The organism is Pseudocitrobacter corydidari, assembly GCF_021172065.1.
GTDB classification, from domain to species: domain Bacteria; phylum Pseudomonadota; class Gammaproteobacteria; order Enterobacterales; family Enterobacteriaceae; genus Pseudocitrobacter; species Pseudocitrobacter corydidari.
Genome location: NZ_CP087880.1, coordinates 57,672 through 173,014, shown reverse-complemented (window position 1 = coordinate 173,014; position 115,343 = coordinate 57,672). Strand labels below are relative to the sequence as shown.

Genomic DNA, 115,343 nt, shown 5'->3' with positions numbered 1-115,343 from the left:
CTCTATTTTACGGTCCTGCTGAACGGTGATCTCCACCAGGCCGGAGTTTTGCCGATTACCTTTTTCATCTTCCAGCGCCAGCCGTACCCGCCAGGTATTGAGTTTTTCCTGCTCAGCGTTGTCAGAGCTGTACTGCCAGGCAGGCAGTACCAGATTCCAGTGGTTGTTGTTGCCTTCAGTGATGGTATTTTCTTTGATGACAGGCATCACCAGCGTACGGGCGGCATTGTTTTTCGCCTGCCATGACGCAGCGACAATTTTGTAGTGGTGATTGATCAGTGCGTTAATGGTCCACTTACATTTTTCCAGACCGACCGCCGCTTCAGGAGTGTCCTTAATGACGCACTCAGGGTGCTCGTTGGTCGCATCCGCTTTCAGCCACAACGTCACATCCAGAGGGTCTTTCTCTTTATATTCCAGGACGATAAAGTTATTACGCTCGACAAAGTCCTGTCGGCTCCCCATCAGCGAGTGGGCAGCGCTCACTTTCTCCGGATCGAGCTGATCTCTCAGCGGAACGCCAAACTGGTAATTAAGCGTTGCAGTAACAGAGAGATCGCTGTTATCACCAGTGCCAGCTTTAAAATCGGTGCCTACGGCGATGAGCGACACGGGCTGATATTTCACGCCAAGCGTGACGGCAAAGGGATCTTTCTCCAGATTATCGGTGCCAAACAGGGCAACTTCGTCACCGTAATACTGTTCAAAAACGATTTTACCGCCGAGCTGCGGATAAGCGGGCAACCAGCCTTCAGCGCGAATATCCCAACCGCGCGCAGGGCGCTCTTCATAGAAGTCGAAATCTTCAGAATCTTTCCAGCTGGAAAGCGGATGATAATAGTTTCCTGAGAATTTTAAATAATCGGTCCAGGCTTCTGTCCCTAAACCTAAACGACGATGCCCACGGGTGAAATCATAATCGTAAAATATATTTCCACCCAACAACCATTTTTCGGTGTTATACCTTAAACCAAAGCCTAAATTACCAATAGTGCGATCGTCTTTTCGCTGAGTCGATAATTGGCTAAAGAATAAAGTCTTCTGGTTATCATATAATGGAACGAAATAATCAAGAGAGCTTCCATCCAGATCGCCTCCTTGACCAATGGAGAGATTAGAACGGACTTTGCCGAAAGGCGACATCGCGCCTTCAATGAGAGACTGCGCCCCGGAAGTGACCTGCCCCTGCAGATAGCTTCTGGCTTGTGATTCCAGTGCTTGTGGCGTGAGATTATCAAACCCCTGGGTTGCCGAATTGATAAAGTAATCGGCCCCTTGTTCCTTGAGCGTTTTTCCTTTGGTATTTTGCTCTTCCTGTTGTGTGGCCTGGCTACCCAGTTCGGGAAGTGCGGGTTGCACAGATGGCTTTTCTTCAGATGCAAAAACACCGGATGCAGTAAACACTGTACCCGATAAAAGCATCCCAATGACAAAGCGCATCCATTGCACCATGAATATTTATCCGCAAAAGTTTGAGCGCAGTGATTTTATTATGCCTGTCGGATAAAAACACGAAAATACATCTAAATGAATTCCTAAAAATTACTCAGCGTGATTTACAACAATGTTTTCCCCTCTCAAATAATTCTAATATTTTATACGAAAGCCATATGTATTTATTTATTAAATATTTCTGGCTAAATAATTCCGTGAATTAATATTAATTCAGACAGGAATAACAAACTCCACCCGCTTACGCGAAATCAGCCCGTGCCCATTCTGGCAGAAATAATCGACCGCGCCGCAGGCTTTCAGAACCTGTAACGGCTGATGGCAATCAGGGCAGCAGGCCAGCAGTTCGACATCGTTACCGCAGGATGGGCAGTGCGCATGGGCGCCATCCTGCTCCAGCATGTGCTGACATTTTGGGCAATGCAGTTCCATAGTGGCTCCTTAACGACAATGGCCTCGTAAAGAGGCCATTGATTAGTGATTACTTGCTTTTCTTTATGTGCTGAATCAGACGCTTACGTTTACGCATCTGGGTTGGGGTCAGCGTATTGCGTTTGTTCGCATACGGGTTTTCCCCTTCCTTGAACTGAATACGAATCGGCGTACCCATCACATCCAGCGACTTACGGAAGTAGTTCATCAGATAACGCTTGTAGGAATCCGGCAGGTCTTTCACCTGGTTGCCGTGAATCACCACGATTGGCGGGTTATAACCCCCGGCGTGCGCATATTTCAGCTTCACGCGACGGCCACGCACCAGCGGCGGCTGATGGTCTTCCACCGCCATCGTCATGATGCGAGTCAGCATGGCGGTTCCTACGCGGCGGGTCGAGCTGTCATAGGCTTCGCGTACGGATTCAAACAGGTTGCCGACGCCGCTGCCGTGCAGCGCAGAGATAAAGTGCACGCGCGCGAAGTCGATAAAGCCCAGACGGTAGTCCAGCGTCTCTTTCACCTGCTCTCTCACTTCATTACTCAGGCCATCCCATTTGTTGACCACGATAACAAGTGAGCGCCCACTATTCAGGATGAAGCCCAGCAGCGACAGGTCCTGATCGGAGATGCCTTCACGGGCATCAATAACCAGCAGAACCACGTTCGCATCTTCAATCGCCTGCAACGTCTTGATGACGGAGAATTTCTCGACCACATCGGTAATTTTGCCGCGCTTACGCACACCGGCGGTGTCGATGAGTACGTATTCACGCTCATCGCGTTGCATCGGGATGTAGATACTGTCACGCGTGGTGCCCGGCATGTCGTAGACCACCACGCGGTCTTCGCCGAGAATACGGTTAGTAAGTGTAGACTTACCGACGTTTGGGCGACCAACAATTGCCAGCTTGATAGGCAAGGTTGTCGGGTCGAAATCATCTTCCGGCTCTTCCAGCGGTTCACCGTTCTGCTCGGCTTCAAATTTCGCCCAGTACTCCGCGTCTTCGTCTACTTCTTCCGGCGGGTTAACGTCATCAACAAACGGCAGCAGCACGTGTTCCAGCAGGCTGGTCACGCCGCGACCGTGGGAGGCGGCGATCGGGTAGATATCACCCAGGCCGAGCGACCAGAAATCAGCGATGGCCTGATCGGCATCAACGCCGTCCGTTTTGTTCGCTACCAGGAAGGTCGGTTTTTCACGAGAACGCAAATGTTTGGCGATCGCTTTATCCGCAGGCATCAGCCCGGCGCGCGCATCGACCATAAACAGCACCACGTCGGCCTCTTCAATCGCCAACAGCGACTGTTCCGCCATACGCGTTTCTACGCCCTCTTCTGTACCGTCGATACCGCCAGTATCAATACAGATGAACTCACGCCCTTCCACTTCAGCACGACCGTATTTACGGTCACGAGTCAGACCCGGGAAATCCGCGACCAGCGCATCACGAGTGCGCGTCAGGCGGTTAAATAGCGTGGATTTTCCAACGTTAGGGCGCCCGACAAGCGCGACCACAGGAATCATGTTAAAGCCTCATTAACTCAATATTTGGTTTGCCGGGTGGCGCTGCGCTTACCCGGCCTACAGAAAATGTAGCCTCATAAACGTTGCACCATCGGGCACAAAAACAATAATAATAAAAATAGCAAACGGCCCCTGATTCAACAGGAGCCGTTATTCACTGAATCACCGCACTATTTTAACGCGTAATCGCGTACAGCGTACCGTCTTTTGCCTGAATCAGCAGTTTGCCATCGGCAACAACCGGCTCAGTCAGGAAGCCAGAGCTGTCCACTTTTTGCTGTGCAACAAAGCGGCCATCTTCGGTGTTAATCCAGTGCATATACCCTTCGCTATCGCCAACCACCAGGCTGCCGTTATACAGCGCAGGCGCAGTCAGCAGACGGTGCAGCAGATCGCTTTGCGTCCACAGCGTTACGCCGCCGTCAGTGGTGAGCGCCAGCAGGCGGTCATTCTGATCGACCATGTAGATGCGGTTGCCATCGACGATGAAATCATTCACCGAACCCAGCTCGCGTTTCCACAGGATCTGGCCGCTGCGCAGATCCAGCGCGGTCAGGTTACCGTTATACGCCAGCGCGTAAACGACGCCATTGGCGATAACCGGCGTGGTATCGACATCGCTCAGACGGTCAATTTCGGTGTTACCCGTTGCCTGAGAAATACGTTGCTGCCAAATCAGCTGGCCCTGCTGCATCAACACGGCGCTGACGCGTCCGTTATCACCGCCCACAATCGCTGCGCCGTAAGCAACAGCCGGAGCGGATTCACCGCGCAGCGACAACGCTGGCATATCCAGGTTGACGGTCCACTTGATCGCGCCGTCAGCTTCGTTCAGCGCCTGCAGTTGACCGTTACTGGTATGAACCAGCACCAGGCCGTCGCTGACTACTGGACGAGACAGAACTTCACCCGCCATAGCCGTCTGCCAGGTGATGGAACCATCGCCTGCATCCAGGGAATAGACTTTCGCTTTTTCGCTGCCGACATACACATGGCCGCCAGAAACGGTCAGGCCGCCGGAAAGCAGCGCCGGTTTACGTGACAGCCAGCCATCTTTTTCCGCCAGGTCGATAGACCAGACTTCTTTGCCGTCATCAGCGTTCAGTGCTTTAACGGTACCACGACGGTCTGCCGCATAAACCACGCTGTCTGCATAGGCCGGATGCAGGTTGGAATAGAAGTTGCCAATTCCGTTACCCACCGACACATCCCATGCGGTAGAAGGTGTGAACTGGTTTTCAACCGTCGGCAGCGGGGACATTTTTACGATATCTTCTTCGCCGCTAAACCAGGAACAACCACTCAGCAGAGTGACAGAAAGCAGTCCTGGCAAAAGTAATTTACGCAATTGCATCGGGTCCCTCTCAGATGGACAAATTATTAATTTTCATGCGCATCATTTCGCTGAGCGCAGGAGAAGCATCGCTTTTCGCTCCTGCTTCCCAGGCCGCGCGAGCGCCTTGTTTGTCACCTTTGCTGAGCAGAATTTCCCCGCGCAAATCGGCGACGATAGCCGTCCAGCCTTCGCCTTTAATGCTTTCAATGGTCTTCAGCGCCGCATCAGGCTGCTTCATTTGCAGCTGAACGCGTGCCAGACGCATGCTGATAACCGATTTCAGATTCTCATCAGAAGCCGCAGCTAAGCCCTGGTTAAGCTGTTTTTCCGCTTTATCCAGTTCATTTTTGTCTACGTATTGCTGAGCCAGTTCCAGCGACGCGAAAGCACCGTAGGTGTTTTTCGATTCGGCAGCGAATTTCTCCGCCCCGGCCAGCGCTTCCGGTTTCCCTGAACTTAGAGAAGAAACGGCATTTTCATAGGCCTGTGAAGATTCACGCGCCGTATTCAGCTGATGGGACGTCCAGTAACGCCAGCCAACCAGCGCACCAATCCCTAAAATGACCCCAACGGCCAGCGCTTTGCCGTTTTCGGCAAAGAAACGCTTAAGCGCGTCAACCTGGTCGTTATCGTTATTGTACATTTCCACGCAGTCCTTCTCCTGATAAAAATGTCCGGGAGATTAACCCAGAATAGTGCGCAAATGCGCGGCAACGCCGTCCTGCGTTACGGTTGTCTGCTCGCCAGAACGTAAATCCTTCACGACCACATTCGCTTGTGCGACTTCAGACTCACCTAACACCAGAGCAACGCGCGCCCCCCATTTGTCCGCACGGGCAAACTGTTTCTTGAAGTTGCCGCCGCCGTGGTTTGTCATCAGTTTCACACCCGGAATTGCATCACGTACCTCTTCAGCCAGACGCATTGCGGCGGACTGAGTATCAGCACCTGAGGCTACCAGGTATATATCGACAACAGGATCGGCTTTAAATTCCGGATTAACTGCCTGAACTAACAAAACAAGTCGTTCAAGACCCATCGCGAAGCCCACCGCCGGGGTTGCGCGACCGCCCAGTTGCTCAACCAGACCGTCATAACGCCCACCGGCGCAAACGGTACCCTGGGAACCCAGACTGTTGGTCACCCACTCAAAAACGGTGCGGTTGTAGTAGTCCAGACCGCGCACCAGACGCTGGTTGACGGTGTAGGCAATGCCTGCCGCATCCAGCTGAGCGCATAGCCCGGCAAAGTGTTCGCGAGACTCATCGTCAAGATAGTCGCCCAGTGCAGGCGCGTCGTTCAGCAGCGCCTGAACGTCCGGATTTTTTGAATCCAGTACGCGCAGCGGGTTGCTGTACATACGACGTTTGCAGTCTTCGTCCAGCTTCTCTTTATGCTGTTCGAGGAAGGCAATCAGCGCATCACGATAGTTGGCACGCGCTTCCAGGGAACCAATAGAGTTCAGCTCCAGCGCGACATGTTCAGAAATGCCCAGCGCCCGCCACCAGCGAGCGGTAAGCATAATCAGCTCGGCGTCGATATCCGGCCCTTGCAGACCAAACACTTCGCAACCCAGCTGATGGAACTGGCGGTAGCGGCCTTTCTGCGGACGTTCGTGACGGAACATCGGCCCGATATACCACAGACGCTGCTCCTGATTGTACAGAAGACCATGCTCGATGCCGGCGCGTACGCAGCCCGCAGTACCTTCCGGACGCAGGGTCAGGCTATCGCCATTGCGGTCCTCAAAGGTATACATCTCTTTTTCAACCACGTCGGTCACTTCACCAATCGCGCGTTTGAATAACGGGGTCTGCTCTACAATCGGCAAACGGATTTCACTGTAACCGTAGCTGCCGAGCACGTTTTTGAGTGTGCCTTCAATGCGCTGCCAGATGGCGGTCTCGCCAGGCAGATAATCGTTCATGCCGCGAATGGCTTGAATGTTTTTTGCCACGTTTATTCTCTTTATAAATATAAAAATGAACCCTCAGCGGATTTCCCGCAGGGGTTCAATCATACACGGGAAGTTCGGGTCGTCATACTTCGAGAACGCGAACTTCCCATCTTGTTATTTTTCAACCTGCTGAACGTCGATGCGATTAGCTTCATCCAGAATCGTCGCCTTCGCACGAATGCGGGCTTCCAGTTGGTCAATCATATCGTTGTTATCCAGACGGTCTTTACGCACGCCATCTTCGTACAGGCCGCTTTTCTTATTACCGCCTGTTACGCCCAGCGTTGACACCAGCGCTTCACCTGGGCCATTCACCACGCAACCGATAATGGAAACGTCCATTGGCGTGATGATATCTTCCAGGCGCTGTTCCAGTGCGTTGACCGTACCGATAACGTCAAATTCCTGACGTGAACAGGTCGGGCAGGCGATGAAGTTGATGCCGCGCGCACGAATACGCAGGGATTTCAGAATGTCGAAACCGACTTTGATCTCTTCAACCGGATCGGCCGCCAGCGAAACACGCAACGTGTCGCCAATCCCTTCCGAGAGCAGTAACCCTAAGCCGATCGCCGATTTCACCGCGCCGCTGCGTGCGCCGCCTGCTTCGGTGATCCCCAGGTGCAGCGGCTGATCGATCTGCTTCGCCAGCAGACGATAAGACTCAACGGCGAGGAAAACATCAGAGGCTTTCACGCTGACTTTGAACTGATCAAAGTTCAGACGATCGAGGTGATCGACGTGACGCATCGCGGATTCCAGCAGCGCCTGCGGCGTAGGTTCGCCATATTTCTCCTGAAGATCTTTCTCAAGAGAACCGGCGTTTACGCCAATGCGGATAGGAATATTTTTGTCGCGCGCGCAGTCCACCACCATCCGGATACGTTCTTCGTTTCCGATGTTGCCGGGGTTGATACGCAGACAGTCGACGCCGTATTCCGCAACCTTCAGCGCAATACGGTAGTCGAAGTGAATATCAGCCACCAGCGGCACGCTGACCTGCTGTTTGATGAGTTTGAACGCTTCTGCCGCGTCCATCGTCGGCACGGAAACACGAACGATATCCGCCCCGACGCGCTCTAACGCTTTAATCTGATTAACCGTTGCTTCCACATCGGTGGTGCGCGTGTTGGTCATCGACTGTACGGCGATGGGAGCCCCATCGCCAATCGGCACGTTCCCAACGTAAATGCGTTTCGATTTTCTACGTTGAATTGGAGCCTGGTTGTGCATGAAAAATCTCCCGCGTTGCCCGTCTGTTACTGTGCCGGTGATTGTTCGGCATTCACGGTCAGACGCGCAACCTGGTTAGTTCTGATAAAACGGCTCAGATCGACAGGTTTACCCTGATACTGGATCTGTACTGCAGCCGGCGCGCCAATTTTCAGTTTGTACGGCGCCTGGCCCACGAGATTCAAGTTACCATCTTTACGCTGCATCCCGCTGAACAGTTTTTTACCGGTCGCATCGGTGACTTCGAGCCAGCAATCGGCGGTAAAGTTCATCACCAGCGCATTCGGGTCAGCCGCTGGCGTGGCAGGCTGAGCCGGGTCAGTTGGCAGGCCCGTTGCAGTTGGCGCAGTCGTCTGCGCGGTCGCGGCCGGGTCGACATTCGCCTGGGACGGCGCAACAACGGCATTATTCTGCGCATCGGTTGCTGGCGCAGGCGTCGCTGTCGGGGCTGGCGTTTGCGTCGCAGCGGTATCTGCTGGCGTCGTTGCTGGCGCGGTGTTATCCGCTGTAGCAGGCGCACTGGTTGCGCCGGTATCTAATGGCACATCCTGAGTACCGGTATTGCTGCTGTTGTTGAGTTCCACGGAGGATTGATCCGCCATGGTGGTGATCTCTTCCTGCTGCGCTTTGTGGTTTTGCCACCACCACGCCACCGTCAGACCGACGACCACGAACAGCACCAGCCAGGTGAAGCTCATCAGCCAGCCGTCGCGTTTTTTGCGACGTTTACCCAGCGAGAAGCTCTGCATCGGCGCGACTTTCGCCGCACGAACCGGTGCCTGCTTTTCCATCATCGGCAGCAGTTCTTCTTCAGGAATATGAACGAGGCGAGCATAAGAACGGATATAACCACGCAGGAATGTTGAAGCGAGTTCAGCGGGCGCTTTATCTTCTTCAATATCGCGAACGGTGGAAACCTTCAGGCATAACCGTTCAGCAACCGCCTGCTGGCTGAGTCCGAGTTGTTCACGGGCATTGCGTAAACGGGAGCCCGTGGTACGTGCTTCTTGTTGATCAGGGTTGGTTTCAGTATTCATTCGCTACAACTGCTGGTTCGTGAAATTAAGACTCTGATGCAGACTACGCCTACACCGCGAAACATCCGATCGTTGACTTCGAACAGACAGTACAAGCTGCCCGGTTAGCGACCTCAAAACAGCACCAGAGACGGTAGCGGCACTGTCATTCCTGCGCTACATACTGCCTCAATACTGGCGGAAACGCACCGTAATTATTAACCAGATCAGTACGTTTCGCCTAATCCTTGCCCATTTAACGTCGCGCACGCCATTTCTGCCGTGCGCGAAGGCATGATTACACGGCTTTTACGTCGATAGCCTCGCCCTGCATACGCTTACGCAGGGTACGTTTGGTACGGTCGATAACATCACCAGCCAGCTGGCCGCATGCAGCATCGATGTCATCACCACGGGTTTTACGCACGATGGTGGTAAAACCGTATTCCATCAGTACTTTCGAGAAACGGTCGATACGGCTGTTAGAGCTACGTCCATACGGCGCGCCCGGGAACGGGTTCCACGGAATCAGGTTGATTTTGCACGGCGTGTCTTTCAGCAATTCAGCCAGCTGATGCGCGTGTTCAGTACCGTCGTTGACGTGGTCGAGCATCACGTACTCGATGGTCACACGGCCCTGATTGGCGTTAGATTTTTCCAGATAACGACGGACCGCCGCCAGGAAGGTTTCGATATTGTACTTTTTGTTGATCGGTACAATTTCGTCGCGAATTTCGTCATTTGGCGCATGCAGGGAAATTGCCAGCGCAACGTCAATCATATCGCCGAGTTTATCCAGTGCCGGAACGACGCCAGAAGTAGACAAGGTGACGCGACGTTTGGACAGACCAAAACCGAAATCATCAAGCATGATTTCCATTGCCGGAACCACGTTAGTCAGGTTCAGCAACGGCTCGCCCATGCCCATCATCACCACGTTGGTGATAGGACGCTGACCGGTGATTTTGGCCGCGCCAACGATTTTTGCCGCACGCCAGACCTGGCCAATAATTTCCGAAACACGCAGGTTACGGTTAAAGCCCTGCTGCGCCGTTGAACAGAATTTACACTCTAACGCACAGCCAACCTGTGAAGAAACGCACAGGGTCGCGCGATCGTCTTCCGGGATATAAACCGTTTCAACGCGCTGGTCGCCAACCGCAATCGCCCATTTGATGGTGCCATCGGAAGAACGTTGCTCTTCAACCACTTCCGGCGCACGAATTTCAGCGACCTCTTTCAGCTTATTACGCAGAACCTTGTTGATATCGGTCATATCATCAAAGTTATCGCTGCAGTAGTGATACATCCACTTCATGACCTGATCGGCACGGAAGGGTTTCTCGCCTAAGTCTTTAAAAAACTCGCGCATCTGCTGACGGTTGAGATCCAGCAGGTTAATTTTTCCATCTTTATTGGGAACCGCCGGGATGGCGCTCTCAGGCGTGACAATTTGTTCAGACATAATCTTTACCGGCCTCGTTGTTACACGTTATGGCCCCTGGAGGGTTAATAAAAAGAAACGCCCCGGGAGAGCGGTCTGCTCGTCCGGGGGCGTTGCATTGTACAAATTCTGGCGCACGGACGCCACGTCTGCACGTGACATTCGTAAAAATAATCATACCTGTCTCAACCGTAGGCCTGATAAGCGAAGCGCCATCAGGCATCATTCGGTGAAACTGCCGGATGGCGCTTCGCTTATCCGGCCTACAGGCTGATCAATTAGCGAGTGCGCGGGCAGACTTCGCCTTCACCGAAGAAGTAAGCGATTTCGCGCTGTGCAGATTCAACGGAATCGGAACCGTGGGTGCCGTTTTCGGTGAAGCTGTCAGCGTAATCTGCGCGCAGGGTGCCCGCCAGGGCGTTAGCCGGGTTGGTCGCACCCAGCAGATCGCGGTGACGCTGAACCGCGTTCTCGCTTTCCAGAACGGAAACAACGATCGGGCCAGAGGTCATGAATTCAACCAGACCGTCGAAGAACGGTTTGCCATCATGCTCAGCGTAGAACCCACGCGCCTGCTCAACGGTCAGATGCAGCATTTTGGTGCCGACGATTTTGAACCCTGCCGCTTCAAAACGCGCAAAGATGCTTCCAATAACGTTTTTTGCCACCGCGTTTGGCTTGATGATGGAAAAAGTACGTTCAATAGCCATGATTACCTCTGAAATGTGTTCTGTTGTTATGCATACATCGTATGACCTGGCGCGGATTATAATGAGACAAGCTCGCCTTGCCTATGGACGAAGGTAACATTTTTTTAAAATAAAATTAGCTTTAGCAACATTCTTACGCTAGCTGGCGCAAAAATCTTATTGAAAGGTAAAATTCACCGTCGCTATCTGCCCACCTTCATCCATCACCACCAGTTGATATTCTGCCGCGTTTTGTAGCGTAAGCGTCAGATTTTTTCCCGCGTTTTCCTGCGGCTCGCCATTCAGGAACCACCAGCGTCGCCCTTCTCCGCCGCTGGTTTGCAGCGCAAGCGTTGCCTGAGACTCGCCGGGAGCGCGTTGGATCACCGAGCCTTCTCGCACGCCTGAAAGCACTAACGGCGGTGCGTCCTGCGATATTTGTGGCGGGCAAACGGTTGAGGGGGCAGGAAGCCTGGCAGCGCGTCGCTCACTGGCGGGCAGCCAGGGTTCAAGCGGCAGCGGCCACACATCCAGGGTGGTTTGCTTCGCATCCGGGCAATCTGCTGCGACGCGTTTGCCCTGCGCATCCAGCCAGATTGGGAAGCGAATTCCGCGAATGCCTTCCTGACCGGGTAACAGCAGCGTCGGCGGCTGGCTGTTGTCCAGAAGCCAGGTCGCGAGACGGCGGCGGCAGTTCGCGTCGTCTTCAGCCAACGACTGCCCACCAGGCCAGCAAATCGTCCCGCCGCTCACCGACGCGGGGCGTGGATCGGTAGGTAATCCGTTTTTCCCTGCACTGGCGCGGGACAGCAACAAATTGCTGACCTGATTCAGAAGCGGCACCGCGCTGGCAAAACCAAACTGCCCGGCGACGGGGGTACCGTCCGGCCTGCCGGTCCAGATGCCGATGCTGTAACGCGCATTCAGGCCAATCGCCCACGCATCGCGATAGCCGTAGCTGGTCCCGGTTTTCCATGCCAGCGGCACCACTTGTGGCAGCGAATCATCCGCCATCGGCTGATCTTCTCCCGCCAGAATACGGCGAATGATCCACGCCGCTCCCGGCGACAAGAGCGGGCGCTCCACCAGCGGATCGTCGGCCAGCAAACGTAAGCGCCCTGCTTTACCATGACGTGCAAAAGCGCTATAGGCGGCAGTAATATCTGCCAGCCTCGCGCCCGCCCCGCCGAGGATCAACGATAAATTAGGCTCCGCGCCTGCGGGCAATATCAAGGGCAGGCCGGCGTTACGCAGTCGCGCGGCAAACTGTTTCGGGCCGTAGGCTTCCAGAACCTGCACGGCAGGAAGATTCAGCGATCGCACCAGCGCCTCGCTCATGCTCACCGGGCCGTGGAAGCCGCTATCAAAGTTTCCGGGTCGGTAATCCCCCACCCGGCGCGGCACGTCCTGGAGCAGCGACGCAGGATGGATCAATCCTTCATCCATCGCCATACCATACACAAACGGTTTCAATACCGATCCCGGCGATCGGATCGCCGACACCATGTCGATATGCCCAAATCGACTGTCATCACCGATATCCGCCGATCCCACCCAGCCGCGTACCTGCATCGTACTGTTATCCACGACGATCATCGCCAGCGAACTGCGCGGCGGCAGGCGTGATTTCCAGTTGAGCGCAATCTCTTCAAGCTGGCGTTGCAGCCCGGCATCCAGCGTGGTGGTGATTTTTTCTGCCTTGCTCATCGAAAGCACTTTGCGTGAGAAGAGCGGTGCCAGCTGCGGCATCTGCCGTGGGAACAACCAGACCGGCTCTTCGCTGGCCTCTTTCACCACCTGTGCTGGCCACACCTGCTGGGTTTGCATACGCGCCAGCACTTTGTTACGTGCCGCCTGCGCGCGCTCCGGCCAGCGATCCGGGCGTAAACGACTCGGCGCTTGCGGCAGCACGGCCAGCAACGCTGCATCGGCATAGCTCAATTGTGTGGGCGGTTTACCCAGATAGGCCCAGCTTGCCGCGCCCACGCCCTGCAACGTACCGCCGAAAGGTGCGCGATTGAGATAGAGGGTGAGAATATCGCGTTTTGAAAGGTGCCACTCCAGCTGAAACGCGCGCCAGAGCTGACGGAATTTACCGCCAAAAGTACGAGGATGAGGATCCAGCAGGCGAGCAACCTGCATGGTGAGCGTGCTGCCGCCGGAGATCACGCGCCCGGAGGAAAGATCCTGCCAGGCCGCGCGCAGGATCGATAACGGATTAACGCCGGGATGATCCCAGAACCAGCGATCTTCATACTGGATCAGCGCATCAAGATAGCGCGGCGACACCTCTTCGATGGTGACCGGATAACGCCAGATCCCTTCGGCGTCGGCAAAACGCCACAGCGGTGTGCCATCCTGTGCGACCACCACGCGGGCGGGCGTCACTTCATGCAACGGCAGCGGCCAGAGACGATCGGCCCCCAGCACCGCCAGCCACACCACTACCGCACTCGCCGCCAGCCAAAGCCAGCGGCGTTTAAACGCAGACAACAACCGCATCTTACGGCGTGACGATCAGCGGGCCATCCGCCTGGCCGGTCGCGCGCCACTGCGGCACATACATCGATTCCACCTGCGGCTGCGGCAACTGATAGGTACCCGGCATCACCGCGCGAGCCAGATAAACCAGCGTGACCGGCTGGTTCTCATTGACGGCAACGGCCGCCACAAAGCGATCGTCGCGGAATTCCATATGCTGAATATCCGCCTGTTGCATCTGGTTGATCAGGTTCTGCGCTTCGCCTGCGTTATCCGCAAGGCTGGCGCTGCTGTTTGCCAGGTTCTGATTTTCCAGCTCCAGCCCGGCAGGCAGCATATCGACCACCAGCGCATCCGGGACGTTCTGGCTGGCGTTGATTTCAAGGCGCACCAGCACCAGGTCGCCGCTGCGCAGTGAAGAGATGGCTTTCGGCCTTCCGTCAGTACCGAGGATCTGGCGTTCAATCTGCAATACGTTACTGACCGGCTCTGGCGAATACTCCGGGTACCCGGTGGCATCGAGGCGCAACCACAGCGGCTGCGTGCCGCTATTAGTCACCTGCAACGCGCCTAACTGATCCGCATCCAGATTACGGGTTTGTGCTTTATCGCTCTGCAACGGTGCGGCATCCAGCGATGTTTGTGCCTGCCAGTTGCCCGGCAAATCAGCAAGACCGCGACCCGCCAGGAACAGCGAATTGCTTTCCTGCGTGGATAGCCAACGCTCGCCGAACGCCTGTTCAGAGAGCGTTTGCAGCAACGTGTTTTGCGCATCTGGCAGCAGTTTGTTCTCTTCCATCAACGCCAGCATCAGGGCGTTATCACGCAGCGCGCTACCGTAATCGCCAATCCAATGCTGCTTGTCGGCACGCGGCGTTTTCAGCGCCAGTTGAATCGCTTCTTCACTACGCGGCGCATCGCCCATCGCTTTCAGCGCCACGCCCAGTTGCATCAACGGCAAGCCCGATTTCGCCTGTGCGTGACGCTCCCAGATTTCGCGCAGCGCGCCGAGCGGCGCTTTCTGCTGACGCGCCAGCACCTGCGCGGCATAAGCCTGCACGGCAAAGCGGCTGGCGGCGGTATCATCGCTGTAGCGAAGCGTCATCAGCCCCGGCTCCTGCAAATAGCGCAGCAGACGATTATTACCTTTGTTGATGGCGTCAGCCGATACGCTGTAACCCTGTTCGCCCGCGCGCACCAGGAAGTCCATCGCGTAGGCGGTTAGCCAGTACTCTTCAGGGCCTTCTTTATCCCACAGGGCGAAACCACCATCCTGACGCTGCATTTGCAGCATCCGCGAAATGCCCACATCTACCGCCGCGCGACGTTTCTCATCGCTGTCGCCGGTAATACCGAGCGTTTTGAGCTGAGCGGCATTGGTGTATAGCGATGGGAAAAGACCGCTGGCAGTCTGCTCCAGACAACCATACGGATACGCTTTCAGCTCACGAATATAGCGCGCCAGGTTCAGAGGTGGCTTGCCGCTCAGCAGCAGTTGCCCCTGGACCGTGGCCGGGGAGAAATTCGTCAGATAGCCCTGCGGCATACTCCAGCTTTCGCCAGGCTGCAACGCCGCGCCGCTGTTCACCGTCTGCGCCGGGAAGGCCGGGCGTACGCCCAGCTTCCAGGATTTGCTGACCGGCGGCAACGTTTCACCCGGCAATGTCAGGCCACTTACCGTGATATCCACCTGACCGTCGCCAAAACCCTCTTTCGCGCTAACCGGCACAAACTGAATATTGCGCACGCCCGGCTGTAAGGTAATTGGCGCAGGCTGCGCGCCTTCCAGCTGAATCAACCCGCTCGCCGCCAGCTGTACGTTCAACGTTTGCGGTTTATCCGTGAGGTTAGTGATATCCAGCGTCAGACGCGCGGTATCGCCACCGGCAAGGAAGCGCGGCATGTTCAGCTCAGCAATCACCGGCGCGGCAACCACCACTTTATCTTCGCTGCTGCCAAAGTCTTCATCGGTCCACGCCTGCGCCATCACGCGCAGTTCGCCGTTGAAATCGCCAATCGGCAGCGTGACGGTGCCTTCGCCGTTTTCATCAAGCGTTACAGGTTGGGCCTGCTGCGCGATAATGGTGACGTGGTTAACCGGCGGTTTACCGCCGCGTTTCAGCTCATCGCCATCACCACCAAAGCGCAGGCTCGCCAGACGCCCCTGCCCTTCAATCACCTGACCGTAGATATCATAAATATCCGCGCCATAGCGCTTCTGACCGAAGAAGCCCTGCCACGGATCGGGCGTGGTGTAATCAGTAATGTTCAGCACGCCGCTGTCCACCGCCGAAAGCAGCACGTTCACCTGTTTCGGCGCAGCCCCCTCTTTACGGTCAACTTTCACTTTCACCGTCAACGGCTGATTCGGGCGCATTTTCGCAGGCGCATCAAGAGCGATATTCAGACGACGGTTTTCATCGCCGAGCGGCAGATGCAGTACGCCGACCGCGCGTTTTGGCGTGGCGGAACGGGATTTATCGCCCGGACGCACCACCAGCGTGCTCAAATAGAGGTCATGACGATTCCAGCTTTTATCCACCGGAATGGCGAGATCCAGCCCTTCCGCGGGAACGGTGATTTCCTGCCACCACAACGGGCCTTCGCTCGATTCCACCATCGCATAACCTTTGCCCGCCGCCGGGGCGGCTACGTGCAGCTTGATGGTATCGCCCGGTTTATAGGACGGTTTATCCAGCTTCATGGTCACGCGATCCGGGCGCGCCGCGCCGCTGCCGTCGCTGTTATCCTGCCAGCTGTAACCGGCCCAGAAACGTACGCTGCTCAGGGTATCGTTCGGCCCTTTCACTTCCAGACGGTAGGCGCCCCACTCAACCGGGAAACTGACCTTGCCGGTTTCATCGGCTTTGAGATTAAGGCTCTCTTCGCCTTCCACCAGGTCTTTCTGGTCAAACTGGGATTTCCAGCCCTCGTCTTCTGACCAGTTCCAGTAATAGTCGCGGCGTTCACGTATAAGGCGAACCTGCAAGCCCTCAACCGCTTTGCGCTCGCCCTGCGCGTTGGCATAAACGATATCAAATGCGGCCTGGCTGTCTTCGTCGACAATCGGCTGATTCACGGTGGTGTCGGTGCGATAGTCATACACCGCTTTGCTGGCAAACTGTGGGCGAATACCCGGCAGTTCCGGCGCCGGCCAGATAGCCTGTTCGGCACGACGCGTCACCGGGCGGCCGCCCGATTCCAGCAGGCTGGCCTGTAAAATAACCTGCAACGGGGAATGTGCTTCCTGCCACTGGCTGGAGGTAGTCACTTCGCCGCGCCCTTTTTCATCCAGCGTCAGGCTGGCTTCATCCAGACTGCGCGAGAGATTTTGTTCCGCAATATCGCCAAACTGGAAACCCGGCAGGGCGGCAACGGCATCACGAAGCGGACGCAGGAACAGTTTGCCCTGTAAGGTGTTGCCATTGGCCGGTGCGCCATAGAGGTAGTAACCGACAACGCCAAACTTCACATCATCTTCTGGTGCCAGCGGGGTTTTCTCGGCGCTCAGGTTAAGCGCCAGACGTTCAGGCATGAAATCTTCAACGTGGAAATCCCACTCCTGGCGCTGGTTATCACCGGTGTTGGCGCGAATATGCCACATCCCGGTCGCCGCGCCGCTATCGAGCGGATAGTTCAATTGATACAGACCGTTCACCGGTTTGCTGACCACGCTGCGCACCACCTGGCCGTCGGGTTTCACCACGTCGATTTTGACCGGTTGTTCCGCCAGCGGTTTGCCATCGCCATCGCGTAGCAGGCCGTTCAGGATGACGGTTTCACCAGGACGATAGAGATCGCGCGGGCCAAACATGAAGAACTGTTTGCTGTAGCCAGGCGCGCCGGCAATGGCGAATTCAGCAAGATCGAGCGCCGGGAGTTTGAGATCGAGAAGCGTGGTTTGGCCATCTTTGCGCGCCAGCACCAGCGCCGCTTCTTTATCGGTTTGCAGCGTGGCGTGCCCCTGCGCATCGCTGTTCGCCTGCGCCAGAGTTTGCCCTTTTTCATTCAGCAGTTGTACATCGACCGCCGACTGCGCCGCGCCGTTTTCCAGACTTTGGGTAAAGACGTCCAGACGATTGTGATAGCGGTGCGCGGAAAGGCCGATATCGCTCAGGGTAAAGAGCGTGGCGGCATTACTGTAGTTATAGTGCCCGGCCTGATTCATCACCGCGATGTATACACCAGACTGTTGCAGCGGTTTGATATCTTTCAGCGGCAGCAGCAGTTTCTCGCGGGTGTTACGCTCCGGGTTGAGATCAAAACGCCCGGTGTAGACTAAATCCGCCATTTTCAGCAGTTCGTCAGATTCCCAGTTGCTCAGCGAGTTACGGTATTCCCACGAACTGACAAATGAAGCCAGCGACTCCGGCTTCACGCGGTAGAAGTTTACATCGACGTTGTTAACGTTGAGCGCCATCACCGGCAGCCCTTCCACCACTTTACCCGGCAGCAGCGAACCACGGCTGGCAAAACCGACCGTTGGCGCAATATCGCGGGTAGAAATTGTTTTTTCGACGCCTTTGCCCAGCGTCTCCTTATTCACCGCAACCAGTTCAGGATCGACGGTAACAATCAGTTCGCGTTTTGGCTCCAGATGCCGCAGACGCAGTTCTTTCAGATTCGGGGCAAGCTCCCAGGCACCGTCAATTTTGCCGTTCTTTTTATCGACGGCATGCACGGTTTTGGCGAAATCCTGATTGGGATCGAGCGGCACTGAGAACGTGAGCACCAGCGCCGACGCGCCTTCAAGCTGCAATTCCGAGGCATCCAGCAGAGTTAAGGCCTTTCCTTCGCTCTGTTGAGCCAGTTTGGCTAACATCGCGCTATCAGGTTTTGCGGGAGCAGGCGTCGCCGGGGTAGACGTTGTGGCTGCAGGTGCAGGCGCAACGGTTTTCTCTTTATCGTTATTATCACAGCCGGCAAGCGTCGACGCGGCAAGCAGCGCAAGTGCCGCCAAACGGAAGGGTTTCATCCTTAGAACCTCTGGCTCTGGAGCCTGTTTGTCATGAATGCTCAATAGTATTACGCGTGAACGGCGTTTTACCACCTCTGCTAACGTATAAATAGCTGTCTTTTTCCGAATTATTTATTCAGTAACTTATTCGGTGTTATCACATACCTGGAGTCATTAACTTGTCACTGCCCGGCAAAACGCCGACAATTCTTTTACAACTGATAAATGGAGGCCCATATGAGCACCTCTTTCTTTGTCGCCGCCGACTGGCTGGCAGAACACATTAACGACCCGGAAGTTCAGATTATCGATGCCCGCATGGCGCCGCCGGGGCAGGAACATCGTGATATGGCCGCAGAATACCGCGACGGTCATCTCCCTGATGCTCTTTTCTTTGATATTGAAGCGCTTTCAGACCATACCACCTCGCTACCGCACATGATGCCGCGCCCGGAAGCCTTTGCCGTCGCCATGCGCGAACTGGGCGTGAGTAGCGATAAACATCTGGTGGTTTACGATGAGGGCAATCTCTTCTCGGCCCCGCGCGCCTGGTGGATGCTGCGTACATTTGGTGCTGAAAAAGTCTCCATTCTGGCTGGCGGATTAGCGGGCTGGAAACGCGATGATTACCTGCTTGAGCAGGGTAATGTCGATATGGTCGAAGGCGACTTCGAGGTGAAATTCGATGCACAGAAAATTAAGCGCCTGACCGACGTGCTGCTGATTAGTCACGAAGGCACTGCGCAAATCGTCGATGCCCGCCCGGCACCACGCTTTAACGCCGAAGTTGACGAGCCACGCCCGGGCTTACGTCGTGGACACATTCCTGGAGCGCGCAACGTGCCGTGGGGCGATTTAGTCTTCAACGGTGAGCTGAAAACCGTTGATGAATTGACCGCAATTTTTGACCGTGCAGGCGTGGACCTCAACCGCCCGATTGTCGCCAGCTGTGGTTCCGGCGTAACGGCGGCAGTGGTTGTGCTGGCGCTGGCAACGCTTGAAGCTGACGACGTGACGCTGTATGACGGTGCCTGGAGCGAATGGGGCGCACGCGATGACTTGCCGGTTGAGCCGGTGAAATAACGCGCATTGCAGCAATAAAAAAACCGCCCATAAAAAGGCGGTTTTTTTTATTGCTGGTCCGGTTCGCGGCCTTTCCAGCGGGTTGTGTTGCGAAAGCAACGCAGGTACTCCCCAGTGATGAAATAATCCGTTTTCAGAGCGCTGAAGTCAAGTCCACTTATGGAATAGCCTTGCAAAAAGAGAGTATTATTTACTCGGCCCTTTCCGCCGTCTCGCAAACGGGCACTGGCTTAAGGGAAGGTCGTTCCGTGGCCGTATGCGCAGGTACCCCCAGTACTTGCTATCACGTCATTATCGCCAGTGGTGCTGCCGTGATGCGGTCTTTGCATGGACCGCGCAATGAAACGATACGTTTGTATCGTGCTTATTGTAACCAGCGCACTGTTTGCTCACGTTAACGAAGACTGGGATCTTTCAGGCTACGCTTTTCGCAACGCAATCAATGTAATGGGCAGGTAAGCCAGGATGCCGCCCTGCGGGGCGGCCTTCCTCAAAACTAGATAATCCGATTCTGTTTAAAATCACGCAGGAAGCCGCCCCAGCGGCGCTCGTAAAACGGGGTGATATGTTCGGTAATAAAGTGACTGATACCTTTTTCCCCTTTTACCACCTGACAGATATCAATCGGTTCATCGCCCGGTAGCGTATCGGTCGCCACGCTGCCTGCGGCGTGAATAATCTCTTCGATATCCCCGTCCGCTTCGATACCAATCAGCAGGTTCGCTTCACCTTCTGCGCTCTCTTTGATTGAACAGATAAACGCGCGTTTTACCGGTTTGATGTTTTTAAACAGCGTGGTGAGCGAGTCGACCATTTGGGCCGGCGGCTCCGCAACTTCTGACAGGATCAGCGATTCGCCGCCTTCCAGCACTTCCTGCGTACTAAGCGGACTCCCCTCTTCGCCAATCAGATGGCTGATTTCGCGCGGGGTGAACTCTTTTCCGGTCGGCAGTTTGGCGTTGAGGAACAGCGTTTCACCGAGAGTCATTTCAAACAGCGTGCGAACGGGCATTACCACGAATGCCTGTTCCTCTTCTACGGCCTCCTGCAAGGCTTCCAGCGAGGTGAAAAATGGGATAACGGACGTGCCGTCATCTTTTTCCCAGTGCTGTAAATCGAGTGCGCTGTCTTCCACAATTTGCTCACCTTCCGCCGCCGTGCCAGGCACCCACACGGTGGATTCCAGCAGCGTGCGGAAGAACGCCGGGCGATGCGCCGGTTCGGTCGCCGCCTGTTCAAGCAATGTTTCTAATTCGTTTTTGGTTTCGGACATAGAGGGTTCCAGGATGTCGGTTCCCCCTCACCCCGGCCCTCTCACTCAGGGAGAGGGAGAAAACCGCACGGAGCAGTCCCCTCTCTCTGGGGGAGAGGGTTAGGGTGAGGGGCCACAAAGATTATTCAGCGGTTAGCAGATTCGCAATCGTGCGCACGCCCAGCCCGGTTGCGCCCGCCGCCCACTGCTCTACCGCGCCTTTACGATAGGTAGCGGAGCAGTCGATGTGCAGCCAGCCTTCGTGATAGTTCTCTACGAAGTGAGACAGGAAGCCCGCCGCGGTACTGGCACCCGCCGGATAAGTGGCGTTCGCGGTGTTGTTCAGCTCGGCAAAGTTAGATGGCAACTGATTGCGGTGGAACTCCGCCAGCGGTAAACGCCAGAACGGTTCGTTTTCCGCAGCCGCGCTCGCCATCATACGATTGACCAGGCCATCGTCGAAGCTGAACAGCGCGTGATAATCGTTACCCAGTGCGGTTTTCGCCGCACCGGTCAGGGTCGCTGCGTCAATAATCAGCTCCGGTTTCTGCGCAGACGCGTCAATCAGACCATCCGCCAGCACCAGACGCCCTTCCGCATCGGTATTCATCACTTCAACGTTTTTACCGTTGCGATAGTGAATGATATCGCCCAGTTTGAAGGCGTTGCCGCTCACCATGTTGTCGGCGCAGCACAGGTACAGTTTCACGCGTTTGTTCAAACCACGGGTGATCGCAAACGCCAGCGCGCCGGTGACCATTGCCGCGCCGCCCATGTCGGACTTCATCGAGTCCATGAACGCGCTCTGCTTCAGGCTGTAACCGCCGGAATCGAAGGTGATGCCTTTGCCGACCAGGCAGGCATAGACCGGCGCGTCTTTGTCGCCGGTTGGGTTGTAGTCCAGCGCCAGCAGCACCGGCGCACGCTCAGAGCCACGGCCTACGGTGTGAATTCCCATGTAGTTCTGCTCGCGCAGATCTTCGCCTTTGGTGATGCGGTAAGAAACCTGATCGCAAGCGACGCTGCACAGCAGATCAACCGCACGCTGCGCCAGCTGTGACGGGCCGAGGTCTTCCGCCGGGGCGTTGATGGTATCGCGCACCCAGTCGATGATGGTCAGGCGGTTATCGAGTTCCTGACGTTGCGCGTCATCCAGCTCCGGCCATTCCACTTTACGCGTGCCTTTCGGGCCTTTATAACCGGCCCAGAAAGCCCACGCGCTGTCGGCGCTCCAGCCTTCGCCGGTGAGCGCCACATGTTTAATACCCAGTCCGTCAATTTTACGCGCCGCGCGCTGGATCAGGCCCAGGTCGTCCTTACCGGTCAGATGCAGGGAGATTCCATTATCATTAATGCTATAAGTCGCTTTTTCGCCCCAGCGCGCATCGGCTGGCTGCGTGGTAAGCGTAATGTTCATCGCTTCGGTCATTTTAGTTATCCTTATTAGTAAACGTGCCACCCGAATTAGTAAACGGGCCACCCGAAGGCAGCCCGATATGTGACTTATTCAGCTTCGTCTAACCAAACTAGCAGAATTGCCTCAAGGATTTTTTCATTTGATGCCTGAGGGTCATCATCAAAATCCTCAAGGTCGCAAATCCATTGGTGCAGGTCAGTAAAGCGCACGGTCTTCGGATCGGTATCCGGGAAGGTGTCGTAAAGCGCTTCGCCTATTTCACGGCTGTCGGTCCACTTCAGTCCCATACTATCCTCTGTTAATGCTCGCGTGCGTGGTTAATTGTGTAACGCGGAATTTCGACCACCAGATCTTCGTCGGTGACGCGCGCCTGACAGCTCAGACGGCTATCCGGTTCCAGCCCCCAGGCTTTATCCAGCATATCGTCTTCGTCTTCAGTGCTTTCCGGCAGAGAGTCAAAACCTTCACGCACGATGCAGTGGCAGGTGGTGCAGGCACAGGATTTTTCGCAGGCGTGTTCAATCTCGATACCGCTACGCAGCGCAGCATCCAGAATGGTTTCACCGGTCTCAGCTTCCACAACTACGCCATCCGGGCACAGGTCCTGGTGGGGCAGAAAAACAATCTTTGGCATATTAAACCTCGTCCACGGATTGGCCTTTCAGCGCAGTACGGACAGATTTGTCCATACGGCGAGCGGCGAATTCCTGGGTTTGTTTATCAACGTTTTTAATGGCTTGTTCTATGGCGTCAGTGTCATTGCCTTCGGCTACCGCGCTCAGATGCGCAGCGGCTTCATCAATCTCCTGACGTTCTGCGGCGCTTAACAGCGCGGCATCGGCGGCCAGAGCACCGGTCAAACTCTCCAGTACGCGTGCTGCTTCTACTTTTTGCTCCGCGAGCATACGGGCTTTAACATCGTGCTCGGCGTAGCTCATAGAATCCTGAATCATGGTGGCGATTTCACCATCGGTCAGACCGTAAGACGGTTTCACCTGAATTGAGGATTCCACCCCGGTGGATTTCTCCATCGCGGTCACGCTTAACAGCCCGTCGGCATCGACCTGGAAGGTGACGCGAATATGCGCACCACCCGCCGGAAGCGCCGGAATACCACGCAGCGCAAAACGGGCCAGCGAACGGCAATCCTGCACCAGTTCGCGCTCGCCCTGCATCACGTGAATAGACATCGCCGTCTGGCCATCTTTAAAGGTGGTGAACTCCTGCGCGCGCGCCACTGGAATAGTGGTGTTACGCGGTATAACTTTCTCCACCAGCCCGCCCATGGTCTCCAGACCAAGCGACAGCGGGATGACGTCCAGCAACAGCATTTCACTGTCTGGCTTGTTGCCCACCAGAATATCCGCCTGAATCGCCGCGCCAATGGCGACAACTTTATCCGGGTCGATAGAGGTCAGCGGCGTGCGGCCAAAGAATTCACCCACGCGTTCACGCACCAGCGGAACACGCGTTGAACCGCCGACCATCACCACTTCCAGCACCTCATCCGCTTCCACGCCCGCATCTTTCAGCGCGCGACGGCAGGCCATCAGGGTGCGTTTAACCAGTGCGGAAATCAGGTCGTTAAACTGCTCGCGGGTGATGTCGCCTTTCCAGCCTGCAACCTCAACCGTCACGCTGTCAGCATCGCTCAGGGCGATTTTAGCGGCGATAGCGGCATCCAGCAGTTCGCGCTGCACGCGGTTGTCACTACGATCGGGAATACCTGCCTGTTCGCGAATGTAGTCCGCCAGCAAATGGTCGAAGTCATCGCCACCGAGCGCAGAATCGCCGCCCGTCGCCAGCACTTCAAACACGCCGCGGCTTAAACGCAGAATAGAGATATCAAACGTGCCGCCGCCCAGGTCATACACGGCAATCACGCCTTCCTGACCGGAATCCAGGCCATAGGCAATGGCCGCAGCGGTCGGTTCGTTAAGCAGACGCAGTACATGCAGGCCCGCCAGACGCGCGGCGTCTTTGGTGCCCTGACGCTGTGCATCGTCAAAGTAAGCCGGAACGGTAATCACCACGCCGTCGAGTTCACCGGCGAGCGATTCAGTCGCCCGCGCCGCCAGCGCTTTGAGGATATCGGCAGAGACGCGAATCGGGTTCAACACACCGGCTTCAGTGACCAGCATCGGCAGGCCATTAACGCTTGCCTCAAACTGGTACGGCAGATGCGGGTAACGCGCCTTAATGTCGGCCAGCGAACGGCCCATCAGGCGTTTGACGGAACTTATGGTGTTAGCAGGGTCTTGCGCGGCATTGGCGCGCGCATCATAACCCACGACGTGGCCCTGCGCCTGGTAATGGACAACAGAGGGCAGCAGGTGACGACCCTGGCTGTCGGCCAGAGTTTCCGCCTGGCCGCTACGGACCGTCGCAACCAGAGAATTGGTGGTGCCTAAATCGATGCCAACCGCCAGACGACGCTGATGCGGCGCGGCACTCAGACCAGGCTCACTAATTTGTAATAAGGCCATATTGAGCTTCCGAAATTAATAGTCGAGCAGTTTTTCTTCGAGTTGTTCAGCACTGCTGCGCAGTTTATCGAGAAAACGCAGTTTACGCACGGTATCCGCCGCCGTCTCCCACGCTTCATCGTCTAATTCTTTCACCATCTGCTGATGGCGGGTGTCGAACATCGCTTTGACACGTTTAATAAACCCTTCCAGACGCGTTTCATCCTTCGCCTGTTCAATCTCGTCCAGCTCTTCGCGCAGTTCCAGTTGTTCCATCAGAAAGGCGGTATCGCGCACCGTGTGCTGCTCGCTGGCTAAATCAAAACCGTGCAGCGACAGCAGATATTCCGCGCGCGGCAGCGGATGACGCAGCGTTTGCCAGGCCTGATTGATGGTTGCGGAACGTTGCACCGCAGCGAGTTGTTCGGCCGCGCTGGCGCTGGCGAATTTGTCGGGATGGTTCTGACGTTGCAGATCCTGGAAACGGGTCGCAAGGGCCTGAGTATCGACGTGATAGTGGGCGGGTAACCCGAAGAGGCTGAAGTAATCCATAACAATCTCAGGGTAAATAAAACAAAACCCCACCCACAGGTGGCCTGCGGTGGGGTTGGTGACGTTCAGTTACACGTTAAAGCTTTCGCCGCAACCGCACTCATCTTTGACGTTCGGGTTGGTGAATTTAAACCCTTCGTTCAGGCCTTCTTTGACGAAGTCCAGTTGAGTACCGTCGAGGAATTGCAGGCTTTTACCGTCGATCACCACCTTCACGCCTTTGTCTTCGAACACGGTATCTTCTGCCGCAGGTTCATCAACAAATTCCAGTACATACGCCATACCCGAGCAGCCGGAAGTTCTCACGCCCAGACGCAGACCAAACCCTTTACCGCGGTTGGCCAGGAAGGTATTGACTCGCGCTGCTGCACTGTCGCTCAATGTAATCGACATAACAAAACCTCAATTCTTATTTTGCTTCACGTTTGCTTTTGTAATCCGCAATGGCGGCTTTAATCGCGTCTTCTGCCAGGATAGAGCAGTGAATTTTCACTGGCGGCAGTTCAAGCTCGTCTGCGATGTCGGTGTTTTTAATCGCCTGCGCTTCGTCCAGAGACTTGCCTTTTACCCATTCGGTAACCAGCGAGCTGGACGCGATAGCAGAACCGCAGCCGTAGGTCTTGAAACGCGCGTCTTCAATGATACCTTCATTGTTGACTTTGATCTGCAACTTCATCACGTCGCCACACGCTGGCGCGCCAACCATGCCGCTACCTACGCTCTCATCGCTGTTGTCGAAAGAGCCAACGTTGCGCGGGTTCTCGTAATGATCAATAACTTTTTCGCTGTATGCCATGATTGAATTCCTCTTATCTACCGATTAGTGATGTGACCATTCGATGCTGTTCAGATCCACGCCCTGTTTGAACATTTCCCACAGCGGAGAAAGGTCGCGCAGACGGCCAATGGAGTTACGAACCAGTTGAATGGTGTAGTCAATCTCTTCTTCGGTAGTAAAACGACCTAAAGAGAAACGGATAGAGCTGTGTGCCAGCTCGTCGGTCATGCCCAGCGCTCGCAGCACGTAGGATGGCTCGAGGCTTGCAGACGTACAGGCGGAACCGGAAGAAACGGCCAGATCTTTCAGGGCCATAATCAGCGATTCACCTTCAACAAAGTTGAAGCTGACGTTAAGAATGTTCGGTGCGCCCTGCTCCAGGTCACCGTTCAGGTAAACCTCTTCCATATCCTTCACGCCGTTCCACAGACGGTTACGCAGAGCGCGCAGACGGGCCATTTCGGTTTCCATCTCTTCTTTGGCGATACGGTAAGCTTCGCCCATGCCGACGATCTGGTGAACAGGCAGAGTACCAGAACGCATGCCGCGCTCGTGACCACCACCGTGCATCTGCGCTTCGATGCGGATACGCGGTTTACGACGCACATACAGCGCGCCAATGCCTTTCGGACCATAGATTTTGTGGCCGGAGAAGGACATCAGGTCAACTTTCAGCTGGCTCAGGTCGATAGGCAGTTTGCCCACGCTCTGGGTCGCATCAACGTGGTACACAATACCTCGCGCACGGCACATTTCGCCGATGGTCGCGATGTCCTGTACCACACCGATTTCATTGTTCACGTGCATGATAGAAACGAGAATGGTGTCATCACGCATCGCCGCTTCGAGTTCTTTAAGGTCAATGATACCGTTGCGCTGAGGGGCAAGGTAGGTGACTTCAAAACCTTCACGCTCAAGCTGACGACAGGTGTCCAGCACGGCTTTGTGTTCGGTTTTGCTGGTAATAATGTGCTTGCCTTTTTTCTGATAAAAGTTGGCTGCACCTTTAATTGCCAGGTTGTCAGATTCGGTTGCACCGGAGGTGAAGACGATTTCGCGTGGATCCGCACCGACCAGATCGGCAATCTGATTACGGGCGATATCTACCGCTTCTTCAGCCTGCCAGCCAAAACGGTGAGAACGGGAGGCCGGGTTACCAAAGGTTCCGTCCAGGGTTAAAAACTGCATCATTTTCTCGGCAACACGCGGGTCCACCGGCGTGGTTGCGGAGTAATCGAGATAAATCGGTAATTTCATTGCTCTTAAACTCCGTACATCGCTTCAATGCAAGGAATCAGGCTATCGGCTGGATGTACGACCGAGGAGACGGAGCGCGGTACGCTCCGGCCTGATTCTGAAATCTCTTTATTATCCGTCGCGCGGATATTTATATTACGCGCGCAGTTTGACGTCGATTGCGTCTTGCGCACGGGTGCTGCGCGTTGTTTCATGGGTGTGCTGGCGACCAGACACATCCAGAACTTCCTGGTTATTCACCAGTTCGCCCAGCGTGATGTTGTTCAGGAAACCGGTCAGGCGATCGCTCAGGTCGCGCCACAGTGCGTGAGTCAGGCATTTATCGCCACCCTGACAGCCGCCTTTACCCTGGCAACGGGTCGCGTCAACGGATTCGTCAACTGCGCTGATAACCTCGCCAACCGCGATGTGGTTAGCTTCTTTACCCAGCAGATAGCCGCCGCCAGGACCGCGAACGCTGGATACCAGACCATTTTTACGCAGACGGGAGAACAGCTGCTCCAGGTAGGAAAGTGAAATTCCCTGTCGTTCTGAAATATCGGCCAACGGCACCGGGCCCGCTTCGGAGTTGAGTGCAACGTCCAGCATCGCGGTCACGGCGTAACGCCCTTTAGATGTCAGTCTCATGTCTTACTTAACCTCAAACTCGCCCCTGCCCGGGGTTTTTAATAATATATGTGTGGGTATTGCATAGCAGGACCAAGTCTGACATTCCCGAGTAAAATGGTCAACTATTTACTTGAGTAATTTAGTCAGGTATTTAACGTTTGGTGCTGTAATCCTATTGCCGGATGGCGCTTCGCTTATCCGGCCTACGAATTGCGCGGCCTGTAGGCCGGATAAGCGAAGCGCCATCCGGCGTTACAACCCGTTACTTACCTTTATTCTGCTGCTCAATCGACGCCAGAATCCCGCGCAGGATATTCAACTCCTGGCTTTCCGGACGCGCACGAGTAAACAAACGACGCAGTTTGTTCATCACCTGCCCCGGATGGTTTTCGCGGATAAAACCGGTACTCAGCAGCGTTTGTTCCAGGTGACCATAGAAGCGTTCCAGGTCATCAACCAGCGGATACGGCGTTTCGTCGTGCTCAACTTTCGCTTCGCCGCTTTCCTGCGCCGCCAGCCACGCCATGCGGGCCTCATAAGAGATAACCTGCACCGCCATCGCCAGGTTCAGCGAACTGTATTCCGGGTTAGCGGCAATCGCGACGTGATAATGACACTTTTGCAGCTCTTCGTTGGTCAGGCCAACGCGCTCACGGCCAAACACCAGCGCCACCGGTGCGTGTTCTGCTTCAGCGACGCTTTTCAGCCCGCATTCACGCGGGTCGAGCATCGGCCACGGCAGCGTGCGCGAACGCGCGCTGGTGCCCACTACCAGGCTGCAACCCGCCAGCGCTTCATCGAGCGTATCGACGATATTGGCGCTGCCGATGACATCGCTGGCCCCGGCAGCCAGGGCGATGGCCTGGGAGTCAGGTTTTACCAATGGATTCACCAGCCACAGATTGGTTAAGCCCATGGTTTTCATAGCGCGGGCCACAGAGCCCATATTGCCGGTGTGAGAGGTTTCAACCAGCACAATTCGAATATTTTGCAGCATTGTCTTTCTTCGTCTAAAGATTATTCGACCATATTACCATAAACCGAAGACAGAGTCCGAATTCGCTGTTATGATATGCGCCGTTTTTCCCCGTTCTTTAACATCCAGTGAGAGTAACCTGATGCATCCGATGCTGAACATCGCCGTGCGCGCAGCGCGCAAGGCGGGTAACCTGATTGCCAAACATTACGAAACGCCAGATTCTGTTGAAACCAGCCAGAAAGGCAGCAACGATTTCGTGACCAACGTTGATAAAGCGGCTGAAGCCATTATCATCGAAACCATTCGCAAATCTTACCCGCAACACACCATTATCACCGAAGAAAGCGGTGAACATGTTGGCGACGATCTGGATGTTCAATGGGTTATCGATCCACTGGATGGCACCACCAACTTCGTTAAACGTCTACCGCACTTCGCGGTCTCCATCGCGGTACGCATCAAAGGCCGTACCGAAGTTGCGGTGGTTTACGATCCAATGCGTAACGAACTCTTCACCGCGACCCGCGGCCAGGGCGCACAGCTGAACGGCTACCGTCTGCGTTGCAGCACCGCGCGTGACCTCGACGGCACCATCCTGGCGACCGGTTTCCCGTTCAAAGCAAAACAACACGCCCCGGCGTACATGAACATTCTCGGCAACCTGTATACCGAATGTGCTGACTTCCGTCGCACTGGTTCCGCTGCGCTGGATCTGGCTTACGTAGCCGCTGGCCGCGTAGACGGTTTCTTCGAAATCGGCCTGAAGCCGTGGGATTTCGCCGCAGGTGAACTGCTGGCGCGTGAAGCGGGCGCCCTGGTGTGCGACTTCACCGGTGGCCACAACTACATGATGACCGGCAACGTGGTTGCAGGTAACGCACGCGTTGTTAAAGCGATGCTGGCGAACATGCGTGACCAGTTGAGCGAAGCGCTGAAGCGCTAAGCGATTGTTGTGCCCGGTGGCGCTCGCGCTTACCGGGCCTACAAGATTCCTGCAATAGATTGAATTAGCACTATTTTGTAGGCCGGATAAGGCGTTTACGCCGCATCCGGCAAGAACAAAGCGCACGTTGTCAGCAAGCTCACCTCTCCCCCGAGCGCTTTTCCTAAACTGGTTGTCCCCTCTTTACATCGCTGCCCCCTTTTATGACGATCGTGCGCTGTTCACATCATCACGAAGCCGCCAAAGGGAAATTGCGATGCGCTTTTTACGTGGGAAATTCGGCATAGAGTGCTTTTTCGTTCTTTGCATCATCGGCGTCTGTATTTATCTGCTGCCGCGCATTGCGATTAACGCCTTCTATTACCCGGATAACAAAGTTTACGGCCCGGAACCTTACAGCGTAGAGCCCGTCGTTTTTACCGCGAAAGACGGCACAACGCTCCACGGCTGGTTTATCCCTTCGGCAAAAGGGCCAAGCGAATACGCCATCGCCACGGTTATTCACGCCCATGGCAACGCGGGCAATATGTCCGCCCACTGGCCGTTGGTAAACTGGCTGCCGGACAGAAACCTCAACGTATTTATGTTTGATTACCGGGGTTTTGGCGAGTCGAAGGGCACGCCCTCTCAGGCGGGTTTGCAGGATGATACCCTCAGCGCCATCGACTACGTCCGCCACAGACCGGATATCGATCCGCAGCGCCTTGTACTTCTGGGGCAAAGCCTGGGTGGCAATAATATTGTCTCCGCCATTACGCATGGCGATCGCTCGGGCATCCGCGCGGTGATTCTGGACTCCACCTTTTCGTCCTATTCGGCGATTGCCAACCACATGATCCCCGGCAGCGGCCTGTTACTTGACGATAGCTACAGCGCCGATCGTAACATTGCCGATATCAGCCCTATTCCACTGCTAATACTGCATGGTACGGGCGACCACGTTATCCCGTCGGAACACAGCCAGACGCTGTATGCGCTGGCAAAAGAACCCAAAACGCTCGAACTGATCCCCGACGGGCAGCATATTGATGCATTCTCTACCCGTCATGGAAATCGTTATCGCGATGAGACCGAGCGTTTTATTCTTGAGGCCCTGAAAAAGGGGAAATAGTTTTAAAACGGTCGCATTCCCCGCCCAACCGGCACCGCACTCAGCCACATCACCACCGCCGCCGCGATCAACAGCGCGCCACCGGCCAATGCCAGCGTTGTCCAGCCCACCTGTCGCCATAATACCGGCGCACGATTTCCACTGAGCCGCACCGCCAGTTGGCGGAAACTGTGCACCAATAGCGCAAGTGACGAAATAGTCAGTGACGTTCCTGCCGCCATCGCCAGCGCCGATGCCATTCCCCAGGCAAATACGCCAATCACTTTACTGAACAACAGCACCATTATTGCGCCAGAGCACGGACGCATACCCATCGACAGCACCACCATCAGGCGCGCGCGCCAGTCGTCACCACTGCGAATTTGCTCCGGGTCGGGCAGATGTTTATGCCCGCATCCGCAGTGTTCATCATGGATATGAACCGGTTTAAACGCGGTAAAAGTAGGTTTACGCAGCAGTCGTCGTAGCGTTTTCAACGCTCGCCAGCACAGCATCAGCCCCAACACGCCCACCAGCGCATAGCTGGCTTTCTCCAGCCAGAACCCGCTCACGTTAAGCTGTCGCGCGGGTAATTGCAGCAGCGTTAACACCACCACGACCAGCGCAATCGCCACCAGCCCCTGTAACAGTGACGAGGCCAGCGTCAGGCCAATACTTGATTTAAGCTTTGAGGGATGCGTAGCCAGCCAGGTGGCTATCACTACTTTGCCATGCCCGGGCCCCAGCGCGTGCAGCACGCCGTAGATAAAGCTAAACAGCAGCAACGAACCGCCTGCCTGGGTCGGGTTTTCCGCTACCGCTTTGAGCAGGCCGCTCATCTGCTGATTCACTTCGCGCTGCCAGATGATGCTTTTTATCATGATTTGCGGCCACGCCTGCCACAGCCAAATGCCCGCCAGCACGCTCAGCAGCAGAAAAATGGCTAACGGCCAGAGCGCCAGCCAGCGGCGCGACGGGCGTTTTACAAGAGCGTTCACTGACATGTTAACGTCACCTTCTGGGCAAATTGTTTACCCAGCTCCATGTCTTCATCCGGCGCGTCTTCTTTATCAAGCGACAACGCATAAGACATCATTTCGTCACTGGGCTGCGGCGTATGTACCGCCAGTTTGCAGGTCGATTTCAAACTCGCAGGTAACGAAACATCCCCGTCGTTCTCATAGCGCATATCGACGTAATAGGTCGGGTCAAACGTCGAGAAGGTATAGGTCTGCCCGGCTAGCGTCTGGGGATTTGCCAGCGGCAGCGTGAACGTCAGCACCGCCTGATGCCCCTCCCGCGCCAGGCCATAGTCAGTGGGCAGATTATCAAATTTCACCTTTTTACCGTTGTGCCAGAACTCGGTGAAGTAGTGCTGACCCAGCACGTTGGCCATCACCTCCGCCGCCAGTTTTTTCCACACTTCGTCGCCCGGTTTAGCCTTCCCGGCGTCATACAACAGGTCTGCTGATGTTAGTTCATCCATTACCCAGCGCATTTTCAGCCCGCTCATCTGCCCATCCTGCGCGACGACATCCGTCGTCAGGGTGATAAAGCTATGCGGGTGCGCCTGGACGCTAAGCGATAAAACCGCGAAAAATACCAGACTTACGCTTTGTTTCACTCTCTTCATCCGTTCCTCAGTGAAAAATTCTGTGACCGACGCCGATATTCCTTACGTAAACAGGCTGAGCACGCCGACGAAAGACTATCCTTTAGCTATTCTTATCAAAAACGCAAACTGGAATCTTTCAGATGATGACGCTCATGGAACCTCCATCTGTGCTTTCCAGTCCACAGCGCCGCTGCCAGGTGCTGCTGATGTTCTACCTTCCCGGCCACACCATTACGCCCGAATTCATTGGCGAAGTGAATGGTGTCGATGCAACAACTGCCCGGCAAGATATAGCCGAGACGGGAGAGGAGATCCAGCGTTACCATCGTCTGGCGATTGCCAGCGGAGCGGACGGCAGCTATCGGATTGAAGGCACCACGCTTGATTTACGCCTGTGCTTACTGCACTGGCTGCGGCGTGCCTTCCGTTTATGTCCGCATTTTGTCAGCCATCATTTTACCCCGGCGCTTAAAACGCAGCTTAAACAGCAGGGCATTGCCCGCACGCTGTATGACGATACTAATTTGCAGGCGTTGGTTAACCGCTGCGGGCGCAGCCTGCAACGCCAGTTTGAGTGCCGCGACACGCAGTTTTTGCGCCTCTACCTGCAATATTGCCTTCTTCAGCATCATCAGGGAGAGAGCCCCACCTTCAACTCGCTGCAAAGTACCTGGACCCGTACCACCCAGGAGTTTCAGGTAGCCGCCGAGATAGTCCGCCACTGGCAGCGACGTATTCATCGACAGCCTCACTGTAGCGAACAACAGTTTCTGGCGCTGCTGTTTATGCTGATGCGCACGCCAAACCCCGTTTACGATGGCCATGCGCAGGATCGTCAGTTACACCTGGCCATTGATCAACTTATCGACCGTTTTCAGCAACTGGCTGGCCGACAGCTGGGGGATGAACAAAGCCTGCGCGATCAGCTCTATATTCACCTGGCACAGGCATTAAATCGCTGTATCTTCGGTATCGGTATTGATAGCCAGCTTACCGAGGAAATCGACCGTCTTTATCCGCGCCTGATGCGCACCACGCGCGAGGCGCTGGCCGATTTTGAGACGCGCTATACCCTGCAGTTCAGCCACGAAGAGGCGGCGCTGATTGCCATTATCTTTGGCGCGGGGCTTATGCAGGAGAGCGAGTTACATGAGAAAGAAGTGGTGCTACTGACGGGCGATAACCCGACGCTGGAGCAGGAGATTGAGCAGCAGCTACGGGAACTCACCCTGCTGCCGCTCAATGTAAAATATCTGGCGGCGCGCACCTTCCAGAAAGAGGGCGCAGCGAAAAGCGTCAGCCTGGTGGTATCGCCCTATGCGATCGCCCTGCCGCTCTTTTCGCCGCCGCTGATCCATGCCGATCGGCCATTAAGCGATCATCAGCGGCAGCATATCAGCAAGATCCTCGATGCTTAAGCGGTTACCGCTTTCGGGCGCAGGATCAACGCTGGCAACGCAACCAGCGCCATCACCCAGAACACGCCCTGATGCAAATGCTGGTACAGGAAACCGGCAAACACGGTCATCACCGCAATACTGCCGCCCATCGCCACCGCAGAGTACACCGCCTGCAGGCGAATCACTTCGCTCCCCTGACGCGCGGCAATATACCGCATCGCCGCCAGGTGGCAGACGGTGAACGTACCGCAGTGGAGGATCTGCGCGACAATCAGCCACGGTAATTCCGTAGTCCAGCCCATAATTCCCCAGCGGATCACGCCGCACACTGCCGACAGCAGCAGCAGGTCGCGCGCGCTAAAGCGGCGGAACACTTTCTTGCTCAGGGCAAAAATCACCACTTCTGCCACCACGCCAAGCGACCAGAGATACCCTACCGCCGACGCCGAATAGCCCGCGCCCTGCCAGTAGATGGCGCTGAATCCATAGTAGGCCGCATGCGCGCCCTGCAACAGGCACACGCAGGCGAGGAAGCGCCAGCTCTGCACCACCAGCGTACGCCATGCTGGCCAGCCTGCCGCTTCCTGATGACGCGATTCCCCCTGCGGCATCACTGAAGGCCGCAGTAGCATGCCGAGCAGCATTGAAGCTATGCCTAAGCTCAGCAGCACCAGAATCGCATGATAATCAAACAGGCTAACCAGTTTGCCCGTCAGCGCCGAACCAATCACAAAGGCAATTGAGCCCCACAGGCGCACGCGGCCATAATCCATGGTGATTTGCTTTTGCCAGGTATTGGCAAGTGCATCGGTCAGCGGTACCAGCGGCGAGAAAAAGAGGTTAAAGCCAATCATCACCGCCATCAGCCAGGCAACATGGCTACCGGCCCAGAAGGCCATCGCAAACAGAAGGGTTAATAGCGCCAGAATGCGCAGCACGCTGATTAATCGGGAGGGATCGCTAACGCGCGGTGCAATCAGCAGGCTACCGAGAAAACGCGCCACCAGGCCCGCGCCAAGCAGAACGCCGATGGTTTCAGGCGTTAGCCCCGCGCCCTTGAGCCAGACGCTCCAGAAAGGCAGAAAAATACCGTAGCTGAAAAAGTAGGTGAAGTAACTGAGCGCCAGCCAACGCGTTGAGTGCAAGACCATGATTTCCTCCAGAATGGAGGCGACAGTCTGGCGGTAAAACGTTTGCCTGGCGCGAGTATGGGTTAAAAATCGTGATCTCCATCACCTATTTTCGATGACCGCACACCGGATTCATAAAAATGTGAGAGCTACAGCAACTCACACCGCGTCTTCACAATATCGATAAAATCGCGCAGCGCCGGTTTCAGCTCGCCCTTTTTCCACGCCATCAGCAACGCAATCGTCGGCGCATCGCCAGCCAGCGGGCGGAACACCACCTGCCCGGTATTGAAACTCTGCATATAACCGGGGATCAGCGACACGCCGAGCCCCATGCCCACCAGATTCATGGTGACCAGAATATTGGTCGCCATCTGTACAATCTTCGGCTGACACTGCTGATCGGTAAGCCACTTATCGACAATCGACGCCAACGCACCGGAATAAGCGGGATCGGTACTGATAAATTCGACGTCATTCAGCTGCGCCGCGCTGATTTTGCGCTCACGCGCCAGCGGATGCGTGGCGGGCATCACCACCGCCAGCGGTTCATGGAACAGCTCCAGATAATCAATTTCCGGGTGGTAGATGGGATGGCGCATCAGGCCGACATCCAGCTCGCCGCTACGCAGTTTTTCTTCCTGCTGGGTGGTTATCAGGCTCACCAGTTCAATTTGCGTTTCGGGTTGGCGCAAGCGCAGCAGCGGCATCACTTTCGGCAGCAAATTGACTTCCGCCGAGGGCACAAAACCAATCACCAGATGATTCCCCAGAAGCGCGGCGTTACGCGCGCGGGCTTTCGCCTGCTCCGCCTGGTCAAGGATCGCCAGCGCATCGGTAAGAAAGCATTCACCCGCCGTGGTCAACGTCACTTTGCGTTTATCTCTTTCCAGCAGCGAGACGCCCACGCACTGTTCCAGGTCGCGAATCTGGCTACTGAGCGACGGCTGCGAGGTATGCAGTTTTTCCGCCGCGCGCGTGAAGTTCAGCTCCTGCGCAACGGCCACAAAGTAGCGAAGGTGTCTCAGTTCCATGCCCTTCTCCCTGTCATAGATAAAACGTCTCAGCTGGTAGAAATTAAGTATTTCACATAACAACAACCAATTAGCAACATAGTAAAGACACAAAAACCAGAAGGTCAATACCTCTTACCCACGAGATAACGATATGACCACGAAAACACCTGTAGACATCTACTCTCTGATCGACACCCACAACGGGAGCGTCACCCCGCGCATTTACACCGATCCTGACATCTATCAACTGGAGCTTGAACGCATTTTTGGCCGCTGCTGGCTGTTTCTGGCGCATGAAAGCCAGATCCCGAAAGCAGGCGACTTTTTTAATACCTATATGGGCGAAGACGCGGTCGTTGTCGTGCGCCAGAAAGACGGCAGCATCAAAGCCTTTTTGAACCAGTGCCGTCACCGCGCCATGCGCGTGAGCTATGCCGATTGCGGCAATACCAAAGCGTTCACCTGCCCCTACCACGGCTGGTCTTACGGCATTAACGGCGAGCTGATTGATGTACCGCTGGAGCCTCGCGCCTATCCGCAGGGTTTGTGTAAATCCCATTGGGGGTTAAACGAAGTGCCCTGCGTAGAAAGCTACAAGGGGCTCATTTTTGCCAACTGGGATACCTCCGCCCCGCCGCTGCTGGATTATCTGGGCGACATGAAGTGGTACCTCGACGGCATGCTGGATCGCCGGGAAGGCGGTACCGAAATTGTCGGCGGCGTGCAGAAATGGGTGATCAACTGCAACTGGAAATTCCCGGCAGAGCAGTTCGCCAGCGATCAGTATCACGCCCTCTTCAGCCACGCCTCCGCCGTACAGGTGCTGGGCGCGAAAGATGACGGCAGCGATAAACATCTCGGCGACGGCCAGACCGCCCGCCCGGTGTGGGAAACGGCGAAAGATGCCTTACAGTTCGGCCAGGACGGGCACGGTAGCGGCTTCTTCTTCACCGAAAAACCGGACGCCAACGTGTGGGTAGATGGCGCGGTCTCCAGCTATTACCGCGAAACTTACGACGAAGCCGAGCAGCGACTGGGCAAAGTGCGCGCCCTGCGCCTGGCTGGTCATAACAATATTTTCCCAACCCTCTCGTGGCTGAACGGCACCGCCACACTGCGCGTCTGGCACCCCCGAGGGCCGGATCAGGTGGAAGTATGGGCCTTCTGTATCACCGATAAAGCCGCCTCTGATGAGGTGAAAGCGGCCTTTGAAAACAGCGCCACCCGCGCCTTCGGCCCGGCGGGCTTTCTGGAGCAAGATGACTCGGAAAACTGGTGTGAAATCCAGAAGCTGCTGAAAGGCAACAAAGCGCGTAACAGCCAGCTCTGCCTGCAAATGGGGTTGGGCCAGGAAAAACGTCGCGAAGACGGCATTCCGGGCATTACCAACTACATCTTCTCAGAAACCGCCGCACGCGGGATGTATCAGCGCTGGGCCGATCTCCTCGCCAGTGAAACCTGGCAGGAAGTGGATGAGAAAACCGCCGCCTACCAGCAGGAGGTGATGAAATGAGCAATCCCGTCTCTTTAGAACTGCATCATCGCATCGCCCAGTTTCTCTATCTGGAAGCGTCCCTGCTCGACGACTGGCGTTTCCGCGACTGGCTGGATCAGCTTGATGAAGAGATCGTCTACACCATGCGCACCACGGTAAACGCGCAAACCCGCGATCGCCGTAAAGGCAAACAACCGCCGACGACCTGGATCTTCAACGACAACAAAGATCAGCTTGAGCGCCGGATCGCCCGTCTGGAAACCGGCATGGCCTGGGCCGAGGAGCCACCGTCACGCACGCGCCATATGATCAGCAATATCCAGGTGAGCGAAACAGAGCAGCCGGATGTGTTTGCCGTTCGCGTGAATTATTTGCTTTATCGCGCGCAAAAAGAGCGTGATGAAACCTTTTACATCGGGACGCGCTTCGACAAAGTGCGCCGCCTGGAAGGCGAACAGTGGCGTCTGCTGGCACGTGAAATCGTGCTCGACCAGGCGGTGATCACTTCCCACAACCTGAGTGTATTGTTCTGATGAGCCGTGTATTTGCCTGCTCCACCACGGAGCTGCCGGAGGGCGAAGCGCTCCGGCTGGAAACGACCCCCGTTATCGCCCTGTTTCACGTCGGCGGGGAATTCTTTGCCATCAACGACCGTTGCAGCCACGGCAACGCGTCAATGTCTGAAGGGTATCTGGAAGACGATGCCACCGTGGAGTGCCCGTTACACGCCGCCAGCTTCTGCCTGAAAACCGGTAAAGCGCTGTGTCTGCCCGCGACCGATGCTATCGCTACCTACCCGGTGTATGTGGAAGGCGGCGAAGTGTTTGTTGATATTCCGCAGGAGGCGTCATGAGTGATTTAAAAGATGAAGTGGTTTTCATCACCGGCGGCGGATCCGGCCTGGGGCTGGCGCTGGTCGAGCGCTTTATTGAAGAGGGCGCAAAGGTTGCCACACTCGAACTGTCGGGCGCGAAGGTCGCCAGCCTGCGTCAGCGTTTTGGCGAGCATGTGCTGGCGGTTGAAGGCAACGTCACCTGCTACGCCGATTACCAACGGGCGGTTGACCAGACGCTGACGCAGTTTGGCAAGCTGGACTGTTTTATCGGTAACGCGGGCATCTGGGATCACAACGCCTCGCTGGTGAACACGCCTGCCGACGCGCTGGAGAGCGGTTTCCACGAGCTGTTTAACGTGAACGTGCTCGGTTATTTGCTGGGCGCGAAAGCCTGCGCCCCGGCACTGATCGCCAGCGAAGGCAGCATTATTTTCACGCTCTCTAACGCTGCCTGGTATCCGGGCGGCGGTGGCCCGCTGTATACCGCCAGCAAACACGCGGCGACGGGGTTAATTCGCCAGTTGGCCTATGAACTGGCACCAAAGGTGCGCGTCAACGGCGTCGGCCCTTGTGGCATGGCGAGCGATTTACGCGGCCCGCAGGCGCTGGGGCAAAGCGATACCTCGATTATGCAGTCGCTGACGCCGGAAAAAATCGCCGCCATTCTGCCGCTGCAATTCTTCCCCGACCCGGCGGACTTCACCGGGCCCTACGTGATGCTGGCGTCACGGCGTAATAATCGGGCACTGAGTGGCGTGATGATAAACGCCGACGCAGGCCTGGGCATTCGCGGCATTCGCCACGTTGCCGCCGGACTCGATCTCTAAGGAGCCGCCATGAATAACGAAATTATTGCCATTATCGGTGGTGGTCAGGCAGCGGCGATGGCGGCTGCCTCCTTGCGCCAGTTGGGGTTTGGCGGCGAAATACACCTTTTCTCCGATGAACAGCAACTGCCCTATGAACGCCCACCGCTGTCGAAAGCGATGCTGCTTGACGATAACCCGCAACTGCAACCGGTTCTCGCTGCCGACTGGTGGCTGGCGAATAACGTGCAGTTGCATCTGGGCGTGACAATCCGCCAGCTCGATCGTCAGGCTAAGACGGTGGTACTGGCGGACGGTCAACGCTACCGCTGGACAAAATTGCTGATAGCCACCGGGGCGGCGGCGCGCCCTCTGCCGATGCTGGATGCGCTGGGCGAACGCTGCTTTACGCTGCGTCATGCCGGGGATGCTGAACGCCTGCGCCCGGTGCTGGACGCCGGAAAGTCGCTGGTGATTGTTGGTGCAGGCACGATTGGACTGGAGCTGGCCGCCAGCGCCACCCAGCGCGGTTGCCAGGTTACGGTCGTCGAGCTTGCGCCTACCGTGATGGGCCGAAACGCCCCGCCGCCGGTGCGTGACTATTTGATTCACCGTCACCAGCAAGCAGGCGTACGTTTGCTGCTCAACAGCGCAATCGAACACGTTGATGCGGGCGAAATGCTGACGCTGACATTGCAAAGCGGCGAGCAGCTTCAGGCCGACGCGGTAATTTACGGTATTGGTATCGTGGCGAATGACGCCCATGCCCGCGATGCCGGGCTGGAAACGGCCAACGGTATCGTGGTGGATGCGCGCGGTAATACGGCCGACCCGACCATTTTCGCCGCCGGTGATGTGGCGATAACGCGTCAACCGGACGGTTCCCTACATCGCATTGAAAGCTGGGAAAATGCCAATTTTCAGGCGCAAACCGCAGCGGCAGCCATGTTAGATCAGCCGCTTCCCATCGCCACGCCGGGCTGGTTCTGGAGCGATCAATTCAGTGATAATCTGCAATTTGTGGGTGAAATGCAGGGCGAAAACTGGATCTGTCGCGGTAACCCGGATGAGCGAAAAGTTATCTGGTTTCAGCTTCGCGATGGAGCGCTGGTTGGGGCTGTGGCGCTTAATCAGGGGCGCGAAGTACGCGTGTTACGTAAGCTGATTCAGTCGGGCAAAAAGCTTGCCGTCGATGCGCTGACCGATGAGAGCATGGCGCTTAAGTCGCTGTAAGTCAGAAAAAAGGTCGCGCTGGCGACCTTTTCAGCAATCAGTAAACATAACGGCGCATCGCGTGGCAGAGAGTCACATTGTGTATTACGTTTTAAGAACACGTCTTAACATAATGGAAGACTATGAACACTCTACGTTATTTCGACTTTGGCACATCACGTTCGCTGATGTTGCTTATTGCGCGCATCGCTCTCGTTGTGCTTTTTATCATTTTTGGTTATCCGAAAATGCTGGGCTTTGAGGGCACGGTTCAGTATATGGCGTCCTCGGGCGCGCCAGTGCCCACGCTGTCGGCGATTATCGCCATCATTATGGAAGTGCCGGTCGCCATTCTTATTGTGCTCGGCTTCTTCACGCGCCCGCTGGCGGTTATCTTTATTTTCTATACGCTGGGTACGGCGGTGATTGGTCACCACTACTGGGATATGACCGGTGATGCGGTGGTGCCGAATATGATTAACTTCTGGAAAAACGTCAGTATCGCGGGCGGTTTCCTGCTGCTGGCGATGACCGGGCCGGGCGCGATTTCGCTGGATCGCCGGTGAGTAAATGCCGGATGGCGCTGCGCTTATCCGGCCTACGCGCTCATTTGTAGGCCGGATAAGGCGTTTACGCCGCCATTCGGCAAAATGACGGACACAAAAAAGGCCGCTTGCGCGGCCTTTTCTCATTCTGCTAAACAGAATTATGCGTAAACCGGGAAGCGTGCGCAGATATCCAGAACTTTACCTTTGATGCGCTCGATAACCGCTTCATCATTGATGTTGTCCAGAACGTCACACATCCAGCCAGCCAGTTCCTTCGCTTCCGCTTCTTTGAAGCCACGGCGAGTGATTGCCGGAGAACCAATACGGATACCGGAGGTCACGAACGGGCTCTTCGGATCGTTCGGCACGCTGTTTTTGTTGACGGTGATGTTGGCGCGGCCCAGGGCGGCGTCAGCTTCTTTACCGGTCAGGTTTTTATCAACCAGATCCAGCAGGAACAGGTGGTTTTCAGTACCGCCGGAAACCACTTTGTAGCCACGGTTCAGGAACACTTCCACCATCGCTTTGGCGTTTTTCGCAACCTGCTGCTGGTAAACTTTGAACTCAGGCTCCATCGCTTCTTTCAGTGCTACCGCTTTACCGGCAATCACGTGCATCAGCGGGCCGCCCTGCGCATTTGGGAAGACAGCGGAGTTCAGTTTTTTGTACAGCTCTTCGTCACCGCCTTTCGCCAGAATCAGGCCGCCGCGCGGACCCGCCAGGGTTTTGTGGGTGGTGGTGGTCACTACGTGTGCGTGCGGAACCGGGTTCGGATAAACGCCTGCGGCAATCAGACCCGCAACGTGGGCCATATCGACAAACAGGTATGCGCCGATGCTGTCAGCGATTTCACGCATTTTTGCCCAGTCAACGATACCGGAGTAAGCGGAGAAGCCACCGATGATCATCTTCGGTTTGTGCTCTTTAGCCTGCTTAGCCATGTCTTCGTAGTCAATTTTACCGGACTCATCAATACCGTAAGGGATGATGTTGTACAGTTTGCCGGAGAAGTTTACCGGGGAGCCGTGAGTCAGGTGACCGCCCTGCGCCAGGTTCATACCCAGAACGGTATCGCCCGGCTGCAGCAGCGCGGTGTAGACCGCGAAGTTAGCCTGTGAACCGGAGTGCGGCTGAACGTTAGCATAGTCTGCGCCAAACAGCTCTTTCGCGCGGTCGATAGCCAGTTGCTCAACGATATCCACGTACTCGCAACCGCCGTAGTAGCGTTTGCCCGGATAACCTTCAGCATATTTGTTGGTCAGCTGAGAACCCTGTGCCTGCATAACGCGCGGGCTGGTGTAGTTTTCGGAGGCGATCAGTTCGATGTGCTCTTCCTGACGTACTTTTTCCTGCTCCATAGCCTGCCACAGTTCGGCATCATAATCGGCAATGTTCATTTCACGCTTTAACATCCGCATCTCCTGACTCAGCTAACAGTAAATTTTTTAAGCCCTGATGGACAACGGCCAACAGTATAACTGATTAGTTCTGCGATAACAGGTCTTGACAAACGATTTTACGCAAACGTTTTCCTTCACGTCACACAAGGGATTGAGGAATAAAGGCTCGCCAAATTTCAACGGATATCTTTTCAGGTTTGTGATGCAAATTCTTCACGTTGTAACCAACAAGATGCATTGTTACAAAGAACCATTTACAAAGCAGGGTTATTTTTATAAGATGCATTCAAGATACAACAATAGATAATCGTAAAAAGGAAGCCTGCCATGCTTGATGCTCAAACCATTGCTACCGTCAAAGCCACCATTCCCCTGCTGGTTGAAACCGGCCCTAAACTCACCGCCCACTTTTACGACCGGATGTTTACCCACAACCCGGAACTGAAAGAGATTTTCAATATGAGCAACCAGCGCAACGGCGACCAGCGTGAAGCGCTGTTCAACGCCATTGCCGCCTACGCCAGCAATATTGAAAACCTGCCGGCCCTGCTGCCTGCGGTTGAGAAAATCGCCCAGAAACACACCAGCTTCCAGATTAAACCTGAGCAGTACAACATCGTGGGCGCGCACCTGCTGGCGACGCTGGACGAAATGTTCAGCCCGGGTCAGGAAGTGCTGGACGCATGGGGTAAAGCCTACGGCGTACTGGCGGGGGTGTTTATCAATCGTGAAGCGGAAATCTACCAGCAGAACGCCAACAAAACCGGCGGCTGGGAAGGCACCCGTCCGTTCCGCATCGTGGCAAAAACGCCGCGCAGCGCGCTCATCACCAGCTTTGAATTTGAGCCGGTGGACGGCGGCGCGGTCGCTGATTATCTGCCGGGCCAGTATCTGGCCGTGTGGCTGAAACCGGAAGGCTTCCCGCATCAGGAGATTCGTCAGTACTCCCTTACCCGTAAAGCGGATGGCAAAGGCTACCGTATTGCGGTGAAACGTGAAGACGGCGGTCAGGTATCAAGCTGGCTGCATAATTCCGCGAATGTCGGCGATGTGGTGCATCTGGCGGCACCTGCGGGCGATTTCTTTATGTCCGTAGAAAACAACACCCCGGTGACGCTGATTTCCGCCGGTGTCGGTCAGACGCCAATGCTGGCAATGCTCGATACGCTGGCGAAATCCAGCCATACCGCCCAGGTGAACTGGTTCCACGCGGCGGAAAATGGCGATGTGCATGCCTTTGCCGACGAAGTGAAAACGCTGGGTTCCAGCCTGCCGCGCTTTACCGCGCACACCTGGTATCGCCAACCGACCGAGGCAGATCGTCAGGCGGCCGCGTTTGACAGCGAAGGATTGATGGATTTAAGTGCGATGGAAGGTGCGTTCAGCGACCCGGCGATGCAGTTTTATCTCTGTGGCCCGGTCGGCTTTATGCAGTTTGCCGCGAAGCAGTTGGTTGAGCTGGGCGTGAAGCCGGAAAGTATTCATTACGAGTGCTTCGGGCCGCATAAGGTGCTGTAAAAACGTGCCTGATGGCGCTTCGCTTATCAGGCCTACGGGGTAAGAAGTACGTAGGCCGGATAAGGCAACGCCGCCATCCGGCAAGACACACGCGGCGTTAAATCGCCGCGTCGTCCTCTTCACCCGTACGAATACGGATCACGCGCGCCACGTCAAAGACGAAGATTTTGCCGTCGCCGATTTTGCCGGTCTGCGCCGTGCGGATAATAGTATCCACGCAGGTATCAACGATATCGTCGCTGACCACGATTTCAATTTTGACTTTCGGCAGGAAGTCCACCATGTATTCCGCACCGCGATAGAGCTCGGTGTGGCCTTTCTGACGACCAAAGCCTTTTACTTCTGTTACCGTCATCCCGGTAATACCGACTTCCGCCAGCGCTTCACGTACATCATCCAGTTTGAAGGGTTTAATAATCGCATCAATTTTTTTCATGGTGTTCCTGTTTTTCAGTCGCGTAACCGGTTGCTCACCGTATCATAAATCACGCAAAAGTACGGTGCTACTCTTTAAAATCATTTGCGTCCAGTTCGTGGCGTGAGAGCAGCTTATAAAACTCCGTGCGGTTGCGCCCCGCCATTCTCGCCGCATGCGTCACATTGCCTTTGGTAATTTGCAGCAGCTTGCGCAGGTAGTTGAGTTCAAACTGGTTACGCGCTTCGACAAAGGTTGGCAGCGCGGTGTTCTCACCTTCCAGCGCCTGCTCGACCAACGCATCGCTGATCACCGGCGACGACGTCAGCGCCACGCACTGTTCAATAACGTTCACCAACTGGCGCACGTTGCCCGGCCAGTTGGCGGCCATCAGGCGCTTCATGGCATCGGTAGAGAACGCGCGCACGAACGGCTTGTGTCGGTCGGCGGACTGGCGCAGCAAATGGTTTGCCAGCAGCGGAATGTCTTCCGTGCGCTCGGCAAGCGTCGGAATTTTGAGGTTTACCACGTTAAGGCGATAGAAAAGATCTTCACGAAACTCGCCGCGCGCCATCGCTTTCGGTAAATCGCGGTGGGTGGCAGAGATAATCCGCACGTTAATGTCGAGATCTCGGTTGCTGCCCAGCGGGCGCACTTTGCGCTCCTGCAACACGCGCAGCAGTTTGACCTGCAGCGGCGCGGGCATATCGCCGATTTCATCGAGGAACAACGTGCCGCCTTCCGCCGCCTGAAACAACCCTTCCCGATTGCTTACCGCGCCGGTAAACGCCCCGCGCGCGTGGCCGAAGAGTTCCGACTCCAGCAACTGTTCCGGCAGCGCGCCACAGTTTATCGCCACAAACGGCTTGCTGTTGCGCGGGCTGGCGTTGTGAATCGCCTGCGCCAGAATCTCTTTCCCGGTGCCGCTCTGGCCGTTAATCAGCACGCTGACATCCGACTGCGCCACCATCTGCGCCTGCTCCAGCAGTCGCAACATGATTGGGCTACGGGTCACAATCGATTCCCGCCAGCGCTCATCTACCGCCGGAGCGGTTCGCGCCAGCGCTTCATCAATGGCTTTATACAGCGCGTCTTTATCGACCGGTTTGGTCAGGAAACTAAAGACGCCCTGCTGTGTCGCGGCGACCGCGTCAGGAATCGATCCGTGGGCGGTGAGGATGATTACCGGCATACCCGGCTGCACTTTCTGAATTTCGCTGAACAGCTGCAAACCGTCCATTTCATCCATTCGCAGATCGCTGATAACAAGGTCGATACGCTCTTTCGCCAGCACGCGCAGCCCCTGCTGCCCGCTCTCAGCCGTGTCCACCTGATAGCCTTCGCTGGTCAAACGCATACCCAACAGCTTAAGCAGCCCCGGGTCATCATCCACCAGCAGCAGGCGAGCCGTTTTCCGCGGTGTCATTGTTTATCCTCCGTGTCAGCGGGCGCATCCGTTGCGTGCGTAGTGTCCGGATTAAAGCCGGACGAGGGTTTACGGCTGGAGAGCTGGCGTTCGATGTCGGTCAGGTTTTGCAGTTTACGGGTCGTCAGATCCAGTTCACCCTTCAGCGCCTGCTGCTGCTGACGCAGTTCATCCAGCGCGGCATCGCTCGTTTCCTGCAGCTTGCTGTAGCGCGTGCGCTCATCAGAGAGTTTTAGCTGGAGCATCTGGTTATCGCGCCACACCTGATACAGCGGGCGAATACGTGACGGAATTTGCGCGCTGTGCGCATCAAGTCGCGAAACAATCAGTTGGCGTTCGGAGGGCATGATTTTCGCATTAGCCAGCAGCACGCCGCGCTTGAAGGCATCTGACCAGCTCGCATCGCCCAACTGATTAGCCTGCGCCCGCGCCTGAGCGGGGGTAAGACGGTCGGCACAATCCATACCGCGCAGCCAGTACAGCGGATTGTTCTCCGCAACGGCGCCGTCAAGCGTCCAGAGTTCGTCACAGGTGGTTGAAAGGTAATCCGCCACCTGTTCGTGGGGAACTTTCTCTTCGCTGACGCCAATATGTGGCGTCAGGCCAGAGCTACAGCCAACGAGCGCCAGACAGGATAAGCCCGACAGCCAGAAACGGCGGGCGCCCTGTACGACGCGCGTACTTAAAAAGTGGGACATATGCACCCGATATGTAGTCATGAGTTTGTTTTATCCGGCCCGGGGACAGGGAGTTCAATGCGAAAACAGATATCGCCCGCACTATCGTCAATCAGATGAAGCTCACCGTGCATCTTGCGCACGCAATCGCGGGCAATACTCAACCCCAGACCACTGCCCTTCACGGCCCCTTTTCGCTGGCGACTGCCCTGGAAAAAGGGCTCAAAAATCATTGCCTTTTCGGCATCCGGGATCGGCGTCCCTGTATTGGCCACATCAATAGCGATTCGCCCGCTGGAGACGTGGCTACGAATATAAATGTTACCGGATTCAGTACCATAGTGCACCGCATTGGAGTAGAGATTATCCAGCGCGCTCATCAATAACGTCGATTCGGCCAGGCATGCCGGGGCTTCCAGAGAAACCCGGGTATGCATCATTTTAGCTCGCGCCGGCAAACTGTGCGCAGAAACAACGGCTTCCACCATTGGGGCCAGCTCGACGCGGCTCATGGGCACGGCGCCATCGCTCAGTTTGCGGTTGTAATCCAGCAGTTGCTCAATCAGTTTTTGCAGGTTACGGCTGCTGTCATCGAGGATATCCACCACCTCTTTTTGCTCCGGCGTGAGTGGGCCGACAACCTGGTCCGCCAGCAATTCGGTGCCTTCACGCATGCTGGCGAGCGGCGTTTTGAGTTCGTGGGAGAGATGGCGCAGAAACTGATGGCGCTGCGATTCCAGCCAGGAGAGCCGCTCGCTCAACCAGACGATACGTTGGCCGACGGATCGCAGTTCGCGCGGGCCACGGAAGGTGACGCCCTCTTTGAGGGTTTCCCCCTCGCCCAGGCGATTAATCATACTCTCAATGCCTTTGACCGGGCCGATAATCATGCGGGTAAACAGCAACACCATCGCCAGGCTCACCAGGAACAGCACCAGCGCCTGCCAGCCAAAGAACTGGCCGCGCTCGGCTATTTCCTGCTGTAGCTGCTGACCGCGCGAGAAGACCACCGTACGCGTCGCCTGAACCATTTCGGTATTGGCATTGGCAAAGGCTTCCAGCCTGGCCGCCGCCAGCTTTTCCGGGCCGCTATTGAGACACTGAAGCTGGGCCAGATCGTTAAGATCCTGCCTGAGCGCCTGATACAGTTTTTCATCGGGCAGCACGCCCGCATGCGCGTCGAGCATATCGCTGTAGCGCTTACGCTGGCTCTGGTAAACGCGCGCCAGCGTTGGGTCATCGAGCACGCAGTACTGGCGATAGCTGCGCTCCATTTCCAGCGCAATGTTGGTCATTGCTTCGCTGCGACGCGCATCAATTAGCGTGGTACGGTTGGTTTTTTCCGCCTGCGCACTAAGCGCATTCAGGCTCTGCCACGCCTGCCAGGCGAGCACCAATAAAGGCAGCAGGATCAACAGAAATGCCAGCATAACCAGTTGTCGCAGCGAACGGGGAGAAAGAGAGACGCGTTTCACAAGGAGTTCCCAAAAAATCAACCTGTAAGGATGCTAACTGAGGAAGTGACGCGGGGAAAGGCAGAAATAACAAAGCCGGGTCGAAACCCGGCTTTGTTCTGGAATAAGGCGGTGCCTAACTCAACGTTTCGCCCGATGGTTGATATGCAAAGATATCAGAAGCTGGACGGCAGGCACCTTGTTGTGCGTCATTCGAAGTTTATGTAGCACGTCCCGAAGGGGCTGACATAAGAGGGTGAATGAGCCACTGAGTATATTAATGCAGGATGTGTGCCAATATGGAAAATAAAATGTTAACTCAATGATAATTAAAGATAATATTGATTTTATCAATCATTGAGTAAATGATTATTTTTTGTTCTTTGCGTCGCTGATTAGCAACACTTTATTCGCCACCAAATAAAAAACATATAAATCAATAAGTTAAATGTCTCCATTTGGAGACACCTGCAATAAGGATTGTCTGTGATTCACGACACTTAAAAACGCCGGATGGCGGCTGCGCCTTATCCGGCCTACACGTCGATGCGATTGATTGCGGTCATCCAACAAAAAGGGCCGCTTTCGCGGCCCTGTCTCTTAACCTAACTGCTTACGCGCATTGCGGAAGATACGCATCCACGGCCCATCCTCGCCCCAGTTTTCCGGGTGCCAGGAGTTTGCCACGGTACGGAACACGCGTTCCGGGTGCGGCATCATGATGGTGACGCGACCACTTTCGTTGGTCACGGCGGTGATCCCGTTCGGAGAGCCGTTCGGGTTCGCCGGATAGGTTTCCGTCACCTTGCCGAAGTTATCAACGTAGCGCAGTGCCACCAGACCTTTGCTTTCCAGCGCCGCCAGATGCGCCGCATCGCGAACTTCCACGCGGCCTTCACCGTGGGAAACGGCAATCGGCATCTGCGAACCGACCATGCCCTGCAGCAGCAGCGATGGGCTTTGCGTCACTTCGACCAGGCTGAAACGCGCTTCAAAACGGTCAGAGTTGTTACGCACAAAGCGCGGCCACAGGTCGCTGCCCGGGATCAGTTCGCGCAGATTAGACATCATCTGGCAACCGTTGCACACGCCCAGCGCCAGCGTTTGCGGACGATGGAAGAAGGTTTCAAATTCATCACGCACGCGATTGTTGAACAGGATAGACTTCGCCCAGCCCTCACCCGCGCCCAGCACGTCACCGTAGGAAAAGCCGCCGCAGGCGACCAGCGCATCAAAACGCGCCAGCCCGGTGCGACCGGCAAGCAGGTCACTCATATGGACGTCGATGGCATCGAAGCCCGCACGCTGGAACGCCGCCGCCATTTCCACATGGGAGTTGACGCCCTGCTCACGCAGTACCGCCACCTGAGGACGCGCGCCCTTCGCAATGTACGGCGCGGCGATATCTTCACTGATATCAAAGGTCAGCTTCACGTTCAGGCCAGGATCGTTATCGTTGGCTTTCGCGTTATGCTCCTGATCGGCGCTTTCCGGGTTATCACGCAGGCGCTGCATCTGCCAGGTGGTTTCTGCCCACCACATACGCAACGTGGTGCGGCTTTCGCTAAAGACCGGCTGGCCGTTAGCAGTCAGCACGAAGCGGTCACCCGCGACGGCATTGCCCAGATAGTGCACGCAATCGCCGAGACCGTGTTTCGCCAGCAGCGCTTCAACCGCCTCACGGTCAGCCGCGCGAACCTGAATCACCGCCCCCAGTTCTTCATTGAACAGTGCAGCCAGACGGTCATCGCCCAGCGCGGCGATATCCGCCTCAACGCCGCAATGACCGGCAAAAGCCATTTCCGCCAGCGTCACCAGCAGGCCGCCATCAGAACGGTCGTGATAGGCCAGCAGTTTACGCTCTGCCACCAGCGCCTGAATGGCGTCATAGAAGCCTTTCAGCTGCGCGACGTCACGCACATCGGCAGGTTTGTCGCCCAGTTGACGGTAAACCTGCACCAGCGCGGTGGCGCCCAGCGCGTTATGGCCTTTCCCAAGGTCAATCAGCAGCAGCGCGTTATCTTGCGTAGAAAGCTGCGGCGTAATGGTATGACGCACATCTTCCACGCGAGCAAACGCGGAAATCACCAGCGACAGCGGCGAAGTCATTTCGCGCTGTTCGTTACCTTCCTGCCAGCGGGTTTTCATCGACATGGAGTCTTTACCGACCGGAATGGTCAGACCCAGCGCCGGGCAAAGTTCTTCGCCAACCGCTTTCACCGCTTCATACAGACCGGCGTCTTCGCCAGGGTGACCGGCAGCAGACATCCAGTTCGCCGACAGTTTGATGTGTTTGATATTGCCAATTTGCGTTGCCGCAATGTTGGTCAGCGCTTCACCGACGGCCAGACGGGCAGACGCCGCGAAGTCGAGCAACGCAACCGGAGAACGTTCACCAATCGCCATCGCTTCACCGTAGTAGCTGTCGAGGCTGGCGGTAGTGACCGCACAGTTAGCCACCGGGATCTGCCACGGGCCGACCATCTGATCGCGCGCCACCATGCCAGTCACTGTACGGTCGCCAATGGTGACGAGGAAGGTTTTTTCCGCCACGGACGGCAGATGCAGAACGCGGTTAACCGCATCGGCAACGGTAATACCGTCGCGAACCAGCGCACCGCCCTTCGCTTTCAGGGTGGTGACGTCGCGGGTCATCTTCGGCGTTTTGCCCAGCAGCACGTCAAGCGGCAGGTCGATAGGCTGATTGTCGAAGTGCTTGTCATTCAGGCTGAGGTGCAGTTCTTCAGTCGCTTCACCAATGACCGCATAAGGCGCGCGCTCGCGCTTACAGAGTTCATCAAACAGCGGCATCTGCTCAGGCGCAACCGCCAGCACGTAACGTTCCTGCGATTCGTTACACCAGATTTCCAGCGGGCTCATACCCGGCTCGTCGCTCAGGATGTCGCGCAGTTCGAATTTACCGCCGCGTCCGCCGTCGCTCACCAGTTCCGGCATGGCGTTAGAAAGGCCGCCCGCGCCAACGTCATGGATAAACAGAATCGGGTTCGCCTCGCCCAACTGCCAGCAACGGTCGATCACTTCCTGGCAACGACGCTCCATTTCCGGGTTGTCGCGCTGTACGGAAGCGAAATCGAGATCCGCATCAGACTGGCCGGAAGCCATGGAAGAGGCTGCGCCACCACCAAGGCCGATATTCATCGCCGGGCCACCGAGAACGACCAGTTTCGCACCCACGGTGATCTCGCCTTTCTGTACGTGATCGGCGCGGATGTTGCCGATCCCGCCTGCCAGCATGATCGGTTTGTGATAGCCGCGCAGCTCTTCGCCGTTGTGGCTGTTCACTTTCTCTTCATAGGTGCGGAAGTAGCCGTTCAGCGCCGGGCGACCAAATTCGTTGTTAAACGCCGCGCCGCCCAGTGGGCCATCGGTCATGATATCGAGCGCGGTAACAATGCGTTCCGGCTTGCCGAAATCTTCTTCCCACGGCTGTTCAAAGCCCGGGATACGCAGGTTAGAAACGGAGAAACCGACCAGACCCGCCTTCGGTTTCGCACCGCGCCCGGTGGCGCCTTCATCACGAATTTCACCGCCGGAACCGGTTGCCGCGCCCGGCCACGGAGAAATCGCCGTCGGGTGGTTGTGGGTTTCGACTTTCATCAGGATGTGCGCAGGCTCCTGGTGGAAATCGTAGCGACCCGTTTCGTGGTCAGCAAAATAACGCCCCACTTCAGACCCTTCCATTACTGCGGCGTTATCTTTATAAGCAGACAGCACGTGATCCGGCGTGGTTTCAAAGGTGTTTTTGATCATCTTGAACAGCGATTTCGGCTGCTGTTCACCGTCGATAATCCAGTCGGCGTTGAAAATTTTGTGTCGGCAGTGCTCAGAGTTAGCCTGCGCAAACATATAGAGTTCGATATCGTTCGGGTTACGCCCAAGCTTAGTGAAGGCATCCTGCAGATAGTCGATTTCATCATCCGCCAGCGCCAGCCCCAGACGCAGGTTAGCGTCGATGAGCGCCTGACGCCCCTCGCCCAGTAGATCCACGCTGGATACCGGTGCAGGCTGATGATGAGCAAACAGTTTTTCCGCATCCTGCAGCGAGTCGAAGACGCTTTCCATCATGCGATCGTGCAGCGCTGCCGCCACTTCACGCCACTGCTCCGCCGTCAGCGTAGAGGCTTCCACATACCAGGCCACACCGCGTTCCAGGCGCAGAACCTGAGTCAGGCCACAGTTGTGGGCGATGTCGGTTGCTTTTGAAGACCAGGGGGAGATGGTGCCAGGGCGGGGAGTCACGAGCAGTAATTTACCGGAAGGCGTATGGCTGCTGAGACTCGGGCCATACTTCAACAGACGTTCAAGTCTGGCGCGCTCTTCGTCGTGAAGCGGAGCATCCAGATCGGCAAAATGGACATACTCAGCGTAAATATTGCTTACCGGGAGGTTGGCTGCCTGAAAACGCGTCAGCAGTTTGTTAATACGAAATGCAGACAGTGCAGGCGAACCACGCAGAATTTCCATCATAAGTCTCTCGTCTTCTAAGCTTTCAGTGTGCGCAAGGGGGGAAAACGGGCGCTATTATAGATAATCCTGCGCCCTGACGAAACCGTTTGCGTAGAAATAAAATCACTTCCTGCTTTTACCAATAGATGTGACGTATCTCTCGAATTAGTTGCCAACTGGCGCAATCTTAAGCAAAATGCCGCTCATTCTGTTCCAGACCATAGTCTTCTTATGGTCACTGCACACAGTGATTTAGTTAGCGCAGAGAATTAACTATTTGAAAAAATTAAAGATTAATTATCTGCTGATCGGCATCGTCGCACTGCTGTTAGCAGCAGCCCTTTGGCCCTCCATTACATGGATAAACCAACCGGCCAATCGCATTGCCGCCATTCAGGCGCGGGGGGAACTTCGCGTCAGTACCATCGTGTCACCTCTAACCTACTCTCGCGTTGATAATAAAGAGTACGGGCTCGACTACGCCCTTGCTGAACAGTTTGCCGATTACCTTGGCGTAAAACTGAAGGTGACCGTGCGGCAGAACATCAGCGAACTGTTTGACGACCTCGACAACGGCAAAGCAGACCTGCTGGCCGCGGGACTGGTGTATAACAGCGAGCGCGTCAAAAACTACCACGCAGGCCCGGCCTACTATTCCGTTTCTCAGCAGGTGGTGTATCGCGTCGGCAGCTATCGCCCGCGTTCGCTGGGAGAACTGAACGCCGATAATCTTTCCATTGCGCCAGGACATGCGGTGATCAACGACCTGCGGTCACTGAAAGAGACGAAGTATCCCGATATCAGCTGGCAAGTGGATGAAAAGCGCAGCAGCGAAACCTTAATGGAAGAAGTACTGGCGGGCCGCCTGAGTTACACCATCGCAGACTCGGTGGCGATCAGTCTGTTCCAGCGCGTGCATCCTGAACTGGCCGTGGCGCTCGATATCACCGACGAGCAGCCGGTGACCTGGTTTAGCGTTAACGACGAAGACGACACGCTTTCCGCCGCGATGCTCGACTATTTCAACAGCATAAATGAAGACGGCACCCTCGCCCGCCTGGAGGAGAAATATCTGGGGCACGGCGGCGATTTCGATTATGTCGATACCCGGTCGTTCCTGCGCGCCGTCGATAGCGTGTTGCCAGACCTTCAGCCGCTGTTTGAGAAACACGCGAAAGAGATAGACTGGCGACTGCTGGCGGCTATCTCGTATCAGGAATCGCACTGGGATGCGCTGGCCACCTCCCCCACCGGCGTGCGCGGCCTGATGATGCTCACCAAAAACACCGCTCAAAGCCTCGGACTGACCGACCGTACCGATGCGGAACAAAGCATCGGTGGCGGCATGCGCTATCTGCTGGATATGATGGATAAAGTGCCGGATACGGTGCCGCAGGATGAGAAAATCTGGTTTGCCCTCGCCGCTTATAACATGGGTTACGCGCATATGCTCGACGCCCGCGCGTTAACGGTTAAGCAGAAAGGCAACCCGGACAGCTGGACAGATGTGAAACAGCGCCTGCCGCTGCTGAGCCAAAAACCTTATTACAGCAGGCTCACTTACGGTTATGCGCGTGGACATGAGGCCTACGCCTATGTCGAAAACATCCGTAAGTATCAAATTAGCCTGGTGGGGTATCTGGCGGAGAAAGAGAAGAAAGTGGCCCAGGAGATGGCGATTGCCGCCGATTATCCAGCGGTGACAATGGACGAACTGAACCGCAACAATGCTGACTTCTTACCGTTTATTTCCCTGTCGCCACGCGATTATCTGCACAGCGTTCAGGGATCAACGTCAAGCGAACTGGTCGACGCCGCACATTCTCATCATTGATTTTCGGCTTTCTGCGCTTTGCGCAATGCCTTGATTTGTTCGCGGCGTTCGCGGAAAAAATCACTCAGCATACCGGCACATTGTTCGCGCAATACGCCTTCGGTGACCTCGACACGGTGATTCATTCCCGGATGATGCAGGACATCCATTAACGACCCGGCAGCACCCGTTTTGGCGTCGCGCGCGCCAAACACGACGTGCCCAATGCGGCTGTGCACCATTGCGCCTGCACACATCACGCACGGCTCCAGCGTAACGTACAGTGTGGCGTTAATCAGGCGATAGTTTTGCAGCACCATACCGCCCTGACGCAGCGCCATAATTTCGGCGTGAGCCGTCGGATCGTGACGACCAATCGGGCGGTTCCAGCCTTCGCCAATCACCTGATTATCGAGCACCAGCACCGCGCCAACCGGCACTTCTCCTTCATCCCAGGCGCGCTGCGCAAGCGTAAGCGCATGGCGCATCCAGTATTCATGGTTGAATTCATTGTCGGACAAAGTGGGCACTCCAGATGATAAATCGGGGCGCATTATACATAGAGAGAATAAGATTACCCACTATTCCAGCCGCTGAAGTTCACCGCGCGGCGTTACCCGCCAGCGATGCTGGCAGAAATAGAGCAGCGGGTTATCCTGTTTGCTGTCGCTGTAACCGCTAAACAGACGCAGCGGCGTACCGATTTTGCGCTCCAGTTGCACCACTTTTTCATGCCCCAGACAGCGCAGCGACAGCACCCAGCCGCCATGAGCCCGCGTTATCTGACTGGCAATAAGATTCACGCGCGGCAGCCAGGGCGTATCAAAATAGACTTTCTCCACCAGCGACTGCGGTGAGCCGGTAATCAGCCATACATCCGCATCGGTACTGATGAGGTATTCGGTCAGGCGCTTATGCACCACCGGGAAAGTCACCACATTTGCGCGAAACCAGGTGGCGAACTCCGCTTCCAGCGCGCGCAGTTTGGCTTCGCTGTGTCCAAAGGTACACCCCCACAGCAGCAAACTCATTGGCCAGCGCGCAGCGCGCCCTTTTACCAGCAGCGCGATACCAATAATCGGCAGCAGCGGCAGCACCAGCAACGCATTAAGCGGCAGTCGCCGCAGCAGATAGCGTAGAAACGTGCCGAACATATCCTGCTGATGCAGCGTGCCATCCAGGTCGAAAAAAATAACTCGACGGGGGTCGTTTGCCAAACCAGACTCCTTTAAGCGATGAATTTCCGTTAACTCCTTACAAGCGTAACAGATAGCGCGGGTGATTTCTGGAAACATCACCTCAACGGCGAGATGCAAAAAGTGTTCAATATTTTGCGCCAGGTGGAATATTTAATTCAGGTTATTCCGTTATAATCGAATAATAATTCTTTCAGGCGAGCAGAATTGTTGTCGGGAGAGGTAGCGTAATTTTGCCCTTGAGGAGCGTATGAATTGTTTAATCCGTATTCGCCAGCGATATCCGCATCTGGCGCAAAGTGATAAAAAACTGGCCGATTTTATCCTGGCGCAGCCTGACCTGGCGCGTCATCTCAGCTCACAGCAGCTGGCGAGCCAGTCGGGTGTCAGCCAGTCCAGCGTGGTGAAGTTCGCGCAAAAACTGGGCTTTAAAGGTTTTCCGGCCCTGAAACTGGCGCTAAGCGAAGCGCTGGCCAGCAACCCGAATCCGCACTCAATTCCGGTACACAACCAGATTCGCGGCGACGATCCGCTGCGTCTGGTGGGTGAAAAGCTCATTAAAGACAACGTTGCCGCGATGCATGCCTCACTCGACGTCAATGACGAAGAGAAACTGCTGGAGGCGGTGAATATGCTGCGCGGCGCACGGCGCATCGTGCTGACCGGGATTGGCGCCTCGGGCCTGGTGGCGCGCAACTTTAGCTGGAAACTGATGAAGATTGGCCTTAACGCCGTCGCCGAATTAGATATGCACGCCCTGCTCGCCAGCGTTCAGGCGCTAAGCGAAGGCGACCTGCTGTTAGCTATCTCCTACTCCGGGGAGCGTCGCGAGATAAACCTGGCGGCGGATGAAACCCTGCGCGCGGGCGGCAAAATTCTCGCCATCACCGGTTTTTCACCCAACGCGCTCCAGCAGCGCGCCACGCACTGCCTTTATACCATTGCGGAAGAACAGGCCACGCGCAGCGCAGCGATTTCCTCAACCAGCGCGCAGATGATGCTGGCGGATGTGCTGTTTATGGGGCTGGTGCAGCAGGATCTGGAAAACGCACCGGATCGCATTCGTCATAGTGAAGCGCTGGTGAAGAAGCTGGTGTGATTGCGCGGGCTTACGCCCGCGCCTCGCTTTACTGCGCTTCTTTAGCATGAATAAGCTGAGTTAACAGGCGATTCACTGGTACCGGTATCCCCTGCGCTTCCCCCATGCGCGCCACCGCGCCATTCAGGTAGTCAATCTCGGTGAGCCGGCCTTTATGCAGATCCTGATGCATCGACGGGTAGTGCTCGCCGCTTTCACGTGGATCGAACACCTTCTGAACGGTGTGCATCACCATCTCTTCCGTCAACGGGATCTGTTGGCTTCTGGCAACCTGAACAATCTCACGCACGACAGTACGCGCCATCTCCAGCGCGTCGGGGCGGCGACCAAATCCCCCAACGTTGCAATCCAGCAGCGCGCAGTAGGTATTCATTACGCTATTAAACGCCGCTTTCTTCCAGATGGAGAGCAATACGTTGGCGCTCAGTTCAGCATTCAGGCCCGCGTGATTGAGCATCTCCACAAGCCGACCCGCCGTTGTCATATCCGTCGACATCAGCGGTTGCAGTTCAATGTTACCCGACCCCGTCGCCCGAATGTGTCCGGGGCCTTCGAGTTCACAGGACCAGAGCGTCACGCCCGCGTAAATAACTGAACGATCGACGTACTGCTCCAGCGTTTCGATGTTGCCAAGACCGTTAGAGAGCGTCATCACCACTTTTGCTGACGCCAGCACCGGTGCGATTTTTTGCAGCATCTCCGCCATCTGCATCGCTTTTGTGAAGAGAATGACCACATCGAATTCGCCGTGCGCGTCTTCGGCCAACATCGCAGGCAGGGAATAATGGCGGCTTCCGCGTTCTGTTTCGACGAATAAGCCCTGCTGATTGATGGCATCAACGTGCGTTTTCCAGCCATCAATCAACGTAACATCAACGCCGCTATCAGCCAGCATATAACCAAAACGGCAGCCCATCGCACCTGCGCCCGCTATTGCAACTTTCATCTCAGACTCCTTGCGTTTTCATGTGCGTCAAAATTTTCGCGACATAGTTTTTGGTAAACAAAATCAGGATCACCCCAAGCGCCAGCAAGCCGGTGGTAAGCATAAAGACGGGATCATAGCTGCCGCTGGATTTGGCAATCGCAGAGGTAATGTACGGCGCAATCACCGCGCCCACGGCAAAACCGAAATACATAAAACCGTAGTTAAGGCCCTGATTACGCATGCCAAAATTCTGACTGGTAAGCCCCGGGAAAATCACCAGGATGCCAGCATAGCCAAACCCGACGCCCAGCGCGCTCAGGTAGAACATCGTGGTATTGCCGGTGAAAAAGAGCAGTATCAGCATGCACAGCGCAAGGAAGAGGTAGACGGTGACAAGCGTCGGGTATCCGCCAAGTTTATCCGCCACGGTCCCCCAGAAGAGACGGCCCACCGAGTTGAAGATAGAGACCAGACTCACCACCATCGCACCGGATGCCAGACCATACTGCATCATGCCGATTTGCGCTGAACTGGAACTGATCACCATGCCGGAGAAAACACCCAGCGCCAGAATGGCGAACAGCAGCCAGAATCGCGGATCGCGCAGCATCTGACGATAGTCTTTATCCATTGGCGAAGCCGCGATACCGCCACTGTCTTTCGCCGGCGCGCTGCGGATGAAAAACTGCACCACAAATATCACCACCAGGTAAACGATGCCCAGATAAAGCAGTGCCTGGCTGACATCGTGAGTTTGCGACATAAAGAATTCGGCGAGTTTGGTACAGAGTAGCGTGCCCACGCCAACGCCTGCCAGCACGATGCCGCTGGCAAGACCACGCCGGTCGGGGAAAAATTTGAGGATATTATTAAGATTGCCGGTAAAGGCCAGGCCAGAACCCAGCCCGGCTAGCACGCCATAAGTCAGGAACAGCAAATACAGGTTGTCGACAAACCCGGAGAGAATGAATCCCAGTGAAAACAGAATGCCGCCAATGACAATCGCTTGCTTGCCTTTGCCATTATCAATCATCTTGCCACCCCAAATCATGGGGATGGGAATAATCCCCATATTGATTGAGAAGGCTAAGGCCAGCATTGCCGGATCCCAGTGATACTGTGCCATCAGCGGCGTTTTAAAGTAACTGAAGGCATAAACGCCTCCCAACACAAAGTTAATGCAGACGTGTGCCGCGAGCATCCCCCAGCGATTAATTGGCTTCGCCATCTTTTATTTCCCTTTATAAAAATAAACTGGTCACAGTTTAAAAAAGATGAAATAGGCAAACCATTTGGTAATTTTTATAATCGTGATAATAAAAACCTATTTTGCGAAGCCTGTAATGAATCTCAAGCAACTACAATCCTTTCTGATACTTAGCGATGAGCTGCACTATGGGCGAGCCGCTGCGCGACTGTTTATCACGCAGCCATCATTAAGCCAACAAATAAAACAATTAGAATCATCATCCAAAATTATTCTTTTCCAACGAAAAGGGCGGCGCATTGAATTAACCCGCGCGGGGGCAGTACTACGTACTCATGCGATAAAAATTTTTCAGGATATAAAAAATGCCGAGAATGAATTATTGCTCTACCAATATCAGACCCGAGACAATATTTCTCTTGGTGTCTCGGGAAGCCATCTGGTGCTGCCCATTTTTAAGCTATTTAGTGCGAAGTATCCCGAGATAGCCCTGACGGTAAAAGAGTTTTCTACCGAACAAACGATTAAAAAAATAGGCGACAAAGTGATCGACTTCGGTATCGTTTACCAGTGTCGTGTGCCTGAAAACATTAGCGCAACACGACTTTTTGAGGATGAGATCGTCGCAGCTGTACCGCTTACCCATCCTCTGGCACGACAGGCCACGTTGCGTCTGGAACAATTAGCTGGGCAACCTATTATCATCCTCAATGAATCACTGCTGCTACGAGGTGTGATTGCCACTGAGTTAGAAAAACGTCATATCGCGCCAAATATTATTTGCGAGGTAGATAATCATTACTCCTGTCTGGAATATGCGGAGGCACAGATTGGCATCGCACTGCTCACCCGCTCTCTGCTGCGCTCCACGCCCGCAAAGAACGTTCGGCTGATGTCGTTACAGGAACCCACGTTTTACCAGCAAGTCATACTGGTGCACGGCAGCGATTTGCTACCTGATGAGCCGGTGCGCGACCTGCTGACGCAAATCAAAGATCACTACGGTAGCGATACGATTACCCCGGAAAAAGTATGGTCTGCGCAGAAAATGCGCGTATAATGCGCGGCCCGAATAGGTTGTTTCTGAGAGTTTCCTGATGGCGTTGTTAATCACCAAAAAATGCATCAACTGCGATATGTGCGAACCGGAGTGTCCGAACGAAGCCATTTCGATGGGTGATAGCATCTATGAGATCAATAGCGATCGCTGCACCGAGTGCATCGGCCATTACGAGACGCCAACGTGCCAGAAAGTGTGCCCTATCCCGAATACGATTTTAAAGGATCCGGCACACGTTGAGAGCGAAGAACAACTGTGGGATAAATTCGTGGCGATGCATCACGCCGACAAAATCTAACTTTCCAGAATGACCGTCGCGCAGGCATAGCGACGTTCATCCGCCAGCGTGACGTGCATGTGCGCCACGCCCAGTTTTTCCGCCAGCTTTTGCGCTTCGCCCCACAGGCGCAGTTTCGGTTTACCCATTTCGTCGTTGTACACTTCAAACTGGTTAAACGCCAGGCTATTACGGATGCCGGTGCCGAAGGCTTTCGCCGCCGCTTCCTTCACCGCGAAGCGCTTGGCCAGAAAACGCACCGGCTGCTGATGCGTTCCCCAGATAGCCCACTCATTGTCGGTGAGTACGCGTCGGGCGAGGCGATCGCCGCTGCGGGCAATCACCTCTTCGATACGCGTAATTTCGACAATGTCTGTTCCGAGCCCAAGAATCGCCATTATTTGCGCGCTTCCAGCATCAGGCGTTTCATTTCGGCTACCGCCTCTTTCAGACCGGTCATCACCGCGCGGCCAATAATCGCGTGGCCGATATTCAGCTCGTGCATCTCAGGCAGCGCGGCGATAGCTTTCACGTTGTGATAGGTCAGGCCGTGTCCGGCGTTCACTTTCAGCCCCAGGCTTGCGGCATAAGTTGCGGCGTGCGCGATACGCTCCAGTTCTTTAGCCTGCTCTGCGTCGGTTTCCGCATCAGCATAGCAACCCGTGTGAATTTCGATGTAGGGCGCGCCCACTTCTGCCGCGGCTTTAATCTGCTCGTTATCGGCATCGATAAACAGGGAAACCAGAATACCTGCGTCGGCGAGGCGTTTGCAGGCATCGCGCATTTTGTCACGCTGACCAGCAACGTCGAGACCGCCTTCGGTGGTCACTTCCTGACGCTTTTCCGGCACCAGGCAGCAGAAATGCGGTTTGGTATCGACGGCAATGTTCAGCATCTCTTCGGTGACCGCCATCTCCAGATTCATGCGCGTGTCGAGCGTCTGACGCAGGATACGCACGTCGCGGTCGGTGATGTGGCGACGGTCTTCACGCAGGTGAACGGTGATGCCGTCCGCGCCCGCCTGTTCGGCGATAAATGCCGCCTGAACCGGGTCCGGATACGCTGTGCCGCGCGCGTTACGCAGGGTGGCAATGTGGTCAATATTGACGCCTAACAGTAATTCAGCCATGACAATCCTCGGTTTTAAATCGATGTTCGTTTTTCACTCTCATCGTGAAAGTGAACGTTTATTTCTTCGGCAAAAACTGCCTGAATAATTCCCGGCTTTTTAGCGGTTTGCCACCAAGATACGGCTTCAACGCCATGCGGGTAAAGCGTTTTGCGGCGCGCAGCGAATCCACATCCGGAAACTCACGGCTGGCCAGCGCTTTCAGTTGATGGCCGGTAAAGGTGTAGTTGTCTATCACCACACTGGCGATAAAGCCCTTCTCTTCGCGATAGCGATAGGTCATGGTGTCATCCACTTCCTCACCGCTTCCTGCGCAGTGCAGGAAATCGACGCCGTATCCCAGATGCCCCAGCAGCGCCAGCTCAAAACGACGTAATGCCGGTTCGGGCGAACCGGAGGTGCCTGCCAGTGCCTGAATGCAGTGCAGGTAATCGAAGAAGAGTTCAGAGAAACGGGTTTCGTGCTCCAGCACGCGGGAAATGAGCTCATTCACGTAAAGGCCGCTGTAGAGCGTGATGCCGCTCAGGGGGAGAGCCAGTGAAACGGCTTCCGCGTTGCGCAGGGTTTTGACTTCACCGCGCCCGCCAAAGCGAACTAACAGGGGGGTAAAAGGCTGAAGCGCGCCTTTCAGATTGGAACGTTTGGAACGTGCGCCTTTGGCAACAAGGCGCACGCGGCCCGACTCTTCCGTGAAGACGTCCAGCATCAGGCTGGTTTCGCTCCAGGGGCGACTATGCAGGACGAATGCGCGCTGCCAGCCTTCCACCGAGTGTGCTCTTAGAGATCGTCGCCATAGCCAAGACTACGCAGTGCGCGTTCGTCATCAGCCCAGCCGGATTTCACTTTCACCCACAGTTCCAGGTGAACCGGGGCTTCGAACATTTCCTGCATGTCTTTACGGGCTTCGATACCGATGGTTTTGATTTTGGAACCTTTGTTACCAATAACCATCTTTTTCTGCCCGTCACGCTCAACGAGGATCAGGCCGTTGATGTCGTAACCACCGCGCTCGTTAGTCACGAAACGTTCGATTTCCACGGTAACAGAATACGGCAGTTCTTCGCCCAGGAAACGCATCAGCTTTTCACGGATGATTTCAGACGCCATAAAACGCTGAGAACGGTCGGTGATGTAATCTTCCGGGAAGTGATGAATCGCTTCCGGCAGATGTTTACGCACGATCCCGGCGATGGTGTCGACGTTCAGCCCGGTTTCCGCAGACATCGGTACGATGTCGAGGAAGTTCATCTGGCTACCGAGGAACTGCAGGTGCGGCAGAAGATCTGCTTTTTCCTGTACGTTATCGACTTTGTTTACGGCCAGAATCACCGGCGCTTTGCCTTCACGCAGTTTGTTCAGCACCATTTCGTCGTCCGGCGTCCAGCGCGTGCCTTCGACAACAAAAATAACCAGCTCAACATCACCGATAGAGCTGCTCGCCGCTTTGTTCATCAGGCGGTTGATGGCGCGTTTTTCTTCCATATGCAGGCCCGGGGTATCAACATAAATTGCCTGATACGCGCCTTCCGTATGAATACCGACGATGCGGTGACGGGTGGTCTGCGCTTTACGCGAGGTAATGGAAATTTTCTGCCCCAGCAGATTGTTCAGCAGGGTAGATTTGCCGACGTTCGGGCGACCGACGATGGCGATAAATCCGCAGTAAGTTTTGTCTTCGCTCATTCCAGCTCCAGTTTTTTCAACGCCTGTTCGGCGGCAGCCTGCTCCGCCTTGCGACGGCTGGAACCTGTGCCAACCACCGGTTCACTCAGGCCGCTAACCTGGCAGTGGATAGTAAATTCCTGATCGTGTGCTTCCCCACGCACCTGCACCACCAGATAAGACGGCAGCGGCAGATGGCGGCCTTGCAGATACTCCTGCAAGCGCGTTTTTGGATCTTTCTGTTTGTCGCCCGGGCTGATTTCGTCCAGACGCGTTTGATACCAGGAGAGGATTAACTTCTCGACATTCTGAATATCGCTGTCGAGAAACACCCCGCCAATCAACGCTTCAACCGTATCCGCGAGGATAGATTCGCGACGGAAGCCGCCACTTTTCAGCTCACCCGGCCCTAAACGCAGGCATTCGCCCAGTTCGAATTCACGGGCGATTTCCGCCAGCGTATTACCGCGAACCAGCGTCGCGCGCATACGGCTCATATCGCCTTCATCCACACGCGGGAAACGGTGATAAAGGGCGTTAGCGATCACGTAGCTTAAAATGGAATCGCCCAGAAATTCTAAGCGCTCGTTATGTTTGCTGCTGGCACTGCGATGGGTTAATGCCTGTTGCAACAACTCCTGATGAACAAAAGTGTAGCCCAGCTTCCGTTGAAGCCGATTAATTACGATGGGGTTCATGCGATACCAATAAATGAATGCGTCAAAAATTCAGCACACGAAACAGATCTGAAAGCACCAATACGGTTTCGTGTGCCGTGTCTATTAAGAAAGACATGTGTAACTTCGGGGGGATATTCTATACGCAACGACAAGGGATGTCGTTAGTTTGGAGAGATTTAACTGCTAAATAATTTATGCGGAGGCACTAATGCCCCCGCATAAGTCTGACAAGGATTAGTGAATACCACCAATACGGCTTAAACGTACGCCGGTCGGCCATTCACCTTCCTGTTTTTCGAAGCTCATCCAGATGGCCGTCGCCTTCCCGACCAGGTTCGCTTCCGGCACGAAGCCCCAGTAACGGCTGTCGGCGCTGTTGTCGCGGTTATCACCCATCATGAAGTAATGACCCGGCGGCACAATCCACGTAGCCGGCTGTAAACCAGACTGGCGATAGTACATGCCGACCTGATCCTGTGCGATTGGCACGGTCAAAATACGGTGATTTACCTCGCCCAGCGTCTCCTGACGTTCGGTCAGGCGAATGCCATTTTCTTTGGTTTCACCTTTCGGCAATTCAAAGAAACCGCTGGTCGCTTCGCCGCCGTTACGACGGGCAAAAGTCTGAACGAAATCGCTCGGTTCAACGTTCGAGTAGGTGACCGGCAACGCGTTACCGCACGCCTGGCCTGAACTGCAGTTCGGTTGAATAGTGACTTCTTTGCTGATCGGATCGTAAGTGACTTTATCACCCGGCAGCCCTACCGCGCGTTTGATATAATCAAGGCGCGGATCTTCCGGATATTTAAAGACCACGATGTCGCCACGTTTCGGATGACCCGTTTCGATAATCGTTTTCTGGTAAATAGGATCTTTGATGCCGTAGGCGAATTTTTCCACGAGGATAAAATCACCAATTAACAGCGTCGGCATCATTGAACCGGATGGGATCTGGAACGGCTCATAAATAAAAGAACGCACGATGAGCACAATCGCCAGCACCGGAAATACGGACGCGCCAGTTTCCAGCCAGCCCGGTTTCGGGCCCACTTTTTTCAGCGTTTTTTTGTCCAGCGCATCTCCGGTTGCGACCTGCGCCGCAGCCTGACGTTCCCGACGTTTGGGCGCGAAAATAAATTTATCAACGCACCACAAAAGGCCCGTGACCAGTGTGGCAATCACCAGAATCAGGGCAAACATATTCGCCATGCCAACTCCTTAAGGATTATTTACCGTCTTTACCGACGTGCAGAATGGCGAGGAAAGCTTCCTGCGGCAGTTCGACGTTACCGACCTGCTTCATACGCTTTTTACCCTCTTTCTGTTTTTGCAGCAGTTTTTTCTTACGGCTGACGTCACCGCCATAGCATTTCGCCAGGACGTTTTTACGAAGCTGTTTCACCGTAGAGCGCGCGATAATGTGGTTGCCAATGGCCGCCTGAATCGCGATATCAAACTGCTGACGAGGGATCAGCTCTTTCATCTTTTCAACCAGTTCACGACCACGGTACGGCGCATTGTCGTTGTGGGTGATCAGCGCCAGCGCATCGACGCGTTCGCTGTTGATAAGAACATCAACACGCACCATGTTAGACGCCTGGAAGCGTTTGAAGTTGTAATCCAGCGATGCATAACCGCGGGACGTTGACTTCAGACGGTCGAAGAAGTCGAGCACCACTTCCGCCATCGGGATTTCATAGGTCAGCGCAACCTGTTTACCGTGGTAAACCATGTTGGTCTGTACACCACGTTTTTCAACGCACAGAGTGATAACGTTGCCGAGATACTCCTGCGGCAGCAGCATATGACACTCGGCAATAGGCTCACGCAGCTCAGCGATGTTGTTCAGCGGCGGCAGCTTGGACGGGCTGTCGACGTAGATGACCTCTTTGTTGGTGGTCTCTACTTCGTAGACTACGGTCGGCGCGGTGGTGATGAGATCCAGATCGTATTCACGTTCCAGACGTTCCTGAATGATCTCCATGTGCAGCAGACCGAGGAAGCCACAGCGGAAGCCGAAGCCCAGCGCGGTAGAGCTTTCCGGCTCATAGAACAGGGAGGCGTCGTTCAGGCTCAGTTTGCCCAGCGCATCGCGGAAGTTTTCGTAATCGTCAGAGCTTACCGGGAACAGGCCCGCATAAACCTGCGGTTTGACTTTTTTAAAGCCTGGCAGCGCCTTGTCAGCCGGGTTACGCGCCTGGGTCAGCGTATCGCCAACCGGTGCGCCCAGAATGTCTTTAATGGCGCACACCAGCCAACCCACCTCGCCGCATTTCAGCTCGGTACGGTCAACCTGTTTCGGGGTGAAGATGCCCAGACGGTCAGCGTTATACACCTGACCGGTGCTCATCACTTTGATTTTATCGCCTTTACGCATGGTGCCGTTTTTAATACGCACCAGCGAGACCACGCCCAGGTAGTTATCGAACCAGGAGTCAATGATCAGCGCCTGCAGCGGGCCTTCCGGATCGCCTTCCGGCGGCGGAATATCGCGCACCAGACGTTCCAGAACCTCGGTGACACCCACGCCGGTTTTCGCCGAGCAGCGCACGGCATCTGCCGCGTCGATACCGACGATATCTTCAATCTCTTCCGCCACGCGCTCAGGATCGGCTGCCGGCAGGTCGATTTTGTTCAGAACCGGAACCACTTCCAGGTCCATTTCCATGGCGGTGTAGCAGTTCGCCAGAGTTTGCGCCTCTACGCCCTGCCCGGCGTCAACCACCAGCAGTGCGCCTTCACAGGCCGCAAGAGAACGGGAAACTTCGTAAGAGAAGTCGACGTGACCAGGGGTGTCGATAAAGTTCAGTTGATAGGTTTCGCCATCAGCTGATTTAAAGTCCAGGGTGACGCTCTGCGCTTTAATGGTAATGCCGCGTTCGCGTTCCAGATCCATCGAGTCGAGAACCTGGGCTTCCATTTCACGATCAGAAAGGCCACCGCAAATCTGGATGATACGGTCAGACAGCGTCGACTTACCGTGGTCGATATGTGCAATGATCGAAAAGTTACGTATATTCTTCATATATTAAGATAATTATGCCTTACGAATACTTTGAGGCCGCTGTTCTGTGCCTGACGTTTGTGTCGTTCGAAAACGCCGCATTCTACACTACAACTGCGCAACCAGGAAATGCTCTTCCAGCAAGCATAGCGGTTCCGCTCACGGCTTTCTCATAGCAGATGTAAATAAAAATAAAGCCAGTGCGATCACTGGCTCAATTCGGAAGAAGTGGTGGTTCGCAGGAGGTCAGGCGGCAGGCCAACGCTAATGATGACCGGTTGCCAGGTTTCGCGTTTCGCAAGCGCAGGCGAAAAACCGCGCGCCAGTAAAAAGCCCCCCACACCGCCTAACAGCGCCCCGCACATGGCAGCGATGTCTGTGCCGAACAGCACCTGGAACAGAGAGGCCATGATAAACAGCCCTACCAACGGTGACAGGTAAACCAGCATAGCGGAACCCAGCAGGCTGCTTTCGCTAATGCCCAGCTCCACTTTTTGCCCGGCCACCAGCGGTTCCGCGCTAGGGACGCTAATGGTGTGGCTGGTTTGCGGCCCCAGCTTATTTAGCACACGGCTGCCGCAGCCCGCGCGTGACGCGCAGCTGCTGCATGACGCTTTCACGTCACAGTGAACTTTCGCTACGCCGTTCTCCCAGGAGACAACGGTCGCCCACTCTTTAATCATTGTGCGCCCTTGAAGCTAATACCGTCGGCAATACGTTTCGCCGTTGGCGGCGGCAGTTCACCGACGATGGTGATTTCAGCCTGATTGCGCACGGTGGTGCTGACCGTGCGGCGACCGGTACGCAGCATCTGTTCGCTGCTGTTGGCCGTGGCCCGGCTGATATTAATAGAGAAACTGAACAGACCGTCCGAGAAGAGACGAGACTCCACCGCGGTATCAATGGTCGGTAACGTACGGCGGCTGCTGGAGACTTCGCTGAAGCCCTGCGGCACCCAGGTCGGCGACCAGTTGAAGTTCACTTTACTGCCCGCCGGAACGGAGAGCAGCGGCGGCAGGCTGGCTTTCGCCAGTTTATCCATGCTGCTGCCAACCTGATCGCCCACGTTAAAGGCAATCACGCGGAACTGCTCCAGCGTTTCGCCGTCGCGATCGAGCAGGTCGACGCGCATCGGCAGTTTGCTTTCAGAGTCCATCCAGACGATGTAGCTATAACGGGTGCCATCGCGCGCGACGACGCGGATCACTTCACATAAGCGATCGGCGATACGGGTGCGGCCAACGGAGATGAAATCGTAATACGGCGCCAGGCGTTTAAAGTCGGTATAGACCAGCGACGGCAGGGAGTCGACGATGTAATCGCCATTGAGCGTAAACGGGTCGAGGCCCGGCTCAAAATAGCTGATTTCATTGCCGCGTTGCACCACTTCACGACGCGGACCATCGAGCTGCAAGAGCTGCGCCAGCGCCTGATTATTCAAACGCGCGTGACGATAGCGTAGCGATTCGACACCGGCTTTATTGATGCTGACGAATGACAGCTCATAGTTGAGGGACTGACTGGCCAGATTCATCTGCTGCAACAACGCCCCGGACGAGACATCAGCCGAGGCGTTGACAGAGAAGAACAGGCTGCCAGCCACAAGGGACATGGCACACCAAAGTTGCTTCATTACTGCGATTGCGTTCCTAAAGTTTGATAGCCCGGCACCTGAACAGCAGCCTGCTGGGTTTGTGCCTGTTCAAACTGAAGTTGCTCAGAATGCAGGCGGCGCTGCAATTCATAATCCTGCAACATTGCGTTGATGCGACGGCGTTGTTCCTGAACCTGCTGTTGCTGGCCAGTACCCGCAGTGGCATCAGACGGCACGCCCAGGCTAACCGGACTTGCTTTGCCCATCATCGGTAAGGTATTAAAAACCGGTGTTTCGGGCTGCTGAGTAGAATCTGATTGCCCATTATAGTGCTGGACACCGACAATAACTGCAAGCGATACGCAAGCCGCAACGCCCATTTGGGTGAGTGAGCTCGCCCACGGACGTACTTTTTTCCAGAATGGCATATTCTGCCATTGATGTGGCGCTGGCTGGGCTTCAGGAATGAGCGGCGTCGCCTGACGAGCGGGCTCATTTTCGATGGCAGCCATGACGCGAGAAGAGATATCAAAATGGAGCACATCCGGCGTATCGCCGCGCAGCGAATCACGGATGAGATGATAGCTCTCCCAGGTTTTTTGCATTTCCGGCGAACGAGTTAATTCGGTGAGCAACTCGTTATCCAGCGTTTCACCATCCATTAAGGCGGAAAGTTTTTCTTTCTGCATGCCTAATACCTTTTCCAGTATCCCGCTACCGTCAACGCCTGATAAGCGGTTGAACTTTATTATCAATAGCTTCTCGCGCACGGAAGATACGGGAACGAACTGTACCCACCGGGCAATCCATAATTGCAGCTATCTCTTCATAGCTTAGGCCATCCAGTTCTCGCAGGGTAATTGCCATGCGTAAATCTTCTGGAAGGCTTTCAATGGTGCGAAAAACGATCTGTCTCAGTTCTTCTGACAACATTAAGTTCTCAGGGTTCGAAATTTCTTTCAGTGCGCCGCCACTTTCGAAGTTTTCTGCTTCCATTGCGTCCACATCGCTGGACGGTGGGCGTCGCCCCTGAGCAACCAGGTAATTTTTTGCCGTATTGACTGCAATACGGTACAGCCACGTATAGAAAGCGCTATCCCCCCGGAATGAATCCAGCGCACGATAGGCCTTTATAAAAGACTCTTGCACCACATCAGGAACGTCACCTGACGGCACATATCGGGAAACCAGGCTCGCCACCTTATGCTGGTAGCGCACCACCAGTAGGTTAAAAGCTTTCTGGTCTCCTTTCTGGACCCGTTCAACCAGGACCTGGTCCGTTAACTGCTCGCTCATCCGAGGTAATGTCTCCCCAAACCCTATTCCAATGCGTAATCAAAACGCCACTCCGTTCACTGCACTATGAGCAAGCACAGGGTTAGAGTGTCTGATGATTGTAAAGTTCCGTTACGCCTTTGTTTTTTGTTTGTCAGTTGTAGACCGTTCATTGTCTCTCATTATAAGTCTACGCATGCACTACGTTGTCTAAGTTGCGAAAGAAAAACGCAATTCTCGCAAGAGTAACGTAACCCGCCTTTTATTTCACCATAAATACTGGTTTCCGGAGTCAGAGATTCGATTATTTTCCTTCGTTTACAAAGTCCGTTCAGACGCCGTTATGTTTAGCCGTTACAACTTCCACTAAAAAAATGTGTGCGCCAGCGCGTTTTATGATGCTATGCTGCGCAAACCGTGTTTAGTAAATTAAACAAATCATCATGAACACTCTTCCAGATCTCTCCTGTGATGTCCTGATCATCGGTAGCGGTGCTGCCGGTTTATCTCTCGCGCTGCGCGTTGCCGAGCAGCAATCTGTCATTGTGCTCAGCAAAGGCCCGATCAGTGAAGGTTCAACCTTCTACGCACAGGGCGGAATTGCGGCTGTTTTTGATGAAACAGATAGTATCGAATCCCACGTCGAGGACACACTCATCGCCGGAGCCGGGATTTGCGATCGTGACGCCGTGTCGTTCGTGGCCAGCAACGCCAAAAACTGCGTCCAGTGGCTGATTGACCAGGGCGTACTGTTTGATACGCAAGTACAAAGCAACGGCGAAGCGAGCTATCACCTGACGCGCGAAGGCGGCCACAGCCATCGCCGCATTCTGCATGCGGCGGATGCCACCGGCAAAGAAGTGGAAAACACGCTGGTCAGCAAGGCGCTGAATCATCCCAATATTCGGGTGATTGAGCGCTGCAACGCGGTAGACCTGATCATGTCCGATAAAATTGGCCTGCCCGGCACGCGCCGCGTGGTGGGCGCGTGGATCTGGAATCGTAATAAAGAGAGCGTGGAAACCTGCGCGGCAAAATCGGTGGTGCTGGCGACGGGCGGCGCGTCCAAGGTCTATCAGTACACCACCAACCCGGATATCTCCTCGGGCGACGGCATCGCCATGGCCTGGCGTGCGGGCTGCCGCGTGGCGAATCTGGAGTTTAATCAGTTCCACCCCACCGCCCTGTTCCATCCGCAGGCGCGTAACTTCCTGCTCACCGAAGCGCTGCGCGGAGAAGGCGCGATGCTCAAGCGCCCGGACGGCAGCCGTTTTATGCCTGATTTCGACGCGCGTGGCGAGCTTGCGCCACGCGATGTGGTGGCCCGCGCGATCGATCATGAAATGAAACGGCTCGGTGTGGATTGTATGTATCTGGACATCAGCCATAAGCCCGAAGAATTTGTCCGCCATCATTTCCCGATGATTTACGAGAAACTGCTGGGGCTGGGTATCGACCTGACCAAAGAGCCAGTGCCGGTTGTCCCGGCGGCGCACTATACCTGCGGCGGCGTGATGGTAGATGATAACGGACGCAGCGACGTTGACGGCCTGTATGCGATCGGCGAAGTGAGCTATACCGGCCTGCATGGCGCCAACCGTATGGCCTCTAACTCCCTGCTGGAGTGTCTGGTCTATGGCTGGTCAGCGGCGGAAGATATTAATAAGCGAATTGCCAACGCGCGTCAGGTGGAAACCCTGCCCGCGTGGGACGAAAGCCGGGTAGATGATTCCGACGAGCGGGTGGTGATTCAGCATAACTGGCACGAGCTGCGTTTGCTGATGTGGGATTACGTCGGCATTGTGCGCACCACGAAACGGCTGGAGCGCGCCCTGCGTCGCATTACCATGCTTCAGCAGGAGCTCGACGAGTATTACTCACGCTTTCGCGTGTCGAATAATTTGCTGGAACTGCGCAATCTGGTACAGGTGGCGGAGTTGATTGTCCGCTGTGCGATGATGCGTAAAGAGAGCCGGGGCCTGCATTACACGCTCGATTATCCGGATCTCATGCAGGATTCCGGCCCTTCCGTGCTCTCGCCACTCACTCACATAAAGAGATAAAACGCCTGGGTCAGCGCAGTATACGCTTCTGAGTACTGCTGCTCTGGCCCACGAATCGCCAATCTGTCGCTAAAGCCTTCACCGTTTTTTGGCGAGAACGCCAGCAGGACGCGGTGCGGCGGGCGCGTATCATATTCAGCGATATCCGTGCGCAGGCGTAAATGCCAGCCCATCGACAGGGCCTGTTCGGTAAAACTCTGGCCAATATTTTCCGGTAATACTACACAGAAAAATCCCTCTTCCGTAATGGCATCCGCCGCGCAGGTAAGCAACGTTTGATGATCGAGGGACGTGGTGTAGCGTGCCTGCTCACGCTGTGGCGTGGCGCACTCAACGCCCTGCTGGTAGTAAGGCGGATTGCTGACAATCAGGTCATAGCGGCTATTGGCGCTCGCGACCCAGGACTGAATATCCGCCGTGTGGACGGTAATTTTCTGCGGCCACGGAGATTGCGCGACGTTCTCTCGCGCCTGTTCAGCGGCGTTTTCATCCAGCTCAACGGCGTCGATATGCGTACTCGCTTCGGTGCGCTGTGCCAGCATCAACGCCAGCAACCCGCTTCCCGTACCAATATCCAGCACCCGCGTTACATGGGCAATCGGCGCCCATGCGCCCAGTAAAATGCCGTCCGTCCCCACTTTCATGGCACAACGGTCATGCGCGACAAAAAATTTTTTAAAGGTAAATCCATTACGACGCAGCGTGGGTTTCGAGTCAGACATAGTCATTTTGCGTATCCGGTTTTGGCTCAGCACAATACCTGAGAACAGATAGCCATACAAACAGATGAAGATTAGAGCCGTAACGTCTATAATCAGCGCCTCACACTGAGGTAGACAATGACTGTAACGACTTTTTCCGAACTTGAACTTGATGAAAGCCTGCTGGATGCCCTCCAGAGCAAAGGCTTTACACGCCCGACCGCCATCCAGGCTGCCGCCATTCCGCCTGCGCTCGATGGACGTGATGTTTTGGGTTCTGCGCCCACCGGCACCGGTAAAACAGCGGCGTATCTGCTGCCTGCGTTGCAGCATCTGCTCGACTTCCCGCGCAAAAAATCCGGCCCGCCGCGCATTTTGATCCTGACGCCAACGCGTGAACTGGCGATGCAGGTAGCCGACCACGCGCGCGAGCTGGCCAAAAATACCCATCTCGATATCGCCACCATTACCGGCGGTGTCGCGTACATGAACCACGCTGAAGTCTTCAGCGAAAACCAGGATATCGTGGTTGCCACCACCGGTCGCCTGTTGCAGTACATCAAAGAAGAAAACTTTGACTGCCGTGCCGTCGAGACCTTAATTCTTGACGAAGCTGACCGGATGCTTGATCTCGGCTTTGCGCAGGATATCGAACACATTGCCGGTGAAACCCGCTGGCGTAAGCAGACGCTGCTCTTCTCCGCCACGCTTGAAGGCGATGCGATTAAAGATTTTGCCGAGCGTCTGCTCGAAGATCCGGTTGAAGTTTCTGCTAATCCGTCCACCCGTGAACGCAAGAAAATTCATCAGTGGTACTACCGTGCGGATAACCTGGAACACAAAGTTGAGCTGCTCAAGCACCTTCTGAAACAAGAAGATATGACGCGCGCTATCGTGTTTGTACGTAAACGTGAGCGTGTGCATGAACTTGCTGAAATGCTGCGTGCCGCCGGGATCAACAACTGCTATCTCGAAGGCGAAATGGCGCAGATCAAGCGTACCGAAGGGATCAAGCGTCTGACGGAAGGCCGCGTAAACGTGCTGGTTGCGACCGACGTTGCCGCTCGCGGTATTGATATTCCGGATGTCAGCCACGTGATTAATTTCGATATGCCCCGCACCGGCGATACCTATCTGCACCGTATTGGCCGTACCGGCCGCGCGGGCCGTAAAGGCACAGCGGTTTCTCTGGTTGAAGCGCATGACCATCTGCTGCTGCAGAAAATTGGTCGTTACATCGAGGAGCCGCTGAAAGCACGCGTCATCGATGAACTGCGCCCAACGACGCGTGCGCCAAGCGAAAAAATGACCGGTAAGCCGTCGAAGAAAGTGCTGGCAAAACGCGCCGAAAAGAAAAAAGAGAAAGATAAAGAAAAACCGCGCGTGAAAGTACGCCATCGCGACGCGAAGAATGTGGGTAAGCGCCGTAAGCCAAGCGGCACGCCACCACAATCGACTGAAGAGTAAAAAAAAACGCCGGGTTTCCCCGGCGTTTTTATTTCCTGCTACTGAAAACTTACAGGCTTTCAGTGAAAGTACGGGCGATAACGTCGCGCTGCTGTTCCGGCGTCAGGGAATTGAAGCGCACCGCGTAGCCTGAAACACGAATGGTCAGCTGCGGATATTTTTCCGGATGTTCAACCGCGTCCAGCAGGGTTTCACGACGCAGAACGTTAACGTTCAGGTGCTGACCACCTTCTACGCGAACTTCTGGTTTCGCTTCAACCGGGATTTCACGATATTCGATGTCGCCAAGCGCTTTCACGGCAACCACTTCATCTTCTGCATAACCACCTTTGGCAACCAGGCAGCGAGCTTCACCTTTTTCGCTATCCAGCAGCCAGAAAGAATTCAGCAGGTCGTCGTTAGCGGCTTTAGTAATCTGAATACCAGTAATCATTTGATGCCTCCCTTAGGCTATTCATATTCGTTTAACCGGCCAGTTCCCGGCCAATTGGTAAAACCATTGTTGCTTGAGTGTATATATACCCCTCAAACACCCGGCATTCTTTGATTTAAATCAATAAAAACCACACCACAAAAGTGGTCATACACTAATTTACTTGTTTTATATCAAGTTACGCCGAGTGGTAAGGCCAAATTTTCTCTGTAAATTTTCAACTTTTTTAGGGGGGACGTGCTTTTCCCGCTGACCAATTTTGTGATGGAGAAAGAAGCAGTTAAGCTATCCCCATGACAATTTCCAGGAGAGCGAGATGAGCGCCCTTTTAACCTGGCACGATGTGCTGGCCGATGAGAAGCAACAACCCTATTTTTTGAACACACTGGCGACGGTGGCGAATGAGCGCCAGGCAGGCACAACGATTTACCCGCCGCAGAAAGATGTGTTTAACGCCTTTCGCTTCACTGAACTGAGCGATGTGAAAGTGGTGATTTTAGGTCAGGACCCGTACCACGGACCGGGTCAGGCGCATGGGCTGGCTTTCTCTGTTCGCCCTGGTATTGCCACGCCGCCGTCGCTGCTGAATATGTATAAAGAGCTGGAAGGTTCAATTCCGGGCTTTACCCGCCCTCAGCATGGCTATCTGGAAAGCTGGGCGCGCCAGGGCGTGCTGTTGCTTAACACGGTGCTGACGGTGCGTGCAGGTCAGGCGCATTCTCACGCCAGCCTCGGCTGGGAAACCTTTACCGATAAAGTGATCAGCCTGATTAACGAACATCGGGAAGGCGTGGTCTTTTTGCTGTGGGGATCGCATGCCCAGAAGAAAGGCGCGATTATCGATGCGCAGCGCCATCGCGTGTTGAAAGCTCCGCACCCGTCACCGCTTTCTGCCCATCGCGGCTTTTTTGGCTGCAACCACTTTGTGCAGGCTAACGAATGGCTGGCGCATCGCGGTGAAGCGCCCATCGACTGGATGCCGGTGCTACCGGCGGAAAGCGAGTAAAAAAAATGCCAGCGCGATGCTGGCATTCTTTTATGGCTTACGTTCAGGCTTTATTCTGACGCCACCATTCACTCAGCAGTACGCCGGTTGCTACAGAGACGTTCAGGCTTTCTACCGCGCCGGTCCCGTCGATGGATACGCTCAGATCGGCGCTCGACAGTGCAGCATCAGACAAACCATCACGTTCCTGACCTAACACCAGCACCATTTTCTTCGGCAGCTCGGCTTTAAACAGCGGCGTACCCGCGTGGCTGGACGTGGTCACGATGGCGTAACCTGCTTTGCGGAAATCATCCAGCGCATCAATGAAGCTGTCGCCGGTGATCGGCTGAACGTGCTCAGCGCCGCCTTCTGCGGTACGGATTGCCGCGCCGGATTCCAGCACGCCAGCGTCCTGCAGCAGCAGGCCTTTAATACCGAAATGCGCGCAGCTACGCATCATCGCGCCCAGGTTGTGCGGGTTGCCAACATCTTCCAGCGCCAGCACACAATCGGTATCGCCGCTCTTAGCGACCCAATCCTGTACGGACGTGCCGCTGCGTTTTTTAATCAGGAAGCATACGCCGCCGTGGTGTTCGGTTCCGGACGCTTTCGCCAGTTCCTCTTCATCAACCACGTGGTACGCTTTGCGGTTTGCCGCCATCCAGCGCAGCGCTTCTTTAAAGCGCGGCGTTACGCTCTGGATAAACCAGGCGCGCACAATGGCGTCCGGGCGGCTCTGGAACAGCGCCTGGCAGGCGTTTTCACCGTAAACGCGCGTCTCTTCCGCACGCTGACGACGCAGGACTTCCGGGTCGATAAAGCTTTTACCGCTGATGCCACCGTGATCGGCTTTTACCGGGGTTTCATCACCCGGTGCGCGGGAAACCGTGCGCCACGGTGAGCTTTCGCGTTCACCGCGATCGTCACGCTCGCGGCTGCGTTCGCGGTTCGGGCCTTTTCTGTCGTCACGGGCAGGACGGCGACCACCTTCGGCACGTGTACCAGGACGGCCACCGCCTTTTCCTGTACGCGGATTATGGGTGCGTTTATCCGAGTCATCGTCACTGCGGACATACATCACTTTGACTTTGCCGTTTTTGTTCTTCAGTTCGTCGCTCATATTTTTCTCCACCTGCGCTGCGCGAAGCGCGCAGATTACCTGATGTAGTAGCGCTGCGCCATTACTTCATATCAAAGACGGCGACTATTGTACCCATTGAGTAAACCGCATTGTCGAATAAAACAGTCTCATCGATAATATGTAACATTACAGAAACATCCGGCGACCTCGCCGATCGGCAACCCTACTACCCAGAGGTTAGTTATGAATACCGTTTGTGCCCACTGTCAGGCTGTTAACCGCATACCTGAAGATCGTGTAAACGATGCGGCGAAATGTGGACGCTGTGGTCATGATCTGTTTGATGGCGATGTGATCAACGCCACCGACGCCACGCTGGACAAGCTGCTGAAGGACGATTTGCCCGTTGTTATTGATTTCTGGGCGCCGTGGTGCGGCCCATGCCGCAATTTCGCGCCTATCTTTGAAGATGTGGCGGAAGAACGCAGCGGCAAAATGCGCTTTGTGAAAGTGAACACCGAGGTCGAGCGCGAGCTCAGCGCTCGTTTCCGTATTCGCAGCATCCCGACCATTATGATCTTCAAAAATGGTGAAATGATCGACATGCTCAATGGCGCGGTACCGAAAGCGCCGTTCGAAAGCTGGCTTAACGAAGCCCTCGAAGCATAACATCTGCGGGGCGCATCTTGTGCCCCGTTTTCACCTCTGCGACAATAGCCTTTTTCTATGCTATTGCCATGACTCCAAACGCTGTACTGCAACTCCGGGCTGAACGTCTGGCCCGCGCCACGCGCCCTTTCCTCGCCCGTGGCAATCGTGTTCGCCGCTGCCAACGTTGCCTGCTGCCGCTTAAACAGTGTTTATGCGAAACCCTGCAACCCAGCTCCGCCACCAGCCGTTTTTGTCTGGTGATGTTCGATACTGAACCGATGAAACCCAGCAACACGGGCCGCCTGATCGCCGATATTCTGCCGGATACCGCCGCATTTCAGTGGTCGCGTACCGAGCCGCCTGCCGCGCTGCTGGAGCTGGTTCAGGATCCCGCATACCAACCGGTAGTGGTTTTCCCGGCGTCCTATGCCGGCACAGAGCGGGAAGTGATCGCCGCGCCGAAAGCGGGCAAACCCCCGCTGTTTATTATGCTCGACGGCACCTGGACCGAAGCGCGAAAAATGTTTCGCAAGAGCCCGTGGCTGGATAATTTCCCGGTGATTTCGGTCGATTTGTCGCGCGTTTCCGCCTATGGCCTGCGGGAAGCGCACGCGGACGGTCAGTACTGTACCGCCGAAGTGGCGATGGCGCTGCTTGACCTCGCGGGCGATACTGGCGCTGCTCACGCGTTAGGCGAACACTTTACGCGTTTTCGTACCCGTTATCTGGCAGGAAAAACCCAGCATAAGGGAAGCATCACAGCACAATGTGAGGAAAGCGTTTAGACTCATACGGATGCTTATACCTGAGGGAAGCCGGAATGAGTCAACGTGGGCTGGAAGCACTTCTTCGACCAAAATCGATTGCCGTGATTGGCGCATCCATGAAGCCGCAGCGCGCCGGTTTTCTGATGATGCGCAATCTGTTAGCGGGTGGGTTTAACGGCCCCGTTATGCCCGTTACGCCCACCTGGAAAGCGGTGCTCGGCGTGCTGGCCTGGCCGACTATCGCCAGCCTGCCGTTTTCACCTGACCTCGCCGTACTATGTACGCACGCCAAACGCAATCTGGAACTGCTGGAAGCATTGGGTGAAAAAGGCTGTAAAACCTGCATTATTCTCTCTTCACCGCCCGATCAGTTTGCCGAATTATCAGCCTGCGCCGCGCGCTACCAGATGCGCCTTTTAGGGCCAAACAGTCTGGGGCTTTTAGCCCCCTGGCAGGGTCTGAACGCCAGTTTTTCTCCGGTGCCGATTCGCAAAGGCAAACTGGCGTTTATTTCGCAGTCCGCCGCCGTTTCCAATACCATCCTTGACTGGGCGCAGCAGCGCGAGATGGGCTTCTCCTACTTTATTGCGCTCGGTGATAGCCTGGATATCGACGTCGACGACCTGCTCGATTTCCTCGCGCGCGACAGCAAAACCAGCGCCATTCTGCTTTATCTGGAAAATTTAAGTGACGCACGACGTTTTGTATCCGCCGCCCGTAGCGCCTCACGTAATAAACCCATTCTGGTGATTAAGAGCGGACGTAGCCCGGCGGCGCAGAGACTGCTGCACGCTAACGCGGGTCTGGACCCCGCCTGGGACGCCGCGATTCAGCGCGCCGGTCTGCTGCGCGTGCGCGATACTCACGAACTTTTTTCCGCCGTTGAAACCTTAAGCCATATGCGCCCTCTGCGCGGCGAGCGTTTAATGATTATCAGCAATGGTGCTGCCCCGGCAGCGCTGGCGCTCGATCAACTGTGGGCACGCAACGGCAAACTGGCGGCTCTCAGCGATGAAACGCGGACAAAACTGACTGAACGGTTACCGGATTCCGTGCAGGCCGGAAACCCGCTGGATCTACGTGATGATGCCAGCATCGAGAGCTATATCGCCGCGGTCAACACGTTACTCGACAGCCCGGATCTGGATGCACTGCTGGTGATCCACTCCCCCAGCGCCACCGCAACCGGCACTGAAAGCGCCGTGGCGTTAATTGACGCGATCAAACGCCATCCACGTGGGCACTACATCAGCGTGCTGACCAACTGGTGCGGTGAGTACTCTTCTATCGAGGCGCGACGCCTCTTCAGCGACGCGGGCATCCCCACCTATCGTACGCCGGAAGGCACGATTACGGCATTTATGCATATGGTGGAATATCGCCGGAACCAGAAACAGCTACGGGAAACGCCCGCACTGCCGCAGAATTTAACGGCCAACACAACGCAGGTTCACGAACTGCTCGCGCAGGCTATCGATAGCGGTATCCGTGCGCTGGATACGCATGAAGTGCGTCCTGTGTTGCAGGCGTACGGCATGCACACGCTTCCCACCTGGATCGCCGCTGACAGCGCGGAAGCGGTACATATCGCCGAACAAATTGGTTATCCGGTGGCGCTGAAACTGCGCTCGCCGGATATCCCACATAAATCGGAAGTTCAGGGGGTGATGCTGTATCTGCGTACCCCAGCGGAAGTGCAACAGGCGGCGGATGCGATTCTCGATCGCGTTAAAATGACCTGGCCACAGGCGCGCATTGACGGCCTGCTGGTTCAAAGTATGGCTAACCGCGCAGGCGCACAGGAACTGCGCGTGGTGGTGGAACATGATCCGGTCTTTGGCCCGCTGATTATGTTGGGTGAAGGCGGCGTGGAGTGGCGGCCTGAAGAACAGGCGGTGGTCGCTCTGCCGCCGCTGAACATGACGCTGGCGCGCTATCTGGTGATTCAGGCAATTAAGAGCAAAAAGATTCGCGGGCGCAGCGCGCTGCGGCCATTGGATATTCCCGGCCTGAGCCGTTTGCTGGTCCAGGTCTCAAACCTGATTGTTGATTGCCCGGAAATTCAGCGCCTGGATATTCACCCATTACTGGCCACCGGCAATGAATTTACCGCGCTCGACGTGACGCTGGATATCGCGCCATTTGAAGGCGACAGCGAAAGCCGCCTGGCGGTAAGGCCGTATCCACAGCAGCTCGAAGAGTGGGTCACCATGAAAAATGGCGAACGTTGTCTGTTTCGCCCCATTCTTCCTGAAGATGAGCCGCTGTTGCAGCAGTTTATCGCCCGGGTAACGAAGGAAGATCTTTATTACCGCTACTTTAGCGAGATCAACGAATTTACCCACGATGATTTAGCGAATATGACCCAGATCGACTACGATCGTGAAATGGCTTTCGTGGCGGTACACACCACGGCTGAACAGACGGAGATCCTCGGCGTCACGCGCGCTATTTCTGATCCGGACAACATCGATGCAGAATTTGCGGTGCTGGTGCGCTCCGACCTGAAAGGATTAGGACTGGGTGGACGATTGCTGGAAAAGTTGATCAACTATACGCGCGATCACGGTCTGCAACGCTTAAACGGAATTACTATGCCCAACAACCGTGGGATGATAGCCCTGGCCCGCAAGCTGGGCTTTGATGTCGATATCCAGCTTGAAGACGGTATAGTCAGCCTGTCTCTGAAGCTAAGTCATGACTAAGTTGCTGGAAATACTACCCTTGACCGACAGAGATGGTATTATTGACCGCTTACGTCGTCTGCCTGGTACAGAGGACCCTTCACTAAAACAGAGAAGAAACGCACTGTGATGTTGTCAAAATTTAAGCGTAATAAACATCAACAACACCTTGCCCAGCTACCCAAGCTTTCTCAGTCAGTTGATGATATTGAGTTTTTCTACGCGCCGGCCGATTTTCGGCAAGCGCTGCTGGCAAAAATTGCCGGCGCTACGCGACGCATCTGTATAGTCGCGCTGTATCTGGAACAGGACGATGCCGGGAAGGCGATTTTACAGGCGCTGTATGACGCAAAACGTCAACGGCCTGAGCTGGAAGTGAAAGTACTGGTTGACTGGCACCGCGCACAGCGTGGACGTATTGGCGCAGCGGCGTCGAATACCAACGCCGACTGGTACTGCCGCATGGCACATGAAAATCCGGGCGTGGATGTGCCAGTTTATGGCGTGCCAATCAATACCCGCGAAGCGCTGGGCGTACTCCATTTTAAAGGCTTTATTATTGATGACAGCGTGCTGTACAGCGGCGCGAGCATCAATGATGTCTACCTCCATCAGCATGATAAATATCGTTACGACCGCTATCAGTGCATTCGTAACCCGCAAATGGCGGATATCATGTATGACTGGGTGGGGCAAAATTTAGTGGAAGGTCGCGGCGTTAATCGTCTCGATGATAGTTGCCGCCCGAAAAGCCCGGAAATCAAAAATGATATTCGCCTCTATCGCCAGGAACTGCGTGATACGGGGTACCATTATCTGGGTAACGCCGACGACGAACAGCTTTCTGTTACGCCGCTGGTTGGCCTGGGTAAAACCAGCCTGTTGAATAAAACCATTTTCCATCTGATGCCGTGCGCCGAGCATAAGCTGACGATCTGCACCCCCTATTTCAACCTGCCTGCGCTGTTAGTGCGCAATATCATTCGCCTGCTGCGTGAAGGCAAAAAGGTCGAAATTATCGTTGGCGATAAAACGGCGAACGATTTCTTCATCCCGGAAAATGAACCGTTCAAGATTATCGGCGCGCTGCCGTATCTGTACGAAATTAACCTGCGTCGATTCCTGAGCCGTTTACAGTACTACGTCAACACAGACCAGCTCGTTGTACGTCTGTGGAAAGACGGCGATAACAGCTATCACCTGAAAGGGATGTGGGTGGATGACGAGTGGATGCTGCTGACCGGCAATAACCTCAACCCGCGCGCCTGGCGCCTGGACCTCGAGAACGCCGTACTCATCCATGACCCGCAACACAAGCTGCGGGAGAAACGCGAGAAAGAGCTGAAGCTGATTCGCGCCCACACTACCGTGGTCAATCACTATCGCGATCTGCAAAGTATCGCTGATTATCCGGTAAAAGTGCGCAAACTGATCCGCCGTCTGCGACGCATCCGTATCGACCGCCTTATTAGCCGTATCCTCTAAATATCAGCCCCGTCCAGCGCGGGGCTTTTTTTCAGGAATGATTTATGCGTATCCTCCTGCCTCTGATTGCCCTTTTCACCCTGAGCGGTTGCAGCAGCCATATGGCGAACGACAGCTGGAGCGGACAAGATAAAGCACAGCACTTTATTGGCTCGGCGATGCTCTCTGCTGCCGGGAATGAATACTTCCAGCATCAGGGCGTTAGCCGCGATCGCAGCGCCGCGTTGGGGGTGATGTTTTCGTTAAGTCTGGGGGCATCGAAAGAACTGTGGGATAGCCGCCCGACTGGGAGCGGCTGGAGCTGGAAAGATTTTGCGTGGGATGTTGCCGGCGCCACAACCGGCTATGCGGTGTGGCAGCTGGCACAGCATTAATCCTACAGGCGTAATCCTTTTCCTTTGCGATGCAGCATCAGCGACACCAGGAACGCCAGCGCCGTCATCGCGGTAACGTACCAGAAGAAGGCTGATTCCACGCCAATTGATTTCAGCGACAGCGCAACATACTCCGCAGAACCACCAAACAAGGCATTCGCTACCGCATAAGATAACCCCACGCCTAACGCACGAACCTGCGCCGGGAACATCTCGGCTTTCAGGATCCCGCTGATCGAGGTATAGAAGCTGGTGATCAACAGTGCGCACATCACCAGCGCAAAAGCGGCAAACGGAGAGGTGACGTTTTGTAGGGCGGAGAGAATCGGTACGGTAAACAGCGTCGCCAGCGATCCAAAGCAGAGCATTGAAGCGCGACGACCAATCTTGTCGGAAAGCAAACCAAACAGCGGCTGGGCGAGCATGTAGACGAACAGTGCGGCGGTCATGATGATGCTGGCGACCTTCGGGTCCATCCCGGCGGTGTTGACCAGATATTTCTGCATGTAGGTGGTGAAGGTGTAGAAAATCAGCGAGCCGCCGGCGGTAAAACCGAGCACCATTATGAAGGCTTTACGGTTGCGCCACAGTCCCTTGAAGGAACCCGCTTCTTTCAGCGTACGCGTTTCTTTATGCGACGTTTCATCCAGCTGACGACGTAACCACAGCGCCACAACCGCTAACACCGCCCCCATTGCGAACGGAATACGCCAACCCCAGCTGTGCAGATCTTCGCTGCTCAGGACATTCTGCAGAAGCACGACAACCAGCAGTGCCAGCAGTTGACCACCAATCAGCGTGACATACTGGAATGAAGCATAGAACCCTTTACGGCCTTCTACCGCGACTTCACTCATATACGTTGCGCTGGTGCCGTACTCCCCGCCGACGGAGAGCCCCTGGAACAAACGTGCCAGCAGAAGCAGTGCGGGAGCCCAGGTTCCGATCGTGTCGTATCCCGGCAGGCAGGCAATAACCAGAGAGCCGAAGCACATCATACAAACAGAGATCAGCATCGACTTTTTACGCCCATGACGATCCGCAATACGGCCAAACATCCAGCCGCCAATGGGGCGCATTAAAAAGCCTGCGGCAAAAACACCCGCCGTTTGTAACAGCTGGGTCGTGGTATTTCCGGTTGGGAAAAAGATGTGGGCAAAATAGAGAGAACAGAAGGAATAGACGTAAAAATCAAACCATTCGACAAGGTTCCCTGATGAAGCCCCGACGATGGCCATGACCCGGCGACGGGTATCATGATCGGTGAGCGACTGCTCGGCGGCTACGCTGGTTTCGGTCATTATAATTATGCTCCTGCTACAGGTGTTTTATCTGTCTTACCGGGCGTAACTCGTCACGCAGATAAATTTTCAGTGAACGAAATGTTATATAATTGTTATTAATTATTTTGCGATATCTATCACGTTTTTTGTTAGCAAGGTAACAAATTAGGATTAGCTGTAGCGGGAGTATTATGGGATGGGAGTTGTGCGCGTGGTGTTGCCCGGTGGCGCTTGCGCTTACCGGGCCTACAATGTGCACCGTACCCTTAGGCCGGATAAGGCGCAGCCGCCATCCGGCGTTGTTTTTCGCTCCAGCGCAAAAAGGCCATCCTTGCGGATGGCCTTCTGCTTTATTTGATGCCTGGCAGTTTATGGCGGGCATCCTGCCCGCCACCCTTCGGGCCGTTGCTTCGCAACGTTCAAATCCGCTCCCGGCGGATTTGTCCTACTCGGGAGAGCGTTCACCGACAAACAACAGATAAAACAAAAGGCCCAGTCTTTCGACTGAGCCTTTCGTTTTATTTGATGCCTGGCAGTTCCCTACTCTCGCATGGGGAGACCCCACACTACCATCGGCGCTACGGCGTTTCACTTCTGAGTTCGGCATGGGGTCAGGTGGGACCACCGCGCTACTGCCGCCAGGCAAATTCTGTTTATTAACCCGCTTATCGCCGGTCAATTTAATCTGTTATCAAGCTGAAACTGATGTCTGTCTTCCGCCAAAACATCTTCGGCGTTGTAAGGTTAAGCCTCACGGTTCATTAGTACTGGTTAGCTCAATGCATCGCTGCACTTACACACCCAGCCTATCAACGTCGTCGTCTTCAACGTTCCTTCAGGACTCTTAAAGAGTCAGGGAGAACTCATCTCGGGGCAAGTTTCGTGCTTAGATGCTTTCAGCACTTATCTCTTCCGCATGTAGCTACCGGGCAATGCCATTGGCATGACAACCCGAACACCAGTGATGCGTCCACTCCGGTCCTCTCGTACTAGGAGCAGCCCCCCTCAATTCTCCAGCGCCCACGGCAGATAGGGACCGAACTGTCTCACGACGTTCTAAACCCAGCTCGCGTACCACTTTAAATGGCGAACAGCCATACCCTTGGGACCTACTTCAGCCCCAGGATGTGATGAGCCGACATCGAGGTGCCAAACACCGCCGTCGATATGAACTCTTGGGCGGTATCAGCCTGTTATCCCCGGAGTACCTTTTATCCGTTGAGCGATGGCCCTTCCATTCAGAACCACCGGATCACTATGACCTGCTTTCGCACCTGCTCGCGCCGTCACGCTCGCAGTCAAGCTAGCTTATGCCATTGCACTAACCTCCTGATGTCCGACCAGGATTAGCTAACCTTCGTGCTCCTCCGTTACTCTTTGGGAGGAGACCGCCCCAGTCAAACTACCCACCAGACACTGTCCGCAACCCGGATCACGGGTCTACGTTAGAACATCAAACATTAAAGGGTGGTATTTCAAGGTTGGCTCCATGCAGACTGGCGTCCACACTTCAAAGCCTCCCACCTATCCTACACATCAAGGCTCAATGTTCAGTGTCAAGCTATAGTAAAGGTTCACGGGGTCTTTCCGTCTTGCCGCGGGTACACTGCATCTTCACAGCGAGTTCAATTTCACTGAGTCTCGGGTGGAGACAGCCTGGCCATCATTACGCCATTCGTGCAGGTCGGAACTTACCCGACAAGGAATTTCGCTACCTTAGGACCGTTATAGTTACGGCCGCCGTTTACCGGGGCTTCGATCAAGAGCTTCGCGTTGCCGCTAACCCCATCAATTAACCTTCCGGCACCGGGCAGGCGTCACACCGTATACGTCCACTTTCGTGTTTGCACAGTGCTGTGTTTTTAATAAACAGTTGCAGCCAGCTGGTATCTTCGACTGATTTCAGCTCCATGAGTAAATCACTTCACCTACATATCAGCGTGCCTTCTCCCGAAGTTACGGCACCATTTTGCCTAGTTCCTTCACCCGAGTTCTCTCAAGCGCCTTGGTATTCTCTACCTGACCACCTGTGTCGGTTTGGGGTACGATTCAATGTTACCTATAGCTTAGAGGCTTTTCCTGGAAGCAGGGCATTTGTTACTTCAGCACCGTAGTGCCTCGTCATCACGTCTCAGTGTTAACAGAAGTCCGGATTTACCTAAACTTCCCACCTACACGCTTAAACCGGGACAACCGTCGCCCGGCCAACATAGCCTTCTCCGTCCCCCCTTCGCAGTAACACCAAGTACAGGAATATTAACCTGTTTCCCATCGACTACGCCTTTCGGCCTCGCCTTAGGGGTCGACTCACCCTGCCCCGATTAACGTTGGACAGGAACCCTTGGTCTTCCGGCGAGCGGGCTTTTCACCCGCTTTATCGTTACTTATGTCAGCATTCGCACTTCTGATACCTCCAGCATGCCTCACGACACACCTTCAACGGCTTACAGAACGCTCCCCTACCCAACAACACTTAGTGTCGCTGCCGCAGCTTCGGTGCACAGTTTAGCCCCGTTACATCTTCCGCGCAGGCCGACTCGACCAGTGAGCTATTACGCTTTCTTTAAATGATGGCTGCTTCTAAGCCAACATCCTGGCTGTCTGAGCCTTCCCACATCGTTTCCCACTTAACTGTGACTTTGGGACCTTAGCTGGCGGTCTGGGTTGTTTCCCTCTTCACGACGGACGTTAGCACCCGCCGTGTGTCTCCCGTGATAACATTCTTCGGTATTCGCAGTTTGCATCGGGTTGGTAAGTCGGGATGACCCCCTAGCCGAAACAGTGCTCTACCCCCGAAGATGAGTTCACGAGGCGCTACCTAAATAGCTTTCGGGGAGAACCAGCTATCTCCCGGTTTGATTGGCCTTTCACCCCCAGCCACAAGTCATCCGCTAATTTTTCAACATTAGTCGGTTCGGTCCTCCAGTTAGTGTTACCCAACCTTCAACCTGCCCATGGCTAGATCACCGGGTTTCGGGTCTATACCCTGCAACTTAACGCCCAGTTAAGACTCGGTTTCCCTTCGGCTCCCCTATTCGGTTAACCTTGCTACAGAATATAAGTCGCTGACCCATTATACAAAAGGTACGCAGTCACCTAACAAGTAGGCTCCCACTGCTTGTACGTACACGGTTTCAGGTTCTTTTTCACTCCCCTCGCCGGGGTTCTTTTCGCCTTTCCCTCACGGTACTGGTTCACTATCGGTCAGTCAGGAGTATTTAGCCTTGGAGGATGGTCCCCCCATATTCAGACAGGATACCACGTGTCCCGCCCTACTCTTCGAGTTCACAACATATGCATTTTGGTGTACGGGACTTTCACCCTGTATCGTGCGACTTTCCAGACGCTTCCACTAACACACATGCTGATTCAGACTCTGGGCTGCTCCCCGTTCGCTCGCCGCTACTGGGGGAATCTCGGTTGATTTCTTTTCCTCGGGGTACTTAGATGTTTCAGTTCCCCCGGTTCGCTTCATTACGCTATGTATTCACGTAATGATAGTGTGACGAATCACACTGGGTTTCCCCATTCGGAAATCGCCGGTTATAACGGTTCATATCACCTTACCGACGCTTATCGCAGATTAGCACGTCCTTCATCGCCTCTGACTGCCAGGGCATCCACCGTGTACGCTTAGTCGCTTAACCTCACAACCCGAAGATGTTTCGTAAAACACCATCAGTGTTGCGAAAATTTGAGAGACTCGAACACACTTAAATAGTGTGTCGTTTCAATTTTCAGCTTGATCCAGATTTTTAAAGAGCAAATATCTCAAACAAGACTTAACAGTCTGTTTTGAGATATGACGGTCGGCGACTTTCACTCACACATACCAGCAAGTGGCGTCCCCTAGGGGATTCGAACCCCTGTTACCGCCGTGAAAGGGCGGTGTCCTGGGCCTCTAGACGAAGGGGACACTGAAGTCTCAATCGCAAGACGCCTTGCTATTTACTTTTCATCAGACAATCTGTGTGAGCACTTCAAGGAACGGTTCTTTAAGGTAAGGAGGTGATCCAACCGCAGGTTCCCCTACGGTTACCTTGTTACGACTTCACCCCAGTCATGAATCACAAAGTGGTAAGCGCCCTCCCGAAGGTTAAGCTACCTACTTCTTTTGCAACCCACTCCCATGGTGTGACGGGCGGTGTGTACAAGGCCCGGGAACGTATTCACCGTAGCATTCTGATCTACGATTACTAGCGATTCCGACTTCATGGAGTCGAGTTGCAGACTCCAATCCGGACTACGACATACTTTATGAGGTCCGCTTGCTCTCGCGAGGTCGCTTCTCTTTGTATATGCCATTGTAGCACGTGTGTAGCCCTACTCGTAAGGGCCATGATGACTTGACGTCATCCCCACCTTCCTCCAGTTTATCACTGGCAGTCTCCTTTGAGTTCCCGGCCTAACCGCTGGCAACAAAGGATAAGGGTTGCGCTCGTTGCGGGACTTAACCCAACATTTCACAACACGAGCTGACGACAGCCATGCAGCACCTGTCTCACGGTTCCCGAAGGCACCAAAGCATCTCTGCTAAGTTCCGTGGATGTCAAGAGTAGGTAAGGTTCTTCGCGTTGCATCGAATTAAACCACATGCTCCACCGCTTGTGCGGGCCCCCGTCAATTCATTTGAGTTTTAACCTTGCGGCCGTACTCCCCAGGCGGTCGACTTAACGCGTTAGCTCCGGAAGCCACGCCTCAAGGGCACAACCTCCAAGTCGACATCGTTTACAGCGTGGACTACCAGGGTATCTAATCCTGTTTGCTCCCCACGCTTTCGCACCTGAGCGTCAGTCTTCGTCCAGGGGGCCGCCTTCGCCACCGGTATTCCTCCAGATCTCTACGCATTTCACCGCTACACCTGGAATTCTACCCCCCTCTACGAGACTCAAGCTTGCCAGTTTCAAATGCAGTTCCCAGGTTGAGCCCGGGGATTTCACATCTGACTTAACAAACCGCCTGCGTGCGCTTTACGCCCAGTAATTCCGATTAACGCTTGCACCCTCCGTATTACCGCGGCTGCTGGCACGGAGTTAGCCGGTGCTTCTTCTGCGAGTAACGTCAATTGCTGTGGTTATTAACCACAACACCTTCCTCCTCGCTGAAAGTACTTTACAACCCGAAGGCCTTCTTCATACACGCGGCATGGCTGCATCAGGCTTGCGCCCATTGTGCAATATTCCCCACTGCTGCCTCCCGTAGGAGTCTGGACCGTGTCTCAGTTCCAGTGTGGCTGGTCATCCTCTCAGACCAGCTAGGGATCGTCGCCTAGGTGAGCCGTTACCCCACCTACTAGCTAATCCCATCTGGGCACATCCGATGGCAAGAGGCCCGAAGGTCCCCCTCTTTGGTCTTGCGACGTTATGCGGTATTAGCTACCGTTTCCAGTAGTTATCCCCCTCCATCAGGCAGTTTCCCAGACATTACTCACCCGTCCGCCACTCGTCAGCAAAGCAGCAAGCTGCTTTCTGTTACCGTTCGACTTGCATGTGTTAGGCCTGCCGCCAGCGTTCAATCTGAGCCATGATCAAACTCTTCAATTTAAGTTTGATGCTCGTGAATTAAACTTCGTAATGAATTACGTGTTCACTCAGAGACTTGGTATTCATTTATCGTCTTGCGACGTTAAGAATCCGTATCATTGAGTGCCCACACAGATTGTCTGATAAATTGTTAAAGAGCAGTGCCGCTTCGCTTTTTCTCAGCGGCGCGGGGTGTGCATATTACGCCATCCCGCTACAGAGTCAAGTTTTATTTTCACTCTGTTGACCCGGCGGCATGTTGGCCGTTGTTCCGTGTCAGTGGGGGCGCATTATAGGGAGTAATTGAGATCTCGCAAGCATAAAATACAAAAAACTTTTTACTCGCTCACTTTTCATTCAACTTACTTATTTTTGCCTGGTTTATAAACAAAAACGAGCCCCTGAGGGCCCGTTTTTGCATTTTTGTGACTTACTGCACTGCCACAATATGATCGTCTTTAACGTCCAGACGTATCGTTTTCCCCGGAACCAGCTCACCGGAAAGGATTTGCTGCGCCAGCGGGTTTTCAATTTGCTGCTGAATAGCACGTTTCAACGGACGCGCGCCATATACCGGGTCATAACCGTTTTTACTCAACAGATGCAGCGCCTCATCGGAAATCTGCGTTTCATAACCGCGCTCTTCCAGACGTTTGTACAGACGTTGCAGCTGAATCTGTGCAATGGAAGCAATGTGTGCTTCACCCAGCGGATGGAACACAACCACTTCATCAATACGGTTGATGAATTCCGGACGGAAGCTCTGACTGACCACGCCCAGCACCAGATCTTTCATGTGTCCGTAATCCAGCTCGCCAAAGCGTTCCTGAATCAGATCGGAACCCAGGTTTGAGGTCATAATCACCACCGTATTACGGAAGTCGACCGTTCTCCCCTGCCCGTCAGTCAGACGACCATCATCCAGCACCTGCAGCAGAATGTTAAACACATCCGGGTGCGCTTTCTCAACTTCATCCAGCAGGATGACCGAGTAAGGGCGACGACGAACGGCTTCGGTCAGATAGCCGCCTTCTTCATAACCGACATATCCCGGAGGCGCACCGACCAGACGAGACACAGAGTGTTTCTCCATAAACTCGGACATATCGATACGCACCATCGCGTCGTCGCTATCGAACATAAAGTTCGCCAGCGCCTTACACAGCTCCGTTTTACCAACACCGGTCGGCCCCAGGAACAGGAACGAACCGATTGGACGGTTAGGATCGGAAAGCCCAGCACGGCTACGACGAATCGCGTTCGATACCGCTTCCACCGCTTCGTTCTGACCAATCACCCGGCTATGCAGGTCTTGCTCCATCCGCAGCAGTTTTTCACGTTCGCCTTCCAGCATGCGCGCAACCGGGATCCCGGTCCAGCGTGCCAGCACTTCGGCGATTTCCGCATCCGTTACACGGTTACGCAGCAGACGCATGGTTTTGCCTTCAGACTGAGTCGCGGCAGCAAGTTGTTTTTCCAGTTCCGGAATTTTACCGTACTGCAGTTCAGACATCCGCCCCAGGTCACCCACGCGGCGCGCCTGCTCGATGGCGATTTTCGCCTGTTCGAGCTCTGCTTTAATCGTCTGCGTACCGGAAAGTGAGGCTTTCTCCGCCTTCCACTCTTCTTCTAATACCGAATACTGGCGTTCTTTGTCTTCCAGCTCTTCATTCAGCATATCGAGACGTTTCAGGCTGGCTTCGTCAGACTCTTTCTTCAGCGCCTGCTGTTCCAGTTTCAACTGGATGATACGACGATCGAGGCGGTCGAGTTCTTCCGGCTTCGAGTCAATCTGCATACGAATGCTGGACGCCGCTTCATCGATCAGGTCAATCGCTTTATCCGGCAGCTGACGGTCAGCAATATAACGATGCGATAACGTTGCCGCTGCGACGATAGCCGGGTCGGTGATCTGCACGTGGTGGTGCAGTTCATAACGTTCTTTCAGACCACGCAGGATCGCGATGGTATCTTCAACGGACGGTTCTGCTACAAACACTTTCTGGAAACGACGTTCCAGCGCCGCATCTTTTTCAATGTACTGACGGTATTCATCCAGCGTCGTGGCACCCACGCAGTGCAGTTCACCACGGGCCAGCGCCGGTTTCAGCATGTTCCCGGCGTCCATTGCGCCATCGGCTTTCCCTGCGCCCACCATGGTGTGCAGCTCATCGATAAACAGAATGACGTTGCCTTCCTGTTTCGACAGATCGTTCAGCACGCCTTTGAGACGTTCTTCAAACTCACCGCGATATTTCGCCCCGGCCACCAGCGCGCCCATATCCAGCGCCAGTACGCGGCGGCCCTTCAGCCCTTCCGGCACTTCGCCGTTCACGATACGCTGCGCCAGCCCTTCGACGATCGCCGTTTTACCGACGCCAGGCTCACCAATCAGCACCGGGTTATTTTTAGTACGGCGTTGCAGCACCTGAATGGTGCGGCGAATTTCTTCATCACGACCGATGACCGGATCAAGCTTGCCCTGCTCGGCACGCTCGGTCAGATCGACGGTATATTTTTTCAATGCCTGACGTTGGTCTTCGGCATTTTGATCGTTCACGCTCTCCCCTCCGCGCATCTGTTGAATCGCCTGAGTAATGTTGGCAGTCGTCGCCCCTGCGGATTTCAGCAGGTCGGCCAGTGAACCGCGAGACTCAAGCGCGGCCAGAACAAACAGTTCTGACGAAATAAAGTTGTCGCCCTGTTTTTGCGCCAGCTTGTCGCAAAGATTCAGCACACGCACCAGATCCTGTGAAGGCTGGACGTCGCCGCCGGTGCCTTCCACCTGAGGTAATCGGCTTAACGCCTGATCGATAGCCGTGCGAAGCTGGCCCGCATTAATGCCAGCAGTGGTTAACAAAGGACGAATCGAACCCCCTTCCTGATTCAGTAAGGCGCTCATTAAATGAAGTGGTTCGATAAACTGGTTGTCGTGCCCCAGTGCGAGAGACTGGGCATCGGCGAGAGCAAGCTGGAATTTGTTAGTAAGACGATCCAGACGCATAATTCCTCCCATAACAGGTCAATTTTGCTACTGGAGATTAAATGAGGTCATCCCTCAATTATTCAAGGTTAATGACCTGTTTAATGCGAAAAATAAGTCAGCCTTCTGGATCGTCTTGATTCTTTAGGTTATATCAGCCAAATGAAACTTGCCATACGACCCGTAGTACGGTCACGACGATATGAGAAAAAATCATCGTTTTGGCTGAAGGTACAGCGGTCACCGCCGTAGATGCGCTGCACACCGACATTTCCCAGACGCTGACGCGCCAGTAGATAAATATCAGCATAGTACTTTTCGCCCGCTGCGCGGAACGCGGCGTCAGCCTGATGGTCTTTCGCCATGAAGGCGTCGCGCACTTCCGGCCCCACTTCAAACGCCGTTGGGCCAATCGCCGGGCCAAGCCACGCCAGGATATTTTCAGGGCGATCGTTAAAGCAGGCAACCGTCTCTTCCAGCACGCCTTCACACAGCCCGCGCCAGCCCGCATGCGCCGCAGCGACTTCGGTTCCATCGAGATTACAGAACAGAACCGGCAGACAATCGGCGGTCATCACCGCACAAACGGTGCCCGGCGTATTGCTGTATGAGGCATCGGCACGTTTCGATTCATACGGCCCGCCGCTTAAGCGCAGCACATCTTTACCATGAACCTGTTCAAGCCAGACCGGTTTAGAGGGTAAGCCGCCCGCCGCAAACAAGCGGCGGCGATTCTCTTCTACATCGTCTGGATTATCACCGCAATGCGCGCCGAGATTCAGAGAATCGTAAGGCGCTTGACTCACACCGCCTTTACGGGTGGAACTACAGGATGCCACGCCCTTCGGCTGCGGCCACTGCGGGATAATCAATGACGTCATAACCAGTCCACATCGTCCTTATGTTCTTCGAAATCGGCGCGCATCGCGTCGATAAGATCGACCATATCCTGCGGGATAGGCGCATGCCATTCCATCTCGATACCTGTGATCGGATGATAAAGACGCAGCATAGTGGCATGCAGTGCCTGACGGTCAAATTTACGCAGTGCGGAAATGAACTCATCCGACGCGCCTTTCGGTGGACGCGGACGCCCGCCATAAACCTGATCGCCCACCAGCGGGTGCGTGATATGGGCCATGTGCACGCGGATCTGGTGCGTACGTCCTGTTTCAAGACGCAGCCGCAGACGCGTGTGCACACGGAAGTGTTCCATGATGCGATAGTGCGTGACCGCCGGTTTACCCATTGGGTGCACCGCCATATGTGTACGTTTGGTTGGGTGACGGCTAATTGGTTCTTCAACCGTACCGCCCGCCGTCATATGACCAATCGCCACCGCTTCATATTCACGGGTGATTTCGCGCAGCTGCAGCGACTCCACCAGACGCGTTTGCGCCGGAACGGTTTTCGCCACGACCATCAGGCCGGTGGTGTCTTTATCCAGACGATGGACAATCCCCGCACGCGGTACATCGGCGATCGGCGGATAATAATGCAACAGCGCGTTCAGTACCGTGCCGTCCGGGTTACCGGCGCCAGGGTGAACCACCAGATCGCGCGGTTTGTTGATGACGATGATGTCATCATCTTCATAGACGATGTTCAGCGGGATATCCTGAGGTTCAAAGCGAATATCTTCATCAATTTCAGCGTTGATCGCGACGGTCTCGCCACCCAACACTTTTTCTTTCGGTTTGTCGCAAATTTGACCATTAACCTGCACACGCTGGTCAAGAATCCATTCTTTTATGCGAGATCGCGAATAATCAGGGAACAATTCGGCCAAAGCTTGATCTAAGCGTTGACCCAGTTGATTTTCTAAGACCGTTGCGGTGAGTTCTACTCGTTGTGCCATATACAGCTTCTTCGTTAACGTTGGGTTTTTACGGCTTCGCCGTTTAATATAGTGTGCTATTGTAGCTGGTCTTAATCGGGAACAGGAACTGCGAATATCCCGTACAAACATTTTGAGGAAAGTCAAAACGTCATGACGCGCATGAAATATCTGGTGGCAGCGGCCACGTTGAGCCTGGCTTTGGCGGGGTGCTCTGGTTCAAAGGAAGAGGTGCCTGATAATCCGCCTAACGAAATCTACGCAACTGCTCAGCAAAAGCTGCAGGACGGTAACTGGAAACAAGCGATAACGCAACTGGAAGCGTTGGATAACCGTTATCCGTTTGGCCCGTACTCTCAGCAGGTGCAGCTGGATCTGATCTACGCGTACTACAAAAATGCCGATCTGCCGTTGGCTCAGGCCGCCATTGATCGTTTTATCCGTCTTAACCCGACGCACCCGAACATTGATTATGTCATGTATATGCGTGGCCTGACCAATATGGCGCTGGATGACAGCGCACTTCAGGGCTTCTTCGGGGTTGACCGTTCTGACCGCGATCCGCAGCACGCGCGTGACGCCTTCAATGACTTCTCTAAGCTGGTTCGCGGCTACCCGAACAGCCAGTACGTCACGGATGCGAACAAACGTCTGGTGTTCCTGAAAGATCGCCTGGCCAAGTACGAGCTGTCGGTCGTTGATTACTACACTGACCGTGGCGCATGGGTTGCCGTGGTGAACCGCGTTGAAAACATGCTGCGCGATTTCCCGGATACACAGGCCACCCGCGATGCGCTGCCGAAGATGGAAAACGCGTACCGTCAGATGCAAATGACGGCGCAGGCAGACAAAGTAGCGAAAATCATTGCGGCAAACAGCAGCAGCACGCAATCCTGATTTCGAACGCAAGCAAAACGGCAGCCCTGGGGCTGCCGTTTTTTTATCCGTTTCACCTGCCCGCTGAACCGCTTTAGCGGCAAGTCATCTCATCAAATATGACCGCCTTTTTCCTTTTCGACAAGGAAAAGATCGCCTGTTCCTGCCCTGCCTCACAAAACAGTTTCCTTGACAAAAAGTGACAAAAAAACGTGATTTAAATCACACATTTTGACATTAGGAAAGGTATGCTGGAATCACCAAGACGGAAAGACAAGAGGTAAAATTTATGACAATGAACATTACCAGCAAACAAATGGAAATTACTCCGGCCATCCGCCAACATGTCGCAGACCGTCTAGCCAAATTAGAAAAATGGCAAACTCATATTATTAACCCGCACATCATCCTGTCCAAGGAGCCGCAGGGTTTTATCGCTGACGCCACCATGAATACGCCAAACGGGCTTCTGGTTGCCAGCGCCAAGCACGAAGATATGTATGCAGCAATCAACGAATTGATCAACAAGCTGGAACGGCAGCTCAACAAGGTGCAACACAAAGGGGAAGCCCGTCGCGCCACAACATCGGTGAAAGACGCAAGCTTCGAAGAAGTTGAAGAAGAGTAAAACTGAACTTTGAGTGTATCGCCAACGCGCCTTCGGGCGCGTTTTTTATTGACAGAAGGAAAACGGAGCAGGTACTGTTACCAGACACACTGTAAGGAATCATCATTCGTGAAATCTGTTCTGTTTTTCTTCGCATTCTTTTTTACCTTCCCCTGAACGGGAGGCGTTTCGTCGTAAGATAAAGAATGCGAAGACGAACAATAAGGCCTCCCACTCCGGGGGGCCTTTTTTATTGGCAAAATTGATAACAATAAAGGCACAACTATGACAGCGGAAAACCCGTTACTGGCTCTGCGCGACAAGATAAGCGCGCTGGATGAAAAATTACTGACGCTGCTGGCCGAGCGTCGTGGTCTGGCGGTGGAAGTGGGCAAAGCGAAGCTGGCCTCCCATCGCCCGGTACGCGATATCGACCGCGAGCGTGACCTGCTGGAACGTCTGATTGCGCTGGGTAAAACGCACCACCTCGACGCCCACTACATCACCCGTCTGTTCCAGCTCATCATCGAAGATTCCGTTCTCACACAGCAGGCGTTACTTCAGCAGCATCTCAATAAAATCAATCCGCACTCTGCACGTATCGCCTTCCTGGGGCCAAAAGGCTCTTATTCGCACCTTGCGGCGCGCCAGTATGCCGCACGCCACTTCGAGCAGTTTATTGAAAGCGGCTGTGCAAAATTCGCCGATATCTTTAATCATGTGGAAACAGGCCAGGCTGATTACGCCGTGGTACCGATTGAAAATACCAGCTCTGGCGCGATTAACGACGTCTACGATCTGCTGCAACACACCAGCCTCTCGATCGTCGGTGAGATGACGATCGTTATCGATCACTGCGTACTGGTATCCGGGTCAACGGATCTCGATACTATCGACACGGTTTACAGCCATCCGCAGCCGTTCCAGCAGTGCAGCAAATTCCTTGCCCGCTACCCGCACTGGAAAATTGAGTACACCGAAAGCACCTCGGCGGCGATGGAGAAAGTGGCGCAGGCCAACTCACCGCGCGTTGCGGCGCTGGGCAGTGAAGCCGGCGGCGCGCTGCACGGCTTGCAGGTTCTGGAACGTATTGAAGCCAATCAGACGCAAAACATTACCCGCTTCATCGTGCTGGCGCGTAAGGCGATTGATGTCTCAGACCAGGTTCCGGCGAAAACCACATTGCTGATGGCGACCGGGCAACAGGCGGGCGCACTGGTAGAAGCGCTGCTGGTGCTGCGTAACCATCATCTGATCATGACCAAGCTGGAATCCCGTCCGATTCACGGTAACCCGTGGGAAGAGATGTTTTATCTCGATATTCAGGCCAACCTGGAATCGGAATCGATGCAAAAAGCGCTCAAGGAGCTGGGCAAAATTACCCGCTCCATGAAAGTGCTGGGTTGTTATCCGAGCGAGAACGTCGTGCCGGTTGACCCGGCTTAACGCTCGATAAACGGTAACTTCTTCATTCCTGCCACGTTCACTGGCAGGGTGAAGATGGCACCGGATAGCGGATACTGCGCCACTTCTGCCGCCGACATATTTTCCCGCGTGGTAGTAATAAAAAGCGTGCGCATATCCGCCCCGCCAAAACAGACCATCGTCGGGCAACGCACCGGCATCCGGTACTCTTCCAGTTGTTCGCCTTGAGGGGAGAAACGCGCAATGCGCCAGCCATCAAACAGCGCACTCCAGTAACAGCCCTCTTCATCTACCGCCGCACCGTCCGGGATCCCCTCTCCGGACGCAAACTGGTGGAAGATTTCACGGCTGCCAGGCTCACCCTCGTCATCAAGCGGCGTTCGATAAATCACACCGTTCGGCGTATCCGATGTGTACATCCAGCGTTTATCCGCGCTGAATGCCAGGCCATTGGCACCGTGGATATCACACTGCACCACCTTCGGCTGCAAATCATTATCGACGCGTACCAGCAGCGCGCCGTTGTAATCGCCCGGCCCCCAGAAGGTTCCTGCATAGAAACGTCCGTCCCGGTCCGTGCCGCCGTCATTAAAGCGCGCCAGCGCCGGGTTGCTGGGGTTATCGCAAATTTTACGCACCAGCAGGCCATGTTTATCCGCCAGCCAGATGGCGCTTCGCAGCGCCACAATAAACCCACTTTTTTCGCGCAATGCAAAACAACCGACCTCTTCAGGAAACTGTAAAACCTGATGCTCGCCGCTTTGCGGATGATAGCGGTGGATTTCGTATTCCAGGATATCGGCCCAGTACAGCGCCTGCTCCGATTCACTCCAGGTGGGGCATTCCGGTAAATGTCCGGCGTAATCAAACAGCGGTTGTGGCTCAGTCATGCGTCTCATCCCTATAAAAAAAGCCAGCGGGTTCCCCCACTAGCTTTTAAGTATATACAGAATTTGTTAACGCTATGTGTGACCGCGCTCTTAGGCCCGACTGTCGTTGGCCTGGCGCAGCAATGTGCGGCTTTCACTCTGGAAGCGCTGTGCGTAATCACCAAACCAGTGCTCCACTTTGCGGAAGCTGTCGATGAATGCCTGTTTGTCACCCTGCTCCAGCAGGCTGATGGCTTCGCCAAAACGCTGATAGTAACGTTTAATCAGCGCCAGGTTATTGCCGGAAGACATAATAATGTCGGCGTAAAGCTGCGGATCCTGGGCAAACAGTCGGCCCACCATCGCCAGTTCCAGGCGATAGATAGGCGAAGAGAGTGCCAGCAGTTGTTCCAGCTGAACATTTTCCTCAGCCAGATGCAGGCCGTAAGCAAAGGTCGCGAAGTGGCGCAGCGCCTGAATAAAGGCCATGTTCTGATCATGCTCGACAGCGCTAATGCGATGCAAACGCGCGCCCCAAACCTGAATCTGTTCAAGGAACCACTGGTACGCTTCCGGCTGACGCCCGTCGCAGTAAACCACCACCTGTTTTGCCAGACTACCGCTGTCCGGCCCGAACATCGGGTGCAAGCCAACAACCGGGCCCGGATGCGCTTCCAGCATCGCCTGTAACGGCCCGGCCTTCACCGATGCCAGGTCAACCAGAATGCAGTCGGCAGGCAACGGCGGCAGCTTCGCGATGATCTGCTCGGTGACGTGAATCGGCACGCTGACAATCACCATGCCCGCATCGGCGACAATCTCCTGCGCTCGCGACCAGTCGTCACGTTCGAGGATGCGCACCTGATAGCCGGACAGATTCAGCATTTTTTCAAACAGCCGTCCCATCTGCCCACCGCCGCCGACGATCACGACAGGGCGCAGACCAGGATGCAGCGTTTTGAAGCCTTTATCGTTTTCGCTGGAGTACGACTCGCGCATCACACGACGCAGCACATCTTCAATCAAATCGGGCGGAACGCCAATCGACGCGGCCTCTTCCCGACGCGAGGCAAGCATCGTCGCTTCACGCTCGGGAACGTAGATCGGCAGGCCATATTTGCTTTTGACCTCGCCCACTTCAGCCACCAGTTCCAGACGGCGCGCCAGTAAACCCAGCAACGCCTTATCTACTTCATCAATTTGATCGCGCAGCGCGGTCAGTTCAGCAACCATACAATCCTCTTACGCCAGTCGTGCTGCCAGATGGCCACGTAAATCCTTGTCTAACTCACGCAGCAGCGCATCGGTGGTTTCCCAACTGATACAGGCATCGGTAACCGAAACGCCGTACTTCATATCGCAGCGCGGCTGTTCAGAAGACTGATTGCCTTCGTGAATGTTACTTTCAATCATCAGACCGATAATCGAACGGTTACCGTCTTTGATCTGAGCGACAACGGATTCTGCCACCGCAGGCTGACGGCGGTAGTCTTTATTGGAATTCCCATGGCTGCAATCTACCATCAGCGACGGTTTCAGTCCCGCCTGTTCCATCTCTTTTTCACACTGGGCGACATCTTCCGGCCCGTAGTTCGGTGATTTACCGCCGCGCAGAATCACATGACCATCCGGGTTACCCTGAGTTTGCAGTAAGCAAACCTGGCCGGCCTGGTTGATACCCACAAAACGGTGCGGCATGGCAGCCGCGCGCATGGCGTTGATAGCGGTGGCCAGCGAGCCATCAGTACCGTTCTTAAAGCCTACCGGCATAGAAAGACCAGAGGCCATTTCACGGTGGGTTTGTGATTCGGTGGTACGCGCACCGATTGCAGACCAGCTAAACAGATCGCCCAGGTATTGCGGGCTGTTCGGATCCAGCGCTTCCGTTGCCAGCGGCAGGCCCATATTAACCAGTTCCACCAACAGACGACGCGCAATTTTCAAGCCGCCTTCCACGTCAAACGAACCGTCCATGTGCGGGTCGTTGATCAGACCTTTCCAGCCAACGGTCGTACGTGGTTTTTCAAAATAGACGCGCATCACCAGGTAGAGGCTATCGCTGACCTCCTCGGCAAGGCTTTTAAATCGACGAGCATATTCGATGGCCGTTTCAGGGCAGTGAATCGAGCACGGGCCACAGACAACCAGCAGACGAGGATCGCGCCCGGCGATGATGTCAGAGATGGTTTTGCGTGACTGCGCGATTTGCGCTTCCTGTTCAACACTCAGCGGGAATTCCGCTTTGAGTTGTTCTGGGGTGATCAGAATTTGTTCATCGGTAATATGTACGTTATTCAGCGCGTCTTTTTGCATGGTGGCTTACCTGTATAGCTCGTTTGCGATAGTGGTTTCCTCGGTGAGGTGAAATAACAATATCATAAAAAGTAAAGTTTTCAATCCAAATTCCGTAAATATTACTTTACACATACCTGTTTCAGGCAAATTTTACCGCTTTAAACAGTAAACATATCGTTACAATCAACAAACTTTGATGTTAACCCTCTGGTAACCGCGCTCGTGGAGATAACTGGCTGACCCGCTTGCCAGGTCTCCTTAACATCTCTGAAATTGCAAACTGAGTGCCTGTAAAATCAATTAACTAAGAGATATCCTTACTTTTAATATATTTATTTCTAAGCATGTGATCGCCACCAAATCATTCATCTGAGATTTAACTTAATTAATACGTAATCCATTTCATGATCTAATGACGGGTCGGGTGAAAAATGATAGTCTGCACTGAGAAATTATGGACGCAGAAATCAAAGCTTTACGGCGGATTCCGATGAGCAACCCGTTCTTAAAACTTTCATACCCGCTTTTGCTGGTATTGATATTTTTTTCTATTAGCAGACCTCTTCTTGCCGCTGCGCTAACTGATATGGATAAATCGGTACGTTCAATGGTTTCCGGTATTATCAGCTACACCCGCTGGCCGCAGCCTGAACAGCCGCCAACGCTCTGCGTTTTTAGCACCGCGCGTTATCGCGACGCGTTGAGCGCAGCCGAGGGACTGCCCGTTACCTATCATCCGGTAATGGTGCATTCCCGCCAGGATGTTCTTAATGCTGGCTGTGCTGCTATCTATTTTGGCTCGGAATCACCTGAACAACAGGTGGAATTACAAAATATGCTTAACGCGAGGCCAACATTATTAATTTCCGAACAAAACGCCGAATGTCGTATTGGCAGTTCCTTCTGTCTGCTATTCAATACCGATAAAGTGACATTCGCTGTAAACCTCGATTCCCTTTCTCGTAGCGGTGTCAGGGTCAATCCGGATGTTTTGATGCTCGCACGGAATAAGAATCATGAATAAGGACTATTCAACCCCACCGCGCCCAACGTTTAAGCGCACGCTCCGGCGTATTAGCGTCACCAGTGTATTTATTACTATGACGCTGATTTGGCTGCTATTGTGCGGCGCATCCATTGTGACGCTGAAGCAGTACGCGCAGAAAAATCTTGAGCTGACCGGTTCGACCATGAGTCATAGCCTGGAAGCAGCACTGGTCTTTAAGGACAATACCGCCGCCAATGAAACACTGGCGATGCTGGGCAAACAGGGGCATTTCGCCACCGCAGAAGTGGTGAGCACGGGTAATAAGCGCTTTGCGTACTGGCACTACAATGCGTCTGCCGAGCGGGACACGCTGAACAGGTTAGTCAGCCAATGGTTATTTCCTTTACCTGTCACGCAGCCCATTACTTACAACGGTCAGACCATTGGTGAGTTACGCTTAACGGCCCGCGACAGTTTGATCAGCCATTTTATCTGGTTATCACTTGGCGTCCTGACCGCCTGTATCGTCTTTGCATCAGCGGTCGCCCTGCTTATTACGCGCCATCTGCACGAAGGCGTGGTCACCGCCCTGCAAAGCATTACCGATGTGGTGCATGATGTGCGTACGAATCGTAACTTCTCTCGCCGCGTCAGCGCCGAACGCATTGATGAATTTCACCGTTTCGCCCTCGATTTCAACAGCCTGCTGGACGAAATGGAGGAGTGGCAGCTCAAGCTACAGGCCAAAAATGCCCAGCTCCTGCGCACCGCGCTGCATGATGCGCTGACAGGTCTGCCCAACCGCGCGGCGTTTCGTAGCCGCATTGCCTCGCTGATGGATAACCCGCAGATGAAAGCCAGCTCGGCGCTACTGTTCCTCGATGGCGACAACTTTAAACGTATCAATGATACCTGGGGCCATGCCGCTGGCGATTGCGTGTTGATCGACGCGGCGAAGCGGTTGATGGAGTTCAGCGGGAATCGCCATGCAGCGTATCGTCTGGGTGGCGATGAGTTTGCGGTGATTTTATCGGGCGTGAACAGCGAAGATGAAGTCCAGCGGATCTGCGCCGCGCTGTCGCAGCAGTTCATTCGCCCCTTTGATTTACGCAATGGGCATTATGTGCCGCTGTCACTGAGCGTCGGCTATGCCTTAACGTGGGAACATAATTCCGTCGAAGATTTACAGGAACTTGCCGATAAGAACATGTATGTCATGAAAAATCAGCGTTCCAAAAACTCATTATGAGAAGCAAGGAAAGAGAATGTTAAAGCGTTACATCGCCGCCGCGTTGCTATCGACCACTCTGCTGGCAGGCTGCCAGGCCCCGCAGGGGAAATTTACGCCAGAGCAGGTTGCAGCCATGAAATCATACGGTTTCAGCGAAACCAATGGCGACTGGTCACTCGGCCTCTCTGATACCATTCTGTTCGACAAAAATGATTTCCGCCTGCGTGCAGATAGCCAACAGCAAATCCACACCATGGCCGCGCGCCTGGCATCGACCGGGATCACGCATTTGCGTATGGACGGACACACGGATAACTACGGGGAAGCGAGCTATAACGAAGCCCTCTCCCTGAAACGCGCCAACGCCGTCGCCGATAGCTGGGCGGAAGGTGCTCGTATTCCGCGCAGCAACCTGACCACCCAGGGCCTGGGACAGAAATATCCGGTTGCCAGCAATAAAACCTCGCAAGGGCGCGCCGAAAACCGCCGCGTCGCGGTGGTGATCAGCGCCCCTTAAGGCTTATTGGACTGGCTGCGTTTGCGTCGCTCCCTGATGACTCCGCCAGCGAAGCCAGTCGATGGCCACAAACAGCAACAGACTGACGCCCATCACCGGTAGCGCCAGCCCCAACAGAATAGCTATCGCAAGCGTCGTCAGACGTCCTGCCAGGGATAACGCCAGCCAGCTCTGAGACAAAGTCTGAAGCGGACTCGCAGCCGCCTGCGCCGGACGCTTAATCCACCACAGTCGATATCCCATCACGATCGCCACGCACAGCGCCAGCCCGAAAGCGATCAACAGCAGCTGATTAGGCAAACCAAATAAAATCCCCATATGGAAATCGACACCCCAGCGGGTCAGCTTCGCCATCAGTGGGAAATCAGCAAAACGCGTGCGGTCGAGGATCGCTAGCGATGCGCCATCTACCGCAACGGCATCCACCTGGGTCGGCCAGCGACGATCGATTTCCGTTACCGTCCAGGCGCGGTCCTCACTGCGCGGCGGGCGAATCTCCAGCAACGACGCATCAATACCCGCTCGCTGTGCCGCAGTGAGTACGGAATCAAACTTTTCTCCGGCGATAACCGGCGGCGACATGCCTGGCATTGCTGCCATATGGCCTTTATGTTCCGCATGCGGGTCTGCCATTTCCATTTTGCCGTGCAGCTGCGTGTTCACCTGTGGCGTCATCCAGCCGAATGCCGCACGCATTTTATCGACGTTGCCGCCCGCCCACTGCGACCAGGTCAGCCCGGTTGCGGAGAAGAGCAGCATTCCCGCCAGCAGTACCCAGCCAAGCGTGACGTGGACACGACGCGTGTTCTGGAAACGGTTGTTAATACGACGTTTTGGTCGGGTAACGGCCCACAGCGCAATACCGCCCAGCGCTGCAACCCACATCCACGATGCCGCCAGCTCGCTGTAAAGACGCCCCACATCGCCCAGCAGCAGTGAGCGATGGGCGTAATCAATCCACTGACGCAGCGGCAATATACCGCTGGTGCCGTAAACGGTCATATCGCCCGTGATTGCCAGCGTCACCGGGTCGATAAAAATCGCCCGGTTTTCAGACTCGCCGAGCGAAGGATCGGCGAACATCACCCGGGTGGTTTCCCCGGCAGTCAACGCCGGGCGAACCGCATGCAGACGAAGTTCCCCGCCGGAAACCTGCTGCGCAACCGCGATTTGATCGGCCAGTGCGTGACGTTCTCCGCTCATTGTGCCGTGCAGCGCGTGCTGGTAGAGCCTGTTTTCCAGCTGTGGCGTGGCGACATACAGCGTGCCGGTTAACGCCGCCACGAAGATAAACGGCCCAACAAACAGGCCAATGAAAAAATGCAGGCGACGCAGCAGGTGTACCCATGCCGCCCGTGAGGTGCAGGTTGTCATACTTTTCCTTAATGCAGACGAAAAGAGTCGTGGCGCATGACGCCATTTATTATGTTTTAACGAGGAAAAGCAGCCAGACGCGGCGGCGCGCGAGTATCAGGGAAAAGCCAGGGGAAATAGTGCCAGTGCTTAACAGCAGGCCGCGTCAGTCTTACACAGCAGCGCAGCAGCAACCCGCACAGCAGAATGACCAGCGCCAGAATCAGCCCCGGTACGTGCGCCATTAAAACGCAGTAGCCGCAGGCTTCTGCGTGGTCGACCGGCATACTCTGCGAAGAGGAGTGATGCTCCGCATCCATACTCATTGCATGATGCATACCGGGCATCGCGCTCATCGGATCTTTTTGCAGCGACACGGAGACGAGCGGTGCCACGATAATCAGCGCAATAGCAAACAGCGCGAACCAGGCCGCGTGCCGTTTTAGCGCTATACCATGAAACCGATTACTGCTCACAATACCCTCCGATAAGGAGCGGATATTGTAAATGAATTATCTCAAAACAGTTAACACGAAGTGCCCAGTGCGAAAAAAAAGGGCCAGCCTTTCGGCCAGCCCTTTTCTAACAGGATGTCGCTTACGCGAATCTTAGTTAAGACGCTCTTTGATACGAGCAGACTTACCAGTACGTTCACGCAGGTAGTACAGTTTAGCTTTACGCACAGCACCACGACGTTTAACAGCAATGCTGTCAACAACCGGAGAGTGAGTCTGGAAGACACGCTCAACGCCTTCGCCGTTGGAAATTTTGCGAACAGTGAATGCAGAGTGCAGACCGCGGTTACGAATAGCGATAACCACGCCCTCGAATGCCTGCAGACGTTTTTTGGAACCTTCAACAACCCATACTTTCACTTCCACGGTATCACCCGGACGGAAGGAAGGTACGTCCTGCTTCATCTGTTCTTGTTCAAGTTGCTTAATAATGTTGCTCATAATTTAATCTCTTATCCTGGGTAAACTGATATATCGGGCGCGTATTACGCTTGCCCATCATGTTTATGTTGCTGTTGTGCGTGCTCCTTTTGGAACTCCGCCAGCAACCTTGCTTGCTCTTCAGTCAGAGCCAGGTTTTCCAGAAGTTCAGGTCTTCTAAGCCAGGAGCGGCCCAGCGACTGTTTCAAACGCCAGCGACGTATCTCGGCATGGTTCCCCGACAGCAATACTGGCGGTACTTCCATTCCTTCTAACACTTCAGGACGCGTATAGTGGGGGCAATCCAGCAACCCGTCAGCAAAGGAATCTTCCGTTGCCGATGCTTCGTGACCCAGTACACCCGGAATAAACCGGGAAACGGAGTCAATCAGCGTCATTGCCGGTAACTCACCACCGCTGAGAACGTAATCGCCGATTGACCATTCTTCATCAATTTCGGTCTGAATCACGCGCTCATCAATACCTTCGTAGCGACCACACACCAGAATCAGTTTCTGATTCGTTGCCAGTTCGCTGACGCCTGCTTGATCAAGCTTGCGTCCCTGAGGTGACAGATAAATCACCTTTGCGCCTTCACCTGCCGCGGCTTTTGCTGCATTGATGGCATCCCGTAAGGGTTGCACCATCATTAACATCCCCGGTCCGCCGCCGTAAGGACGATCGTCCACGGTACGGTGCCGGTCATGCGTGAAGTCACGAGGACTCCAGCTCTGGATGCTCAGCAGGCCATTTTTTACTGCCCGGCCAGTTACCCCGTAATCGGTAATTGCGCGGAACATTTCAGGAAACAGGCTAATTATGCCAATCCACATAGCGCCGTCTTTTACCGTTTATCCGGTGGTTTAAAAACCAGGATCCCAATCTACTTCGATTGAACGAGTAGCGAGATCGACTTTCTTGATAACCTGCCCATCGAGGAACGGAACCAACCGCTCCTTGATACCAAACGCATCTTTCAGGTTTGCCTTAATGACGAGAACGTCATTCGAACCGGTTTCCATCATATCGATGACTTTACCGAGATCGTAACCTTCGGTTGTGACTACCTGGCAGCCCATCAGGTCTTTCCAGTAGTAATCACCCTCTTCCAGTTTTGGCAACTGCGATGAATCGACGATAATTTCGCAATTAGTCAGAAGATTCGCAGTATCACGATCATCAACGCCTTTCAGCTTAATGATGATGTCCTGATTGTGGTGGCGCCAGCTTTCCAGCTCAACAACCTGCCACTGACCCGCCTTCTGGATTAACCAGGGCTGATAGTCAAAAATGCTTTCGGCGTCTTCGGTGGAGGAAAACACTCTGAGCCAACCACGGATACCGTAGGAAGAACCCATTTTGCCCAATACGATGGGATCAACAGGTGCCTGTGCGGTGAGTTGCTTGCTCATCATGACCACCGTGACAGATTAAGCTGCTTTTTTAGCTTCTTTGATCAGCGCAGATACGCGATCAGAGATAGTTGCGCCCTGGCCAACCCAGTGCTCGATGCGATCCAGATCCAGGCGAGTGCCTTCTTCTTTTTCGCTAGCGATCGGGTTGAAGAAACCAACGCGCTCGATGAAGCGACCGTTACGTGCATTACGGCTGTCAGTAACAACAACCTGGTAGAACGGACGCTTTTTAGCGCCGTGACGAGCTAAACGAATAGTTACCATAACATCCTCTTGTGTGAATAGAACAACCGGGCCCCATCGAGGGAAGGGGCCCGGTGTCATATTAAAAGCCCGAAAATTTTACTCATTTTTGGGCAAAAATCAATTCAAAACTACAATACGCTAGATAATTCGAGTTGCAGGAAGGCGGCAAGTGAGCGAATCCCCGGGAGCGTACATATAAGTACGTGACCGGGGTGAACGAACGCAGCCAACGCATCTGCGGCTCGAATTATGACGCGTATTAGCGGCCTGGGAAGCCTGGGGGCATCATCCCTTTCATCCCACGCATCATCTTCGCCATGCCACCTTTCTTCATTTTCTTCATCATGCGCTGCATGTCGTCGAACTGTTTCAGAAGACGGTTGACGTCCTGAACCTGCATGCCGCAACCGGCAGCAATGCGGCGTTTACGGGAACCTTTAATGATTTCCGGCTTCGCGCGCTCTTTCAGGGTCATGGAGTTGATGATGGCTTCCATACGCACCAGCACTTTGTCATCCATCTGTGCTTTTACGTTGTCAGGGATCTGGCCCATGCCCGGCAGTTTGCCCATCAGGCTGGCCATACCGCCCATGTTTTTCATCTGGCGCAGCTGCTCCAGGAAGTCGGTCAGGTCGAAGCCGTCGCCTTTTTTCAGCTTGGAGGCCAGTTTCTCAGCCTGCGCGCGGTCAACCTTGCTTTCGATATCTTCGATAAGCGACAGCACGTCGCCCATGCCGAGGATACGGGAAGCGATACGATCCGGATGGAACGGCTCAAGCGCTTCGGTTTTTTCGCCGACGCCGAGGAATTTAATCGGTTTACCGGTGATGTGACGAATCGAGAGCGCTGCACCGCCACGGGCATCGCCGTCGACTTTGGTCAGCACCACGCCGGTCAGCGGCAGCGCTTCGTTGAAGGCTTTCGCGGTATTCGCCGCATCCTGGCCGGTCATGGCGTCAACAACAAACAGCGTTTCAACCGGATTAATCGCGGCATGCACCTGTTTGATTTCGTCCATCATCGCTTCGTCTACGTGCAAACGACCGGCGGTATCCACCAGCAGTACGTCGTAGAATTTCAGCTTCGCTTCTTTCAGCGCGCCGTTAACGATATCGATAGGTTTTTGGCCGACATCGGACGGGAAGAAGTCCACACCAACCTGTTCGGCCAGCGTTTCCAGCTGTTTGATCGCCGCCGGGCGATACACGTCGGCAGAGACAACCAGCACTTTCTTCTTGTGTTTTTCGCGCAGGAATTTACCAAGCTTACCGACGCTGGTTGTTTTACCTGCACCCTGCAAGCCCGCCATCAGCACCACGGCTGGCGGCTGTGCGGCCAGGTTCAGCGTCTGGTTCTCTTCGCCCATCGCCGAAACCAGTTCGTTACGGACGATTTTGACGAACTCCTGACCCGGAGTCAGGCTTTTGTTAACTTCATGACCAACCGCTTTCTCTTTTACGCGGTTGATAAACTCACGCACCACCGGCAACGCGACGTCGGCTTCGAGCAGCGCCATGCGCACTTCGCGCAGCGTCTCTTTGACGTTGTCTTCGGTGAGGCGGCCACGCCCGCTGATGTTACGCAGCGTCCGTGACAAACGGTCGGTTAAATTATCAAACATTGTCTCTCGCCTAAGGTGGAAACGGTTTGTCGCGGTGCGACACAAAAATAGAAATTTGCCGGAGTATAACACGACAGCGCCCGAGTTGTGATGCCGCGGTTTGCCTCAAAGGGCCCGATGTTTTGCCCAACGCCCCGCGCCTTGATACAACTCGAATGATTTTGCGTATATACTGCCCCTCTTACACTCTATTTGACGATTGCCGACACACTCTATGCCCGTTTTTGCCCTGCTCGCGCTTGTCGCCTACTCCATCAGCCTGGCGCTGATCATCCCCGGTTTGCTGCAAAAAAACAGCGGCTGGCGGCGTATGGCTATTCTTTCTGCCGTTATCGCGCTCGTCTGCCACGCTTTCGCGCTGGAAGCCCGCATTCTGCCCGGCGGCGAGAATGGTCAAAACCTGAGCCTGCTCAACGTCGGTTCGCTGGTCAGTCTGATGATTTGTACGGTGATGACGATTGTCGCCTCACGCAATCGCGGCTGGCTCCTGTTGCCGATTGTTTACGCCTTTGCGTTAATCAATCTGGCTTTCGCGACGTTTGTCCCGAATGAATACATCACCCATCTGGAAGCTACGCCAGGCATGATGGTGCATATTGGCCTGTCGCTGTTCGCCTATGCGACGCTGATTATCGCCGCGCTCTACGCACTTCAACTTGCGTGGATTGACTACCAGCTGAAAAACAAAAAGCTGGCCTTCAGCCACGAAATGCCGCCGCTGATGAGCATTGAACGTAAAATGTTCCATATCACGCAGGTGGGCGTGGTGCTGCTTACACTTACCCTGTGCACCGGCCTGTTTTACATGCATAACCTCTTCAGCATGGAGAACATCGACAAAGCCGTGCTCTCTATCGTGGCCTGGTTTGTCTACATCGTGCTGTTGTGGGGTCACTATCATGAAGGATGGCGTGGACGCCGAGTCGTGTGGTTTAACGTCGCGGGCGCAGGCATTCTGACCATGGCGTATTTCGGTAGCCGGGTCATTCAACAGCTTGTCGGCTAGACACAACTAAGGAACACCTTTTGGAACATATCTCCACCACCACACTGATCGTCACACTGATCATTATGGTGGTCATCTCCGCCTATTTCTCCGGTTCGGAGACAGGCATGATGACGCTCAATCGCTATCGTCTGCGTCATCTTGCCAAACAAGGCAATCGCCAGGCGAAGCGCGTGGAAAAACTGCTGCGCAAGCCAGATCGCTTAATTAGCCTGGTCCTGATTGGCAATAACCTGGTTAACATTCTGGCCTCCGCGCTGGGTACCATCGTCGGGATGCGTCTTTACGGCGATGCGGGCGTAGCGATTGCTACCGGTATCCTGACGTTCGTGGTGCTGGTGTTTGCCGAGGTCTTGCCGAAAACCATCGCCGCGCTCTACCCGGAAAAAGTGGCCTACCCCAGCAGTTTCCTGCTCGCTCCGTTACAGATTCTGATGATGCCGCTGGTGTGGCTGCTCAATATGATCACCCGCCTGCTGATGCGCATGATGGGGATAAAAACCGACATCGTGATGAGCAGCTCCTTGAGCAAAGACGAGCTGCGCACGCTGGTGAATGAATCGCGCTCGCAAATCTCGCGCCGCAATCAGGACATGCTGCTGTCGGTGCTGGATCTCGAAAAAGTGAGCGTCGATGACATTATGGTGCCGCGCAACGAAATCGTCGGTATCGACATCAACGATGACTGGAAGTCGATTGTTCGTCAGCTCACCCACTCTCCGCACGGGCGCATCGTGCTGTATCGCGACTCGCTGGACGATGCCATCAGCATGCTACGCGTGCGCGAAGCCTGGCGCTTAATGCAGGAGAAAAAAGAGTTCACCAAAGAGGTGATGCTGCGCGCCGCCGATGAAATTTACTATGTGCCGGAAGGCACGCCGCTCAGCGTTCAGCTGGTGAAATTCCAGCGTAATAAAAAGAAAGTCGGCCTGGTGGTCGATGAATATGGCGATATTCAGGGGCTGGTAACGGTCGAAGATATTCTCGAAGAGATTGTCGGCGACTTCACGACATCGATGTCACCGACTCTGGCGGAAGAAGTGACGCCGCAGAATGACGGTTCGGTCATTATTGAAGGCAGCGCCAACGTCCGTGAACTCAACAAAGCCTTTAACTGGCATATGCCGGAAGACGAAGCGCGCACCATTAACGGCATGATCCTCGAAGCGCTGGAAGAGATCCCGGCGGCAGGGACCCGCGTGCGTATTGGCCTGTACGATATCGATATTCTTGATGTACAGGACAACATGATTAAGCAGGTCAAAGTAGTCCCGGTGAAACCGTTACGCGAAAGCGTACAGTCCTGATAACACCTAAACGGCCCCACGGGGCCGTTGTTATATCCACTTATCCAGCCACGCCTCCAGCTGTTCTGCCGTTTTAGGTCGCGCAAAGTAATAGCCCTGCGCTTCATCGCACGCATAGTCGCTGATAATCCGCGCGGTGGATTCATCCTCCACCCCTTCCGCCAGCACCCGATAACCCAGCTCTTTCAGCATGCGAATAACGTTACGCACAATGACGCGTCGCGAAGGCTCTTTGAGCAGATCGTCAATCAATGATTTATCCAGCTTGATCGTATCGAGCGGAATACGCAGCAGATAATTCAGGTTGCTGTAACCCGCGCCAAAATCATCCAGCGAGACCGAAAACCCGTTCTGGCGCAGTAAGCGTAGCTCTTCCAGCACCTGGGAGCTCGCTAACAGTTTCTCCGTCTCCAGACATTCCACGCCCAGCATGCCGTTATCCAGCCCAGCCAGTGCCATTTTATCGTGCAGCCGCTGGGTAAAGTTCTCCCGCTTGAGATCCAACACGCTGATGTTAATCGACGCGGGTAAGGCAATGCCTTTCTGCTCCCACTCAGCCAGCTGCGTAATCGCGTGATCAATCACCCAGTCGGTGAGCTCAACCATCAGACTGGTATTCTCAATCAGCGGCAAAAAACTTCCGGGAGGAATAATCCCGCGCTCCGGGTGATTCCAGCGAATCAGTGCTTCCAGCGCCACCGGCTGCCCCGCCGGCAGCGATACCTTCGGTTGCCAGACCAGATAGAGCCCGCGATCTTTACGAATGGCTTCGGTCAGGTCGTTGAGCAGATAAAAATCTTCGTTACGACGGCAATCATCGTCCTGATTATAAATCCCCCAGCGTAGCCGGTTATGTCGGGCTTCATACAGCGCGCTCTCGGCCTGACGCAGAATTTCATGTCCGGAACAGATAGGCAATGTAATCGCCGTTTCGCCGACGTAGATCTTCAAATCAATGGTGACGGCATCAGAAAGATGCGCCTGCAGGGCCATGAGCTGCTGCTCACGACGCTGGCGATCGGACGGCGTCAGGGGTTTTGAATAGAGCGCAAAGCGCCCGGCGCTCAGCATATACAGCTTTTCACACCGTGAAAGCTGCAACACCTGCAGCAGCGCCTGGCTAATATCCCTTACCAGCGTGTTCAGCCGACTGGTGCCCATCACCCGGGCGATATCGTCAGACTGCGTCACGCCGATACACTCAATCACCATCAACGAGTTGCCGGGGCACTCTTCCGCAAACGATTCATCCTGCAAATCATTAATCAGCTGATGCATGTTTGGCAGGCCGCTATTGAGATCGGTCAGCGCCACATCCAGCCATGATTCAATAAAGCTCGAAACCAGTTCTGCAATGAAGGTCAGCGAGGCCAGCTCATCGCAGGTTAAATCGCGTGGCACCGTATCAACCACGCAATAGGTGCCCATTGTACAGCCGTTTTTAAAGGTCAGCGGCATGCCCGCGTAAAAGCGCAACCCTGGGTCGCCCACCACCATCGGGTGCTCACAAAAACGTGCATCCTGCAACGTATCGGGCACAATGACCGGCTTTTGGGTATCGACCACATACTGGCAAAAGGTGAACTGTCGTGGCTTCGGTGCCATCGAAATCTGATGCGATACGATCACATTGCGCGTCTTGTCATCCAGCACAGAAATGTAACCCGCTGGCATATGGAAAAGTGATGTGGTGAGTTGTAAGAAATGACGAAGAACATCGTCGCGCGTTTTATCCTGACGTACTAAAACCCCCACCTCATCGGGGGGAAGCGCTCGGGTCTTTACATCCGACTCCAGCATAAATGTCCCTCTTCATGTGAGCCTGTGAAGAGGCAGTATAAAACGCCAGCAACGGCGGACAAATATCAGGCCTAAGCCATCTAAAACAAAAAGCCCTCACGAGGAGGGCTTCTGAAACAGGGGGACTGTGCGGTTACGCTTTGGCTTTCGCAACGGAAACCATCGCGGCGCGAATGGTGCGACCATTCAGCGTGTAGCCTTTCTGCATCACCATCAGTACGTTACCCGGCGCGATGTCTTCAGACTCCACCATTGCAATCGCCTGGTGTACGTTCGGATCCATCGGCACGTCGATCGCGTCAACAACCTGAACGCCGAATTTACCCACCACGTCGAGCATGGATTTACGGGTCAATTCAATACCTTCGATCATCGCCGCCATATCGGTGTTGTCTTTGTTTGCCACTTCCAGCGCGCGGTCGAGGCTATCCAGCACCGGCAGCAGTTCGTTGACGAATTTTTCCAACGCAAATTTGTGCGCCTTTTCGACGTCGAGTTCAGTACGACGACGCAGGTTTTCCATTTCCGCTTTGATACGCAACACACCGTCACGCTCACGCGTCTGGGATTCAGCTAACTGAGCTTCCAGATTCGCAATTTTTTCATCGCGCGGATCCACCTGCTCAGCAGACGCGTCAGACTCTACAGCTTCAACGTCATCATGCTGTTCCGTGATAATTTCTTCCGGGGCTTGCCCCTCAGGCGTTTTCTGTTCTTTACTGCTCATGAATTTCTCCGCGTTTTTTTTCGCAATCATCTCGCTAACTTGGCTTATTATGGGGATAAGATTCCGCGTTTCAAGGGAAGCTCTCACATTGTCATCAATCTTCGGCACAAGGACCTTCAGAAAATGAACAATCATTTCAAGTGTATCGGTATCGTAGGGCACCCTCGCCATCCGACCGCGCTGACCACACATGAAATGCTCTATCGCTGGCTGAGCACCAAAGGCTACGAAGTGATTGTTGAACGCCAGATTGCTAAAGAGCTGAAACTGGAGAACGTGCAAACCGGCACGCTGGCAGAAATTGGTCAAAAGGCCTGTCTCGCGGTGGTGGTGGGTGGCGATGGCAATATGCTGGGCGCGGCGCGCACCCTGGCGCGCTACGATATTAAAGTGATCGGTATTAACCGTGGCAACCTTGGCTTCCTGACCGACCTCGACCCGGACAACGCCCATCAACAATTAGCCGACGTGCTGGAAGGCAATTACATCACCGAGAAACGTTTCCTGCTGGAGGCGCAGGTCTGTCAGCAGGATTGCCAGAAGCGCATCAGCACCGCCATTAATGAGGTAGTTCTGCATCCGGGTAAAGTGGCGCATATGATTGAGTTCGAAGTGTATATTGATGAAACCTTCGCCTTTTCTCAGCGCTCCGATGGCCTGATTATCTCGACGCCGACCGGTTCTACCGCCTACTCCCTTTCGGCAGGCGGCCCGATTCTGACGCCATCGCTCGATGCTATCACTCTGGTACCCATGTTCCCGCACACGCTCTCGGCGCGTCCGCTGGTGATTAACAGCAGCAGCACCATTCGCCTGCGTTTCTCACATCGCCGCAACGACCTGGAAATCAGCTGTGACAGCCAGATTGCCCTGCCGATTCAGGAAGGGGAAGATGTATTAATTCGTCGCAGCGATTATCACCTGAATCTCATTCACCCGAAAGATTACAGCTATTTCAACACATTAAGCACCAAGCTGGGCTGGTCAAAAAAATTGTTCTAAATTTGCTAACAGCACTTTACTGTATAAAAAACCAGTTTATACTGTATGAAAACACAGTTATGGTTTTTCATACAGGAAAGCAGCTATGTTGGCACAACTGACCATCAGCAACTTCGCAATCGTTCGTGAACTTGAAATCGACTTTAACGGCGGCATGACGGCCATCACCGGTGAAACCGGGGCCGGTAAATCTATTGCTATCGATGCCCTCGGTCTGTGCCTGGGTGGCCGCGCGGAAGGCGACATGGTGCGCGCCGGTGCCAGCCGTGCCGACCTCTGCGCTCGCTTTGCCCTGAAAGACACGCCAGCCGCGCTGCGCTGGCTTGAAGAAAACCAGCTTGAAGATGGCCGTGAATGCCTGCTGCGCCGCGTTATCAGCAGCGACGGGCGCTCACGCGGCTTTATCAATGGTACCGCCGTGCCGCTGTCGCAGCTTCGCGAACTGGGCCAGTTGCTGATTCAAATCCATGGCCAGCATGCGCACCAGCTTCTGGTCAAACCCGAACATCAGAAAACGCTGCTCGACGGCTATACGGGCGAATCCGCCCTCACCCGCCAGATGGCCGACCATTACCATCTGTGGCATCAAAGCTGCCGCGATTTAGCGCAGCATCAGCAGCAAAGCCAGGAACGCGCCGCGCGCGCCGAGCTGCTGCAATATCAGCTTAAAGAGCTTATCGAATTCAACCCGCAGCCGGGCGAATACGAGCAAATCGACGAAGAGTACAAGCGTCTGGCGAACAGCGGGCAACTGCTCTCCACCAGCCAGCATGCGCTGGCGTTGCTCGCCGACGGTGAAGACGCCAACCTGCTAAGCCAGCTCTACACCGCAAAACAGCTCACCACGGAGCTGGTCGGCATGGACAACAAACTCGCCAGCGTGCTCGACATGCTGGAAGAAGCCTCCATCCAGCTCAGCGAAGCCAGCGATGAACTGCGTCACTACTGCGACCGCCTCGATCTCGACCCGAATCGCCTCTATGAACTGGAACAACGTCTGTCGCGGCAAATCGCGCTGGCGCGTAAACACCATATTTCGCCGGAAGCGCTGCCCGACTTCTACCAGTCGCTGCTCGATGAACAGCAGCAGCTTGACGATCAAAGCGACTCGCTGGAAACCCTGAAACACGCGGTGGCACGTCATCACGAACTGGCGCTGGAGACCGCACGTCAGCTTCATACTTTGCGCCTCAACAGCGCACAGGAGCTGGCTGGGCTGATTACCGACAGCATGCATGCACTCTCGATGCCGCACGGCGTGTTTACTATCGACGTCAGCTTTGAAGAACAGCACCTCACGGCAGACGGCGCAGACCGCATTGAATTTCGCGTCACCACCAACCCAGGCCAGCCGCTCCAGCCTATTGCTAAAGTGGCCTCCGGCGGTGAGCTGTCGCGTATCGCATTAGCCATTCAGGTGATCACCGCGCGTAAAATGGAAACACCGGCGCTCATCTTCGATGAAGTCGATGTCGGGATCAGCGGCCCAACCGCCGCCGTAGTTGGCCGTTTGCTG

Annotated in this window: 102 protein-coding genes, 1 tRNA gene, 3 rRNA genes and 1 other annotated feature (2 of these 107 cut by a window edge); of the genes, 34 read left to right on the top strand and 72 right to left on the bottom strand. The window is 54.8% G+C overall.

The window, feature by feature from the left end; all coding sequences use genetic code 11:
- The 12 genes from sinH to G163CM_RS00720 form a co-directional block, all read right to left on the bottom strand.
- Positions 1-1,452, bottom strand: partial view of an intimin-like inverse autotransporter SinH gene (sinH, locus tag G163CM_RS00775; RefSeq protein ID WP_231826521.1) — the 5' portion only. The gene continues 741 nt to the left of window position 1, outside the view; 1,452 of the gene's 2,193 nt are visible here — the first part of the coding sequence; the start codon lies at positions 1,450-1,452; the stop codon falls past the left edge of the window.
- Between the two features lie 213 nt (positions 1,453-1,665).
- Positions 1,666-1,884, bottom strand: coding sequence for a zinc ribbon domain-containing protein (locus G163CM_RS00770; RefSeq protein ID WP_231826520.1), 219 nt, complete (start codon positions 1,882-1,884; stop codon positions 1,666-1,668).
- Between the two features lie 49 nt (positions 1,885-1,933).
- The gene (gene der, locus G163CM_RS00765) at positions 1,934-3,412 is read right to left on the bottom strand and encodes a ribosome biogenesis GTPase Der (RefSeq protein WP_015963441.1); all 1,479 of its coding nucleotides are present in this window, start codon (positions 3,410-3,412) and stop codon (positions 1,934-1,936) included.
- A 175-nt stretch (positions 3,413-3,587) separates the two neighbouring features.
- Positions 3,588-4,766 (bottom strand): outer membrane protein assembly factor BamB, encoded by a 1,179-nt coding sequence (bamB, locus tag G163CM_RS00760; protein ID WP_015963440.1) that lies wholly within the window; start codon positions 4,764-4,766, stop codon positions 3,588-3,590.
- A gap of 10 nt (positions 4,767-4,776) precedes the next feature.
- A complete protein-coding gene (locus G163CM_RS00755; RefSeq protein WP_149464790.1) occupies positions 4,777-5,397 on the bottom strand; it encodes a YfgM family protein in 621 nt (206 codons plus the stop codon).
- A 33-nt stretch (positions 5,398-5,430) separates the two neighbouring features.
- Positions 5,431-6,705 carry a histidine--tRNA ligase gene (hisS, locus tag G163CM_RS00750; RefSeq protein ID WP_231826519.1) on the bottom strand — a complete coding sequence of 425 codons (1,275 nt, stop codon included), beginning with the start codon at positions 6,703-6,705 and terminating at the stop codon, positions 5,431-5,433.
- A 114-nt stretch (positions 6,706-6,819) separates the two neighbouring features.
- Positions 6,820-7,938 (bottom strand): flavodoxin-dependent (E)-4-hydroxy-3-methylbut-2-enyl-diphosphate synthase, encoded by a 1,119-nt coding sequence (gene ispG / locus G163CM_RS00745; protein ID WP_015963437.1) that lies wholly within the window; start codon positions 7,936-7,938, stop codon positions 6,820-6,822.
- Positions 7,939-7,964: 26 nt separating this feature from the next.
- The gene (gene rodZ / locus G163CM_RS00740) at positions 7,965-8,975 is read right to left on the bottom strand and encodes a cytoskeleton protein RodZ (protein ID WP_231826518.1); all 1,011 of its coding nucleotides are present in this window, start codon (positions 8,973-8,975) and stop codon (positions 7,965-7,967) included.
- A gap of 277 nt (positions 8,976-9,252) precedes the next feature.
- The gene (gene rlmN, locus G163CM_RS00735) at positions 9,253-10,419 is read right to left on the bottom strand and encodes a dual-specificity RNA methyltransferase RlmN (RefSeq protein WP_015963435.1); all 1,167 of its coding nucleotides are present in this window, start codon (positions 10,417-10,419) and stop codon (positions 9,253-9,255) included.
- A gap of 257 nt (positions 10,420-10,676) precedes the next feature.
- Complete coding sequence (ndk, locus tag G163CM_RS00730; RefSeq protein WP_015963434.1) at positions 10,677-11,108, bottom strand: nucleoside-diphosphate kinase; 432 nt, start codon at positions 11,106-11,108, stop codon at positions 10,677-10,679.
- Positions 11,109-11,264: 156 nt separating this feature from the next.
- Positions 11,265-13,589, bottom strand: coding sequence for a peptidoglycan glycosyltransferase PbpC (pbpC, locus tag G163CM_RS00725; RefSeq protein WP_231826517.1), 2,325 nt, complete (start codon positions 13,587-13,589; stop codon positions 11,265-11,267).
- Between the two features lies 1 nt (position 13,590).
- Positions 13,591-18,543: an alpha-2-macroglobulin family protein gene (locus tag G163CM_RS00720; RefSeq protein ID WP_231826516.1), complete on the bottom strand. Its 4,953-nt coding sequence runs from the start codon at positions 18,541-18,543 to the stop codon at positions 13,591-13,593.
- Between the two features lie 219 nt (positions 18,544-18,762).
- Between G163CM_RS00720 and sseA the strand changes: the two genes are divergently transcribed.
- Positions 18,763-19,608 (top strand): 3-mercaptopyruvate sulfurtransferase, encoded by an 846-nt coding sequence (sseA, locus tag G163CM_RS00715; RefSeq protein ID WP_231826515.1) that lies wholly within the window; start codon positions 18,763-18,765, stop codon positions 19,606-19,608.
- Positions 19,609-20,104: 496 nt separating this feature from the next.
- Here sseA and sseB read toward each other — a convergent pair whose 3' ends face one another.
- The 11 genes from sseB to trmJ form a co-directional block, all read right to left on the bottom strand.
- On the bottom strand, positions 20,105-20,881 hold the full coding sequence (sseB, locus tag G163CM_RS00710; protein ID WP_231826514.1) for an enhanced serine sensitivity protein SseB: 777 nt from the start codon (positions 20,879-20,881) through the stop codon (positions 20,105-20,107).
- Between the two features lie 121 nt (positions 20,882-21,002).
- Entirely contained in the window at positions 21,003-22,289 is a 1,287-nt protein-coding gene (gene pepB, locus G163CM_RS00705) for an aminopeptidase PepB (RefSeq protein ID WP_231826513.1), read from the bottom strand.
- A gap of 74 nt (positions 22,290-22,363) precedes the next feature.
- Positions 22,364-22,564: a Fe-S cluster assembly protein IscX gene (iscX, locus tag G163CM_RS00700; protein ID WP_015963428.1), complete on the bottom strand. Its 201-nt coding sequence runs from the start codon at positions 22,562-22,564 to the stop codon at positions 22,364-22,366.
- An 11-nt stretch (positions 22,565-22,575) separates the two neighbouring features.
- Positions 22,576-22,911, bottom strand: a complete 336-nt coding sequence (gene fdx, locus G163CM_RS00695; RefSeq protein WP_015963427.1) for an ISC system 2Fe-2S type ferredoxin — start codon at positions 22,909-22,911, stop codon at positions 22,576-22,578.
- Between the two features lies 1 nt (position 22,912).
- Entirely contained in the window at positions 22,913-24,763 is a 1,851-nt protein-coding gene (hscA, locus tag G163CM_RS00690) for a Fe-S protein assembly chaperone HscA (protein WP_231826512.1), read from the bottom strand.
- Positions 24,764-24,778: 15 nt separating this feature from the next.
- Positions 24,779-25,294, bottom strand: coding sequence for a co-chaperone HscB (hscB, locus tag G163CM_RS00685; RefSeq protein WP_231826511.1), 516 nt, complete (start codon positions 25,292-25,294; stop codon positions 24,779-24,781).
- Positions 25,295-25,363: 69 nt separating this feature from the next.
- Positions 25,364-25,687, bottom strand: a complete 324-nt coding sequence (iscA, locus tag G163CM_RS00680) for an iron-sulfur cluster assembly protein IscA (RefSeq protein WP_004104506.1) — start codon at positions 25,685-25,687, stop codon at positions 25,364-25,366.
- A 16-nt stretch (positions 25,688-25,703) separates the two neighbouring features.
- Complete coding sequence (gene iscU, locus G163CM_RS00675; protein ID WP_005120408.1) at positions 25,704-26,090, bottom strand: Fe-S cluster assembly scaffold IscU; 387 nt, start codon at positions 26,088-26,090, stop codon at positions 25,704-25,706.
- Positions 26,091-26,114: 24 nt separating this feature from the next.
- Positions 26,115-27,329, bottom strand: coding sequence for a cysteine desulfurase (iscS, locus tag G163CM_RS00670; RefSeq protein WP_231826510.1), 1,215 nt, complete (start codon positions 27,327-27,329; stop codon positions 26,115-26,117).
- Between the two features lie 135 nt (positions 27,330-27,464).
- Positions 27,465-27,956 (bottom strand): Fe-S cluster assembly transcriptional regulator IscR, encoded by a 492-nt coding sequence (iscR, locus tag G163CM_RS00665; protein WP_015963423.1) that lies wholly within the window; start codon positions 27,954-27,956, stop codon positions 27,465-27,467.
- A gap of 244 nt (positions 27,957-28,200) precedes the next feature.
- On the bottom strand, positions 28,201-28,935 hold the full coding sequence (gene trmJ / locus G163CM_RS00660; protein WP_231826509.1) for a tRNA (cytosine(32)/uridine(32)-2'-O)-methyltransferase TrmJ: 735 nt from the start codon (positions 28,933-28,935) through the stop codon (positions 28,201-28,203).
- 121 nt (positions 28,936-29,056) lie between these two features.
- Here trmJ and suhB point away from each other — a divergent pair, with 121 nt between their 5' ends.
- Positions 29,057-29,860, top strand: coding sequence for an inositol-1-monophosphatase (suhB, locus tag G163CM_RS00655; protein WP_015963421.1), 804 nt, complete (start codon positions 29,057-29,059; stop codon positions 29,858-29,860).
- Positions 29,861-30,116: 256 nt separating this feature from the next.
- Positions 30,117-30,971, top strand: a complete 855-nt coding sequence (locus G163CM_RS00650) for an alpha/beta hydrolase (RefSeq protein WP_231826508.1) — start codon at positions 30,117-30,119, stop codon at positions 30,969-30,971.
- 2 nt (positions 30,972-30,973) lie between these two features.
- Here the strand turns inward: G163CM_RS00650 and G163CM_RS00645 are convergent, their stop codons facing one another.
- Together G163CM_RS00645 and G163CM_RS00640 are read right to left on the bottom strand one after the other, a co-directional pair.
- Entirely contained in the window at positions 30,974-31,954 is a 981-nt protein-coding gene (locus G163CM_RS00645) for a nickel/cobalt transporter (RefSeq protein ID WP_231826507.1), read from the bottom strand.
- The gene (locus tag G163CM_RS00640) at positions 31,945-32,583 is read right to left on the bottom strand and encodes a DUF1007 family protein (RefSeq protein WP_231826506.1); all 639 of its coding nucleotides are present in this window, start codon (positions 32,581-32,583) and stop codon (positions 31,945-31,947) included. The genes G163CM_RS00645 and G163CM_RS00640 overlap by 10 nt, the downstream gene beginning before the upstream one ends.
- A gap of 122 nt (positions 32,584-32,705) precedes the next feature.
- Between G163CM_RS00640 and csiE the strand changes: the two genes are divergently transcribed.
- On the top strand, positions 32,706-33,983 hold the full coding sequence (gene csiE, locus G163CM_RS00635) for a stationary phase inducible protein CsiE (protein ID WP_231826505.1): 1,278 nt from the start codon (positions 32,706-32,708) through the stop codon (positions 33,981-33,983).
- Here csiE and G163CM_RS00630 read toward each other — a convergent pair.
- Together G163CM_RS00630 and hcaR are read right to left on the bottom strand one after the other, a co-directional pair.
- Positions 33,980-35,116, bottom strand: coding sequence for a 3-phenylpropionate MFS transporter (locus tag G163CM_RS00630; RefSeq protein WP_231826504.1), 1,137 nt, complete (start codon positions 35,114-35,116; stop codon positions 33,980-33,982). The genes csiE and G163CM_RS00630 overlap by 4 nt on opposite strands.
- 128 nt (positions 35,117-35,244) lie before the next feature.
- The gene (gene hcaR, locus G163CM_RS00625; RefSeq protein WP_015963415.1) at positions 35,245-36,129 is read right to left on the bottom strand and encodes a DNA-binding transcriptional regulator HcaR; all 885 of its coding nucleotides are present in this window, start codon (positions 36,127-36,129) and stop codon (positions 35,245-35,247) included.
- A gap of 133 nt (positions 36,130-36,262) precedes the next feature.
- Between hcaR and hcaE the strand changes: the two genes are divergently transcribed.
- From hcaE to G163CM_RS00595, 6 genes are all read left to right on the top strand, one after another.
- A complete protein-coding gene (gene hcaE, locus G163CM_RS00620) occupies positions 36,263-37,624 on the top strand; it encodes a 3-phenylpropionate/cinnamic acid dioxygenase subunit alpha (RefSeq protein WP_231826503.1) in 1,362 nt (453 codons plus the stop codon).
- Positions 37,621-38,139 carry a 3-phenylpropionate/cinnamic acid dioxygenase subunit beta gene (gene hcaF, locus G163CM_RS00615; RefSeq protein ID WP_231826502.1) on the top strand — a complete coding sequence of 173 codons (519 nt, stop codon included), beginning with the start codon at positions 37,621-37,623 and terminating at the stop codon, positions 38,137-38,139. Before hcaE ends, hcaF begins: the two co-directional genes overlap by 4 nt.
- Positions 38,139-38,459 (top strand): 3-phenylpropionate/cinnamic acid dioxygenase ferredoxin subunit, encoded by a 321-nt coding sequence (gene hcaC, locus G163CM_RS00610; protein WP_231826501.1) that lies wholly within the window; start codon positions 38,139-38,141, stop codon positions 38,457-38,459. Before hcaF ends, hcaC begins: the two co-directional genes overlap by 1 nt.
- Positions 38,456-39,268 carry a 3-phenylpropionate-dihydrodiol/cinnamic acid-dihydrodiol dehydrogenase gene (gene hcaB, locus G163CM_RS00605; protein WP_231826500.1) on the top strand — a complete coding sequence of 271 codons (813 nt, stop codon included), beginning with the start codon at positions 38,456-38,458 and terminating at the stop codon, positions 39,266-39,268. Before hcaC ends, hcaB begins: the two co-directional genes overlap by 4 nt.
- 9 nt (positions 39,269-39,277) lie before the next feature.
- Positions 39,278-40,480 (top strand): phenylpropionate dioxygenase ferredoxin reductase subunit, encoded by a 1,203-nt coding sequence (hcaD, locus tag G163CM_RS00600; RefSeq protein WP_231826499.1) that lies wholly within the window; start codon positions 39,278-39,280, stop codon positions 40,478-40,480.
- Positions 40,481-40,602: 122 nt separating this feature from the next.
- On the top strand, positions 40,603-41,025 hold the full coding sequence (locus tag G163CM_RS00595) for a DoxX family protein (protein WP_015963409.1): 423 nt from the start codon (positions 40,603-40,605) through the stop codon (positions 41,023-41,025).
- A 140-nt stretch (positions 41,026-41,165) separates the two neighbouring features.
- On the opposite strand, the gene glyA is transcribed toward G163CM_RS00595, so the two are convergent.
- Positions 41,166-42,419, bottom strand: a complete 1,254-nt coding sequence (glyA, locus tag G163CM_RS00590; RefSeq protein WP_015963408.1) for a serine hydroxymethyltransferase — start codon at positions 42,417-42,419, stop codon at positions 41,166-41,168.
- Positions 42,420-42,734: 315 nt separating this feature from the next.
- On the opposite strand from glyA, the gene hmpA reads away from it, so the two are divergent.
- Positions 42,735-43,925 carry an NO-inducible flavohemoprotein gene (hmpA, locus tag G163CM_RS00585; RefSeq protein WP_231826498.1) on the top strand — a complete coding sequence of 397 codons (1,191 nt, stop codon included), beginning with the start codon at positions 42,735-42,737 and terminating at the stop codon, positions 43,923-43,925.
- A 97-nt stretch (positions 43,926-44,022) separates the two neighbouring features.
- On the opposite strand, the gene glnB is transcribed toward hmpA, so the two are convergent.
- The 5 genes from glnB to purL all read right to left on the bottom strand — a co-directional run bounded on the left by glnB (position 44,023) and on the right by purL (position 52,385).
- Positions 44,023-44,361, bottom strand: coding sequence for a nitrogen regulatory protein P-II (gene glnB, locus G163CM_RS00580; RefSeq protein ID WP_003860685.1), 339 nt, complete (start codon positions 44,359-44,361; stop codon positions 44,023-44,025).
- Between the two features lie 67 nt (positions 44,362-44,428).
- Positions 44,429-45,766, bottom strand: coding sequence for a two-component system response regulator GlrR (gene glrR, locus G163CM_RS00575; protein ID WP_149464817.1), 1,338 nt, complete (start codon positions 45,764-45,766; stop codon positions 44,429-44,431).
- On the bottom strand, positions 45,763-46,485 hold the full coding sequence (gene qseG, locus G163CM_RS00570) for a two-component system QseEF-associated lipoprotein QseG (RefSeq protein ID WP_231826497.1): 723 nt from the start codon (positions 46,483-46,485) through the stop codon (positions 45,763-45,765). The genes glrR and qseG overlap by 4 nt, the downstream gene beginning before the upstream one ends.
- Complete coding sequence (gene qseE / locus G163CM_RS00565; protein ID WP_051051012.1) at positions 46,482-47,873, bottom strand: two component system sensor histidine kinase QseE/GlrK; 1,392 nt, start codon at positions 47,871-47,873, stop codon at positions 46,482-46,484. Before qseE ends, qseG begins: the two co-directional genes overlap by 4 nt.
- Before the next feature lie 624 nt (positions 47,874-48,497).
- Positions 48,498-52,385 (bottom strand): phosphoribosylformylglycinamidine synthase, encoded by a 3,888-nt coding sequence (gene purL, locus G163CM_RS00560; protein WP_231826496.1) that lies wholly within the window; start codon positions 52,383-52,385, stop codon positions 48,498-48,500.
- A gap of 256 nt (positions 52,386-52,641) precedes the next feature.
- On the opposite strand from purL, the gene mltF reads away from it, so the two are divergent.
- Positions 52,642-54,198 (top strand): membrane-bound lytic murein transglycosylase MltF, encoded by a 1,557-nt coding sequence (gene mltF, locus G163CM_RS00555; RefSeq protein ID WP_231826495.1) that lies wholly within the window; start codon positions 52,642-52,644, stop codon positions 54,196-54,198.
- Here mltF and tadA read toward each other — a convergent pair.
- Complete coding sequence (gene tadA, locus G163CM_RS00550; RefSeq protein ID WP_071843480.1) at positions 54,192-54,731, bottom strand: tRNA adenosine(34) deaminase TadA; 540 nt, start codon at positions 54,729-54,731, stop codon at positions 54,192-54,194. The genes mltF and tadA overlap by 7 nt on opposite strands.
- A gap of 27 nt (positions 54,732-54,758) precedes the next feature.
- Positions 54,759-55,394 (bottom strand): phosphatidylglycerophosphatase C, encoded by a 636-nt coding sequence (yfhb, locus tag G163CM_RS00545; RefSeq protein ID WP_015963400.1) that lies wholly within the window; start codon positions 55,392-55,394, stop codon positions 54,759-54,761.
- A 229-nt stretch (positions 55,395-55,623) separates the two neighbouring features.
- Between yfhb and G163CM_RS00540 the strand changes: the two genes are divergently transcribed.
- Positions 55,624-56,472, top strand: a complete 849-nt coding sequence (locus tag G163CM_RS00540; RefSeq protein ID WP_015963399.1) for a MurR/RpiR family transcriptional regulator — start codon at positions 55,624-55,626, stop codon at positions 56,470-56,472.
- A gap of 28 nt (positions 56,473-56,500) precedes the next feature.
- Here G163CM_RS00540 and G163CM_RS00535 read toward each other — a convergent pair whose 3' ends face one another.
- On the bottom strand, positions 56,501-57,418 hold the full coding sequence (locus G163CM_RS00535; RefSeq protein WP_231826494.1) for an oxidoreductase: 918 nt from the start codon (positions 57,416-57,418) through the stop codon (positions 56,501-56,503).
- A 1-nt stretch (position 57,419) separates the two neighbouring features.
- Positions 57,420-58,628, bottom strand: a complete 1,209-nt coding sequence (locus G163CM_RS00530) for an L-lactate MFS transporter (RefSeq protein WP_231826493.1) — start codon at positions 58,626-58,628, stop codon at positions 57,420-57,422.
- A gap of 115 nt (positions 58,629-58,743) precedes the next feature.
- On the opposite strand from G163CM_RS00530, the gene G163CM_RS00525 reads away from it, so the two are divergent.
- Positions 58,744-59,667, top strand: coding sequence for a LysR family transcriptional regulator (locus G163CM_RS00525; protein WP_231826492.1), 924 nt, complete (start codon positions 58,744-58,746; stop codon positions 59,665-59,667).
- A gap of 37 nt (positions 59,668-59,704) precedes the next feature.
- Complete coding sequence (locus tag G163CM_RS00520; protein WP_015963398.1) at positions 59,705-59,965, top strand: YfhL family 4Fe-4S dicluster ferredoxin; 261 nt, start codon at positions 59,705-59,707, stop codon at positions 59,963-59,965.
- Here G163CM_RS00520 and acpS read toward each other — a convergent pair.
- The 12 genes from acpS to rseD all read right to left on the bottom strand — a co-directional run bounded on the left by acpS (position 59,962) and on the right by rseD (position 69,461).
- Positions 59,962-60,342, bottom strand: a complete 381-nt coding sequence (acpS, locus tag G163CM_RS00515; RefSeq protein WP_231826491.1) for a holo-ACP synthase — start codon at positions 60,340-60,342, stop codon at positions 59,962-59,964. The genes G163CM_RS00520 and acpS overlap by 4 nt on opposite strands.
- Complete coding sequence (pdxJ, locus tag G163CM_RS00510; RefSeq protein WP_231826490.1) at positions 60,342-61,073, bottom strand: pyridoxine 5'-phosphate synthase; 732 nt, start codon at positions 61,071-61,073, stop codon at positions 60,342-60,344. The genes acpS and pdxJ overlap by 1 nt, the downstream gene beginning before the upstream one ends.
- A gap of 58 nt (positions 61,074-61,131) precedes the next feature.
- Entirely contained in the window at positions 61,132-61,839 is a 708-nt protein-coding gene (gene recO / locus G163CM_RS00505) for a DNA repair protein RecO (RefSeq protein ID WP_231826489.1), read from the bottom strand.
- A gap of 11 nt (positions 61,840-61,850) precedes the next feature.
- Positions 61,851-62,756: a GTPase Era gene (gene era / locus G163CM_RS00500; RefSeq protein ID WP_231826488.1), complete on the bottom strand. Its 906-nt coding sequence runs from the start codon at positions 62,754-62,756 to the stop codon at positions 61,851-61,853.
- Complete coding sequence (gene rnc, locus G163CM_RS00495; protein WP_015963393.1) at positions 62,753-63,433, bottom strand: ribonuclease III; 681 nt, start codon at positions 63,431-63,433, stop codon at positions 62,753-62,755. Before rnc ends, era begins: the two co-directional genes overlap by 4 nt.
- A 216-nt stretch (positions 63,434-63,649) precedes the next feature.
- Positions 63,650-64,624 carry a signal peptidase I gene (gene lepB, locus G163CM_RS00490; RefSeq protein ID WP_149464830.1) on the bottom strand — a complete coding sequence of 325 codons (975 nt, stop codon included), beginning with the start codon at positions 64,622-64,624 and terminating at the stop codon, positions 63,650-63,652.
- Between the two features lie 16 nt (positions 64,625-64,640).
- Positions 64,641-66,440, bottom strand: a complete 1,800-nt coding sequence (lepA, locus tag G163CM_RS00485; protein WP_231826487.1) for a translation elongation factor 4 — start codon at positions 66,438-66,440, stop codon at positions 64,641-64,643.
- 185 nt (positions 66,441-66,625) lie between these two features.
- On the bottom strand, positions 66,626-67,102 hold the full coding sequence (gene rseC, locus G163CM_RS00480; protein ID WP_231826486.1) for a SoxR-reducing system protein RseC: 477 nt from the start codon (positions 67,100-67,102) through the stop codon (positions 66,626-66,628).
- Positions 67,099-68,052 carry a sigma-E factor regulatory protein RseB gene (gene rseB / locus G163CM_RS00475; protein WP_015963389.1) on the bottom strand — a complete coding sequence of 318 codons (954 nt, stop codon included), beginning with the start codon at positions 68,050-68,052 and terminating at the stop codon, positions 67,099-67,101. Before rseB ends, rseC begins: the two co-directional genes overlap by 4 nt.
- Positions 68,052-68,702: an anti-sigma-E factor RseA gene (rseA, locus tag G163CM_RS00470; protein ID WP_231826485.1), complete on the bottom strand. Its 651-nt coding sequence runs from the start codon at positions 68,700-68,702 to the stop codon at positions 68,052-68,054. The genes rseB and rseA overlap by 1 nt, the downstream gene beginning before the upstream one ends.
- Before the next feature lie 31 nt (positions 68,703-68,733).
- The gene (gene rpoE, locus G163CM_RS00465; RefSeq protein WP_015963387.1) at positions 68,734-69,309 is read right to left on the bottom strand and encodes an RNA polymerase sigma factor RpoE; all 576 of its coding nucleotides are present in this window, start codon (positions 69,307-69,309) and stop codon (positions 68,734-68,736) included.
- Between the two features lie 56 nt (positions 69,310-69,365).
- Positions 69,366-69,461, bottom strand: coding sequence for a rpoE leader peptide RseD (rseD, locus tag G163CM_RS00460; protein ID WP_144052231.1), 96 nt, complete (start codon positions 69,459-69,461; stop codon positions 69,366-69,368).
- Between the two features lie 270 nt (positions 69,462-69,731).
- Between rseD and nadB the strand changes: the two genes are divergently transcribed.
- Positions 69,732-71,351 (top strand): L-aspartate oxidase, encoded by a 1,620-nt coding sequence (gene nadB, locus G163CM_RS00455; protein WP_015963386.1) that lies wholly within the window; start codon positions 69,732-69,734, stop codon positions 71,349-71,351.
- On the opposite strand, the gene trmN is transcribed toward nadB, so the two are convergent.
- The gene (gene trmN / locus G163CM_RS00450; protein ID WP_231828304.1) at positions 71,336-72,073 is read right to left on the bottom strand and encodes a tRNA(1)(Val) (adenine(37)-N(6))-methyltransferase TrmN; all 738 of its coding nucleotides are present in this window, start codon (positions 72,071-72,073) and stop codon (positions 71,336-71,338) included. The two genes, nadB and trmN, sit on opposite strands and share 16 nt — an antisense overlap.
- A 117-nt stretch (positions 72,074-72,190) precedes the next feature.
- Here trmN and srmB point away from each other — a divergent pair, with 117 nt between their 5' ends.
- On the top strand, positions 72,191-73,519 hold the full coding sequence (gene srmB, locus G163CM_RS00445; protein ID WP_231826484.1) for an ATP-dependent RNA helicase SrmB: 1,329 nt from the start codon (positions 72,191-72,193) through the stop codon (positions 73,517-73,519).
- 49 nt (positions 73,520-73,568) lie between these two features.
- Here srmB and grcA read toward each other — a convergent pair whose 3' ends face one another.
- A complete protein-coding gene (gene grcA, locus G163CM_RS00440) occupies positions 73,569-73,952 on the bottom strand; it encodes an autonomous glycyl radical cofactor GrcA (protein WP_015963383.1) in 384 nt (127 codons plus the stop codon).
- 316 nt (positions 73,953-74,268) lie between these two features.
- Between grcA and ung the strand changes: the two genes are divergently transcribed.
- The gene (gene ung / locus G163CM_RS00435; protein WP_231826483.1) at positions 74,269-74,958 is read left to right on the top strand and encodes a uracil-DNA glycosylase; all 690 of its coding nucleotides are present in this window, start codon (positions 74,269-74,271) and stop codon (positions 74,956-74,958) included.
- A gap of 43 nt (positions 74,959-75,001) precedes the next feature.
- Here ung and G163CM_RS00430 read toward each other — a convergent pair whose 3' ends face one another.
- Positions 75,002-76,060 (bottom strand): tRNA/rRNA methyltransferase, encoded by a 1,059-nt coding sequence (locus G163CM_RS00430; RefSeq protein WP_015963381.1) that lies wholly within the window; start codon positions 76,058-76,060, stop codon positions 75,002-75,004.
- Positions 76,061-76,264: 204 nt separating this feature from the next.
- Between G163CM_RS00430 and trxC the strand changes: the two genes are divergently transcribed.
- The 5 genes from trxC to G163CM_RS00405 all read left to right on the top strand — a co-directional run bounded on the left by trxC (position 76,265) and on the right by G163CM_RS00405 (position 81,982).
- Positions 76,265-76,690, top strand: coding sequence for a thioredoxin TrxC (gene trxC / locus G163CM_RS00425; protein WP_015963380.1), 426 nt, complete (start codon positions 76,265-76,267; stop codon positions 76,688-76,690).
- Between the two features lie 68 nt (positions 76,691-76,758).
- Entirely contained in the window at positions 76,759-77,457 is a 699-nt protein-coding gene (gene tapT / locus G163CM_RS00420; protein ID WP_231826482.1) for a tRNA-uridine aminocarboxypropyltransferase, read from the top strand.
- A 35-nt stretch (positions 77,458-77,492) separates the two neighbouring features.
- A complete protein-coding gene (locus G163CM_RS00415) occupies positions 77,493-80,144 on the top strand; it encodes a bifunctional acetate--CoA ligase family protein/GNAT family N-acetyltransferase (protein ID WP_231826481.1) in 2,652 nt (883 codons plus the stop codon).
- Between the two features lie 108 nt (positions 80,145-80,252).
- Complete coding sequence (pssA, locus tag G163CM_RS00410; protein ID WP_015963377.1) at positions 80,253-81,608, top strand: CDP-diacylglycerol--serine O-phosphatidyltransferase; 1,356 nt, start codon at positions 80,253-80,255, stop codon at positions 81,606-81,608.
- A 44-nt stretch (positions 81,609-81,652) separates the two neighbouring features.
- Positions 81,653-81,982 (top strand): YfiM family lipoprotein, encoded by a 330-nt coding sequence (locus G163CM_RS00405; RefSeq protein WP_231826480.1) that lies wholly within the window; start codon positions 81,653-81,655, stop codon positions 81,980-81,982.
- A 2-nt stretch (positions 81,983-81,984) separates the two neighbouring features.
- On the opposite strand, the gene G163CM_RS00400 is transcribed toward G163CM_RS00405, so the two are convergent.
- The 8 genes from G163CM_RS00400 to rluD all read right to left on the bottom strand — a co-directional run bounded on the left by G163CM_RS00400 (position 81,985) and on the right by rluD (position 93,628).
- Positions 81,985-83,283, bottom strand: a complete 1,299-nt coding sequence (locus tag G163CM_RS00400; RefSeq protein WP_015963375.1) for an MFS family transporter — start codon at positions 83,281-83,283, stop codon at positions 81,985-81,987.
- Between the two features lie 509 nt (positions 83,284-83,792).
- A 5S ribosomal RNA gene (rrf, locus tag G163CM_RS00395) occupies positions 83,793-83,908 on the bottom strand.
- 97 nt (positions 83,909-84,005) lie between these two features.
- Positions 84,006-86,912: ribosomal RNA gene (locus G163CM_RS00390) — 23S ribosomal RNA — on the bottom strand.
- A gap of 193 nt (positions 86,913-87,105) precedes the next feature.
- Positions 87,106-87,181, bottom strand: a tRNA-Glu gene (locus G163CM_RS00385).
- An 85-nt stretch (positions 87,182-87,266) separates the two neighbouring features.
- Positions 87,267-88,808, bottom strand: a 16S ribosomal RNA gene (locus tag G163CM_RS00380).
- The 16S, 23S and 5S rRNA genes sit together here with 1 tRNA gene alongside, the layout of an rRNA operon.
- Before the next feature lie 409 nt (positions 88,809-89,217).
- A complete protein-coding gene (gene clpB / locus G163CM_RS00375; RefSeq protein WP_149461738.1) occupies positions 89,218-91,791 on the bottom strand; it encodes an ATP-dependent chaperone ClpB in 2,574 nt (857 codons plus the stop codon).
- Between the two features lie 128 nt (positions 91,792-91,919).
- A complete protein-coding gene (gene yfiH / locus G163CM_RS00370) occupies positions 91,920-92,651 on the bottom strand; it encodes a purine nucleoside phosphorylase YfiH (protein WP_231826479.1) in 732 nt (243 codons plus the stop codon).
- Positions 92,648-93,628, bottom strand: coding sequence for a 23S rRNA pseudouridine(1911/1915/1917) synthase RluD (rluD, locus tag G163CM_RS00365; protein WP_231826478.1), 981 nt, complete (start codon positions 93,626-93,628; stop codon positions 92,648-92,650). Before rluD ends, yfiH begins: the two co-directional genes overlap by 4 nt.
- 132 nt (positions 93,629-93,760) lie before the next feature.
- Here rluD and bamD point away from each other — a divergent pair, with 132 nt between their 5' ends.
- From bamD to pheA, 4 genes are all read left to right on the top strand, one after another.
- Positions 93,761-94,504, top strand: coding sequence for an outer membrane protein assembly factor BamD (gene bamD, locus G163CM_RS00360; protein ID WP_015963371.1), 744 nt, complete (start codon positions 93,761-93,763; stop codon positions 94,502-94,504).
- Between the two features lie 268 nt (positions 94,505-94,772).
- Positions 94,773-95,111: a ribosome-associated translation inhibitor RaiA gene (gene raiA / locus G163CM_RS00355; RefSeq protein WP_015963370.1), complete on the top strand. Its 339-nt coding sequence runs from the start codon at positions 94,773-94,775 to the stop codon at positions 95,109-95,111.
- A 107-nt stretch (positions 95,112-95,218) separates the two neighbouring features.
- Positions 95,219-95,344: a sequence feature (Phe leader region), on the top strand.
- On the top strand, positions 95,220-95,267 hold the full coding sequence (pheL, locus tag G163CM_RS00350; RefSeq protein WP_199538682.1) for a pheA operon leader peptide PheL: 48 nt from the start codon (positions 95,220-95,222) through the stop codon (positions 95,265-95,267). (Overlaps the previous feature by 48 nt.)
- 31 nt (positions 95,345-95,375) lie before the next feature.
- Positions 95,376-96,536, top strand: a complete 1,161-nt coding sequence (gene pheA, locus G163CM_RS00345; protein ID WP_015963369.1) for a bifunctional chorismate mutase/prephenate dehydratase — start codon at positions 95,376-95,378, stop codon at positions 96,534-96,536.
- Here the strand turns inward: pheA and G163CM_RS00340 are convergent.
- The 3 genes from G163CM_RS00340 to aroF form a co-directional block, all read right to left on the bottom strand.
- Positions 96,533-97,405, bottom strand: coding sequence for an SMP-30/gluconolactonase/LRE family protein (locus tag G163CM_RS00340; protein ID WP_231826477.1), 873 nt, complete (start codon positions 97,403-97,405; stop codon positions 96,533-96,535). The two genes, pheA and G163CM_RS00340, sit on opposite strands and share 4 nt — an antisense overlap.
- Positions 97,406-97,495: 90 nt before the next feature.
- On the bottom strand, positions 97,496-98,617 hold the full coding sequence (tyrA, locus tag G163CM_RS00335; protein ID WP_231826476.1) for a bifunctional chorismate mutase/prephenate dehydrogenase: 1,122 nt from the start codon (positions 98,615-98,617) through the stop codon (positions 97,496-97,498).
- A gap of 9 nt (positions 98,618-98,626) precedes the next feature.
- Entirely contained in the window at positions 98,627-99,697 is a 1,071-nt protein-coding gene (aroF, locus tag G163CM_RS00330) for a 3-deoxy-7-phosphoheptulonate synthase AroF (protein ID WP_015963366.1), read from the bottom strand.
- 436 nt (positions 99,698-100,133) lie between these two features.
- Between aroF and yfiR the strand changes: the two genes are divergently transcribed.
- Genes yfiR through G163CM_RS00315 form a run of 3 tightly spaced genes read left to right on the top strand, consistent with a single transcriptional unit; the run spans position 100,134 to position 102,415 of the window.
- Entirely contained in the window at positions 100,134-100,703 is a 570-nt protein-coding gene (yfiR, locus tag G163CM_RS00325; protein WP_231826475.1) for a regulatory sequestration protein YfiR, read from the top strand.
- Positions 100,696-101,916 (top strand): diguanylate cyclase DgcN/YfiN, encoded by a 1,221-nt coding sequence (dgcN, locus tag G163CM_RS00320; RefSeq protein ID WP_015963364.1) that lies wholly within the window; start codon positions 100,696-100,698, stop codon positions 101,914-101,916. Before yfiR ends, dgcN begins: the two co-directional genes overlap by 8 nt.
- 16 nt (positions 101,917-101,932) lie before the next feature.
- Positions 101,933-102,415, top strand: a complete 483-nt coding sequence (locus G163CM_RS00315) for an OmpA family protein (protein ID WP_231826474.1) — start codon at positions 101,933-101,935, stop codon at positions 102,413-102,415.
- A gap of 3 nt (positions 102,416-102,418) precedes the next feature.
- Here the strand turns inward: G163CM_RS00315 and G163CM_RS00310 are convergent, their stop codons facing one another.
- The 7 genes from G163CM_RS00310 to ffh form a co-directional block, all read right to left on the bottom strand.
- On the bottom strand, positions 102,419-103,789 hold the full coding sequence (locus G163CM_RS00310) for a PepSY-associated TM helix domain-containing protein (protein ID WP_231826473.1): 1,371 nt from the start codon (positions 103,787-103,789) through the stop codon (positions 102,419-102,421).
- 56 nt (positions 103,790-103,845) lie between these two features.
- Complete coding sequence (locus tag G163CM_RS00305) at positions 103,846-104,244, bottom strand: DUF2946 domain-containing protein (protein WP_231826472.1); 399 nt, start codon at positions 104,242-104,244, stop codon at positions 103,846-103,848.
- A 132-nt stretch (positions 104,245-104,376) separates the two neighbouring features.
- On the bottom strand, positions 104,377-104,724 hold the full coding sequence (gene rplS / locus G163CM_RS00300) for a 50S ribosomal protein L19 (protein ID WP_002914145.1): 348 nt from the start codon (positions 104,722-104,724) through the stop codon (positions 104,377-104,379).
- A gap of 44 nt (positions 104,725-104,768) precedes the next feature.
- Positions 104,769-105,536 carry a tRNA (guanosine(37)-N1)-methyltransferase TrmD gene (trmD, locus tag G163CM_RS00295; protein ID WP_015963360.1) on the bottom strand — a complete coding sequence of 256 codons (768 nt, stop codon included), beginning with the start codon at positions 105,534-105,536 and terminating at the stop codon, positions 104,769-104,771.
- A gap of 30 nt (positions 105,537-105,566) precedes the next feature.
- Positions 105,567-106,115: a ribosome maturation factor RimM gene (gene rimM / locus G163CM_RS00290; RefSeq protein ID WP_015963359.1), complete on the bottom strand. Its 549-nt coding sequence runs from the start codon at positions 106,113-106,115 to the stop codon at positions 105,567-105,569.
- A gap of 18 nt (positions 106,116-106,133) precedes the next feature.
- Entirely contained in the window at positions 106,134-106,382 is a 249-nt protein-coding gene (gene rpsP, locus G163CM_RS00285; protein WP_041686193.1) for a 30S ribosomal protein S16, read from the bottom strand.
- Between the two features lie 241 nt (positions 106,383-106,623).
- On the bottom strand, positions 106,624-107,985 hold the full coding sequence (ffh, locus tag G163CM_RS00280; RefSeq protein WP_015963357.1) for a signal recognition particle protein: 1,362 nt from the start codon (positions 107,983-107,985) through the stop codon (positions 106,624-106,626).
- 214 nt (positions 107,986-108,199) lie between these two features.
- Between ffh and G163CM_RS00275 the strand changes: the two genes are divergently transcribed.
- Both G163CM_RS00275 and G163CM_RS00270 read left to right on the top strand, forming a co-directional pair.
- The gene (locus G163CM_RS00275; RefSeq protein ID WP_015963356.1) at positions 108,200-108,991 is read left to right on the top strand and encodes a cytochrome C assembly family protein; all 792 of its coding nucleotides are present in this window, start codon (positions 108,200-108,202) and stop codon (positions 108,989-108,991) included.
- Between the two features lie 20 nt (positions 108,992-109,011).
- The gene (locus tag G163CM_RS00270) at positions 109,012-110,298 is read left to right on the top strand and encodes an HlyC/CorC family transporter (RefSeq protein ID WP_231826471.1); all 1,287 of its coding nucleotides are present in this window, start codon (positions 109,012-109,014) and stop codon (positions 110,296-110,298) included.
- A 30-nt stretch (positions 110,299-110,328) separates the two neighbouring features.
- On the opposite strand, the gene G163CM_RS00265 is transcribed toward G163CM_RS00270, so the two are convergent.
- Both G163CM_RS00265 and grpE read right to left on the bottom strand, forming a co-directional pair.
- Positions 110,329-112,098, bottom strand: coding sequence for a sensor domain-containing diguanylate cyclase (locus G163CM_RS00265; protein ID WP_231826470.1), 1,770 nt, complete (start codon positions 112,096-112,098; stop codon positions 110,329-110,331).
- 133 nt (positions 112,099-112,231) lie between these two features.
- The gene (gene grpE, locus G163CM_RS00260; RefSeq protein WP_015963353.1) at positions 112,232-112,825 is read right to left on the bottom strand and encodes a nucleotide exchange factor GrpE; all 594 of its coding nucleotides are present in this window, start codon (positions 112,823-112,825) and stop codon (positions 112,232-112,234) included.
- 123 nt (positions 112,826-112,948) lie between these two features.
- Between grpE and nadK the strand changes: the two genes are divergently transcribed.
- Together nadK and recN are read left to right on the top strand one after the other, a co-directional pair.
- Complete coding sequence (nadK, locus tag G163CM_RS00255; protein WP_015963352.1) at positions 112,949-113,827, top strand: NAD(+) kinase; 879 nt, start codon at positions 112,949-112,951, stop codon at positions 113,825-113,827.
- Between the two features lie 85 nt (positions 113,828-113,912).
- Positions 113,913-115,343 carry the 5' portion of a DNA repair protein RecN gene (recN, locus tag G163CM_RS00250; RefSeq protein WP_231826469.1) on the top strand. The gene runs 231 nt beyond the window's last position, so the window shows 1,431 of its 1,662 coding nt (coding positions 1-1,431); the start codon lies at positions 113,913-113,915; the stop codon falls past the right edge of the window.

Bases quoted from the DNA above. Each gene is read 5' to 3' on its own strand.
- G163CM_RS00770 (WP_231826520.1), bottom strand. From the start codon at position 1,884: ATGGAACTGCATTGCCCAAAATGTCAGCACATGCTGGAGCAGGATGGC.
- der (WP_015963441.1), bottom strand. From the start codon at position 3,412: ATGATTCCTGTGGTCGCGCTTGTCGGGCGCCCTAACGTTGGAAAATCC.
- bamB (WP_015963440.1), bottom strand. From the start codon at position 4,766: ATGCAATTGCGTAAATTACTTTTGCCAGGACTGCTTTCTGTCACTCTG.
- ispG (WP_015963437.1), bottom strand. From the start codon at position 7,938: ATGCACAACCAGGCTCCAATTCAACGTAGAAAATCGAAACGCATTTAC.
- rodZ (WP_231826518.1), bottom strand. From the start codon at position 8,975: ATGAATACTGAAACCAACCCTGATCAACAAGAAGCACGTACCACGGGC.
- rlmN (WP_015963435.1), bottom strand. From the start codon at position 10,419: ATGTCTGAACAAATTGTCACGCCTGAGAGCGCCATCCCGGCGGTTCCC.
- ndk (WP_015963434.1), bottom strand. From the start codon at position 11,108: ATGGCTATTGAACGTACTTTTTCCATCATCAAGCCAAACGCGGTGGCA.
- pbpC (WP_231826517.1), bottom strand. From the start codon at position 13,589: ATGCGGTTGTTGTCTGCGTTTAAACGCCGCTGGCTTTGGCTGGCGGCG.
- G163CM_RS00720 (WP_231826516.1), bottom strand. From the start codon at position 18,543: ATGAAACCCTTCCGTTTGGCGGCACTTGCGCTGCTTGCCGCGTCGACG.
- sseA (WP_231826515.1), top strand. From the start codon at position 18,763: ATGAGCACCTCTTTCTTTGTCGCCGCCGACTGGCTGGCAGAACACATT.
- sseB (WP_231826514.1), bottom strand. From the start codon at position 20,881: ATGTCCGAAACCAAAAACGAATTAGAAACATTGCTTGAACAGGCGGCG.
- pepB (WP_231826513.1), bottom strand. From the start codon at position 22,289: ATGACCGAAGCGATGAACATTACGCTTACCACGCAGCCAGCCGATGCG.
- iscX (WP_015963428.1), bottom strand. From the start codon at position 22,564: ATGGGACTGAAGTGGACCGACAGCCGTGAAATAGGCGAAGCGCTTTAC.
- fdx (WP_015963427.1), bottom strand. From the start codon at position 22,911: ATGCCAAAGATTGTTTTTCTGCCCCACCAGGACCTGTGCCCGGATGGC.
- hscA (WP_231826512.1), bottom strand. From the start codon at position 24,763: ATGGCCTTATTACAAATTAGTGAGCCTGGTCTGAGTGCCGCGCCGCAT.
- hscB (WP_231826511.1), bottom strand. From the start codon at position 25,294: ATGGATTACTTCAGCCTCTTCGGGTTACCCGCCCACTATCACGTCGAT.
- iscA (WP_004104506.1), bottom strand. From the start codon at position 25,687: ATGTCGATTACATTGAGCGACAGTGCAGCAGCGCGAGTCAATACCTTC.
- iscU (WP_005120408.1), bottom strand. From the start codon at position 26,090: ATGGCATACAGCGAAAAAGTTATTGATCATTACGAGAACCCGCGCAAC.
- iscS (WP_231826510.1), bottom strand. From the start codon at position 27,329: ATGAAATTACCGATTTATCTCGATTACTCCGCAACCACGCCGGTGGAC.
- iscR (WP_015963423.1), bottom strand. From the start codon at position 27,956: ATGAGACTGACATCTAAAGGGCGTTACGCCGTGACCGCGATGCTGGAC.
- trmJ (WP_231826509.1), bottom strand. From the start codon at position 28,935: ATGCTGCAAAATATTCGAATTGTGCTGGTTGAAACCTCTCACACCGGC.
- suhB (WP_015963421.1), top strand. From the start codon at position 29,057: ATGCATCCGATGCTGAACATCGCCGTGCGCGCAGCGCGCAAGGCGGGT.
- G163CM_RS00650 (WP_231826508.1), top strand. From the start codon at position 30,117: ATGCGCTTTTTACGTGGGAAATTCGGCATAGAGTGCTTTTTCGTTCTT.
- G163CM_RS00645 (WP_231826507.1), bottom strand. From the start codon at position 31,954: ATGTCAGTGAACGCTCTTGTAAAACGCCCGTCGCGCCGCTGGCTGGCG.
- G163CM_RS00640 (WP_231826506.1), bottom strand. From the start codon at position 32,583: ATGAAGAGAGTGAAACAAAGCGTAAGTCTGGTATTTTTCGCGGTTTTA.
- csiE (WP_231826505.1), top strand. From the start codon at position 32,706: ATGATGACGCTCATGGAACCTCCATCTGTGCTTTCCAGTCCACAGCGC.
- G163CM_RS00630 (WP_231826504.1), bottom strand. From the start codon at position 35,116: ATGGTCTTGCACTCAACGCGTTGGCTGGCGCTCAGTTACTTCACCTAC.
- hcaR (WP_015963415.1), bottom strand. From the start codon at position 36,129: ATGGAACTGAGACACCTTCGCTACTTTGTGGCCGTTGCGCAGGAGCTG.
- hcaE (WP_231826503.1), top strand. From the start codon at position 36,263: ATGACCACGAAAACACCTGTAGACATCTACTCTCTGATCGACACCCAC.
- hcaF (WP_231826502.1), top strand. From the start codon at position 37,621: ATGAGCAATCCCGTCTCTTTAGAACTGCATCATCGCATCGCCCAGTTT.
- hcaC (WP_231826501.1), top strand. From the start codon at position 38,139: ATGAGCCGTGTATTTGCCTGCTCCACCACGGAGCTGCCGGAGGGCGAA.
- hcaB (WP_231826500.1), top strand. From the start codon at position 38,456: ATGAGTGATTTAAAAGATGAAGTGGTTTTCATCACCGGCGGCGGATCC.
- hcaD (WP_231826499.1), top strand. From the start codon at position 39,278: ATGAATAACGAAATTATTGCCATTATCGGTGGTGGTCAGGCAGCGGCG.
- G163CM_RS00595 (WP_015963409.1), top strand. From the start codon at position 40,603: ATGAACACTCTACGTTATTTCGACTTTGGCACATCACGTTCGCTGATG.
- glyA (WP_015963408.1), bottom strand. From the start codon at position 42,419: ATGTTAAAGCGTGAAATGAACATTGCCGATTATGATGCCGAACTGTGG.
- hmpA (WP_231826498.1), top strand. From the start codon at position 42,735: ATGCTTGATGCTCAAACCATTGCTACCGTCAAAGCCACCATTCCCCTG.
- glnB (WP_003860685.1), bottom strand. From the start codon at position 44,361: ATGAAAAAAATTGATGCGATTATTAAACCCTTCAAACTGGATGATGTA.
- glrR (WP_149464817.1), bottom strand. From the start codon at position 45,766: ATGACACCGCGGAAAACGGCTCGCCTGCTGCTGGTGGATGATGACCCG.
- qseG (WP_231826497.1), bottom strand. From the start codon at position 46,485: ATGACTACATATCGGGTGCATATGTCCCACTTTTTAAGTACGCGCGTC.
- qseE (WP_051051012.1), bottom strand. From the start codon at position 47,873: ATGCTGGCATTTCTGTTGATCCTGCTGCCTTTATTGGTGCTCGCCTGG.
- purL (WP_231826496.1), bottom strand. From the start codon at position 52,385: ATGATGGAAATTCTGCGTGGTTCGCCTGCACTGTCTGCATTTCGTATT.
- tadA (WP_071843480.1), bottom strand. From the start codon at position 54,731: ATGCGCCCCGATTTATCATCTGGAGTGCCCACTTTGTCCGACAATGAA.
- G163CM_RS00540 (WP_015963399.1), top strand. From the start codon at position 55,624: ATGAATTGTTTAATCCGTATTCGCCAGCGATATCCGCATCTGGCGCAA.
- G163CM_RS00535 (WP_231826494.1), bottom strand. From the start codon at position 57,418: ATGAAAGTTGCAATAGCGGGCGCAGGTGCGATGGGCTGCCGTTTTGGT.
- G163CM_RS00530 (WP_231826493.1), bottom strand. From the start codon at position 58,628: ATGGCGAAGCCAATTAATCGCTGGGGGATGCTCGCGGCACACGTCTGC.
- G163CM_RS00525 (WP_231826492.1), top strand. From the start codon at position 58,744: ATGAATCTCAAGCAACTACAATCCTTTCTGATACTTAGCGATGAGCTG.
- G163CM_RS00520 (WP_015963398.1), top strand. From the start codon at position 59,705: ATGGCGTTGTTAATCACCAAAAAATGCATCAACTGCGATATGTGCGAA.
- acpS (WP_231826491.1), bottom strand. From the start codon at position 60,342: ATGGCGATTCTTGGGCTCGGAACAGACATTGTCGAAATTACGCGTATC.
- pdxJ (WP_231826490.1), bottom strand. From the start codon at position 61,073: ATGGCTGAATTACTGTTAGGCGTCAATATTGACCACATTGCCACCCTG.
- era (WP_231826488.1), bottom strand. From the start codon at position 62,756: ATGAGCGAAGACAAAACTTACTGCGGATTTATCGCCATCGTCGGTCGC.
- rnc (WP_015963393.1), bottom strand. From the start codon at position 63,433: ATGAACCCCATCGTAATTAATCGGCTTCAACGGAAGCTGGGCTACACT.
- lepB (WP_149464830.1), bottom strand. From the start codon at position 64,624: ATGGCGAATATGTTTGCCCTGATTCTGGTGATTGCCACACTGGTCACG.
- lepA (WP_231826487.1), bottom strand. From the start codon at position 66,440: ATGAAGAATATACGTAACTTTTCGATCATTGCACATATCGACCACGGT.
- rseC (WP_231826486.1), bottom strand. From the start codon at position 67,102: ATGATTAAAGAGTGGGCGACCGTTGTCTCCTGGGAGAACGGCGTAGCG.
- rseB (WP_015963389.1), bottom strand. From the start codon at position 68,052: ATGAAGCAACTTTGGTGTGCCATGTCCCTTGTGGCTGGCAGCCTGTTC.
- rseA (WP_231826485.1), bottom strand. From the start codon at position 68,702: ATGCAGAAAGAAAAACTTTCCGCCTTAATGGATGGTGAAACGCTGGAT.
- rpoE (WP_015963387.1), bottom strand. From the start codon at position 69,309: ATGAGCGAGCAGTTAACGGACCAGGTCCTGGTTGAACGGGTCCAGAAA.
- rseD (WP_144052231.1), bottom strand. From the start codon at position 69,461: ATGAACGGTCTACAACTGACAAACAAAAAACAAAGGCGTAACGGAACT.
- nadB (WP_015963386.1), top strand. From the start codon at position 69,732: ATGAACACTCTTCCAGATCTCTCCTGTGATGTCCTGATCATCGGTAGC.
- trmN (WP_231828304.1), bottom strand. From the start codon at position 72,073: ATGTCTGACTCGAAACCCACGCTGCGTCGTAATGGATTTACCTTTAAA.
- srmB (WP_231826484.1), top strand. From the start codon at position 72,191: ATGACTGTAACGACTTTTTCCGAACTTGAACTTGATGAAAGCCTGCTG.
- grcA (WP_015963383.1), bottom strand. From the start codon at position 73,952: ATGATTACTGGTATTCAGATTACTAAAGCCGCTAACGACGACCTGCTG.
- ung (WP_231826483.1), top strand. From the start codon at position 74,269: ATGAGCGCCCTTTTAACCTGGCACGATGTGCTGGCCGATGAGAAGCAA.
- G163CM_RS00430 (WP_015963381.1), bottom strand. From the start codon at position 76,060: ATGAGCGACGAACTGAAGAACAAAAACGGCAAAGTCAAAGTGATGTAT.
- trxC (WP_015963380.1), top strand. From the start codon at position 76,265: ATGAATACCGTTTGTGCCCACTGTCAGGCTGTTAACCGCATACCTGAA.
- tapT (WP_231826482.1), top strand. From the start codon at position 76,759: ATGACTCCAAACGCTGTACTGCAACTCCGGGCTGAACGTCTGGCCCGC.
- G163CM_RS00415 (WP_231826481.1), top strand. From the start codon at position 77,493: ATGAGTCAACGTGGGCTGGAAGCACTTCTTCGACCAAAATCGATTGCC.
- pssA (WP_015963377.1), top strand. From the start codon at position 80,253: ATGTTGTCAAAATTTAAGCGTAATAAACATCAACAACACCTTGCCCAG.
- G163CM_RS00405 (WP_231826480.1), top strand. From the start codon at position 81,653: ATGCGTATCCTCCTGCCTCTGATTGCCCTTTTCACCCTGAGCGGTTGC.
- G163CM_RS00400 (WP_015963375.1), bottom strand. From the start codon at position 83,283: ATGACCGAAACCAGCGTAGCCGCCGAGCAGTCGCTCACCGATCATGAT.
- clpB (WP_149461738.1), bottom strand. From the start codon at position 91,791: ATGCGTCTGGATCGTCTTACTAACAAATTCCAGCTTGCTCTCGCCGAT.
- yfiH (WP_231826479.1), bottom strand. From the start codon at position 92,651: ATGACGTCATTGATTATCCCGCAGTGGCCGCAGCCGAAGGGCGTGGCA.
- rluD (WP_231826478.1), bottom strand. From the start codon at position 93,628: ATGGCACAACGAGTAGAACTCACCGCAACGGTCTTAGAAAATCAACTG.
- bamD (WP_015963371.1), top strand. From the start codon at position 93,761: ATGACGCGCATGAAATATCTGGTGGCAGCGGCCACGTTGAGCCTGGCT.
- raiA (WP_015963370.1), top strand. From the start codon at position 94,773: ATGACAATGAACATTACCAGCAAACAAATGGAAATTACTCCGGCCATC.
- pheA (WP_015963369.1), top strand. From the start codon at position 95,376: ATGACAGCGGAAAACCCGTTACTGGCTCTGCGCGACAAGATAAGCGCG.
- G163CM_RS00340 (WP_231826477.1), bottom strand. From the start codon at position 97,405: ATGACTGAGCCACAACCGCTGTTTGATTACGCCGGACATTTACCGGAA.
- tyrA (WP_231826476.1), bottom strand. From the start codon at position 98,617: ATGGTTGCTGAACTGACCGCGCTGCGCGATCAAATTGATGAAGTAGAT.
- aroF (WP_015963366.1), bottom strand. From the start codon at position 99,697: ATGCAAAAAGACGCGCTGAATAACGTACATATTACCGATGAACAAATT.
- yfiR (WP_231826475.1), top strand. From the start codon at position 100,134: ATGGACGCAGAAATCAAAGCTTTACGGCGGATTCCGATGAGCAACCCG.
- dgcN (WP_015963364.1), top strand. From the start codon at position 100,696: ATGAATAAGGACTATTCAACCCCACCGCGCCCAACGTTTAAGCGCACG.
- G163CM_RS00315 (WP_231826474.1), top strand. From the start codon at position 101,933: ATGTTAAAGCGTTACATCGCCGCCGCGTTGCTATCGACCACTCTGCTG.
- G163CM_RS00310 (WP_231826473.1), bottom strand. From the start codon at position 103,789: ATGACAACCTGCACCTCACGGGCGGCATGGGTACACCTGCTGCGTCGC.
- rplS (WP_002914145.1), bottom strand. From the start codon at position 104,724: ATGAGCAACATTATTAAGCAACTTGAACAAGAACAGATGAAGCAGGAC.
- trmD (WP_015963360.1), bottom strand. From the start codon at position 105,536: ATGTGGATTGGCATAATTAGCCTGTTTCCTGAAATGTTCCGCGCAATT.
- rimM (WP_015963359.1), bottom strand. From the start codon at position 106,115: ATGAGCAAGCAACTCACCGCACAGGCACCTGTTGATCCCATCGTATTG.
- rpsP (WP_041686193.1), bottom strand. From the start codon at position 106,382: ATGGTAACTATTCGTTTAGCTCGTCACGGCGCTAAAAAGCGTCCGTTC.
- ffh (WP_015963357.1), bottom strand. From the start codon at position 107,985: ATGTTTGATAATTTAACCGACCGTTTGTCACGGACGCTGCGTAACATC.
- G163CM_RS00275 (WP_015963356.1), top strand. From the start codon at position 108,200: ATGCCCGTTTTTGCCCTGCTCGCGCTTGTCGCCTACTCCATCAGCCTG.
- G163CM_RS00265 (WP_231826470.1), bottom strand. From the start codon at position 112,098: ATGCTGGAGTCGGATGTAAAGACCCGAGCGCTTCCCCCCGATGAGGTG.
- grpE (WP_015963353.1), bottom strand. From the start codon at position 112,825: ATGAGCAGTAAAGAACAGAAAACGCCTGAGGGGCAAGCCCCGGAAGAA.
- nadK (WP_015963352.1), top strand. From the start codon at position 112,949: ATGAACAATCATTTCAAGTGTATCGGTATCGTAGGGCACCCTCGCCAT.